We start from the raw sequence: 107,551 nt of genomic DNA, 5'->3' as shown, positions 1-107,551 counted from the left end.
GCTGGCGGGGCCGGGGCGGTCCCGGACCCGATGTGCCACAGAAGGAGCGCCCCTTGCCCGGTCCGTCCCCCGATGCCCCGCTCCACGCCCGTCCCACGCTCGAAGCGGTGGCGGCCCGGGCCGGAGTCTCGCGGGCGACGGCCTCGCGGGTGGTGAACGGCGGCGCGGGTGTCCGGCAGCCGCTCGTGGACCAGGTGCGCAAGGCGGTCGAGGAGTTGGGGTACGTCCCGAACCACGCGGCGCGCACCCTGGTGACCCGGCGCAACGGGGCCGTCGCCGTGATCATCGACGAGCCCGAGGTGCGGATCTTCTCCGACCCGTTCTTCTCCCAGCACATCCGGGGCATCAGCCGCGAACTGAACGTGCACGACGCCCAGTTGGTGCTGCTTCTGGTGGAGGGCCGGGGCGACTTCGAGCGGGTCAGCCGCTATCTGGGCGGCGGCCATGTCGACGGGGTGCTGGCCTTCTCGCTGCACACCGACGACGAACTCCCGGCCGCCATACGGCGTTTCCGCGTCCCCGCGGTCTACGGCGGCAGGCCGGGGAGGCCGGGCGCGCCGACCGACGCGGTGCCCTTCGTGGACTGCGACAACCGGGGCGGCGCCCGGGAGGCCGTACGGCATCTGGCCGCGCTCGGCCGCCGGAACATCGCGCACATCGCGGGCCCGCGCGACCAGACCTCGGCGCTGGACCGGATCGACGGCTACGCGGACATCCTGCCGGACGCCGACCCGGCGCTGCTCGCGGACGGCGACTTCACGGTGGAGGGCGGCGCCCGGGCCATGGCCGGGCTGCTGGAGCGGCGGCCGGACCTGGACGCGGTGTTCGCGGCGAACGACCTGATGGCGTCGGGCGCGCTGCGGGTGCTGCGGGAGCGGGGGCGGCGGGTGCCGCAGGACGTGGCGCTGGTCGGCTTCGACGACATGGAGTCGGTCGCCGAGGCGACGGATCCGCCGCTGACGACGATACGGCAGGACGTGGTGGGCATGGGCCGGCTGATGGTCCGGCTGCTGATGGAGCGGCTGGAGAACGGGGACGCGGGACCGGAGTCGGTGATCACGCCGACGAGGCTGGTCCGCCGCGCCTCGGCCTAGCCCGCCCGCGCGTCAGGGCGGGGCGGGGCTGCTCCCCGATGCCGGCGCGGCGGAGGGAGTGGTGCTCCCGTCGGTGGTGTTGACGGCGTCAGTGAAACAAGTCAATAGTATTTGTAACTTTGACTCTCCGGAACAGACGTGCCGTCACTTCGCTCCGGAACGGGCGCGCCGAAGCCGGGACCCGGACAGGAGGGCGCACCATGGGCCGGTACAGCCGCCTGCGTGAGATCCGCCGGATGGATCCGGCGCGGGACTACGCCGAGATCCTTCGTCTGATCTCCCAGTACGAGTTCCCGTGGGACTACCGGCAGGGCGTGAGCGTGGCGTTCCTGCGTGATTACGGTGTCCCCCGGATCTCCGTCCTCCTCGACCGCACCCAGGAGTTCGAGCGCAACGGGCAGAAGCGGTACGACGACACGGTGCTGATCGGGTACGAGATGGCCGTCGAGGGCTTCGACTCGGAGCGGGGGCGGGCGGCGGCCCGGCATCTGAACCGCATCCACGGCAAGTACCGCATCGAGAACGACGACTTCCGGTATGTCCTGGCGACGACGGTCGTGGGACCGAAGCGCTGGATCGACCGGTACGGCTGGCGCCCGCTCTGCGCGCAGGAGGTGCGGGCGCTGGCGGAGGCGGCGCGCAGGACCGGGGAGATGATGGGCATCGAGGACGTGCCCGGCACCTACGAGGAGTTCGAGCGGCTGCTCGACACGTACGAGGAGCGGATGTTCGCGTACGACCCGGCGAACCGGCGGGTCGCCAGTGCCACGTTCCGGGTGATGGCGAGCTGGTATCCGCGCCCGCTGCGGCCCTTCGTCGCCCGGTTCGCGCTGGCGCTGCTCGATGAGCCGCTGCTGAGGGCGCTGGGCTTCCGGCCGCAGCCCCGGTGGGTGCGGACCTCGGCGTCGGCGGCGTTGCGGCTGCGGGCGCGGTGCGTACGCGGGATGCCCGCCAGACCGCGCCGCTTCCCGTCGCGGCCGCAGCCGCGTTCGTACCCCTTCGGCTGGCGGCTGGACGACCTCGGGCCGCACTGGGCGCGCAGCCGGCCGCTGGAACCGCTGCCGGACGAGGCCGCCGTCCGGCCGGGGCCCGAGGGCGGCTGAGGCGCCGGGTCAGGCGGCGAGCAGGGGGACCAGGCAGCGGCGGGCGAAGTCGCGGACCTGGGTGTCGTCGTCCAGCTCGAAGCAGCTGACCGGGTTGAGGAGGAAGGAGACGGTGATCCGCACCATGAGCTCGGCGACGGGGGTCGGGTCGCTCTCCGGTCCGCCCTCCAGCCGCCGGACCTCGCGCAGCCGGCCCGCCAGATAGCCACGGATCGCGAGGAAGGCGGGGCCGCTGCCCACGGTCAGGAAGGGCAGCATGGTCTCCGGCTCCAGGCGCAGCAGCCCGCCGATGAGCGGGTGTTCGCGGATGTGCCGCAGCACCGCGACGAAGCCCTCGACCAGCCGGTCCTCGGGGGTGGGCAGCGCGGCGACGGCGTCGTCCACCTCCTCGACGAACCTGCGGTACTCGCGCAGCAGGCACGCGGACACCAGGCTGTCCTTGTTGCCGATCCTCCGGTACACGGTCACCCGTGACACCCCGGCGCGCCTGGCCACGTCGTCCACGGTGGAGCGGCGCAGCCCGAAGGTCATGAACTGCTCGCGCGCGGCATCGAGGATCTGCTCCCCCAGCGCGTCGGCGGGTGCGCCCGCCCCCGCCTCTTCCCTGCCGCGTACCGCCATGAGCCCTCCCCGGTCCGCCCGCACACGCCGGAACAGAGTGACACGTTCCGTACCGCCGTACCAGCGCGGCGAGGCGCCCGCCGACGTGCGGCGGGCGCCTCTTCGGTGCGGGGGCGACTAGTCGCAGGTTCCGGCGAACGAGCCGCGGGTGACCACGTCGGTGGACGCGGCGCTGGTGTCCAGCCAGGCGATGCGCTGTCCCGTGCCGAGGGACGGGGCCAGCTGGGCGCCGGAGGAGCAGGAGACCCGGCGGAAGTTGTTCGACCCGGCGAGCAGGTCGGCGGTGGTGGAGACGTGGACCTTGCCCGGACCGGTCCAGGAGCCGAGGGCGCCCCACAGGTCGTAGGTCGAGTAGGCGAAGTAGTCGTCGTTGACCGAGAACTGGGCCATGGCGGTGCTCTGCGGGTAGGCCGGCTTCACCGCGGCCGACAGGTCGTCGAGCGGCGCGGAGCGGAAGGTGGTGCTCGGGATCAGGAAGCCGCCCGTCTCCCGCCAGAAGACCCGGTCGGACGTGAACTGGATGTCCGAGACGTAGTTGAACAGCCAGCCGGGAATCCGCAGGTTCTGCGTGGTGCCGGTGGCGGCGTCGTACAGGTACAGGGTGTCGCCGTCGCCGCCCGCCCAGGCGACGTGGCCGTTCTTCATGGCGAGCCGGGCGGCCCGCGTGCCGGACTCCGGGGTCAGGTTGCGGGTGCCGCCGTCGGCCGTCCGCAGCATGACGTCCTGCTCGCCGTCGGCGGTGGTGCTGATGTAGGCGAGTGCGCCTCGGTCGGTCACCGGCTCGGTCTCGTCCGCGTCCTTGCGGTCGACGAGCTTCTTGATCGCGCCCTGCCCCTTGGCGCCGGTGCGGTAGATCCCGACGCCGTCCGCCGTGATCCGGGTGAAGACGATGCGGTCGTCGTCCAGGGACGGGTCCAGCAGATAGGCGTCCTTCTCGGCCAGCTCGTGGCGGGGCTGCTTGCCGAAGCGGCCCACGGTGATGCCGAACGCGGCGCCGCCCTGGTCCCAGGCGACGGCGTCACCGTGGCTGATGGCGTAGACGTCGCCGTTGATCTGGGCGGCCTGCTCGTCCACGCCGCTGTACACCTCGTACGCGGGCAGGACGTTCGCCCCGATGGTCGTCCCGTCGTGCGTGCCGCCCTTGTGCTCCCAGTCCTTCTCTATGCCGTGGGCGTCGAAGGCGTCGGCGATGACGGCGAGTTCGTGCTCGGAGGCGTTCAGGGACGTGGCGGCCAGGATGACCGCGTTGCGCATGTCGGTGAAGCCGGACAGCGGGGTGAGGTAGTTCTGCGCGGACCGGTAGACGATCCGGTCGGCGAGGCCGGGGGCGAGGTTCTTGCGCATGTCCCACAGCGCGCCGCCGACGATGGTGGAGTTGTAGTGCACCCCGCCGTTGTCGATGTCGAGCGGGATGGGCTGGTAGTCCTTCTGCGCGTCCCGTCCGTCGTTCAGGTCGCGCAGGGCGCATTCCTCCAGCGGCTTGGTCCCGTTGCACAGGTACTCGCCTATGAGACCGGACGTCGGGTCGCTCATGGCGGTGCCCTTGTCGGCGGTCTCCATGGCGTTGCCGAAGTAGTCGGATATCGCCTCGTTGAGCGCGCCGGACTGGTTGAGGTAGACGAGGCCCGCGGAGTGCTCGGTGACGCCGTGCGTCATCTCGTGGCCGACGACGTCCAGGCCGACGGAGAGGGGCACGCCGTCCATGTGGCCGTAGACCATCTTGGAGCCGTCCCAGAAGGCGTTGGCGTAGTCGCTGCCGTTGGCGGCGACGTTGACGACGGAGGTGATCGTTCCGCCCTTGCCGTCCACGCCGTCCCGGCCGATCCGGTCCTTGTAGTACTCGTAGACCTTCACGGCGTTGAGGTGGGCGTCCACCGCGCCGGACGTGGTGTTCGCGCCGTCGAAGCGGGTGGTCCCGGAGGTGGCGAGCGGGATGTCGTCGGTGACCGGGCCGCCCGCGACGAGGGTGTACTGCTTGCGCTGGGCGTCGTACGTCCGGATCTGGCCGCCGGTGCTCGGATACATGGCGCGCGTGGAGTCGACCAGCGTGTAGGAGCCGTTCGCCTCCTTGTTGATGTCGAGCGGCGCCTCGGTGCCGTCCACGCGGACGCCGGTGCCGCGCGCGGGGGCCGCGTCGGCCGCGTCGATGTTGTTGTACGAGAGCGCGATGCCGCCCACCCGTGCGTCGACGAACACCTCCTGCCGTACGGGGGTGCCGTTGTCCTGGCCGCCGGTGACGGTGAAGTGCCAGGTCAGGCGGCCGCCGTGGGCGTCGGGCAGTACGGTCAGGCCGTGGGCCGCGGTCTTGGCGCCGCGTACGCGGGACAGTTGCCCGTCCAGGCTGAACATGCGCTTCCTGGCGGTCGCTTCGCTCACCACGGCGGTGGTCGGGACCGTGAGGTCCGTGTAGAGGGTGCCGGTCGCGGAGGTGATCCGCTGGCCTCCGTCGGCCGCCTGCGTCTGCACCGCGTACTCGGCGCCGAAGACCGGCACGCCCTCGTGCTTCTGCTGGAAGCGCACGGAGGACTGCTTGCCGTCCTTGGTGGTCCTGACCGTACGCAGATCGGACACGGGCACCTTGTACGTGTCCTCGTGGGCCTTCAGATGGGCCCGGGCGGCCTCGGCCGGGGTGCCTTCCCTGGGTGCCTCGTCCAGGCCCCGGGTCATCGCGGGCGCGACGCCCACCGGGTCCGTCCGCGGTGCCGCGGCGGCGTCGTCCGCCCAGGCCGGCGCGGCCATCAGCGCCGCGCCGGTGGCGGTGGCGACCACCCCGGCCGCCAGCATCCGCAACGCGCTCGTTCGTCTCACTGGACCTCCCCATCGCACACCTGCGTCCGAACCGCGGGGGCGGCCCGGACGTTGACGTGCTGATCGTTCGTCATGGGACGCTGCGTGAACAGGGGATGACCCTGGCGCGAAGGCGCCGTGGCACATTTGCGCCTCAGGAATGCGCCTGCGCGGCCGGGTTGTCCGATGGCTCGGGCAGCCAGCCGGCCCGGGCGGCGTGCCAGCCGAGCTGGAAGCGCGTGGCCGCTCCGACCTCGTCCATCAGTGTGTGCAGCCGGCGTTGCACGGTCCGGTGGCCCATCCCGAGCTGGCGGGCGATGGCGGCGTCGGTGAGACCGACGTGGAGCAGGGCCAGGATCTGCCGGTCGACCGCAGCGAGCGGGGACTCCGCGTCCGGGCCGGCCCCCGGCGCGAGGAGGAGCCGCCCCTTCTCGAAGTGGGTCTCGAAGAGCGAGATCAGCGCGGTCAGCAGACCGGTCCGGTGGACGACGAGCGCCACCGGGTCGCTCTCCCGGTCCGGGTCGAGGGGCAGCAGGGCGACGCTGCGGTCGACGATGACGAGTTTGGTCGGCAGCCGGTCCGTGACGGAGATCTGCTGCCCCTGGGCGAGACACGCGTCCATCAGGGCCACGGTCGCCGGATGTTCGAGCCACGCGCGCTCCACGACACTGCGCACGGTCACGCCCCGGCGCATCATCTCCGCGTCCGCCTCTTCGTGGTTGTCCTCGAAGCTGAGCAGGGCGGGCATGTGCCTGGCGGGCACGAACGTGCAGACCTCGCTCCGGGCCTGACGCTGCAGGGTCACCAGGCGCCGCCGCACGGCCGTCGGCCCGGACAGCACCTCCACCGGGGCGCCGGCACCGTACATCTGGGCCGACCGGTGTCGTTCGGAGAGGTCTCCGACCAGCGACTCGACCCGGTGCAGCGCGGAACGGCGGGACTCCAGCAGCGGCCCGAGTGCGAGTACCGGCGGAGCGGCGCGGTAGCGGACGGGCCCGTCCGCATCGGGGCGGTCCGCGCCGGCGAGCCCGCGCTCGACGAGGGAGGCGAGGGCCTGCTCCACGGCGAGGCCGTCCAAGTGCTGGGAAAGGATCTCCGCTTCGCTCTCGGGCCGGTCGACGAGCAGGCGGTAGACCGCGTCCTCCTCCGGGCCCAGGCCGAGCAGCGTCAGCAGGGCCGACTCCGCGGGCTCGCCCGGCTGCCCATCGGCGCGCCGGCCGCTCGTCCCGCTCCCCGTTCCGGCATCCGTCACTGGACCTCCCCTGACCACCGCCCGGCCGACGGCGGTCAGGCTATCCGGCGCTCAGTCGAAGTCGTACACGGTCACGGACAGGCCGCGGGCCGACAGCCGGCTTTCGATCAGCGGCTCGATCCGGGTCCACGTGCCGCCCGCGAGGCCGCAGCCGATCCGGGGCATGTGCAGCGAGGCGCCCAGCTCCAGGGCGCGGTCGGCCACGGCGGCCAGGCCCGTGTCGATGGCCTCGTAGCGGACCGGCGCGCCCTTGCTCCCCCGGCGCATCCCGCGCTGCCCCACCAGGTTCGCCACCCAGGTGAAGGGAGAGACCTGGACGAACTGCACCGCGCCGAGGCCGAAGTCGTTCCCCGCGCGCTCGCGGTGCCAGCTGCGGTACGCGGCCTCCGGTTCGGGCCAGCGTCGCGAGAGGGCGAGGACGAAGCCCTTGCCCCAGCCGCCGAGGTCGTTGCAGACGTGGACGATGATCTTGACGCCCTTGCCCTGCGGCGAGGTCGCGTCCCCTCGTACATACATGATCTCGGACATGCGTTCAGGCTAGGTGGCGGCACTGACAGTGGCCCGCCCGCACTTTCACATCGGTGGTGAGACAGCAATACTGTTGCACCGGGCACGCACCGGGCACCGGACACGAGGAGCGGACATGGCGACCGAGGCCGAGGAGCCGAAACTCACCGTCGACGAGCTGGCGGCTCGTGCCGGGGTGACCGTGCGGACGGTGCGGTTCTACAGCACCCGGGGGCTGCTGCCGCCCCCGGTGATCGGGCCGCGCCGGGTCGGGCGCTACGGGCACGACCACCTGTCGAGGCTGGCGCTCATCGAGGAGCTTCAGCACCAGGGCATGACGCTCGCCGCGATCGAACGGTACCTGGAGCAGCTGCCGCCCGACCTGAGCGCCCACGATCTGGCCATCCACCGGGCCCTCGTGGCCTCCTGGGCGCCGGACTCCCCGGAGGACGCCTCGCGGGCGGAGCTGGAGCGGCGGGCCGGGCGGGCGCTGAGCGGCCAGGACCTCGACCGGCTGGCCGCGCTGGGCGTGCTGGAGCGGTCCGCACCCGAGGACGGGGTGTTCCGGCTGGACCCGGGGCTGCTGCGGCTCGGCGTGGAACTGCTCGACGTGCCGATCGCGCACGAGACGATCCTGGCCGCCCGTACGGTCCTGCTGGAGCACACCCGGTCCGCCGCACAGGAGCTGACCCGGCTCTTCCGGGACGAGGTGTGGAATCCGTACCGGGAGCGGGAAGCGGACCCCGAGCACGTCAAGGCGATGAAGTCGCTGTCCGCGCACATGCAGCCGATGGTGCTGCAGGCCCTGGTGACCGCCTTCCAGCGGTCGCTGAAGGAGGAGCTGCGGGCCGCGTTCACCGCGGAGTGAACGCATCGGGTGCCGTACCGCCCGGGAACGGCGGTACGGCACCCGGCGCGTCGGGTCAGTCGTGGAAGGTCTCGCCCTTCTCCGCCTTCTCCACCAGCAGCGCGGGCGGCAGGAAGCGGTCCCCGTAGCGCTCGGCGAGTTCCCGGGCGCGGGCCACGAAGCCGGGCAGGCCGCCCTCGTAGCCGTTGATGTACTGGAGCACGCCGCCGGTCCACGGCGGGAAGCCGATGCCCATGATGGAGCCGATGTTGGCGTCGGCGACGGTGAGCAGGACGTTCTCCTCCAGGCAGCGGACGCTGTCCAGCGCCTCCGAGAAGAGCATCCGCTCCTGCATGTCGGTGAACGAGATCTCGGTGTCCGGCTTGGCGAAGTGCTCCCGCAGGCCGGGCCACAGGCGCGTGCGCCTGCCCGCCTCGTCGTACTCGTAGAAGCCGGCGCCGCCGCTGCGGCCGGGGCGGCCGAACTCGTCCACCATCCGGTCGATCACGGTGTCCGCCGGGTGTTCGGGCCAGGTGCCGCCCGCCTCCTCGACGGCCTTGCGGGTCTCGTTGCGGATCTTGCGCGGCAGGGTGAGCGTCAGCTCGTCCATGAGCGAGAGCACCTTGGCCGGGTACCCGGCCTGCGCGGCGGCCTGCTCGACGGAGGCGGGCTCGACGCCCTCGCCGACCATGGCGACGCCCTCGTTGATGAACTGGCCGATGACGCGCGAGGTGAAGAAGCCGCGCGAGTCGTTGACGACGATCGGGGTCTTCCTGATTTGGCGGACCAGGTCGAACGCGCGGGCCAGCGCCTCGTCACCTGTCTTCTCGCCCTTGATGATCTCCACCAGCGGCATCTTGTCGACCGGCGAGAAGAAGTGCAGCCCGATGAAGTCGACGGGGCGCGAGACGCCCTCGGCGAGCACGGTGATCGGCAGGGTGGAGGTGTTGGAGCAGAGCAGCGCGTCGGGCGCGATGACGTCCTGGATCTCCTGGAACACCTTGTGCTTGAGGGCGGTGTCCTCGAAGACGGCCTCGATGACCGCGTCGCAGCCCGCGAGGTCCGCCACGTCGGCGGTCGGGGTGATGCGGGCCAGCAGCTCGTCGCGCTTGGCCTCGGTCGTGCGGCCCCGGGAGAGCGCCTTGTCGAGCAGCTTCTCGCTGTACGCCTTGCCCTTGGCGGCGGCCTCGGCGGAGACATCCTTGAGGACGACCTCGATCCCGGCCTTGGCGCAGGAGTACGCGATGCCCGCGCCCATCATGCCCGCGCCGAGGACCGCGACCTTGCGGACCTGGCGCTCCTCGACGTCCTTGGGGCGGCTCGCCCCGGAGTTGACGGCCTGGAGGTCGAAGAAGAACGCCTGGATCATGTTCTTGGAGACCTGGCCGGTGACCAGCTCGGTGAAGTACCGGGCCTCGATGGTCAGCGCCGTCTCGAAGTCGACCTGGGAGCCCTCGACGGCGGCGGCGAGGATGTTGCGCGGCGCGGGCATGGGGGCGCCCGCGATCTGCTTCTTCAGGTTCGACGGGAAGGCGGGCAGGTTCGCGGCGAACTTCGGGTGCGACGGGGTGCCGCCGGGGATCTTGTAGCCCTTGACGTCCCAGGGCTGCTGGGACTCCGGGTGGGCGTCGATGAACGCGCGCGCCTTCTCCAGCATCTCCTCGGGCGTGGCGGCGACCTCGTGGACGAGGCCGTTCTCCTGGGCGCGGCGGGGGGTGTACTGGGTGCCCTGGAGGAGGACCTTGAGCAGGGCGTCCGCGATGCCCATGAGGCGTACGGTGCGGGTGACGCCGCCGCCCGCGGGGAGCAGCCCGAGGGTGACCTCGGGGAGGCCGATGCGGGAGCCGGGCGCGTCGAGGGCGATGCGGTGGTGGGAGGCGAGCGCGATCTCGTAACCGCCGCCGAGGGCGGCGCCGTTGATGGCGGCGACGACCGGCTTGCCGAGGGTCTCGATGCGGCGCAGCGAGTTCTTGATGGCGGTGCCGGTGTCGAACGCGAGCTGTGCGCTCGAAGGACCGATCCTGATCATTTCCTTGAGGTCGCCACCGGCGAAGAAGGTCTTCTTGGCGGAGGTGTAGATGATGCCCCGGATGGAGTCCTTCTCGGCCTCGGCGCGGTCCGCGACGGCCGCGATGGAGTCCTTGAACGCCTGGTTCATCGTGTTGGCGGACTGGTTGGGATCGTCCAGTACGAGGGTGACGACGCCGGTCTCGTCCTGTTCCCAGCGGATGGTCGTGCTCTCGGTCATGGGTTTGTCTTCTCCGTAGGAAGGGGACGGTCAGAGACGCTCGATGACGGTGGCGATGCCCATGCCGCCGCCCACGCACAGGGTGGCGAGGCCGTAGCGCTGGTCCCGGCGCTCCAGTTCGTCGATGAGGGTGCCGAGGATCATGGCGCCGGTGGCGCCCAGTGGGTGGCCGAGCGCGATGGCGCCGCCGTTGACGTTGACCTTGTCGAGGGAGACGCCCATGTCCCGGACGAAGCGCAGGACGACCCCGGCGAAGGCTTCGTTGATCTCGATGAGGTCGATGTCCTCGATGGTCAGCCCGGCCTTGGCGAGCGCCTTGCGGCTGGCGGGGGCGGGGCCGGTGAGCATGATGGTCGGCTCGGAGCCCGAGACGGCGGCGGAGACGATGCGGGCGCGCGGGGTCAGGCCGTAGCGCTCGCCGGTCTCCTTGTTGCCGATGGCGACGAGGGAGGCGCCGTCCACGATGCCGGAGGAGTTGCCCGCGTGGTGGACGTGGTCGATCTTCTCCACCCAGTGGTACTTCTGGAGGGCCACCGCGTCGAAGCCGCCCATCTCCCCGATCGTCGCGAAGGACGGCTTGAGCGCGGCGAGCGAGTCGGCGGTGGTGCCGGGGCGCATGTGCTCGTCGTGGTCGAGGACCACGAGGCCGTTGCGGTCCTTGACGGGGACGACGGACCGGGCGAAGCGGTTGTCCTTCCACGCCTCGGCGGCGCGCTCCTGGGACAGCGCGGCGTACTCGTCCACATCGCGGCGGGAGAAGCCCTCGATGGTGGCGATGAGGTCGGCGCCGATGCCCTGCGGGGCGAAGCCGGTCTCGTAGTTGGTCATCGGGTCCATCGCCCAGGCGCCGCCGTCGGAGCCCATCGGCACCCGGGACATCGACTCGACGCCGCCCGCCAGGACCAGGTCCTCCCAGCCCGAACGCACCTTGGCAGCGGCCAGGTTGACGGCTTCGAGGCCCGAAGCGCAGAAGCGGTTCTCCTGGACGCCCGCGACGGTGTCGGGCAGGCCGGCCGCGATGGCGGCGATCCGGGCGATGTCGGAGCCCTGGTCACCGAGCGGGCTGACCACGCCGAGGACGATGTCGTCGATGGCGGCCGGGTCCAGGCCGGGGAAGCGGTCGCGGATCTCGTGGATCAGGCCGACGACGAGGTCGATCGGCTTGGTGCCGTGCAGGGCGCCGTTGGCCTTGCCCCGGCCGCGCGGGGTGCGGATCGCGTCGTAGACGAATGCTTCGGTACTCAAGACAGCTGCCTTTCGAGGGTGGTGGCGCGAGCGTGGTTCGGGAGCCGGAGTCAGGCGAGCAGCGAGCGGCCGATGATCTCCTTCATGATCTCGGTCGTGCCGCCGTAGATGGTCTGGATGCGGCCGTCGGTGAACGCCCGGGCCACCGGGTACTCCGCCATGTAGCCGTATCCGCCGTGCAGTTGGAGGCAGCGGTCGGCGACGCGCTTCTGCAGTTCGGTCGCCCACCATTTCGCCATCGAGGCGTGCACGGCGTCGAGGGTGCCGTCGGAGTGGTCCACGATGCAGCGGTCGAGGAAGGCCCGGGTGACGGCGCACTCGGTGGCCATCTCCGCGATCTCGAAGCGGATGTGCTGGAGCTTGGCGAGCGGCCGGCCGAACGCCTCGCGCTCCTTGACGTACGCGGTGGTGATCTCCAGGAGGTGTTCGGCAGCCGCGATCCCGGCGACGGCTATGCCCATGCGTTCCTGGGCCAGGTTGGTCATCAGGTGGATGAAGGCGCCGTCGCGCTCGCCGAGCAGGTTCTCCTTGGGGACACGCACGTCGTTGAAGAACAGTTCGGCCGTGTCCTGCGACTTCTGGCCGATCTTGTCGAGGTTGCGGCCCCGCTCGAAGCCCTCCGCGCCGCGCTCGACCACGATGAGCGAGAGGCCCTTGGCGCCGCCCTCCGGGGTGGTCTTCGCGACGACGACCACCAGGTCGGCCAGGATGCCGTTGGAGATGAAGGTCTTGGAGCCGTTGAGCAGCCAGTGGTCGCCCTTGTCCTCGGCGGTGGTGCGGATGCCCTGGAGGTCGGAACCGGCGCCGGGTTCGGTCATGGCGATGGCGGTGATGGTCTCGCCGCTGCAGAAGCCGGGCAGCCAGCGCCGCTTCTGCTCCTCGGTGGCGAGGCCGGTGAGGTACGGGCCGACGATGTCGTTGTGCAGCCCGAGCGCGATCCCGGGGGTGCCGGCCCGGGTGAACTCCTCGGCCAGGACCGCGCTGTAGCGGAAGTCGGGGTTGCCGCCGCCTCCGTACTCCTCGGGCACCGCGAGGCCGAGGAGGCCCTGCCGTCCGGCGGCGCGCCACGCCTCGCGCGAGACGATGCCGTCCTTCTCCCACTGCTCGTAGTGCGGAAGGACCTCCTTGGCGAGGAAGGTGCGCACGGTCTCGCGGAACGCGTCGTGCTCTTCGGTGAAGATCTGCCGCTGCATCAGGGGGTGGTGTCCTTCCGGGTGGTCCGCAGGCCGGGCACGTCCCAGTCGGCGGCGACGGCATCGGTGTCCGCGCCCGGCAGGACGGGCCCGGTGCGCACGGAGGTGGGCGTGGCCGAGAAGCGGGGCGCGGGTGCGGGCTGGGTGAGTCCGCCGCGCTCCACGAAGGTGGCGCGGGCGGCGAGGTGCGGGTGGTGCGGGGCCTCGCGGAGCGAGAGGACCGGGGCCACACAGGCGTCCGACCCGTCGAAGACCTCGGTCCACTCGGCGCGGGTGCGGGTGCGGAACCGGTCCGCGACGGCGGCCCGGAGCTCGTCCCAGCGGGCCAGGTCGTTGCGGTCCGGGGCGGTCTCCGCGATGCCGAGGAGCGTGACGAACTCGTCGTAGAAACGCTGCTCCAGCGGGCCCACCGCCATGTACTGCCCGTCGGCGGTCTCGTACGAGCCATAGAACGGGCAGCCGCCGTCCAGCAGGTTGGCACCGCGCCGGTCCTGCCAGCCGCCGGCCGCGAGCATGCCGTGGATCATCGTGGCGAGGTGGGCGGCGCCGTCCACGATGGCCGCGTCGACCACCTGCCCGCTGCCACCGGGCGTCCGGGCGTGCTGGAGGGCGGCGAGGATGCCGACGACGAGGTAGAGCGAGCCGCCCGCGTAGTCGCCGACCAGGTTGGCGGGGACGGTGGGCGGCTCGTCCGGTCGGCCGATCATGGAGAGGGTGCCGGTGAGCGCGATGTAGGCGATGTCGTGCCCGGCGCGCTCGGCGAGCGGTCCGTCCTGGCCCCAGCCGGTCATCCGCCCGTAGACCAGTCGCGGGTTCCGGGCCAGGCAGGCGTCGGGGCCCACGCCGAGGCGTTCGGCGACGCCCGGCCGGTAGCCCTCGATCAGGACGTCGGCGCGGGCGGCCAGGTCCAGGACGGTGGCCGGACCGTCCGGAGCCTTGAGGTCGACCAGCACGGAGCGCTTGTTGCGATTGGTGAGGTCGCGGGCCGGATCGATGCCGAGTCCGGCGCCGCCGGGGCGGTCGACGCGCACCACGTCGGCGCCCAGATCGGCCAGGAGCATCGCGGCGAAGGGGCCGGGCCCGATGCCCGCGAGCTCCACCACCCGAAGCCCGTCGAGGGGACCGCGCGGGCCGCGCGGGCCGTTACCTGTACTCGCCATCGAGCCCCCAGCGGTATGACACAACTGATGTAACACCGATGATGCTAGGAATGCGCCGCGCTCCGCACAACCCCCTGGGCCGAGCAAGCGCTTAGTTCTTCTCGCGGATACTCATGGATACTCCCCCATGACCCCCTCCCGCCCGCAGACCGCCACGACGGCCGCGCTACCCTCTGCTCGCTCCGTCCGGCGCCGTCCTCCGTGGAGGCTTTCGTGAACAGGCAGAACGGGCCCGCACGCCCCTATGACGTAGTCCTTTTCGGCGCCACCGGCTTCGTGGGCGCGCTCACCGCCGAGTATCTGGCCCGGCATGCCCCCGATGGCTTCCGCTGGGCCCTGGCCGGCCGCGACCGCGCCAAGCTGGAGAGGCTGCGCGCACGGCTGGCCGCCCTCGATCCGCGCTGCGCGGACCTGCCCCTGCTGGAGGCGGACGCGGCCGACGCCGGTTCGCTCCGCGCGCTGGCCGAGTCCGCGCACGTGGTGGCCACGACCGTCGGCCCCTACGTCTGGTACGGCGAACCGCTGGTCGCCGCCTGCGCGGAGGCGGGGACGGACTACGCGGACCTGACGGGCGAGCCGGAGTTCGTGGACCGGATGTACGTGGAGCACGACGCCCGGGCCCGGGAGACCGGCGCCCGCATCGTGCACGCCTGCGGCTTCGACTCCGTGCCGCACGACCTCGGCGCCTATTTCACGGTCCGGCAGCTGCCGGAGGACGTGCCGCTGCGCATCGACGGCTTCGTCCGCAGCAACGCCGTCTTCTCCGGCGGCACGTTCGCCTCGGCGCTCACCGCGATGGGCCGGGGCGCGCAGACGGCGCGCGCCGCGAAGCAGCGCCGGCTGTACGAACCCCGGCCGGCCGGCCGCCGCGTCCACGCCCCGCTCGGCCACCCCCGCTTCAGCCCGGAGACGGGCACCTGGGCGCTTCCGCTGCCCACGCTCGACGCGCGGATCATCGCCCGCTCGGCGAAGGCGCTGCCGCGCTACGGCCCCGACTTCCGCTACCGCCACTACGCCTCGGTCAAGCGTCTTCCCGTGGCCCTCGGTGGCACCGCCGCGCTCGGCGTACTGCTCGGCGCCGCGCAGGTGCCGGCCGCGCGGCAGTGGCTGATGGGCCGTTACGAGCCCGGCTCGGGCCCGGACGCGGAGCGCAGGCGGCGCAGCTGGTTCACCGTGCGGTTCGTCGGCGAGGGCGGCGGGTGTTCACGGAGGTGTCGGGCGGCGATCCGGGGTACGACGAGACGGCGAAGATGCTCGCGGAGTCCGCGCTGTGCCTGGCGCTGGACGAGCTGCCGGCCACCTCGGGCCAGGTCACGACGGCCGCCGCGATGGGCGACGCGCTGCTGGACCGGCTGGTGGCGGCCGGTCTGAGGTTCCGGGTGGCGGCGGTGCGCTGAGCCGCCCGGCCCGCCTCAGGCGGTGGCTTCCCGCAGGGCCCTGCGGCACAGGGCGTCCGCCCTGCGGGTGGTCTCCGGCTGCCGGAAGTCCCGGGCGAGCGCGAGGGTGTGCGCGACGGCGTTGTCCAGACTGGTGCGGTGCCCGACCGAGACGTAGACCGGCTTGGTGCCGGCCCGGGTGCGCAGGGCCCGGCCGACCTCCTCCGCCCCGTCCAGCAGCGGCGACTGGTCCCCGCGCGCCGGGCCCGGCTGCTCGTAGGTGAAGGTGAACGGATTCTTCGCGACGCCGATGACCGGGAGCCCCGTGAGGACGCCGAGGTGGCTGGCGAGGCCGAAGCGGCGGGGGTGGGCCCTGCCGTACCCGTCGCAGACGACGAGACCGGGGTCGGCGGCCAGATTCTCCAGAGCGGCCAGGACCGTCGGGATCTCGCGGAAGGCCAGCAGCCCCGGGACGTACGGGAAGCTGACCCGGCCGACGGCGGTGGCCTCCTCCACCACCTCCAGCGTCGCGGCGTCGAGCACGACGGCCGCCGCCGCCACGATGTCGCGCTCGTCGTCGTAGGCGACGTCGACCCCGGTGACCCGGCCGGTCCCCGGCGGCGGACCCGGCTCGTCGAGGATCACGCGGCCGCGCAGGGCGTCCTGGAGGGCACGGGCCTCGGCCACGTCGGAGGGCATGTGCAGCGGTGTCATGGTGCGTCCACCCTAGGCGGTGCCCCCAACACCCCCGCCGGTAGCCTGAGATCATGTTCGTACTTGAGCTGTCCTACACCGCCCCGATGGACCGCGTCGACGCGGCGCTGAACGCGCACGTGGCCTGGCTCGACCAGCAGTACGCGGCCGGGGTGTTCATCGCCTCCGGGCGCAAGAACCCGCGGGACGGCGGGGTGATCCTCGCGGTCGGGGACGACCGGGCGGAGATCGAACGGCTGGCGGCGACCGACCCGTTCGTGGTCGAGGGCGTCTGCGCGTACCGGATCACCGAGTTCATCGCCACCAAGACCTCGGACGCGCTCGCCCCGTACCGCCAGCGGCTCTGACGGGTGCTCCGCCCGTTACGGGGCAGGTGAACGGGCAGCGGTGTGCGGTGATGCAGCTCACGCCGTCTCCTGGTGCACGGATCGGCGGCTTCCGTCGTCTCTACGGGTGCCGGGAACCGTTCGTCCGGTCGCGAGAGGGAGCAGGTTCGTGTCCACGGTCATCGAACAGTCCGTACAGGCCCGCATGGTGGCGTCCGCGCCGCAGATGGAGACGCTGCCCGCCGTCCTGAGCTACGACCGGGCGGACCCCTTCGCCGTGCGCATGGCGTTCCCGGCGCCGGCGACGCTGGAAGGGACCGAAGTGTCCTGGCAGTTCTCCCGGGAACTGCTCGCCGCCGGGATGGAGGTGCCGTCCGGACTCGGGGACGTACGGATCAGGCCGTTCGGCTACGACCGTACGGTGCTGGAGTTCCACGCCGCCGAGGGCATCGCGATGGTGCATGTGCGCACCGCGGAGCTGCGGCGGTTCCTGCGGCGGGCCGAGGAGCTGGTGCCCTGCGGCCACGAGCAGCGCTTCCTGGACCTGGACCGGAATCTGACCGAGCTGTTCGGTCCCCGCTGAGTCCGTTCCCGGGCGGCCGTTAATTCGATTGCTCCCGCCGCCCGCCCCGCGTACCGTTTGCGGTGTCCTTGTCGTCGCCGATTGGAGCAGGCCGTTGAAGGTCTGAGGTCCCGAGACACCGTGTCGCGTGCCATGACCGGCTTCTGCCGTGTCCGCGCGCCCGAGTGCGACCTCAGCTCTCCGAGCCGTCCTCCGCGACCAGGGCCTTCCCTCCGCATGACCGGGTTTTCCGCCGGAATGCGTCGAATGCCAGTGGCCGGTGTCTCACCCCCGTTGCCCTGTCCTTCCTCGCAACCGGGAGATTCCTCATGTCTACCCCCACCGCCCACATCACCTGTTCCGCCCTCTCCCTGATCTGGCCCGACGGCGGCCGGGCCCTGGACGGCCTCCAGCTCTCCGTGGGCCCCGGCCGCACGGGGCTCATCGGCCTCAACGGGGCCGGCAAATCGACCCTGCTCCGGCTGCTCGCCGGGGAACTCGAACCCACCGGCGGCCGGATCAGCGTCTCCGGCGAAGTGGGCTACCTGCCGCAGAACCTGGTCCTGGACACGGAGTTGCGCGTCGACGCGGCGCTCGGGATCGACACCGTCCGCCGGGCGCTGCACGCCATCGAGGCCGGTGACGTCGGCGAGGAGCACTTCGCCGCCGTCGGGGACGACTGGGACGTCGAGGAGCGCGCCCGCGCCACCCTCGACGGGCTGGGCCTCGGCCACATCGGGCTCGACCGCACGATCGGCGAGATGTCGGGCGGCGAGTGCGTGCTGCTGCGGCTGGCCGCGCTGCTGCTGGCCCGGCCCGATGTGCTGCTGCTCGACGAGCCGACCAACAACCTGGACCTGCACGCCAGACAGCGGCTGTACGCGGCGGTCGACGCCTGGCAGGGAGTGCTCGTCGTCGTCAGCCACGACCGGGAACTCCTGGAGCGGGTCGACCAGATCGCCGACCTGCGGGACTCCACCGTCACCTGGTACGGCGGCAACCTCTCCGCGTACGAGGAGGCGCTGGCCGTCGAGCAGGAGGCGGCCGAGCGCATGGTGCGCGTCGCCGAGGCCGACATGAAGCGGCAGAAGCGCGAACTGGCCGAGGCCCAGGTGAAACTGGCCCGGCGCAAGCGGTACGGACAGAAGATGTACGAGCAGAAGCGCGAGCCCAAGATCGTCATGGGGGCGCGCAGACGGTCCGCCCAGGAGTCCGCGGGCAAGCACCGGATCTTGCACGCGGAGCGGCTGGCCGAGGCGAAGGAGCGCCTGGACGACGCCGTCGAGCTGGTCCGCGACGACGACGAGATCCGGGTCGAGCTGCCGCACACCCGGGTCCACCCGGGCCGGGGCGTGCTGGTCCTGCGCGATCTGGAACTCGCGTACGGGGCACGGGTCCGGGGCCAGTACGAGGTGCGCGGTCCGGAGCGCATCGCGCTGGTGGGGCGCAACGGGGCGGGCAAGACGACGCTGCTCCGTACGCTCGCCGGCGAGCTGGCACCGGTGTCCGGGGAGGCGGTGACCGAGGTCCCGCTGCGCTTCCTGCCCCAGCGGCTCGACGTGCTGGACGACGGGCTGAGCGTGGTGGAGAACGTGGCGCGGTTCGCCCCGGACGCCACCAACAACCACATCAGGGCGAGGCTCGCGCACTTCCTCTTCCGGGGTGCGCGGGCGGACCGGGCGGCGGGGACGCTGTCGGGCGGGGAGCGGTTCCGGGCGGCGCTGGCCGCGCTGCTGCTGGCCGAGCCGGCGCCCCAGCTGCTGATGCTGGACGAGCCGACGAACAACCTCGACCTGGCGAGCGTACGACGGCTGACCGAGGCGCTGGAGGCGTACGAGGGGGCGCTCGTCGTGGCCAGCCACGACGTGCCGTTCCTGGAATCGCTGGGGATCACCCGCTGGCTGCTGCTCGACGGCGAGCTGCGGGACACCACGGCCGAGGAGGTGCGCGCCGGGCTGTGACACCGGGGGGAAGGGGGTGTGCGCCGGGCCGGCGCACACCCCCTTCCGGTTTTCGTCACGCGGAGTGAGCGGCGCTCGCCCGTTCGGGCTTGGCCAGAGCCTTACCGCCGCTTTAACCTACGGTCTCGTAACCTACGAAGCCGTAGGTAAATCTCCCGTCCCCAGGAGCCCCCGTGACCCTTACTTCTCCCCACCTCGGCAGTTCACAGGCGTGGACCGATGCCCACCTCCTGTTCGCACTGGAAGAGGTGGTCGAGAAGGAACTCAACCGGCACCTCAAGGTCGCCAAGGACTGGATGCCGCACGAGTACGTCCCCTTCTCGGACGGGCGCAACTTCCCCGGCGTCTTCGAGGACGGCGAGGCGTGGCGGTCCGACCAGTCCAAGGTCACGGACATCGGCAGGATCGCGCTCGTGGTCAACCTCCTCACCGAGGACAACCTCCCCAGCTACCACCACGAGATCGCCACGCTCTTCGGCCGCGACGGCGCCTGGGGCACCTGGGTGCACCGCTGGACGGCCGAGGAGGGCCGGCACGGCATCGTGATGCGGGACTACCTGCTCACCTCGCGCGCCGTCGACCCGGACAAGCTGGAGCAGTTCCGGATGGCACACATGGCGGAGGGCTTCGAGTCCGACAACCGGCACTCGATGCTGCACTCCGTGGCCTACGTGGCCTTCCAGGAGCTGGCGACCCGCGTCTCGCACCGCAACACCGGACACCAGTCGGGCGACCCGGTCTGCGACCGGATGCTGGCGCGCATCGCGACCGACGAGAACCTGCACATGGTCTTCTACCGCAACCTGCTGGGCGCGGCGTTCGAGCTGGCCCCCGACCTGACGATGCAGTCCGTGCGCGACGTGGTCGTCAACTTCCGGATGCCCGGCCACGGCATGCCCGGCTTCGAGCGGGCCGCCGCGCAGATGGCGATCGGCGGGATCTACAACATGCGCATCCACCACGACGACGTCATCCAGCCGGTGCTGCGTTACCTGAAGGTCCTCGACATCGACGGCCTGGGCCCGGACGGCCTGAAGGCGCAGGAGGAGCTGGGCCTGTACATGCGCGGCCTGGACACCGAGGCCGCGAAGTTCGACGAGAAGCTGGCGGCCCGCAGGGCCCGGATGGCCGCCCGCGCGTAGGGCGCGGCCGACACCCCCAGCCGGCCGCGCCGAGGTGGCGCTCCGGGAGACCGCTCACTCCCGGACCGTCACCTCCGCGTACGCCGCGTCGCGCACCTCCGCCTCCGGGTGGCGGCGCAGCAGCCGCAGCTGGGTCCGCCACGGACCGGTCCACCCCGTGTGCCGCCCGCCGACCGCGACCAGCCGCACCGCCAGCAGGCCGTGCGCGAGGCCGCCGTCCTCGGCGAGGCGCCCCGCCACCGCGAGCAGCGTCGCCGCCCCGTCCTCGCCCTGCGGGTCGCCGTGGTGCGTGACGTACAGGCGGGCGATGCGGGCGGCGAGCACGGGCCGGCCGGTGACCAGCAGGGCGATGCGGTCCAGCGCGGCGTGCAGCGCGTCCGCCCCGCTCTCCGGGTCCACCGCGCCGGCCAGCAGCTCAGCGGCCTGCGGTACGTAGTCGCGGTGGCGGGTGAGCCGGTCGCCGGCGGCGGCGAGGACGGAGCGCAGGGTCGCGTCGGGGCGCGCCCCTGCCGCGGAGGCGAGGCGGTTCACCAGGTGCACGGCCCGTTGCCGTTCGGGCCGGTCGCGGTCGCTCCCCGCGTCGTCCATGGCCACGGAGTCCGTGAGCGTGCCCAGCGCGCCCATCAGCGCCTGCGCGGCCTCCCCGGAGGCGGCGGGCGCGGCACCGGCCAGCGCGTCGGCGGCCGAGCGCCAGGAGCGGCGGCGAGCCAGGTCCGTCGCGGCGGCGGCCAGCACCTCGCAGATGCCCGGCTCCCACGGTATCCAGCGGGCCACCACGGCGTGGGCGGCGGCCGCGAGTTCCTCGTCGTCCGTGCCGCACACCTCGCGCACCAGGCGCGCGTAGCCGGTGCGGTGCGCGCCGGGCAGGTCCATGGGCCGCACGCGCAGGACGGCGGTGCGCAGCACGACGGGCCCGGCGGCGGCGTCCGCGAGCAGCCGCCACATCCGCGCGTCGCCGAGCAGGGCGATCGCCCCGGCCACGCAGGCGGCCCGGACGTCCGGGTGCTGGCCAGGGGCCTCGTAGCCCTCGGCGACCAGTTCGGCGGCGGTGTCCCGGGGCAGCCGGGCCACGGCGAGCCGGACGGCCTCCTTGCGGCTGGTGACCTTGCCGGTGCCCGGGGCCAGGTGGGCGCGGAGCATGGGGGCGAGGACGGAGGGGCGGACGTCCCGGGAGGCCCGGCCGGCCGCGAAGACGGCGACCCGGGCGCGGTCGGTCCCGGTGTGGGCGAGCAGCGTGGGCAGCACCTCGGGGGCGCGGTCGGTGTGGCCGAGCGCGGTGAGCGCTGCCTCGGCGAGCACGACGTCGTCGGAGCCGGTCCACTCCCCCAGGGACTCGGCGCCGGTCCCGGGGATGCGGGCCAGGGCGGCGACGGCACGCGCCCGCCCGTGCAGGGGCAGCTTCCCGTCGCGCGCCGCGTGGCGCAGGGCGCGTTCGGCGGCGCGGTGCTGGCGGGGCACCCAGCGGCGGACCTCGGGCCCGGGGTGGACGGTCCAGGAGCGGCCGGGGGTCAGGAAGCGGCCGTGCGGCGGCGGTGTCGCGAGGTACGGGTCGAGGAGGTCGGTCCGGGTGCGGGTGAGGACCGCCAGCACTTCGGGCAGGGTGCCCGCCGAGGGGTCGAGCGCGAGGAGCCGTTCGACGCGCTCGCCCCGGTCCGCGTCCGGTTCCAGCCACAGCCGGACGGCAGTCCGCGCGGTGGTGACCGAGCCGAAGCGGATCGCCTGCCACAGCAGGTCCTGGAGCTCGGGCAGGCCGGCGGCGCGTCGGCCCAGCGCCCGGACGAGCGCGAACGCGAGCCCGTAGTCGCTCTTCTCCGCGCCCGCCTCCAGCCAGGGCCGCAGGGCCTCGAACACCTGGTGCTCCTGGCCCCTGCGCAGGCTGCGGTCGAGCCGTCCGAGGTCGGCACCGCCGGTGTTGCCGGAGATCCGGACCAGGGTGCGCAGCGACCAGCTGACCAGTGCGCGACGGCCGGTGACGGCGTGTTCGCGCAGCAGCCGCACGGCGAGGGTGCTCAGGGCGCGCCGGGTGGCGTAGGAGGAGTCCCGGGCCTCGACGGCGTCGGCCGCGATCCGGTCCAGGGCCGGTTCCATGGCCTCGGTGAACAGTGCGGCGGGGACGTCCTCCAGGGCGCGGAGGGCGGCCGAGCGCACGGGGTCCTGCTCGTTGCGGAGCCTCGCCATGTCGTCCAGGAGTACGGCGACCGGTCCGGGTGCGCCGGTGCGCCCGGCGTTGCGGACGAGCAGCGGCCAGACGAGGGCCCGGTCCTCGGCGGCCGGTCTGCGGGTGGCGGCGAGCAGCCCGTCCCACACCTCGGCGGCCGGGAGGTAGGACTGGGCGAGGAGCACGGTGTGCCAGTCCTCGCCGCGTTCGGCGGCCCGGTCCGCCATGCGCCGGGCCTCCTCGGCGACGCCGCTGCGGGGCAGTGCGTCGAGGAGGGCCGCGTCGACGGCGGGGCCGCCCGGGCCGCGCCCGGCGGTGACCGAGGCGTGCAGGGCGGTGCGCCGGCCGGGCGGGAGGGCGGTGAGGAGCCGGGCCAGACCGGCGGAGTCCTGGGCCGTGGCCCGGCCCAGCTCCACCACGAGCCCTTCGGGCGCGGTGCGGGCGAGGCGGAGAAGGGCGCCGTCGGGCACCCTGCGCGCACCGTGCTCCAGCATCGGCCGGGTCTCCGGGCGCAACAGCAGCCGGGCGGTCCGGGCCGGGTCGGCGGCGGCGAGGGCGCCGAGGCGGCGGGCGAGCGGCCAGGGCAGGGTCGCGGGGCCGAAGCGGTCGAGCAGGTCGAGGACGCGGGCGGGCCGGGCGGCGACGGCGGCGGCGATCCCGGGGGCGTAACGCTGCCACCACTCCGGGCGCTGCGGCTCGGGCAGTTCGGCGAGCTGACGTTCGACGGCGTCCATGAGAGGGCCGGGGTGGCGGCGCCCCAGAGCGCTCCAGCCGCGTACGGCGTACAGCAGCTCGGGCAGCAGCCGGGCCACGGTGCCGGCGGGGCAGCCGGGCAGCAGCACGGCCGCCTCGGCGTCGCCCCAGTCGGCGCGCACCTGGTCGAGGAGCCGGACGGCGAGGTCGGTGCGCCGGTCGTGGACGACCGCCCGCAGCAAGCGGCGGCGCGCGGTGCGGGGCAGGTCGTCCAGGGACCGTTCGTACGCCTCGTCGGGGACTCCGAGGCTCCGGGCGACCCGCAGGGCGTGGCCCTGCACGAAGGGGTCCGGGTCGGCGAGGTGCGCGGCGATCCACTCCGCGTCGCCGCCGACGGCCGCCGCGACGACGGCGAGGCCCCGCTCGTACGGACCGCCCCCGTCCAGCTCGTCAAGGACGCGACGCAAGTCCCCCGAAGCGGACAGAAGGCGTGCCCGGGCCGCGAGTTCGCGCATGCGCCGGGGGTACGGAAGCAGGTCGAGGGCCTTCAGCAGGGCGTCGGTCATGGGGGCGATTCTGCCGTGCGGGGGTGTGCCGCGCGGGGGCGGGCGGGGACCGTACGCTGTGCCGGTGAAACCTGTGACCCGCTTCGTTCTCATCGGTGCGCCGCTGGCGATAGCCGTGGCCCTCGTCCTCAACCCCGGCGGCGACGACGCGGGGCTGCCCACGGACTCCCCCAAGGCCGCCGAGGCGTCGGCCACCGGGCCGGTGAACCCGGACCCGTTCGCGGCGGCGGACGACGAGGAGCGCGCGGAGATGGACGAGCGGGTCGGCCGGGCCCCGGCCGGGCTCGCCACGCCGGAGATGCGCGAGATCGCGTGGAAGCTGCTGGCCAGCGCGGAGGGCTCGACGCTGGACTGGCGCACCCAGTACGCGACGATCGAGGACAGCGGCGACGGCACCGGATACGCGGCCGGTCTGGTCGGCTTCTGCTCCGGTACGCACGACATGCTGGCGTTCGTCGAGGCGTTCACGAAGGACCACCCGGACAACCCGCTCGCCCCGTATCTCCCCGCACTGCGCAAGGTGGACGGGACCGGGTCGCACGAGGGGCTGGACCCGGGGTTCACGGGCGCGTGGCGGAAGGCGGCCGAGGACCCGGCGTTCCGCAAGGCGCAGGAGGAGGTCCGCGACAAGCAGTACTTCGAGCCGGCGGTGCGTCTGGCGAAGCTGGACGGCCTCGGCGCGCTGGGCCAGTTCATCTACTTCGACACCATGGTGCTCCAGGGCCCCGGGCACGAGGCGGACTCCTTCTACGGCATCCGGCAGGCGGCGCTGGCCGAGGCCGACACGGTCGCGGAGGGCGGTGACGAGTCGGCGTACCTGGACGCCTTCCTGGACACCGCCCGGGCCGTGATGAAGTCGAAGAAGAACCAGCAGCACGACACCTCGCGCATCGACACCGCGCAGCGCGTCTTCCTGGAGGACGGGAATTTCGGCCTGGAGCCGCCGCTGACCTGGAAGATGTACGGGGAGACGTTCCGCATCCCGTAGGGCTCCCGGCGTTTTCTAGCGTCGGGCGTCCTGCCTGATCAGTTCGGCGGCCTTCTCGGCGATGGCGACCGTGGGCGCGTGGGTGTGCCCCCGGGTGATGCGCGGCATGACGGAGGCGTCGACGACGCGCAGGCCGCGGACGCCGCGCACCCGGAGCCGGGGGTCGGTGACCGATCCGGGGTCCTCGCCCATCCGGCAGGTGCCGACGGGGTGGTAGAGGGTTTCCGCGCCGGTCCGGATCGCCTCGGCCAGGCGGTCGTCGTCCACCACCCCCGGGTAGTGGCCCATGGGCGTCGAGGTGTGCGCGGCGAGCGCCGTGTGGGCGAAGAGCCGTTCGGCGTGGCGGACGCCGTCCATCATGCGCCGCAGATCGGTGTCGGCCGCGAGGTAGCCCGGGTCGATGCGCAGGGCGGACCGGGGGTCCGGGTGGTCCGTGTCCAGGGTGATGCGGCCGGTGCTCTCGGGCTGGAGCAGGACCACGCCGATCGTGACGCCGTGTTCGGTGGGCGGGGTCAGTCCGTGGTCGATGAACGGGGCCGGGGCGAAGATCAGTTCCAGGTCCGGGGCGGCCGGTGCGGAGGCGCTGCGGACGAAGGCGACGGCCTCGGCCAGGTTGGAGCTGAGCGGTCCGCGCCCGGTGAGCAGGTAGCGCGCGATGTTCACCGGGGTGTCGGCGCCCGTCATCGTCACCGGGCGCGGGCAGCGCAGGGTGACCGCGAAGGACAGGTGGTCCTGGAGGTTGCGGCCGACGTCCGGTGACGCGGCGCGCACCTCGACGCCCGCGCGGCGCAGTTCGCCGGGGTCGCCGATGCCCGAGCGCAGCAGCAGGTGCGGGGAGCCGATCGCACCGGAGCTGAGGATCACCTCGCGGCGGACCGTGAGCGTGCCGGAGCTCTCGGTCTCCACCCCGGTGGCCCGGTCGCCGTCGAAGGCGAGGGCGCGGACGCGGGTGTGCGTGAGGACGTCCAGATTGGCGCGCCGGGCGGCCGGTCTGAGGTAGCCGTCGGCCGCGCTCCAGCGCCGCCCGCGCCGCTGGTTGAGGGGTGTGATCGCGACCCCGCTGTGGTCGGGCGCGTTCAGTTCGGGCAGGAACGTCAGGCCGTCGTCGCGGCAGGCGGTGACGAAGTCGGCGGTCAGCGGGGACGGGCTGCGGGGCGGCGCGATGTGCAGCGGGCCCTCGGTGCCGTACACCGTGGTGTCGCCGACCGGGCCGGACCAGCGCTCGGCGCGCCGGAAGCAGGGCGCGATCGCGTCGTGGCCCCAGTCCGGCCCGGCGGACGCCGCCCAGGCGTCGTAGTCGTCTCGGTGTCCGCGTACCCACATCATGGCGTTGATCGAGGAGGAGCCGCCCAGGGTGTGGCCGCGCGGCCAGAAGAGTTCGCGGCCACCGAGCGCCGGCTGCCGCACCGTGCTGAAGTCCCAGTCGAACGGGGTCTTGAACAACTGCGGGAAGGCGGCCGGGACGCGGATCTCCTGCTTGCGGTCGGGGCCGCCCGACTCGACCAGCGCGACCCGCACGGTGGGGTCCTCGGACAGCCGCGCGGCCAGCACGCAGCCGGCCGAACCCGCCCCGACGACGACGTAGTCGTACTCGCTCAACTCGGCTTCTCCTCCAGGTCGACGCGGGTTCCGCCGCGGTCACGGGGTCCGCGTACGGAAACGGTGGAGGCCGAAGTCTCGCACGTACAGGGCTGTTTCAGGCCCGCTCGCGGCCAACTCTGCGCAGCCGCTCCCGCTCCTTCTCGGACAGGCCGCCCCACACGCCGAAGCGTTCGTCGTTGTCGAGGGCGTACTCCAGGCACGCCTGCCGTCCCTCGCAGGCGTTGCAGAGCTGCTTGGCCTCACGGGTGGAGCTGCCGGGGGCCGGGAAGAAGAACTCGGGGCCCGCCTGGGCGCACAGTGCCGTCTCCTGCCAGGAGAAGGCGGGGTCGGTCGCGGTGTTGATCAGCATGACGGCCACCCTGCCCGGTCGCGATAAACGACTGATCAACGCCGCGTCAATGGGGCGTCCGCCCGGCCCTAGCCGTCGTGTCCGGGGACGGTGCCGTCCCGGTCGGCCACGAGGAGCATGCCGCCCATGCCCCGGTCGGCGTGGCTCTGCACGTGGCAGTGGTACATCCAGGCGCCCGCGCCCACGTGTTCGCCCGCGATCACCTGGAAGCCGAAGGAGTCCGCCGGTCCGACGATCTTCGTGTCGACCACCCGGCTCGGGTCGTCGGGGCCGGTGAGCATGCCCGTGCGGTTGTCCGCCCAGCGGTGACCGTGCATGTGGAACGTGTGGTAGAAGTCGCCGTGCGTGATCATGACGACTTCGAGCCGGTCCCCGAGCGTGGTCGTGAAGTCCGGGCTCTTCCCGGCCGGGGTGTTGTTGATCGACATGCCGTTGAAGACGATCGTGATGGTCTTGTCCGGCAGGATGTCGCCCCGGCGCCGGACGACCAGCGGCCCGTAGAGACCGTCGCGGATGCCGCCGGTGCCGTGGTCGGAGCCCACGGCGTGGTCGTGGTAGTGCCAGTAGCCCGCGCTGCCGGGCTGCCAGGTGCCGTCGCGGCGCGGGCCGGGGGTGTGAGTGCGCCAGGTGTACGTGCGGGTGGCGCCGGGTTCGACGGTGCTGTGATTCATCCGGGTGCCGTCGCTGGCGATGTCGTAGTCGACGCCGTGCGCGTGCAGTCCGGCCGGCACGTCCAGGGTGTTGACGAACTCGATGTGCAGGGTGTCGCCCTCGTTGAGCTCGATGAGCGGGCCGGGCACGGTGGCCTTGCCCTTTGCGAGCCCGTAGCCCGTCCGGCCGTCCGGCAGCTTCTCCACGTACATGCGGATGTGCCGGACGACTCCCCCGGCGGGCGCCCGCCGGACCGGGTGGGGCAGGGCGGCGGCGGTGGCCGGGAGGGACAGGGACGCCACCCCCGCCGCCGCCACGGCCCCGCCGCCCATCAGCATCCGTCGGCTGATACTTCTGCGGTCCATGTCGAACTCCCCACTGCTGACGGGTGCTGCCGAGGATGTGGCGACGGGCCGTGACGAACCCGGGAAAATCGCTTACCCACAGTAAGGACAAAGTCCGCCCCAGGGCCGCCAAGGCCGGTGGGCGAGTCGCGAAATACGTCCGTCGGATCAGGTGACCGTCGCCGCGTGCTGCGGCATGTGCTCGCGGCCGCCGGGGTGCCGGTGGCGCCACACCCAGAAGACCGTGCACGAGACCAGCGCCCAGGCCGCGAGGACCAGGTACGGGAAGACGCGCTGGTGGCCCTGGTAGTAGACGGCGGTGTGCTGGGCGTTGACGGAGGCGCCCGGGGGCAGCCAGCGTCCGATGTGGCCGAGGAGCGAGGGCAGCAGCGGCCAGGAGACGGCCCCGCCGGACGAGGGGTTGCCCAGGAGCACCATGACCCCCCAGGTCGGCAGCATCGCCCACCGCCCGATCAGGGTGTTGAACATGGTGAAGACCATGCCCGAGGTGAACATCGTGAAGGCGAGGATCAGCCAGGACTCGACGAACGGCAGGTCGACCGCCCCCAGCAGCCAGTCGACGACGGCGGCAATGGCGAAGGCGCCGAGCAGCGAGTAGAGGATCGTGAAGCCGATCCGTTCGGCCGGGATCAGAGCGCGGGCGTGCACGCTGAGCTGGATGGCGCCCACGAAGCCGACGATGACGGCGGCGAGCGAGATGTAGAAGAGCGCGAGCCCGCGCGGGTCGCCCTTCTGGAGGGGTTTGACGTCCTGAACGGCGACCGGGATGTCCAGCGCGTCGCCCACCTTCACGGCGGACTCGGCGAGCAGCTGGGCGACGGCCGCCCCGGAGGCCGCGGCCACGTCCAGCGACACGCCCCGCGCGCCGGACCGGACGATGGCGAAGACCCGCTGCTCCTCCAGGGCCTCGCGCGCGGCGGCCGCGGTCGGGTAGACGTGGATGACCAGGGAGGCGTCGAGGGCCTTGTCCATCGCGGCGACGAACTCCCGGCCGCGCGTGGTGTCCGGCTCGCTGACCACGGCGGTGGGGACGCTGTGCGGGGTCGGGTTGGCCATGGCGTACGTGTAGGAGCCGGCGAAGAGCCCGGCGGCGGCGGAGAGGATGAACAGCAGGACGATGGCCGGGAAGTACGGGGACTCCTTGAAGCCCTGCCACTTCTGGCTCCGGGTCAGCGGCCGCCCGTGCGCCCCGTGCTCGGGCTCGCTCACGCCTCGTCGTCCTTGTCGTGGCGGGCGCGGCTGGGCTGCACGCGCTTGGGCTCGCCGGGCATCTTCGGGTACTCGGGCGGGTAGGGCAGGTCGCCGGGGCCGCCGTCGCTCGCGTGGCGGTCGGCGAGTTCGAGCAGCGAGTCCAGGCGGAACGCCTCCTGGTCCATGTCGGCGTGCACGTCGCCGTGTTCCGCGTACCGCACGGGCATGGTGCGCAGGTCGAAGTCGCGCGGCTCGGCGTCGTCCAGCTCCTCCCAGCGCAGCGGGGCGGAGACCGGGGCGTGCGGGAAGGGCCGTACGGAGTAGGCGGAGGCGATGGTGCGGTCGCGGGCGGTCTGGTTGTAGTCGACGAAGATCCGCTCGCCGCGCTCCTCCTTCCACCAGGCGGTGGTGACCCGGTCCGGCATCCGGCTCTCCAGCTCCCGCCCGACCGCGATGGCCGCGCGCCGCACCTCGGTGAACGTCCAGCGCGCCTCGATGGGCACGAAGACGTGGATGCCGCGCCCGCCGGACGTCTTGGGCCAGCCGCGCAGCCCGTGCTCCTCCAGCACACCGCGCAGCTCCTTGGCGGCGCGGACCGCGTCCGCGTAGTCGGTGCCGGGCTGCGGGTCCAGGTCGATGCGGAGTTCGTCGGGGTGGTCGGTGTCCCCGCCGCGGACGGGCCAGGGGTGGAAGGTGAGGGTGCCGAGGTTGGCGGCCCAGAGGACGGCGGCCACCTCGGTGGGGCACATCTCGCGGGCGGACCGCCCGCTGGGGAAGGCGATCGTGGAGGTGGGGATCCACTCGGGGAGGTTCTTGGGGGCGCGCTTCTGGTAGAAGAACTCGCCCTCGACGCCGTCCACGAACCGCTGGAGGGTGGTGGGCCGGTTGCGCAGGGCGCGCAGGATGCCGGGGCCGACGGCGAGGAAGTACTCGGCGACGTCCCTCTTCGTGTAGCCCTTCACCGGGAAGTAGACCTTGTCCGGATTGGACAGCCGGACCGCCCGCCCGGCCGCGTCCAGCTCCACCGCTGTGCCCGCTGCTGCCATGTCGGCCACCGTAGGCCGGGCACACATATGCCGCACATCGGGAGACTCCGGTCGCCGTACGGGTCACAATCGGGCCATGGACCTGCCGGTGATGCCGCCCCTGAAGCCGATGCTCGCCAAGTCCGTGAAGCGGATTCCGCCGGGGATGCAGTACGAGGCGAAGTGGGACGGCTTCCGGGCGATCGTGCACCGGGACGGTGACGAGGTGGTGATCGGCAGCCGGACGGGCAAGCCGCTCACCCGGTACTTCCCCGAGCTGGTCGACGCCGTGCGGGACAATCTGCCGGAGCGGTGCGTGGTGGACGGCGAGATCGTCGTCGCTCACGACGGCCGCCTCGACTTCGACCGGCTCAGCGAGCGCATCCACCCCGCCGAGTCCCGGGTGCGGCTGCTGGCCGGGCAGACCCCGGCCGCGCTGATCGCCTTCGACCTGCTGGCGCTGGGCGACGACTCGCTCCTGGACACCCCGCAGGCGGACCGGCGCACGGTCCTGGAGGCGGCGCTCGCCGGGGCGTCGGCCCCGGTGCATCTGGCCCCGTCCACGACCGACCCGGCGCGCGCCGAGGAGTGGTTCGAGCGGTACGAGGGCGCGGGCCTCGACGGCGTCGTCGCGAAGCCGCTCGACGCGCCGTACCGGCCGGACGTCCGGGCCATGTACAAGATCAAGCACGAACGCACCGCCGACTGCGTGGTGGCCGGATACCGCTTCCACAAGAGCGGCCCGGTCGTCGGCTCGCTGCTGCTCGGCCTGTACGACGACAGCGGCGCGCTCCAGCACGTCGGGGTGTGCGCCGCCTTCCCGATGAAGCGCCGCGCGGAGCTCGTCACCGAGCTGGAGCCGCTGCTGACCGGTGCCGACGACCACCCCTGGCGCGCCTGGGCCGAGGCCGAGGCGCACGCGGGTGCCCGGCTGCCCGGCGCCCCGAGCCGCTGGTCCGGCAAGAAGGACATGTCCTGGGTGCCGCTGCGGCCGGAGCGGGTCTGCGAGGTGGCGTACGACCACATGGAGGACGACCGCTTCCGGCACACCGCCCAGTGGCGCCGCTGGCGGCCCGACCGTACGCCGGACAGCTGCACGTACGCACAGTTGGAGGAGGTCGTCCGCTACGACCTCGCGGAGGTGCTGGCGGGCGGCGGCTGAGCCCTCCGGAGGACCCGGCCTAGTCGGCCGTGGGCGGCAGGGTCGGGGACGTGCAGGGTTCGCCGGCCTCCGTGGGGTCGGGCGAGGGCGAGGCGGTGGGCTCGGTGGTGTCGGTCGGGTCGGGCGCCGGGGTGGTCGTGCACCCCGGGTCGGGCTTCGTCGTGGTCGGGTCCGGGTCGGGCGTGGTGCTGGGGTCCGGGGTGGCGGAGCCGGGGTCCGTGGGGTCGGGCGAGGGGCCGGTGGTGTCCGTCGGGTCCGGGTGGGGCGTGGTGCTCGGGCCGGGGTCGTGGCTGCCGGGTGTGGTCGGGCGGGTGCTGGTGCCGGGCTGCGGGCCGACCTCGATGCCGCCGCCGTCCTCGGAACCGGAGCCGCCCACGGGGTGCTTGGGCTTGTTGGGGCTGCCGGCGCCGGGGCTCCTGGGGACGGTCCCCGTGCCGTCGGTGACCGCGTGGATGCCCTTGCGGTAGAACTCCAGCCAGGACAGCACCGTGCGCAGATAGGTCTCGGAGTGGTTGTAGCTGAGGATCGCCCGGTTCATGTCGGAGGGGATCGACAGATCGCGGGTCCCGGCGCACAGGTAGGCCCCGGCGGCGAGCGCCGCGTCGTACACGTTGTTCGGGTCGCGGCGCCCGTCTCCGTTGCCGTCGCGGCCCCAGTGCGCCCACGTCGAGGGGATGAACTGCATCGGGCCGACCGCCCGGTCGTACGTCGCGTCCCCGTCGTAGGCGCCCCCGTCGGTGTCCGCGATGTTGGCGAATCCGGCGCCGTTGAGAACCGGGCCGAGGATCGGCGACACGGTCGTGCCGTTCTTGTCGACCCGGCCGCCGGCCGCGTGCCCGGACTCGACCTTGCCGATCGCCGCCAGGAGCTGCCAGGGCAGCCGGCAGCCGGGGTCGCTGCGGCCCATCGTGGTCTCGGCCCTGCGGTAGGCGGCGAGCACGGTGGCGGGGATGCCGGCCTCGGCCCAGGACTGCTTGGCCGCGGGGCTCTGCTTCTCGCCCTTCCGGGGCGGCTTCGGGCTCTTCAGCGGCGGGAGTTCGGTGTGGTACGAGTCGTCGTTGGGGACTTCGGACCAGACGACGTCGTCCGTCTTCTGACGGGGCTTCGCGGTCTCCTCGTGCGCGGCGAGCTGGGGTGCCTGGGACGCCGTGAGCGCGGCCATCGCGGCGACGGCGGCCGCGGTGCCGCCGAGCCCTCGGCGCATGGTGCCGTTGAACCTCATGCGTGCTCTCCTTGGTGGGGTCGCCTGGGTCACCGGGTGAATGTGTCGATCGCGGAGATCCGCCAGCTGCCGCCCTTGCGGACCGCGTCCACGCTGAACATGGCGGCGGCGTAGGTGGTCTCCTCGGACTTGCCGGTACGGGTGTTGCGCTGGTCGGCGTAGATCAGCAGCCGGGCCCGGTCGCCGTCGAGCATCTCCACACCGCTGTCGGTGACGGTCGTGGTGAGGACCAGCTTCTGCTTCGGCGCCTGCTCCCGGACCTCGGCGAGCATGTCCGCGTGCTGCTGGACCGCCTTCCCGGTCAGATACTTCGTCACCGCCGTCTCGGCCTTGGTGGGTGAGGCGTAGTCGTACGAGAAGACCGCGCCGACGGCCTCGGTGATCTGGCCCTTCACCTCGCTGGTGCGGCTGATGTCGGTCAGCGCGGTGTTCTGCCGGCTGGGGTCGTCGCGCAGGCTCGCCGCCGAGGTGAATTCCCAGGCGGCGACCGCGCCGAGGACGAGGGTGAGGACGCAGAGGACGGCGGGCAGGCTGAGGCGCGGCCGACGCCGGGCGGTGGCCTTCTCCGCCTCGGGCCCGGCCTCCCCTTCGTCTTCTTCGCCTTCGCCTTCGCCTTCCGGAAGGGCCTCGTCCTGCGGGGCGTCGGACTTCTTCTCCAGGTCCGGGCCGCGGCCCGTACGGAGGCGGGGCGGGGCGGTCGTCGCGGCGCGTTCGGCGGCGGCGACGGTGGCCAGGCGGCGCTGACGGTTGACCAGGTGACGGGTGGTCGACATGTCCGGGTTCCTCTCGGTGCGGGGGCGGGGGTGTCAGCCGGCGGTGTTGCCGACGGGCGCCTGGCCGAGGGCGCTGAGCTTCCACCCGTCGGGGGTGCGGGTGAGCTGGCCGAGCATCCGGCTCTCCTTCACCGCGGGCTTGCCCTTCGGCGCGGTCACGGTCACCCGGAGCGCCACCATGACCCCGGCCTTCCCGGCCCGGTCGTCCAGCTCGGTGACCGCACCGGCCAGCACCTTCGCGGTGCTGACGGTCTTCGCCTGCTGGATCTGCTTCACGAAGCCGTCCCGCCCGTCGACCAGTTGCTGGTGCAGGTCCCCGGTGGTGGAGTCCTCCCAGCTGTCGAGCCCCTTCTCCAGCTGCGCGTGGTCGAGCGTGTTCATGTTCTGCACGGCCTGCTCCCCCGCCGCCAGCACCTCGTCGCGGGTCTGGGCGTACGCGGCCGAGCTGTCGTGCCCCGCCTGGTAGCGGGACACCCCGCCCCAGCCCGCGGCGCCGGCCGCGGCGACCGTCAGCACGATCGCCGCCGCCACCAGCGGATTTCTCGTCATCGCTACCCGTGCCATCGCTGCCTCTCCCTGCCGGCGGTCCCGCCGTGCTGTGCTGTCCGTGCTCGGTGGTGCGGTGGTGCGGTGGTGCCTTTCGCGGGCTACCGGGAGGTGATCTCCACGATCGTCCAGTGCCCTTCGCGCAGTTGGGCCGTGACGGACAGCTGCGCGGCCGCCCTGCTCGCCGCCTTGCCCTTGCGCTCGTAGACCTGGTCGAGGAAGACGAGCAGGTGCGCGCTGTCGGGCGTGAGCCGGGTCACCCCGGCGCGCACGACATGGGTGGTGAGCGTGAGCTTCTGGTCGGCCGACTGCTTCTCGACCTGCCCGAACAGCGCCGCGTACTGCTGGAGCGCCTTGCCCGCGAGCAGCTTCTGCGCGGACGCCTTGGTGGCGGCGGTGCCGTCGGGGCTGTACGAGAAGACCTTGCCGAGCGCGTTGGTGACCTCGCCGGCCACCTGGGCGGTCGCCGCGCTGTCGGTCAGCGCCCGGTTGGACGTGGCGGGCGTGTCCCGCAGCTGCCGCCCCGCCACGTACATCACGGCCCCGGCGGCGAGCAGGGCGACGACGAGGACTCCGGCGAGGACGCGCGGCCACCGGCGGGCCGGGTGGGTGCCGGTCGCGTCGGTGTCCTCGGGCGGCTCGACGGCTGCCTCCGGCTTCTCCTCGACGTCCGTGGTCATGCGCCGCTCCCTATGCCGAGCGCCGTGAGCGCCTTGATCTTCCAGCCGTCCGCGGTCCGGGCGAGCGTGGCCTCGAACCGTTTCCGCTCGGTGCCGGCCTTGCCGGTGCGCGGGGTGACCTCGACGTCGACGGTCGCGATCATCAGCGCGGTGCCGGTCCGCCGGTCCAGCTCGGTGAGCGCGGCGTCGGTGACCTTGCCGCGCGCGGTGGCACCGGCCGCCTTGAGGTCGGCGGCGTCCTTCTTCCGGGTCCGCTTCAGCTGGTCGTACAACGGGCCCGTGGCGGACTCCAGCCACCCGGCCAGGCCCGCGTCCACGCTCGTCGCGTCCTTGCCGTCCAGGGTGTTGAGCCGGGCCAGCGCCTGCCGGCCGTCCGCGAGGGCGGCGTCCCGGCTCTTGGCGTAGGCCAGGTCGTCGTCGCCGCGCGCCTGGGCGTAGGACCAGCCGCCCAGGGCGCAGACGAGGGCCGCGATCAGCAGGACGGCCCAGCCGCCGAGGCTTCGCGTACGGGGGTTCACTCGCCGCCCTCCTGTCCCAGGCCGAGCAGCCCGGCCATGCCGCGGGCCTCCGGTGACGCGTCGGCGACGGCTCCGAGCACTCCGGGCAGCCGGTCCTCCTTGGTGTCCCCGAGGAGGAGCGCGCCGGCCTTCGCCGGTTCGGGGAGCGGGCCGCCCGTCGGGGCGTTGGCGCTGCCCCGGACGTCGATGCCGGTGCCGGGCGAGGCGGCGCAGCGGGCCTTGGTGTTGAGGGCGGGGGCGGGTGAGAGGTCGAGACCGTTGCGGTAGGTCGTGCCCTCGTAGCCGGCGGTGCAGGGCAGCGGTTCGAAGAAGGTGATCGACATGCCGAACCGGGCGCCGTCCTCGTCCACCGCGCTGGCCCCGGCCGCCGCGACGGCGGGGAGCTTCACGAGCAGTTCCTCCAGGCCGCGCTGGCGGGTGACGGCGACGTCGGAGGTGGTGAGGAGGTTGGCGACGACGACCCCGAAGCTGGGTTCGACGTCCCGGAGCAGTCCGCTGATCTGGTTCGTCGCGTCGGGGGCGGCGGCGATCAGCTTGCGCAGGTCGGTGTCGGACCCCTTCAGCTGGGCGGCCAGTTCCTTCGCGCCGGAGGCGAACCCCTTGAGCGCTTCGCCCTGTTCGACCTGGGTGCGCAGGACGGTCCTGCCGTCCTCCATCAGCCGGGTGTTGACGGGCAGCGCGTCGTCGGCGGCGTCCACGAACTCGCTGCCGGTGTCGAGGAGGACCTGGAGGTCGTCGCCGCGCCCGCTGAACGCGGTGCCGAACTCGTCCACGACGGTGCGCAGGGACTCCAGGTCGACCGAGGAGGTGAGGTCGTTGACGCTGGTGAGCACGTCGGTCACGGGCGCCGGGACGGTGGTCTCGGCCTGGTCGATGACCGAGCCGTTCGCCAGGTAGGGGCCCTCGGTGCGGGTCGGCCGCAGGTCGACGTACTGCTCGCCGACGGCGGAGAGGTTGGCCACGACCGCCTTGAGGTCGTCGGGGATGCGGGGTGCGGACTTGTTGATCCGCAGCTCGGCCTCGACGCCGTCGTCGGTGAGTTCGATGGGTCCGACGCGGCCGACCGAGACCCCCCGGTAGGTGACGTTGGAATGTGTGAAGAGGCCGCCGGTGCGCGGGAGTTGCATTTTGACGGTGTAGTAGTCGCGCATGCCGACGTAATGGCCGAGGTCGGCGTAGCGCACCCCGAGGTAGCCGAGCACCAGCACGGAGATGATGAGGAAGGCGATGTTCTTGAGCCGGATGGCGAGGGTGATCATCGGTCGCTCCCCTTCGGGTCCGTGGGCCGGCTCGTCGTCGGCGCCGAGGTGGCGGGGAGGGGCAGCGGCAGTCCGGCGCCGGCGACCGCCCCGGCCTGGGGGGTCGGGGTCTCCGGGTCCGGGTTGTAGGCGGGGATGATCTGGGTGCCGGGTTCGGCGGTCAGGTCCAGGTACACGTTGAGGTAGTCGCCCTTCACGCCGCGCAGCACCTCGTCCGTGAACGGGTAGGTGAGCAGCACCTGGAGGGAGTCGGGGAGGTCGTTGCCGGAGTCGGCCAGGGCCCGCAGGGTGGGGGCGAGTGCCTTGAGGTCGGCGATGGTGTCCGCCTTGCTCCGGTTGATGGTGGTGACGGCGACGCCGGACAGGGTGTCCAGGGAGCGCAGCATCGTCATGAGGGAGCCACGCTGCTTCTCCAGGACCTTCATGCCGGGGCTGAGCTTGGTGAGGACGGTGCCGACCTGCTGTTTGCGGCCGGCGAGCGTGCTGGAGAGCCGGTTGACTCCGTCGAGCGCCGCGGTGATGTCGCCGCGGTGTTCGTCCAGGTTGGTGACGAGCTTGTCGACCCGGCGGAGCATGGACTTGACCTGGGGCTCCCGTCCGCTCAGGGCCTTGTTGAGTTCGGTGGTGATGGTCTTGAGCTGCTGGACGCCGCCGCCGTTGAGGAGCATGGACAGGGCGCCGAAGACCTCTTCGACCTCGGGGTTGCGATTGGTACGGCTGAGCGGGATGCGGTCGCCGTCGGCGAGGGTGCCCTGTTCCTTGCCCTTGGCGGGCGGCCGGAGCTGGACGTACTTCTCGCCGAGCAGGCTGGACTGCTCCAGATGGGCGTAGGCGTTGGCGGGCAGGTCGATCTTCCCGTTCACCTTCATGGTGACCCGGGCCTGCCAGCCGTCGGGCGCCAGCGAGATCTTGGTGACCCGGCCGACCGCGACGTCGTTGACCTTGACCGAGGACTGCGGGGAGAGGCTGAGCACGTCCCCGAAGTCCGCGGTGATCTCGTAGGGGTGGTCGCCGAGGTCGGCGCCGCCGGGCAGCGGCAGGTCCTCGATGCCGGAGAAGTGCGGGGCTCCGCATCCGGTGACGAAGAGGGTGCAGCACAGGCCGAGCGCGACGAGTGCCGGTCCGCCCGTGGTGCCGAGGGCCGCGGGTCTGCGCGGTCGCCGGTTCATCGGTTGGCCCCCTTCGTGTCCTTGGCGTCCTTGGCGTCCTTCGGGGTGCCGTAGACCGTGCCCACGGCCGGGAGCGGCAGCGTGGGAAGCGCCCGTTGCCGTGCTGCGTCCACCGGGGAGAGTCCCTGGAGGGCGAGGCTCGATTCGAGGAGCGGGCCGCCCATGCTGAGTTCGTTGAGGTTGGTCCGGCCGTTGAGCGTGCGGTGCTCGGGGTCGTACGCGTTGAGCACGTTGCCCGCGGAGAGCGGCAGGACGTCCATCGACTCGGCCAGCGAGGCGCGTTGGTCGACGAGGGCCTGGGTGATCGGCACGAGGGCGTCCACGTTCTTCTTGAGCTCGCCCCGGTTGTCCTTGATGAAGGTCTTCACCTGGCCGAGCGCGGTGCCGAGTTCCTTGAGGGCGGCGCCGAGGTTCTTCTTGTCGTCGGCGAGGAAGCCGGTGACGGAGTTCAGCTGCTCCTCGGCGGCGCGGACGTTGCCGTCGTTGTCCTTCAGCATGGTGGTGAAGGTCTGGAGGTAGGACAGCGTGTCGAAGAGGTTGCCGCTCGACTTGTCCAGGGTCTTGGTGGCCTTGCCGAACTGCTCGATGGAGTCGCCGATGTCCTTGCCGTTGCCCTTGAGGTTCTTGGCGCCGGTGTCCAGGAGCCCGGCGAAGGCCCCTTCGGCGTTGGCCCCGTCGGGGCCGAGCGCGGTGGAGAGTTCGGTGATGGACGCGTAGAGCTGGTCGACCTCCACCGGGACGGCGTTGTTGGCGGCGGGCAGCTGGGCGCCGTCCTCCATGGCCGCTCCCCCGGTGTAGGCGGGTGCGAGCTGGACGTACCGGTCGGCGACCAGGCTGGGGGCGACGACGACGGCGTGCGCGTCCTTGGGGACCTGGATGCCCTTGTCGATGTGCAGGACGACCTTGACGTCCTTGCCGCGCGGTTCGACGGATTCGACGCGGCCGACGCGAACGCCGAGTATGCGCAGGTCGGACCCGGCGTAGACGCCGGTGACCTGGTCGAAGTAGGCGGTGACGGTGGTGCCGCCCTGCTCCTCCAGGGCCGAGACCCCGGAGGTGGCGGCGACGGCCACGACGACGAGGCCGGCACCGATGCCGATGACGCGGGTGAGTCTCATCTCAGTGCCCGCCTTCCTGCTTCGGAGGCATGCAGCCGGTCGCCGGGGGTGTGTTCGCGGGCAGGTAGTTCTTCGGGACGACACCGCAGACGTAGTTGTCGAACCAGCGCCCGTTGCCGAGGGTGTTGCCGACGAGCCGGTTGTAGGAGCCGGCGAGCGCGAGCACCTGGTCGAGGCTCTTGCGGTTCTTCTTGAGCACCGCGGTGACCCGGCCGAGCGCCTTGAGGGTGGGCTTCAGCTGCTTGTTGTTGTCGGAGACGAGGCCGGTGAGCTGGGTACCCAGGTCGCGGGTGCCGGTGAGCAGCAGGTGGATGGAGTCGCGGCGGGCCTGGATCTCGCCGAGGAGCAGGTTGCCGTCGTCCAGGAGGGTTTCGAAGCCGCTCTTCTTGTTGGCGAGGGTCTTGGTGAGCCGCTTGCTGCCCTTGAGCAGGGTGGCCAGCTGGGCGTCGCGTTCGGAGACGGTCTTCGACAGCGCGGAGAGCCCCTGGGCGGCGCTCTTCACGTCGGGCGGGGAGTCCTTGAAGGTGGCGGAGATCGTCTCGAAGCTCTTGGCGAGCTGTTCGGTGTCGATCTCCCCGATGGTCTCGCCCAGTCCGTTGAACGCCTGCGTGACGTCGTACGGGGAGGTGGTGCGGGAGGCCGTGATGCGCTCGTCCGGGTCCTGCGGGGCGTCGCCGAGCGGGTCGACGGCGAGGTACTTCTCGCCGAGGAGCGTCTTGATGGCGATGCCGACGGTGCTGGCGTTGCCGATCCAGGCGTCCTTGACCTTGAAGGTGACCTTCACCTTGGCGCCGTCCAGGGAGACCCCGGTGACCTTGCCGACCTTGACGCCGGCGATGCGGACCTCGTCGCCCTCGCCGAGTCCGGCGGACTCGGTGAAGTCGGCGCTGTAGGTGGTGCCGCCGCCGATGAAGGGGAGCGAGTCGGCCCGGTAGGCGCCGAATCCGATGAGGGCGAGCAGGAGCAGGCCCACGATGCCGACGGCGACGGGGTTGCGGTGGCGTATCGGCTTGATCATGACAGGCACCTCGGCTGGGTGATCTCGATGCCGGTCGGCGGGGTGCTGCCGTCGCTCGTCGTGACGCCGCTGACCCTGGCCTCGCAGAGGTAGAGGTTGAGCCAGGAGCCGTACGAGGTGAGGCGGCTGATGGCCTCCATCTTGGCCGGGGTCTTCTGGAGGAAGTTCTCGATCTTCGGGGTGTTGTCGGCCAGGTTCCCGGAGAGCCGGCCGAGCTGCTTGATGTCGTCCTTGAGGGGTTTGCGGCCGTCCTCGAAGAGGTCCGCGGTGACCGTGGTGAGCGCGCCCATCGCGGTGACGGCCTGCCCGAGGGGCTTGCGGTCGCCCGCGAAGCCGGTGACGAGGGCCTGGAGCGTGTCGACCAGGTCGTTGAAGCCGTCCTCCCGGTCGTTGACGGTCTTCAGGACCGAGTTGAGGTTCTTGATCACCTCGCCGATCACCTTGTCCTTGGCGGCGACCGTGCCGGTCAGCGAGCCGACGTGCTGGAGGATGGAGTCGACCGTGCCGCCCTCGCCCTGGAGCACCTGGACGATGGAGCCGGCCAGCTCGTTGACGTCGGGCGGCGAGAGCCCTTCGAAGAGCGGCTGGAAGCCGTTGAAGAGCTGGGTGAGGTCGAGCGCCGGGGTGGTGCGCGACAGCGGGATGGTGGCGCCCGGGGCGAAGCTCTCGCCGACGGGGCCCGCGCCCTGGTCCAGGTCGATGTAGCGCTGGCCGACCATGTTGAGGTATTTGATCGACGCGGTCACGGAGGCCGGGAGCCGCTTGCTCTTGCGGACGCTGAAGGAGACCTCGGCGACCCGGCGGTCCGCGACCCTGACGGACTCGACCTGGCCGACCTTGACCCCGGCGACGCGGACGCTGTCGCCGACGATGAGGCCGGTGGCGTCGGTGAACCGGGCCTTGTACGAACGGGTCTCGCCCACACCGGTGTTGGCGATGGACAGGGCCAGTACCGTGGTGGCCAGGCTCGTCACCACGATGAACACGATCGATTTCGCGAGCGGTCCCGCGATGGAACGGCGCTTCACTTGAGCTTCACCTCCACACCGCGGAAGGCCGGGCCGATGAGCACGCTGCTCCACTCGGGCAGGGCCTGCGGCCGGACTTTCAGGGAGGGAGCGACCAGCTCGTTGACGAGCCGGCTCTCCTGCGGCGAGTTGGGCATGCCGAGCGACGGGTCGGCCGCGGGTACCTCGACCGGCGTGGCCGGGTCCGGGTCCGTCCGCGCGGTGTCGGCGGCGGTCCTGGCGTCGGCGGTCGGCACGGTCTGCCCGACGTACGGGATGGAGTAGCAGTGCGGTCCGCCGGTCGCGTTGTAGACCGGGGTGTCCTTGCCCGCGACGTACTTCCCCTTGGACGGAACGGTCTTGAGGGTCACGTGCAGTCCGGGCTCGTCGGTGCCCTTGCCGAGCGCCTTGTCCATGGCCGGGATGAAGTTGGCCACGGTGCGCAGGGTGCAGGGGAACTCCGAGGAGTACTTCGCCAGGGTCTCCAGGGTGGGCCTGCCGCTGGCGGCGAGCCGGATGAGGTTGTCCTTGTTCCGCTGGAGGAAGGCGGTGACGTCGCGGGCGGAGGCGGTGGTGGAGCCGTACACGTTCGCGAGGTTCGCCTGCTGTTCGGCGAGGGTGCCGCTGGTGGTGGTGAAGTCGGTGAGGGCGTCCAGGATCTCGGGGGCGGAGTCCGCGTAGAGGCGGCTCACCTTGACGAGCTCCTTGATGTCCTCGTTGAGCGTGGGGAGCTGGGGGTTGAACTTCTTGAGGTGGGCGTCCAGCTTCACGAGGGTGTCGCCCAGCTTCTCGCCCCGGCCCTCCAGTGCGGTGGAGACCGCGTTGAGGGTGGCGGACAGCTTCTCCGGCTTCACGGCGGTGAGCAGCGGGAGGACGTTGTCGAGGACCTCTTCCAGCTCGATGGCGTTGCTGGACCGGTCCTGCGGGATGACGTCGCCCGCGCCGAGGGTCTCCGCGGAGGGCACGGGGGGCGGTACGAGGGCGACGAACCGTTCCCCGAAGAGGGTGGTGGGCAGCATCTGGGCGGTGACGTCGGCCGGGATGCGGTCCAGCTTGTCCGGCTTGATCGCGAGGGTGAGCCGGGCTCCGTCGCCGTCGGCCGCGATGTTCCGGACCTGGCCGACGACGACGCCGCGCAGCTTCACGTCGGCGTTCTCGTGCATCTCGTTGCCGACGCTCGACGTGCGCACGGTGACGGTCGCGTCGTGCGTGAAGTCCTTCTCGTACACCGAGACCGAGACCCAGATGAGGACGGCGGGCACGAGGAAGAGGGCGACTCCGGCGGTTCTGCGGGTGGTGGTGCGGATGGCGCGTGAGGACATCAGCCGGCCACCTTCACCGTCGTCGTGGCGCCCCAGATGGCGAGCGAGAGGAAGAAGTCGGTGATGCTGATCAGCACGATCGCGTTCCGCACGGAGCGGCCGACGGCCACACCGACCCCGGCGGGGCCGCCGGTGGCGTGGAAGCCGTAGTAGCAGTGGGCGAGGATCACCATCACGCTGAAGATCAGCACCTTGAGCACCGACAGGAGCACGTCCGCCGGGGACAGGAAGAGATTGAAGTAGTGGTCGTAGGTGCCCGCGGACTGTCCGTTGAACAGGACGGTGACGTAGCGGGACGCGACGTACGAGGAGAGCAGCCCGATCGCGTACAGCGGGATGATCGCGACGACCCCGGCGATGATGCGCGTGGTGACGAGGTAGGGCATCGAGCGCACGCCCATCGATTCGAGGCCGTCGACCTCCTCGTTGATGCGCATGGCGCCGAGCTGCGCGGTGAATCCGGCGCCGACGGTCGCGGAGAGGGCGAGTCCGGCGACGAGCGGGGCGATCTCGCGGGTGTTGAAGTACGCGGAGATGAAGCCGGTGAAGGCGGCGGTGCCGATCTGGTTGAGGGCCGCGTAGCCCTGGAGTCCGACGACCGTGCCGGTGGCCAGGGTCATCGCGATCATGACGCCGATGGTGCCGCCGACGACCCCCAGGCCGCCGCTGCCGAAGGCCACCTCGGCCAGGAGGCGCTGGACCTCCTTGAGGTAGCGGCGCAGGGTGCGGGGGATCCAGATCAGTGCCCGCACGTAGAAGGTGAGCTGGTCACCGGATCTGTCGAGCCAGCCGAGCATTGACATGGGTCAGCTCCCCTTCGCGGGGACGATCTGCAGGTAGATCGCCGTGAGGACCATGTTCACGAAGAACAGCAGCATGAAGGTGATGACGACGGACTGGTTGACCGCGTCGCCCACCCCCTTCGGGCCGCCACGCGGGTTGAGGCCGCGGTAGGCGGCGACGATGCCGGCGATGAAGCCGAAGATCAGCGCCTTGACCTCGCTGACGTAGAGGTCGGGCAGCTGGGCGAGGGCCGAGAAGCTGGAGAGGTACGCGCCCGGGGTGCCGTGCTGCAGGATCACGTTGAAGAAGTAGCCGCCGAGGGTGCCGACGACGGAGACCAGGCCGTTGAGCAGGACGGCGACGAGCATGGTGGCGAGCACGCGCGGGACGACGAGGCGCTGCACGGGCGAGACGCCCATGACCTCCATGGCGTCCAGCTCCTCGCGGATCTTGCGGGAGCCGAGGTCGGCGCAGATCGCGGAGCCGGCGGCCCCGGAGACCAGCAGGGCCACGATGATCGGGCTGGCCTGCTGGATGACGGCGAGGACGCTGGCGCCGCCGGTGAAGGACTGGGCGCCGAGCTGCTGGGTGAGCGAGCCGACCTGGAGGGCGATGACCGCGCCGAACGGAATGGAGACGAGGGCGGCGGGCAGGATGGTCACACTGGCGACGAACCAGAACTGCTCGATGAACTCCCGCACTTGGAAGGGCCGTCGGAAGGTCTCCCGGGTCACGGTCCCGGCGAGCGCGAACAGCCGCCCGGTCTCGCGCAGCGGCGCGGCGAGCTTGCTGGGGCGCGGGGCCTCGGGCGCCTGAGCGGGCTCCGGGGCTCGGTCCACCGGCTCCGGTTCGCCGGGGGGCCGTACGGGCAGGGGGGCGGTCACAGGCGTCCACCGCCCACGGCCGGGCTGTAGCTGTTGAGGATCGCGGTACGGGCGGCCTCCGGCAGCTCGCCGAGCATCGACATGACGCGTTCCCGGCGGCGCAGGGCGCCCTGGCGCACCGGCAGGCCGGGCGAGGGCTCCAGCTGGGGGACGACGGTGCGCGGGGCGTTGGCCGAGCTGATGCCCTGGCTGTAGCCGTGTCGCTCCTCGGCGGCGAGGGTGGCGGCGTCCTTCTCCTCGGACATGCCGATCGGCCCCTCGCAGCGGCCGGCGAGGAACTGGTTGACGACGGGCAGATCACTGGTGAGCAGCACCTCGCGGGGCCCGAAGGTGACGAGGTTGCGGCAGAACAGCATCCCCATGTTGTCCGGCACGGTGGAGGCGATGTCGAGGTTGTGGGTGACGATGAGCATCGTCGCGTCGATCTGCGCGTTGAGGTCGACGAGGAGCTGGGAGATGTACGCGGTGCGGACCGGGTCGAGGCCGGAGTCCGGTTCGTCGCAGAGGATGATCTGCGGGTCGAGGACGAGGGCCCGGGCGAGGCCGGCGCGCTTGCGCATACCGCCGGATATCTCACCGGGCAGCTTGTTCTCGGCGCCCAGGAGGCCCACGACGTCGATCCGCTCCATGACGATGCGGTGGATCTCGGATTCCTTCTTGCGGGTGTGCTCCCGGAGCGGGAACGCGATGTTGTCGAAAAGCGACATGGACCCGAAAAGGGCGCCGTCCTGGAACATGAGACCGAAGAGCTTGCGGGTCTCCATGATGTCCCGCTCGGAGCCGTTCACCATGTCGACGCCGTTGACGAGAACACGCCCGCGTTCAGGTTTGAGGAGGCCGATGATGGATTTGAGGAACACCGTCTTTCCCGTCCCGGACGGGCCGAGCATGACACTGACCTCGCCTGCGGGAAGCGTGAGCGACACATCCTGCCAGATGTTCTGCTTGCCGAAAGACTTGGTGAGCCCTTCGACCACTACTTCGATTCCCATCCCACCTCCTGCATGCGCTCACGAAGTGACAGAAGTGCGCCGAGGGGCGCACGTTAAGTTCACCGGCACCGCCAGGACAAGCCCTTGAACAGCCCATTCGCAAAGATCCGGTCCGTTTGTCATCGGGTGACAAATTCCGGTTCCGATCTTGTGAAGTACTGCGCACTGCCGTCCGTCGGTGCAGGCCGGAACCCCGCGGCCCAGAGGGTCGGACATGCGTCCGGGCCCTCTGCCGACGGGTGAGCAATCTCCGGACGCGCCGGAGGAGTTACTGACGGAGGCGACGCTACGGGTGGGTAACCTGGGCCGCAATACCAGGTCATCAAGTTTTCGCGCGAGAGCGCGAAGGGGGTGATTCTTTCTCATCGACTGAGCAGAACGGCCGGAAAAACTGTCTCCGGGTGACAAGTTCCGGGGCCGGCCCGCAGGGCTCGTGCGCCGCGCAGCGCATCGAGAAGTGCTCGGGACCGGCTCGAATACACAAGTGGCAGGCGAGATTCCGCATATCTGACCGGCCGGAGTCACCGCAGGGCCCGCGAAGGTCTGCGCAGGAAGTGACAAGAAGGCCGGATCTCGTACTCATCACTGACGGAGATATGCACCCCGTCCGTAGATTCTCATACGACGGCATTGTGTACCGGTGTTTCCCGCCAGTAACCTCACGGCTCGGTGAATGGGATTTCGTACCGGCTCCGTCCGACGCCGTCCCGGCACCCGCATTCCGCATTCCGTGCTCAATTCGCTGCGCACATCGGAAACAAGGGGAAGACATGAGAACCTCGAACCGGGTACGTGTGGGGCTGCTGGCCTCCTTCACCGCGCTCGCCGCCGTCGCGTCGATGGGCACGGCCACGGCCGCCACCACGACGCTGAACGGAAGCTGGGCGCCCTTCAGCCGCTGCCCGGTCGACGACCCGGCGATGCTGGCGGCCGACGGGGCGACGGACACCGCGATCTGTGTGTCGTCCCACTCGGCGAGCGGCTCCATCAAGCTCGGCAACACCGAGGTGCCGGTGGGCGCGAGCGACCTCCAGGTCGGCGTGGTCAACCACCCGGGCGGCACGTCCACTGTGGTCTCCCCGGCGGGCGGCGCGCTCATCGCCGACTCCGCGAAGGTGCCGGGCGGCCTGCTCGGCCTCATGTGCCCGAATGACGTGCCCGTCATCACCGGCATCTGCAACACGCTCACCGACGTCAACCTGAACCGGGTGACGGCGACCATCGAGTCGGTCAACACCCCGACCGGCTTCCAGCTCGTGGCGGGCACGACGACCGGCAAGCCGATCCTCACGCTCCCGGTGCGCATCCACCTGGAGAACCCGCTCCTCGGCGACAAGTGCTACATCGGCTCCTCCTCCGACCCGATCCTGCTCAAGCCGCAGAACGCGACCCAGCCGGCCATCTCCAGCGAGAAGTTCGCCGGCGACGGCACTCCGGACACGGCCGGCCAGATGAACCGGCTCAACCTGCTCGGTGCCACCCAGACCGACACCACGTACGCGGTGCCCGGCACCAACGGCTGCGGTCTGCTCGGCGCGCTGAACTGGGCCGTCAATCTGAAGACGGGCCTGCCGTCGGCCTCCGGCAACAACAACGTCACGCTCGACGACGCGCAGACGTACGTGGCGACGATGAACAGGCCGCGCGACCAGGCGCCCAACGCGGGCAAGCTGCTGGCGCAGTACTGGCACTCGGCCGTGCGGTAGCCGCTCCCGCGCCGTGAAGCCCTGAAGGGGCCGCCTCGTGGAGGCGGCCCCTTCAGTGTGCCGGGTGGATTACGTGGCGGGCTTCGTTCCGGGTAGCTCCGCCGGAGGGGGTGGGCAGTACGAGCGAGTGGGGTTGGTCGGAATGCAGGTCGAAGCCTGATTCATGAAAACCCGGTTTCCTGGCCCGGAGAGGGATGCGGTGAAGAGCGGGTTCAGGTCCTCGCCGCCCGTGCCGCAGCCGGTGAAGGGCGGGATGTCGACCTCACCTTCCAGAAGGCCCCCGATGGCCACGTTCTTGTACGAATCGCCCCCGTCCAGCACCACCTTGAACGGCGTCGCCGTCCTGCAGTTGTTTCCCACATCCAGCGGGGTGCCGTTGACCTTCACGTCATGGAGGCGCAGAGACTGCCGGAAGTAGACCCTGGAGAAATCGACTTTCCCCGTGCCCGGATTGATGCTGCCTATGGAGATGGTCATAGGTCCGTTCTCAAAAGTCACCTTTGCCGTCACCGGCTGGAACCCGAAGGTGAGGAAGGTGGACTCGGCATCCGGGAGCTTCAGGTTTGCGAGCGAGTCGATTCGGGTGTACAGACCACCCGCCTCACTCGCCTTTCGGTTTGCTATGCGCTTCGACGACATGACGCTGATGAGCGCCGGGGCATCGAGGTCATTGATGATCATGGCCCCGTTCAACTTCTGCACGTTGGCCAGGCCCACCGCGTTGGCACACATGAAGACGCCGGGTAGTTCCGTAACCTTGACGGGCGCGCCCGGCGGCGGTTGTGGTGCTTCGCTCGCGTCCACGTCCCCCGTCGGCGGTTCGACGGGGCAGAAGTCGGGATCCTCCTCGTCGGCGGCCGCGGGTTCCACCGTGATGCCCTTGTCCCTCGCTCCGGCTCCACCGCCTGCCGGGACGGCCGGCGTCTCCGGGGAGCCGGACGGCTCACTACCGCCGGCAGCGGTCACGTGCGTGGTCGCGACATGTCCGTTCTCCCCCTCCTTCAGCCGGCACGTCACCGTGGCCAGAGCCGGTGCGCTCTCCTCGGGCGCCGCCGTGGCGGAGCGCAGCTCAACCGTGAACTCCCCCACCGAGAAGTCGACATCGCCCGCGGACCCGAACGTCACGTAGGGGACCTCACCGGTGTGGACGAGCGTCACATCGCCGTCGGCCGGCAGGGACGTGCTCGGCGCGTTGAGCTCCCAGGAAGCCACGGCGGACTCGCCGTTCTGGTCGACCTTCACCTTGAGCGCGGCCCGGCTCACGACCGCCTCGGCGCCCTGCGGCAAGAGCCCAGCGAGATCGGCGCGCGAGAGCGTGAGGGCGAACGAGACGGGCCCCGGCTGTACGGGCCGGTCAACCTCACCCGTGTCCGGGACATCCACCGACAGGGCCACGGTGGCCGCCACGGCCGCCGCATCACTGTCCTCGGTTCCGCAGGCTGCGGCCAGGCTGACGGGCCCCGGGCTCTCGTCGGCCGCCGACCCTCCTCCGGACAACAGCCCGGCGAGCAGGGCCAGTCCGGCGACGGAGGCGACCTTCACGGAGCGCCCCGCGCGGGCCGCGGGTATCTGGGTGTGCATATCGGGGGTGTCCTCCACGGGGTGCGAGCGGCGGTTCGTACCGGGTTGCGCCTAGCCGGTCACGTGGTATCTGGCGCTGTAGTGGACCACCTCCTACTCGTTGACGAGCCCGAGGCAGGCGGCCTTGGACATGATCAGGTCTCCGTCGAAGTCGAGCTCGCCGGTGGTGTTGTCGAAGAGCCCGGTAAAGGAGCCCTCGAGGTTCGGGTTCGAGGGGATCGGGCCACTGGCCCAGACCTGCCACGGGATACCGGCGATCGGCCGGGGAGACAGCGCCGCCGAGGGCCGCGACAAGGGCGGTCGCGATGACACACGAGGTTTCACGACATCACATCCTCACAGTCGGGACGCCATACGCACGACGCCCCCAACGAGAAGGCCGGGCCGGCCGCGGAGAGGCTCCGCGGCCGGCCCGATCCTGTGTGCTCCATCAGCCTTACGGCGTGGTGATCACCGGCGACGTGCCGGTCGAGGTGATCTTGACGTGGTACGAGGCGTTGAAGGCCGCCACATCGTCGTCGTTGATCAGGCCGAGGCAGTCGGCGTTGGAGGCCTTCAGACCATTGCCGGTGCCATCGATGACCAGGTCGCCGGTGCTGTTGTCGTAGTACCCCTTCACCGTGCCGGTGAAGTCGGCGGAACAGCCGAAGCCCTCGATGTGGGCGGCGATGCCGGTGACGGTGCCGTCGACCCGGTTGGCGTTCGAGGAGTTCACCCCGGTGACGTTGATCGTCCACGGCGACACGGTCATCGAGACGTCGAAGCCGAGCCCGCCGACACTGCAGTCGGTGAAGGTGATGTCGTCGATGGTCGCGATGTTCGTACCGTCCGCGCTGGTCGCGTGGACGGTTCCGTCGGTCACATCGGAGGAGGCACACTCCAGGCTGGCCGCCGGAACGTCCAGCGTCGGGCTGACCGCGTGGGCGGTGTACGGGCCGCTGGGCGAGGCCGACCACGAGGACGTGGTGCCGGCGGAGGCGGTGGTGACCGCCATCCCGAGGGCGGCGGCACCGGCGGTGACGATGATTGCGGCTCTACGTGCAAGGGTGTTCACGGAATCCGGTTCCCTTCGAGGGTGTGTGACCGACCCCGGGGGGCCACTTCCGGCCGGGTAAGCGGCGCTCCCGGGGCGGGGGGTCACGAGACAGGAATGTGGCAGTCCGACCTGACGGGCTGCTCGACCTCTTGCGTTCGGCGATGACGCTACGGGCGGGTAATGTCGCTCCGCAACACACCGGAACAAAGAATCTCCACAATCATCGTTCCCTCTCAGAAATTGCTTGCGCAGCGAGTACGGCCTGCTGATTTTTTATCGAGAAGTGAGTGGTTCCGCCGGGGCGGACGCCCCCGCCCCTGCTCACCCGATGAGGGAACGGCCCCCACCGCCTCCCAACGCCCCACGTCACAGCCCTGCCGTGGACCCTGCCCCACCACCGCCGCCCGGCGCGCCCGGCGCATCACCGCGCTCTTGACTTCCCCCCGCCGACGCAGTGGAATTCACCGCGAATAGCGAGCGGGGCATTGCCCGGGGGGCCGGAAGTACGCGTCGGAGCCACCGCCGCATTACCGGAATCCGGTCCCCCGCATCAGTACCGCACGAGTGATCCGCGAGCCGGACTCTAGCGCGGCGGCCGATCGGACAGGTGGCCGAAACCAGCCGATACGTGCCCCCTACATTTCGTCTTGTCCTGCCTGTGTTCAGGGCCACACGCGTGGACTATCTTCGGCAACCGACGTTGGTACGCACCTGAGGACGGTTGGGAGCGCTCTCCCGTCCGTCACCCCCCATCGGGCGCCGAAGAGCAAGAAGGGGTCAAGGTATGCCGGGAGTTGCGCAACCCTCGGAGCTGGGCGAGCCGCTGGGACCGCTGCCGCAGGAGTTCGCCACGATCGTGCGGCCCGAACTGCCCAGCCTCATCAAGGAGATCGGCCTTGAGGTCACCCGCGCCTATCCCGAGTACGCGCGCCTCCTCGACGGCCCGTACGGCCAGGGCATCCGGGTCGGCGTGGAGCAGAGCATCTCCGTGTTCGTGGACCAGGTCGCCGAACCGGCCGCCCCCTCCGCCCTGCGCGACGAGATGTGCCGCAGGTTCGGCCGGTTCGAGGCGTACGAGGGGCGCAGCCTGGACCAGTTGCAGGGGGCGTACCGGCTGGGCGCCCGCGTCGCGCTGCGCCGGGCGAAGAAGATCGGCAGGCGCTACAACCTCTCCCCCACCATGATGCTGACGTTCGCGGACGCGCTGTTCAGTTACGTGGACGAGCTGGAGGCCCTGTCGCGCGAGGGGTACTTGGAGGTGAGGTCCGCCTCCGACGACCACACGGACACCCTGCGGCGCAGGCTGCTCCATCTGATCCTCGCCGGGCGGCCGGTGCCGCGGGTGGCCATCGCCGAGCTGTGCGAGCAGACCGGCTGGACACTCCCGGACGAGGTGACGCTCGTCGCCGTGCGACCGTCCCCCGATCTGGACCGGCTGGCGATCGACCGCGACGTACTCGTCGACTTCACCGACCCGCAGCCGCACTTACTGATTCCGGGCCCCTTCGACGACATGCGAAGACGCATGCTGGAACACGCGCTGCCGGGCGTCCGGGCCGCCATCGGCCTGACCGTCCCCTCGTCGCTGGCCTCGGACTCGATCCGCTGGGCCCGGCGGGTACTGGAACTCGTGGACGCGGGCGTCATCGACGACGCGCCGGCCATCCTCTGCGACGACCACCTCATCACCCTGTGGCTGCTCTCCGACCCGGTCCTCCTCGACCAGCTCGCGCGCCGTGAACTCGCCCCGATGGCCAACATCAGCGCCAACCGGCGCGAACGGCTCATCGAAACCCTCAGGATCTGGCTCGACACCCGGGGCACGGCGGCCCAGATGGGCGAGCTGCTCGACGTACACCCCCAGACCGTCCGCTACCGGATGCGCAATCTGGAATCGATCTTCGGCGATCAACTGGTCGATCCGGAGGCGCGGTTCTCGACGGAGACCGTGCTCCGCGCCATGCAGCTGCGCGCCCGCAGCAACGACACACCCATCTGAACAGCGCGCGACGCACCTTCGGCCCGACGAGCACTTCACGCGACGTCAACCTACTTGCAGGTAAGGGGAAATAGCCGGTCATTCCCAAACGGTTGCCACACGGAGACGTACTCAACGAGAAACCAGGAACTGCGTCTCGTTATATGGAGTGGAGTCGGCCCGCCCACCCGGCGGTCCGACGCCCGACCTCCTGGCCACCATCGAGAGGGAACCCCCCATGACCGCCTCGCACCTCCTCGTCCCCGTCCCGATCCCGGACCGCATCGCCGCGCTCATCGGCGCCTGCACCCCCGCGCACATCCTCCGGGCGGAGTTCGACGCCGACTGCGCCGCGCGCGAGGTCCGCAGGTTCCGCGGCCCCCGGCTGGGCATCGAGGACCAGGCCGACCGCGAGCAGGCCCTGTCGGAACTGGCCCGCGCCAACAAGGTGCTCGCCGCCCATCACCCCCGGCTGGTGGTGCGCCCCGGTTCCGCCTGGTGACCGCGCGGAGCGACCCGCGCCACACCTTGCGAAGAGACCGCCGCACCCTTACCTTACTCAAAAGTAAGTTTACTCCAGAGTAAGGAACTGGCGTGGCCGACAACAGCAGCGGCAAGGTCACCGACGAACTGGCAGCCCTCGACTTCGCGGCCGTCTCCCCCCAGGAGTTCGCGCGGATCGTGAAGGGGCTGTCCGCCGGACAGCTCGCCGAGATCATGCACGGGGAGCTGCGCGCCCGGGTGCTCGGCGAGGTCTTCGGCCGGATGAAGCAGCAGTTCCGCCCGGAGGCGGCCGGGTCGCTCAAGGCGCTGATCCGCTGGAAGATCACCGGTGACCCGGAGGTGGTCTACGAGACCTCGATCGCGGACGGCACCTGCACCGTCAGCGAGGGCCGCTCGGAGGCGGAGCCGCGTACGACGCTGGTCATGGCGGACGCGGAGTTCCTGAAGCTGGTCTCCGGCAACGGCAACCCCATCACCATGTTCATGATGCGGAAGCTGAAGGTGGCCGGTGACGTCGGCCTGGCCTCGGGCCTCACGCGCTACTTCGACATCCCGAAGGCGTGAGCCGATGAGCTACTTCTCCCTCGCGCTCACCGAGGAGCAGCAGGACCTGCGGAACTGGGTGCACGGCTTCGCCGCCCAGGTGGTACGCCCGGCTGCGGCCGAGTGGGACGCCCGCGAGGAGACGCCCTGGCCGGTCATCCAGGAGGCCGCGCGGATCGGCCTCTACGGGTTCGAGTCGCTGGCCGACATGTACGGCGACCCGTCGGGGCTCTCCCTCCAGATAGCCAACGAGGAGTTGTTCTGGGGCGACGCGGGCATCGGCATGGCCCTGTTCGGGACCTCGCTCGCCGTCGCCGGGATCTTCGCCTCCGGCACCCCGGACCAGCTCGCCGAGTGGGTCCCCCAGTGCTTCGGCGACGAGGACGACCCGAAGGTCGCTGCGTTCTGCGTGTCCGAACCGCAGGCCGGCTCCGACGTCTCCGCGATGACCACGAAGGCCCGGTACGACGAGGCCAAGGACGAGTGGGTGATCTCCGGCCAGAAGGCGTGGATCACCAACGGGGGCATCGCCGAGGTCCACGTCGTCGTCGCCTCGGTGGACCCGGCGCTCGGCGCGCGCGGACAGGCCGCGTTCATCGTGCCGCCCGGCACCGAGGGCCTGGCGGCGAGCCGCACCATCAAGAAGCTGGGGCTGCGCGCCTCGCACACGGCGGACGTCTTCCTGGACGACGTACGCGTGCCGGGGCACTGCCTCCTCGGCGGCAAGGAGAAGCTGGACGCCCGCCTCGCCCGCGCCCGCGAGGGCTCCACCGCCAAGGGCCAGGCCGCGATGGCCACCTTCGAGGTCAGCCGCCCCACGGTCGGCGCCCAGGCGCTGGGCATCGCGCGCGCCGCGTACGAATACGCGCTGGAGTACGCGGGCGACCGCGAGGCGTTCGGGCGGCCGATCATCGAGAACCAGTCGATCGCGTTCGCCCTGGCCGACCTCCGTACCGAGATCGAGGCCGTACGGCTGCTGATCTGGCAGGCCGCGTGGATGGCCCGCAACGACCGCACCTTCGACGCCGGACAGGGCTCCATGTCCAAGCTCCGCGCGGGCGAACTCGCGGTGGCCGCCACGGAGAAGGCCGTCCAGATCCTGGGCGGCGCCGGATACAGCCGGGAGCACCCGGTGGAGCGGATGTACCGCGACGCCAAGATCTACACGATCTTCGAGGGGACCAGCGAGATCCAGCGCCTGGTCATCGCACGGGCGATCTCGGGGCGCCACATCCGCTGAACGCGGGGGCGGCGGGCGGGCGCGGAACCGGGCCCGCGAGGATGGGCGGGTCCGCACCGCCGCCGCACCCCGGGGAAACACCATGCCCGCCGTCCCGCGCCCGTCCGTCCTCTTCGTCACCGACCTCGCCTACGAGGCGCGCGGCCGGCGCTACTGCGACGAGGACATCGGGCTGACGGCGCGGCTGCGCGAGAGCTTCGACCTCGCGCTCTGCCACCCCCGCGACGCCGCCGCCCTGCTCGACCGCTTCGACGCCGTCGTCGTGCGCAACAGCGGCCCGGTCCTGCACTACCAGGAGGCGTACGACGCGTTCCGGGCCCGGGCCTCGGAGCTGGGCACCCGGGTCTACAACCCGCTGACCGGGCGCGGTGACATGGCGGGCAAGCAGTACCTCGTGGACCTGAGCCGGGCCGGATACCCGGTCATACCCACCGTGGACCGGGCGGCGGACCTCGGGCTGCTGCCGGACGCCGGGGGCTATGTCGTCAAGCCGAAGCTGGGCGCGGACTCGGTGGGCCTGCGCTTCGTGACGACGCCGGAACTGGGACCGGGCACCGACGGCACCCTGCTCGTCCAGCCCCGGATCGACTTCCGCTACGAGGTGTCCTTCTATTACGTCGACCACGACTTCCAGTACGCGCTGCACGCCCCGGACCCGGAGCGGCGGTGGGTCCTCGAACCGTACGAGCCGAGCGCGGCGGACCTGGCGTTCGCCCGGTCCTTCGTGGAGTGGAACACGCTGGACCACGGCATCCAGCGGGTGGACGCCTGCCGGACGGCGGACGGCGGTCTGCTCCTGGTGGAACTGGAAGACCTCAACCCGTATCTCTCGCTGGACCGGGTAGCCGCCCCCGTACGGGAGGCTTTCGCCACCCGTATGACGGCGTCGCTGCGGGACCTGCTGGCCTGACACGTCCGGGCGTTCCCCGCATGCGGGTGACACGAGGCGATGTGAGGGTGCAAAGGTGACCACTGCCAGCGAGACCGCCCCCGCCGCGCAGAGTGCCGCCGCGCCGCCCGTGCTCGATCCGCGCCGCCGCAACATCGTCTTCGCCACGATCGTGCTGGGCATCCTGCTGGCGGCGCTGGACCAGACGATCGTGGGCACCGCGCTGCCGACGATCGTCTCGGACCTCGGGGGCGCCGCGCACATGTCGTGGGTGGTCACCGCCTATCTCCTCGCGGAGACCGTGGCGACGGTGCTGGTCGGCAAGTTCGGCGACCTGTTCGGGCGGAAGATCGTCTTCCAGCTTTCCGCCGTCATCTTCATCACCGGCTCGTTCCTCTGCGGGCTGGCGACGAACATGACGCTGCTGATCGTGTGGCGCGGACTCCAGGGCATCGGCGCCGGCGGTCTGATGGTCACCTCGATGGCGCTCATCGCCGACGTCATCCCGCTGCGCGACCGGGGCAAGTACCAGGGTGCGATCGGTGCCGTCTTCGGTGTGTCCACGGTGATCGGACCGCTGCTCGGCGGGCTGTTCACCGACCACCTCACCTGGCGCTGGGCGTTCTACGTCAATGTGCCGATCGCGATCGTGGTGGTCATCGCGGCGGCTCGGACGATCCCGTCCGTGAAGGCGGCCGGGCGGCCGGTGATCGACTACCTGGGCATCGCGATGGTCACGGTCGGGGCGAGCGCCCTGATCCTGGCCACCAGCTGGGGCGGCAACGAATACGCCTGGGGCTCCGGTGTCATCATCGGCCTGTTCGTCCTCGGGATCGTGGCGCTCGCGCTGTTCTGCCTGGTCGAGTTCCGGGCGAAGGAGCCGATGCTGCCGATGCGGCTCTTCGGCAACCCGGTCTTCACGGTCTGCTCGATCCTCAGCTTCATCGTCGGGTTCGCCATGCTCGGCGCGATGATCTTCCTGCCCACGTACCTCCAGTACGTGGACGGCGACTCGGCGACCCTGTCGGGCGTGCGGACGCTGCCGATGGTCGTGGGGCTGCTCGCCGCGTCCATCTTCAGCGGCAACGTGGTCAGCAAGACCGGCCGCTACCGCATCTTCCCGATCATCGGCTCGCTCGTCATGGCGGTGGGCCTGTTCCTGCTCTCCCGGATGGGCCCGGACAGCGGCGTCTGGCTGGAGTCGCTGTACATGCTGGTGCTCGGCATCGGCATCGGGCTCTCCATGCAGGTCCTGACGATCGCCGTGCAGAACACCGTGGACTACGCGGACCTGGGCACGGCGACCTCGGGCGTCACCTTCTTCCGTACGCTCGGCAGCTCCTTCGGCACCGCCGTCTTCGGCACGATCTACGCGAACGCCCTCGGCCCGCACCTCAGGGACGGGATCACCGAGGCCGCCCGGGCGGGCGGCGACCCCGCCGTGCTGGCGAAGGCGTCGCAGAGCCCGGAGGGGCTGCACGCGCTGCCCGCCGCCCAGTCGGAGCCGCTGGCCCAGGCATACGCGGACACCCTGCACACGGTGTTCCTGTGGACGGTGCCGGTGGCACTGCTCGGCTTCGTCGTCGCGCTGTTCCTCAAGCAGGTGAAGCTGCGCGACACGGTACGGGCGGGCTCGACGGACATGGGTGAGGGCTTCGCCTCGCCGAACACCCAGGACTCGGCGCAGCTGCTGGAGTTCTCGGTGGCCAAGGTGCTGCGGCGGGTGGACCCGGAGACGGCACGGCGCATCGTCGTGGAGTCGGACACCCGGCTCGACATGGCGGGCGCCTGGGCGGTGATGCAGGTCGAGCTGTTCACCCGGATGGTCGGCCACGCGGGGCTCCGGCTGATCGCGTCCCGGCACCGGATTCCGCCGGAGGTCCTGGTGCCGGTCTTCGACCGCATGATCGAGGAGGGCTTCCTCACCGGGGACGGCCATCTGTTCCAGCACACCGCGGCCGGCAGCCGCGAGGCCCGGACCATCAACGACGCCTGGGCGCGCTGGCTCAACGAGCAGCTGGGCGAGGACGGCGAGCGCCCGGACGACGCCCGGCTGCGCGCCGCGGTCGACGTGATCGCGAAGCGGCTGCTGGCGGAGGACCTGACGCAGGAGCTGGCGCCTGTCGCCCCGGCGGGCGCGCCGGTCTGAGGCCCCCGCTCTCAGTCCGCGAAGACGGCGGTCTCGTACACCCAGGCGCCCTCGTGCCGTACGAAGCGGCTCTTCTCGTGGAGGGAGCCCTGCTGCCCGCCCGCCGTGTAGTGGGCGCGGAAGGTGACGGTGCCGGTGGTGTGGAAGGCGCTGCCCTCCGTGGTCTCCAGGACCTCCAGGCCCTGCCAGCGCTGCCCGGGGTCGAGGTCGAGGACGTCGGGCCGGTGGTCCGGGTGCCAGGTGCGCAGCAGATACCCGGCGTCCCGGACGACGAAGGCGGCGTACCGCGACCGCATCAGCGCCTCGCAGGTGGCCGCCGGGGCCCCCGCGTGCAGCCGGCCGCAGCACTCGGCGTAGGCCGCGGGCAGCCCGCAGGGGCACGGCGAAGCCGCGCTGATCTCCGGGAGAGGGGCGGTGCGGGGGCTCGCGGCGGACGGGCGCCGGGAGCGGGAGGTGCGTCGGGACATGGGTCCATTGTGACGTGCGCCGATGCGCGGGCCCGACGTGAGGGGCGGCTCAGGTCAGCAGGAAGTCGGCCTGGCCGGCCTTGGCGCCCTGGATGAACGCGGCGATCTCGTGGTGGGTGTAGATGAGGGCCGGACCGTCGGGGTCCGCGGACTGGCGCATGGCGATTCTCCCGTCGGCCAGTTTCATGGCCTCGACGCAGTTGCCGCCGTTGCCACCGCTCCAGGGCTTGTACCAGCCTTCGGAGCCGAGGTCAGCGGCGGGCATGCCGTTGTATATGGGTGTCATCACAGCTCCTTGCGGAAGTCCCGGAGGAGTTCCTTCGTGCGTTGTGCAGTCGCGGCCTGGGCCGCCATGCGGTCCATGACCTCGAGGTAGGAGGCCACCTCCGGTCGCGCGTCGAAGTAGACGGCCCCGGTCAGATATTCGCTGTAGACCATGTCGGGTAGTTCGGGGACGGCGAACCGGAAGAGCACGAACGGCCCGTACGTCCCCGGGTGGTGACCGGTGGAGAACTCTGCGATCTGCAGGGTCACGTTCGGCATCGCCGTCGCTTCCAGGAGCTTGTCCACCTGGGCGCGCATGATCCCGAGGCTGCCCACCGGACGGCGCAGAACGGTTTCGTCCATCACCACCCACAGGCGCGGGGCGTCCGGCCGGGTCAGCAGGGACTGCCGCTCCATCCGCAGCGCCACATGGCGCTCGATGTCCTCCGGCCGGGTCTGGCCGACGGCTCCGGTGCGCATCACCGTCCGCGCGTAGTCCTCGGTCTGGAGCAGTCCGGGGACGAAGTGCGGCTCGTACATGCGCAGGAGGCTGGCGGCCCCCTCCAGGCTGACGTACATGCTGAACCAGTCCGGCAGCACGTCGTGAAACCGCTGCCACCAGCCCGGCCTGTTGGCCTCCTCCGCGAGCTCGACGAACGCGTCGTTCTCCGCGTCGGAGATCCCGTACGCCTTCAGCAGCGCCTGGACGTAGGGGATCTTGAGCGCGACCTCGGCCGTCTCCATCCTGCGGACCGTCGCCGCCGTCACACGCAGCACCTTGGCGGCCTGGTCCCGGCTCAGACCGGCACGCTCCCGCAGCTCCTGCAGACGCTTGCCGAGAACGACCTGGCCCACGGTCGGGGCGGACCGCGGTTCGCTCACTTCAGACCTCCCCATGCGCTGTATGTGGGTGCAGTGTGCCATGCGCCCGCTGCCAAGGACACAGCCACTCTGGAATTTTCAGAGTGCCCCTTGCCAAGTGTTCGCGACAGGTGGAGAGTTGGGGGGCGAAACCAGTTGACCTGTCGCGCCCTCGGCCTTTTCGAAGATCGCGAAGCGTGACACAGCCCCCACTGTGAGGATTCGGTCGTGGCACCTGGCAGTGCGCTCATCCCCCGGCTCGCGGAGACCGGCCCGGGGACCGAAGCGCTCCGGTACTGCTTCGCGCTGCCCGCGCGTCCCGAATCGGTCGCCATCGCCCGGCGCCTGACGAAGGCCCGGCTCGGCGAGTGGCGCGCCGGCGGCGACACCCTCGACGCCGCGGTCCTGATCGTGTCCGAACTGGTCACCAACGCGGTGGTGCACACCGGCAGCGCGCGGGTCCTGTGCGAACTGCGGTGCCTCGGCGGGCGGCTGCGCGTCTCCGTCCAGGACCAGGGGCACCAGCCGGACGGACCTCGTATCGGCAGAGGCGCGGACGACGAGCACGGACGCGGCCTGCTGCTCGTCGACTCGCTGGCCCGCTCCTGGGGTTCGCGCGACGCCGGGGACGGCTCGGGCCGCATCGTCTGGGCAGAACTGCCGCACGGCTCGGAGCACTCATGCTGAAGAACGCCATGAACCACTTCCTCGGACACCGCCGCAGCCGCGAGCCCGCCGGCTCCCCCGGCTCCACCGGCCGGGTGCAGTTGCCGCTGCCCACGTCCCTCTCGGCGAGCCTCGGCTACGACGCGGTCGGGGTGCCCGCGCGCCACGGCTTCCGTCTGATGTCCCATCTGCCGCGTACCGGCTGCGTCTTCGCGGACGGCGAGCGCTGGTGGTGGATCGTGCCGGCCGGCTCCGACCTCGACCTGGACTGGCCCGAGCAGGTGGCCTACGCGCGCGGGGCGTGCGTGCCCGCGGTGCGCCCCCGGCTCATCCACCAGCCGGACAGCCGCACCCCCTACACCCCGCCGATCCCGCTGTTCCTGATGGTCTGCCAGGTGACGGGCGTGACGCCGTCGTGGACCCAGGCGTACGGGCCCCGGGCCGTCTCCGCCCCCTGATCCGGGCCGCGTCCCCGGCCTCCCCCGCCCCGGTCACCCTGCGTTGTCAGTGGTCGGTTCTACTGTGGAACCACTGATCGAAACCCGTGGAATACGGGTCAACGGGTGTGAAGGGGGCGGTCCGGTGCGTGCTGTGGAGCCTTTCGAGGGCGGTGCGTCGCAGATCGGGGAGGCGTGGAAGGAGGAGGACACGTTCGTCTTCCCGGAGGGCTGGCGGCGCCTGGTCCATCCCCGGCGCGGGGGCATCGCGCGGACTCCGGCCCGGGCGGACGGAAAGCTGATCGACGCGGTCGCGGAGCGGACGGCCGAGGAACACGCCTGGATCCAGGAGTATCTGGACGCGCCGCGCAGCGACGCCGCTCTGGTCGCCGAGGCACGCCGGCATCTGGGCGGGGACCCCTCACCCGTCGGGGCGGCGGCGGTCGCGCTGATGGTGGGGTTGTACGCCCCCTCCGGCAAACGCGTGGGCGGACAGCTGGGTGCGGCTCCACGGACTGCCGTTCGCGGCCCGCGCGGCGGTGGAGCTGTTCATGATCCGGCCGCACTACATGCAGCGCGGAACGCACCGCTACGACGCCTGGCTGGGGGCGGGATTCGCGGCGGACGAGACCATGTCCGGGCACTACGGCCGGATCGCCGCCGACCGGGTGCGTGCCCTGCTCGCCGCCGCGGACGACGCGACGTACCGGGCCACCGTCGACGCGCTCTCCGCGTGCCGCACCGACCCGCACCGGGAGATCGTCACCGCCTACCTGGCACCGAGCGAGTCCGGCTGGGTCGCGGAGCTCTGCGCCGGCCCCGAGACGACCGGGAAGCTCGACTCCGGACTCCTCTCCCTGATCTTCTGCACGCTCGACGCACCGGAGCAGGCCGCGCTCTACCCGCACACCGTCGGCTTCGACCGGTCCCCCGCCGTCATCGCCACGGCCGCCGAGGGCATCGGCACGGCGATCGTGCCCCTGCTCGCCAAGGAGCTGGAGCGGGGACACTTCTACGCGGACGGGATGAAGAAGCTGGCCGCGGCACTCGTCGAGTTTCCCACCGACGACGCCTTCGCCGCCCTGCTCGCCCACGCGGACGACAAGCAGGTCCGCCCGGCCCTGCTGGACGCGATGGACCGCTTCCCGGCACGTGCGCTGCGGCTGCTAGCCGCGGACGCCCGCGACCGCGCGGAGCTTCCGGCGGCCTCGGCCTCCGGCCTGCTCCGCGCGCACATCGCCCGGCACCGCCCCCTCGTGGAGCGGCTGCTGCCGACGCTGGACGATGAGCTCGCCGCTGTCGTGGATCCGCTGCTGAACCCGGCGGGCCGCCTCGCGGACGCGCCCGCCGACGCCCTTCCGGCCGTGCTCACCGCACCGCCGTGGACCCGCGAGCGGACCACGGCGCGCCCCCTCACCGTCACCGGACTGACGCCGGACGAGGGGAAGGCCGTGCTGTGGGCGACCGGTGAGCGGGAGGAGTGGGCGGCCACCACCAGCTGGTACACCCGGCGCGAGGCGGTGGACGACTGGGACCGGACGCTCGACTCGCTGCGCTACGGGCTCGACGCCTCGGACCTGCGCCCCGCCTGGGTCTATGTGCACGGCCCCATGGAGCGCGTCGCGCCCCTGCTCGCATCCTGGGACCCGACCGAGGTGTGGGAGGCCGCCGACACGCTGAAGCCGGTGGCCGCCCGCTTCGGGCTCGGCGCCCTGCCCCTGCTGCTGCGCGTCGTGCCCCGTCGCCCCAGCTCGCTCGCCCCGCTGCTGTTGCCCTACGTCGACGCGCGGGTGGCCCGGCACATGGCCGACTGGGCGGTGCGCCTCAAGTCCACGGCCGCCGTAGCCCGTTCGTGGTTCGAGCGGCACGGCGTCCGGGCGGCGCCGCTGCTCGTGCCGGACGCGGTCGGCAGGGCCGGGGCCGCGCGGCGCGCCGCCGAACAGGCGCTGCTGCTGATCGCCGGGCTGCACGGCGACGCGGTGGTGAGCGAAGCCGCCGAGGGGTACGGCGGGAAGGCGGCGGCCGCGGTGGCCCGGCTGCTGGCCGCGGACCCGCTGGAGCGGGCGCTGCCCACCACCATGCCGGAGCTCCCGCAGTGGGCGGGCCCGGCGCTGCTGCCCCAGCTCGCGGTGGCGTCGGGCGGGGCGCTGCCGGCGGAGTCCGTCCGCCATCTGCTGACCATGCTCGCCGTGTCCGCGCCCGGCGAGCCGTATCCGGGGCTCGCCGAAGCGGTCCGGGCGGTGGACGCGGCCTCGGCGGCCGAGTTCGCGTGGGCGCTCTTCGAGCAGTGGCGCGCCGCGCTCATGCCCGCCAAGGAGAACTGGGCCCTGCATGCCCTGGGGCTGCTGGGCGACGACGGCACGGTGCACCGGCTGGCCCCGGTCATCCGCGCCTGGCCCGGCGAGAACGCCCACCACCGGGCGGTCGAGGGGCTCGACGTCCTCGCGGCGATCGGCAGCGACGCGGCGCTGCTCCAGCTGCACACCATCGCGCAGCGCGTGCGGTTCAAGGCCCTGAAGGCGCGGGCCACGGAGAAGATCGCCGAGGTGGCGGCGGGCCTCGGCCTGACGGGCGAACAGCTCTCGGACCGGCTCGTCCCCGACCTAGGTCTCGACGCGGACGGCTCCACCGTCGTGGACTACGGCAGCCGCACGTTCACCGTGGGCTTCGACGCGCAGTTGCGGCCCTACGTCCGGGACGGTGACGGCAAGCTCCGCAAGGACCTGCCGAAGCCGGGCGTGCGGGACGACGCGGAGCTGGCCCCGGCCGAGCGCAAGCGGTTCTCGGCCCTGAAGAAGGAGGTGCGGGCGATCGCCTCCGACCAGGTGCACCGGCTGGAGACCGCCATGCTGACGGACCGCTCCTGGACGGCACGGGAGTTCACCGAGCTGTTCGTCGGCCACCCGCTGGTGGGACACCTGGCGCGCCGGCTGGTGTGGCTGAGCGAGGCGGACGGGGCGACCACGGCGTTCCGGGTGACGGAGGGCGGCGGCTTCGCCGATGTCGCGGACGAGGCGTTCGTCCTGTCCGAGTGGGCGACCGTGCGGCTGCCGCACCCGTTGCGGCTGGGCGAGGCGGTGGCCCGCTGGTCGGAGGTGTTCGCCACGTACGCGATCGTGCAGCCGTTCCCCCAGCTCGGGCGCCCGGTGTACGCCCTGACCGAGGCGGAGGCCGCCGGCCACCGCCTCAGCCGCTTCGAGGGGTTCAAGGTGCCCACGGGCAAGGTCCTCGGTCTGGAGCGGCACGGCTGGCAGCGCGGCAATCCCGAGGACAACGGGGTGGAGCGCTGGATCTCCAAGCGGCTGGGCGACGGCTGCCACCTGGTGATCGCCCTCGGCGGGGGCATCGCGGTCGGCGCCGTCGACATCTATCCGGAGCAGACCCTGGAGACCGTGTGGCTGGACGTCGAACCGGACGACTACTGGCACAGCCGCCGGCACGACCTGCGGTTCGACGCCCTGGACGCGGTGACCGCGTCCGAGCTGCTGGCCGACCTGACCGCGCTCACCGAGGACGCCGCGTCATGACCCCGCGGCCCCCAGGTACGCCAGCCCCGGGTGCGCCTTCACATAGCCGTCCACCAGGCGGTGGGCGACGGAGACCGAGTCGACCAGGGGGTGCAGGGCGAAGGCCCGGACCGCGTCCGCGCGCGATCCGCTCGTCGCCGCTTCCAGCACCGCGCGCTCGACGGCCTTCACCGAGGTGACCAGGCCCACCGCGTGGTACGGCAGGGGGTCGACGGAGACGGGGAGGGCGCCGTTGGCGTCGACCAGGCAGGGCACCTCGATCACGGCGTCCGCGTCCAGCACCGAAAGGGTGGTCCGGTTGCGGACGTTGAGGATCAGGGTGGTCCGCTCGTCCCGGGCGATGGCCCGCATGAGGGCGAGGGCGACCTGTTCGTAGCCGCCGGATTCGAGGTCGCTCTCCTCGCGCTCGCCCGCCCCGGCGACGTCCCGGTTCTCCGACATGTAGGTCGCCTCGCGCTCCGCGCGGGTGCGGTCCCAGGTCGCCAGGGCCGGGGTCGCCGGGTCCTTCATCCGGCCGTAGAAGCCCTCCTGCTGCTCGCGGAGGAAGGCGCCCCGGGTCCGCTCGGCCTCCTGGTAGGCGCGGACGGCCTCGCGGTTGAAGTAGTAGTAGTGCAGGTATTCGTTGGGGATCGCCCCCAGCGAGCGCAGCCAGTCGGCGCCGAACAGCCGCCCCTCCTCGAAGGAGCCCAGCAGCCCGGGGTCGGCCAGCAGTCGCGGGAGTTCGTCGCGTCCGTCGACGTACAGCCCGCGCACCCAGCCGAGGTGGTTGAGCCCGACGTAGTCGACGCGGGCCAGGTCCGGATCGGCGCCGAGGACCCGGGCGATCCGGCGGCCCAGGCCGACGGGCGAGTCGCAGATGCCGATGACGCGGTCGCCGAGGTGCCGGGACATCGCCTCGGTGACGAGCCCGGCCGGGTTGGTGAAGTTGATGACCCAGGCGTCCGGGGCCAGCCGCGCGATGCGCCGGGCGAGGTCGACGGCGACCGGCACGGTGCGCAGCCCGTACGCGATGCCGCCGGCGCCGACCGTCTCCTGGCCGAGGACGCCCTCGTCCAGCGCGACGCGTTCGTCGGCGGCCCGGCCCGCGAGGCCGCCGACGCGGATCGCCGAGAAGACGAAGTCGGCGCCGCGCAGGGCCTCGTCCAGGTCGGTCGTGGCGCGGACGGCGGGCGCGTCCGGGACGGACCCGGCCTGCTCGGCGAGGACCCGGGCCACGGCGGTGAGCCGGTCGGTGTCCGTGTCGTAGAGGGTGACGGCCGTGACCCGGCCCTCGGCGTGGTCGGCGAGCAGCGCCCCGTACACCAGTGGAACCCGGAATCCGCCGCCGCCCAGAATTGTCAGCTTCACGCTTCCGCATGGTACGTGTCGCCCCGGGGGCGTCCGGCGGATCTTCGCCGGTCCGCGGGGCCCTGGCGCGGGGCCGCCCGGTGGACGGGGCGCCGTGTCCGCCGCCGCCCACCGGTTGGCCGCCCTGGCCGGAGCGGGGCCTCAGCCGCCGTTCCACCAGCGGGTCACGACGCGCCAGAGGCGGGCGGGGCCGCCGGGCTTGCGCTGACGCGGGACCCGGCCGGAGAGCGTGTCCGCCGATCCGTCGACCGTCGCGGTCGCCCCGGCCGGGGCGGCGGACGACGGAGCGTGGTTCCCGTCCAGGGGCGCGCGGACCGGCGTCGGGGCGGTGTGGCGTACGGCGGACTGGACCTCCCAGTCCTGGCGGGCGGCATTGGGGCGTCCCATGGAGGGCGGCTCACGGTCGTCCTGCGGGGAGCGGGGGGCGAATTCGGCGGGGAGCTCGACCAGATGGCGGCTCATGAAGTTGCCGACCCACTGCAACTCCTTCTCGTCCACCGCGAGTTCGAGGTCGGGCAGCCGCATCAGAAGGGCGTCCACACCGACGTCCGCGATGGCGCGGCCGATGTCCTGTCCGGGGCACTCGTGGGGGCCGCCGCTGAACGCCAGGTGCGAGCGGTTGCCCTCCATGTTGGCGGTCAGGTCGGGGCGGACCACGGGGTCGGTGTTGGCCGGTGCGATGCCGACGATCAGGGCGTCGCCCGCCTTGATGTGCTTCCCGCCCAGCTCGGTGTCGCCGACGGCCCAGCGGCCGAAGACGGCGGTGAACGGGGGCTCGTCCCACAGGGTCTGCTCGACCGCCTCGGGGACGGTCATGTGGCCGCCGCTGAGCCGGGCCCGGAAGCGGGGGTCGGTGAGGACCATGCGCAGCACGTTGGCGATCAGGTTGGCGGTGGCCTCGTAGGACGCGATCAGGATGAGCCGCAGGTGCTCGGCGACCTCCTGGTCGTTCATGTTCGCGGGGTGCTCGACCAGCCAGGTCGCGAAGTCGTCGGCCGGTTCGCGGCGGCGCCGCTCGACGAGGCGGGTGAGCGCTCCCACCACGTAGGCGTTGCTCTGGACGGCGGTGGCGGTGCCCTTGATCATGTCGCGGGCCGCCTCGACCATCCGGTCGTTGTACTCCTCCGGCATGCCGAGGATGGCGCACATGACCATCATGGGCAGCCGCTCGGCGAACTCGGCGACCAGGTCGGTGCGGCCCGCCCGGCAGAAGCCGTTGACGAGCCGGTTGCTGTACCGGTTGACGTGGCGCCGCACGCCGCGCGTGTCGATGCGGGCCATGGAGTCGGTGACGGCGCCGCGCTGGCGTTCGTGGGTGGCGCCGTCGGCGAAGACGCAGATCGGCTGCCAGGTGAAGATCGGCGCCAGCGGGTGGTCGGGGGCGACGCTGCCGTCCTGGAGGGCCCGCCAGCGGCGCGAGTCGCGGGAGAACTGCGACGGCGTACGGGTCATGTGCAGGTTCTCGCTGTGGCCGAGGACCAGCCAGGCGGGCACGTCGCCGTGCAGCAGCACGGGGGCCACCGTGCCGTGTTCGGCGCGCAGCTTCTCGTACAGGCCGTGCGGGTCCTGCTCGGCCTCGGGGCCGTAGAGCCGGCGCAGGCCGCCGGGCCCGACGCCCAGGCCGTGGGCCGGGCACTCGGGGGGCGGGACCTGGCCGTGCTCGTAGGGGAAGGGGGTTGTCACGTTCGCTCCAGGGGTCGGGCGGGGGCCTGACGGTCGGGGGCGCGGTGGGGCGCGCGGAACGGGTTCGGAAAGGGTGCGCGGGAGGGGTCAGCCGATCGGGCGGGCGATGCCGTGCAGATAGCGCATCAGGGTCATCAGCACATCGCGGCTGGAGCCGCGGAGCCGGGCGTCGCAGTCGATTATCGGGACCTCCTCCGGGAGGTCCAGGGCTCCGCGCAGCACCTCCACGGGGTACTTCGGGGCCTCCGGGAAGGTGTTGATGGCGACGACGAACGGCACCCCGCGCTCCTCCAGGCGCCCGATGACGTCGAAGCTGGTCTCGAGCCGGCGGGTGTCGACGAGCACGACGGCGCCGAGCGCGCCCTCGAACAGGCCGTTCCAGAGGAACCAGAAGCGTTCCTGGCCGGGGGTGCCGAAGAGGTAGAGGATCAGCTCCTCGCTGATGCTGATCCGACCGAAGTCCATGGCGACGGTGGTGGCGGTCTTGCTCTCCACGCCGAAGTTGTCGTCCACGCCGACGCCGGCCTGCGTCATCGTCTCCTCGGTGGTCAGCGGCCGGATCTCGCTGACCGAGCCGACCATGGTCGTCTTGCCGACCCCGAACCCCCCGACGATCACGACCTTCACCGCGGCGGTGGCCGTGGTGGGCAGGACGTCCTCGCTGCGGGGGCCCGTGATCGTGTCAGAGTTTCTGAAGTCCATGCATCACCGCTTCGAGGAGGGACCGGTCCGGGAGGGTCGCGCGGACGATCGGCGCGCGCGATTCGATCAGACCGGTGGCGAGGAGTTCGGTGAGGAGCGAGGTCACCACGCTGAACGGCAGGCTGAGGTAGGCGGAGAGTTCGGCGACTGATAACGGCGCCTGGCAGAGCCGCAGGATCACGGCCTGCTCGGGCTGGACCGTCGGTGACGGCTCCGACTTCGAGACAATCATCGTGACCAGGTCGAGCGCTGCCCGCTCGCTGCCGTCGGGATCGCCGGTGATGACGTAGAGCCTCTCCGGGTCGCTCAGCGCCGGGTCGGCCTTGCGGCGTTCTCGTCGGGGAGAGTTCATCCGGCCTGCCCGTCGTGGCGGGGCGGGCTCGTGAGGTGTCCGCCGATGCGTACGACCATGTCGCGCATCCGGGCCCCGACGTGCCCGGCGTCCACCGTCTCGCCGGCGAGCACCGCGAGGTAGGCGCCGGCGCCGGCGGCCATCAGATAGAAGAAGCCGCCGGTGACCTCGATGACGACGAGCCTCATCCGGCCGTCGCTGTACGGGATCTCGGAGGCGACGGCCGCCGCCAGGCTCTGCAGACCGGCGCAGGCCGCCGCGAGCCGGTCGGCGACGTCGGGGTCGCCGCCGTGCTGGGCGATGCGCAGTCCGTCGGCGGAGAGCACGACGATCTGGTGGATGTCCGGGACGTCGTCGGCGAGTTCCTTGAGCATCCAGTCCATGTTGCCCCGCTGCTGGATCACCGCTGATCTCCCTTGTCCCACGCGTCGTCAGAGTCTTCGTCCGCCCTGGGCTCCTGGGGCACGCCGTTGGCGGCCTTGGTGAACGCCTCCAGCCAGATGCCGGGGGGCGGTTCCGTGCTGTTGCCCTGGCCGGGGCCGTAGCTCTGGCCGTGGCCGTTGGTGCGGCCGACGGTGGGGTCGGCGGCCTGTGCGGGGAGGTTGTGCGAGCCGAGCGGGGCGCGGCCGCGGCTGCGGCGCTGCGGGAGTCCGCCCGCGGTCCACTCGGTCACGACGGGCACGTCGTCCTGCATGGCGACGGCCGGGGTGGGCGCGGCGGCCGGGCGGGGCTCGGAGACCACCGGGCCGGTCGCGGGGCGGGCGGCCACCGGGCTGGGCTTGCGGCGCTTGCCGCGGGGCGGCACGACGTGCTTCATGTCGGCGAGGTCGATGTCGCTGGTGGGCCTTGAGGTGGCGCCGATGCCGTGGGCGATGCCGGGGGCCGGGCCGGTGGTGATCATGGCGCGGGGCACGATGAGCACGGCGCGCACGCCGCCGTACGCGGACTGCCGCAGCGAGACCTGGAGGTCGTACATCCGGGCGAGCCGGCCGACGACGGCCATGCCGAGGCGCGGGGACTCGCCGAGGTCGTTCATGCTGGACCCGGCCTGGGCCCTGGCGAGCATGTTCTCGGCGCGGGCGCGGGCCTCCTCGCTGAGGCTGACGCCGCCGTCCTCGATCTCGATGGCGATGCCGGTCTGCACCTCGACCGCGGTGACGTGCACCCGGGTCTGCGGGGGCGAGTAGCGGGTGGCGTTGTCGAGGAGTTCGGCGCAGGCGTGGATGAGCGGTTCGACCGCGGTGCCGATGATGGCGACCTTGGCGATCGAGTGCAGATCGACGCGCGGGTACTCCAGGATGCGCGACATGGCACCGCGCAACACGCTGAACAGCGGTACGGGCTTGGGCCACTGGCGGCTGGGGCGGGCACCGCCGAGGACCGCGATGGAGTCGGCGAGACGGCCGATCAGCGCGGTGCCGTGGTCGATGCGGAGCAGGTCGTCGAAGACGTCGGGGTTGCGCCCGTGGTGCTCCTCCATCTCCCGGAGCTCACTGGCCTGGCGGTGGACGATCGCCTGGACGCGGCGGGCGACGTTGACGAAGGCGCGCTGCGCGGAGTCCCTGGTCGCCTCCTCGTTGTCGATGATGTCGAGCACCGTGTAGACGAGGGAGCGCTGGGAGTCGGGCAGGTGGCGGTAGACCGGGTCGGAGTCCACCACGTCGCGCAGCACCTCGTCGGGCGAATTGCCCACGCGCAGGCGGTGGATGGCCGACGGCAGCAGCTCCTTGCCGATGCGCACGGTCTCTTCGTCGTGGTCGGCGATGCGCCGTTCCAGGACGGTGACGCGCTGTCGGTACTCGGCCTCCCGACGGCGGATCGTCCTGCCGCGCCGGGCGATCTCCACGGCGAGCGCGGCGACCACGACGGTGGCGACAGCTCCGCACCAGACGACTGGTATCCGCGCGGGCTCGGCAACCAGCGCCGCTGCGGCGGCGGTTGCTCCCGCCATCACGACGACGGGAAGCAACAGGGCGCGGGCGACGGGGGCTTCCCTGCCGGCCGGCGGTGATTCAACACGGGCCATCTGAACCTCTGGCGGTTGATTCGGTAGGTATTCCGGAGATTCGGCGCTTGTGTGCACACAGGGCACAAGCGCGCGAATTCACCTCAACTCGGCTTCACTGCGCGTGAGCTTAGTCAGATCGAATCAGCGCTTTCGCACATTCCTCCAACCCCCTGCGCGAGCGCTCCCGCAGGAGTACGCTCACGAGTTTTTGCACGCACCGCCTTCGGGCGTGTGCGGGGAGTGACGGGGCGGAGGAATAAGGAAGAATCGCCCCGCAGGGCGATGGATGGGCACATGTGAACGAAGCCGCCCGTACGAGTGGTGCGGGGGAAGCCTTCCGGGGGACCCCTCAGCGGCGGGCGCCGCCGATGCGCCCCTCCAGTTGCACCAGGAGTTCGCTGAGCTGTTCGCTGAGCCGGTCGCGGGACTCGGCGTCGAGGCCGGAGAGCACCGCCCGTTCGTACGCCAGCTGCCGGGGCAGCAGTCCGTCGACCAGGTCGCGGCCCTCGTCGGTGAGGCGGACGTAGGCGACCCTGCGGTCGCGCTCGTCGCCGCGCCGGGCGATCAGACCGCGCTCCTGGAGCACCCGCAGCCGCTTGGTGACGGCGGCGCCGGAGGAGAAGGTCTCGCGGGCCAGTTCACCGGGGGTCAGTTCGCGGTCGGTACGGCGTACGGCTCCGAGGAGGTCGAACTCCGCGCGGGTCAGCCCGGCCGCCCGCAGCGGGGCGTCCTCGGCCTGCTGGAGCAGCGCGGAGCAGCGGTTGATCCGGCCGATGAGCTCCATGGGCCCGGTGTCCAGTTCCGGGTTCACGGCCCGCCACTGCCGGACCACCGAGGCGACGATGTCGTCGGTCACACCGCTCCGTTCTCCTGGGCGGGGACCAGCAGCCCCTGCCGTTTCGCTGTCGCCGCGAGCGTACGGTGTCCGGCCTGCTCGGCGGCGAGCACCGCCTCCTGGGACAGCTCGGGCTGCCACCACTCGCCGGACGCGGCGTCGTCCGCCTCGCGCAGCTCGACCAGCGATCCGGTGAGCCGGCGGCGGGCGGCGTCCAGGGCGGCGGGCGCGGGCTCCGGCGCGGCGAGGGTCTGCACGGCGTGGGCGCGGGCGCGCTCGGCGTCGGCCAGCGCGCGTTCGACGCGGCCGGTGGCACGGCGGTTGGTGACCAGGACGGCGGCGAGGAAGCCGACGGCGGCGCCGATCACGGTGTCCAGGAGCCGGTCGCCGATCAGCTCACCGGCCGGGTGGCTGCCCGCGTACTCCAGGACGAGGAGCGCCATCGGGGTCACGGCGACGGAGCCGAGCCAGTAGTTGCGGGTGATCAGCGCCTCGGCCGAGAAGGCGAAGAGGAGGCAGAAGCCGATGAGGGCGAGCGGCGCGGTCCGGGCGACCGGGAGGACGGCGGCGAAGACCAGGACGCCGATGAGGTTGCCCAGGGTGCGCTGGAGGGTGCGGTTCCAGGAGAGCGTGACGTTGGCCTGGTAGAGCGAGGCCGCGGTGACGATCGCCCAGTACGGGCGGCCGACGCCCAGGGCCGAGCAGGCGTACCCGGCCAGGGCGCAGCCGACGAGCGTGCGCGCGGCGACCGGGAGCAGCGGGGACCCGGGGGCGAGGCCGCGCAGCAGCGCACGGAGGGAACCGCGGCGGGCGGTGCGCTCGGCGTCGAGGCCGAAGAGTTCGGCGCCGGTGCCCGGGGCGGGCGGCGGGGTGGGCACGGGGCCCCGGGCGCGGGTGAGCCCGGCCCAGTCACGGAGCCGGCCGGCTTCCGCAAGGCCCTGGGTGCCGTCGAGGACCGAGGACTCGGCGTGGACGACGAGGCGTTCGAGGGCGCGGCGGGCCGGGGTGGGGCGGCCCGCGGCGAGGAGGGTCTGCCAGGCGGCGTGCACGGCGGCGACGGCGGCGCGCCGGGTGGCGTGGCCGGGGGCGGCGGCGTGGGCGGCGGCCTCGTCGAGGGCGCGGGCGGTGGCGCGGCGTTCGGGGCCGTCGCGGCGGACGAGCGCGGGGGCGACGACGGTGACGAGCCAGGCGATGGCGCCCGCGCCGAGGGTGAGGGCGAGGTGGCCGGGGACCTGGGCGAGCGTCTGGGGGGCGAAGAGGGCGGCGGAGGTCACGAAGGTGAAGATCACCGGTCCGGGCGGGCCGATCCGGGTCGCGTCGCAGAGCAGCTTCTGCCCGGCGGCCAGGAGGGCTCCGACGGCGATGAGCACGGCCGTGGACGTGGTGAGCGAGGCGACGACGAGGGCGGCGCCGAGACCGGCGGCCATGCCGAGGACGACTCCGGCGACGGTGCCGGCACGGCGGGCGTACGGGAGGTTGTGACCGTACAGCGCGCACAGCGAGCCGGCCATGGTGTACATCACCAGGTCGAGCCGGCCGAGGGCGAGCAGCACCAGGTTGGGTATCGCGGTGGCCACGACGACGCTGGTGGCGGGCTTGAACCACATGTCGGACGGCCGGTTCAGACGCAGGGGGCCGGTCAGCGGGAGCCGGCGGACGGCGGGCCTGGCGGACCTGATGGTTGTATCGCTCACTCATTCACTTTAACAGGTATTACACAAGTAAAACACCTGGATCGAGACCAGTCCCCGGACACGACGCCGCCCGCGCTCCTCGAACGAGGGGCGCGGGCGGTCGGGCGTGCGGCCGGGCTCAGCCGAGGCCGCGGGCGTCCTGCTTGAGGGCGGTGTCCACGGTCAAGGCCGTCGCCACCACCAGGCTCAGCAGCGGCTCGGGCAGCTGGTAGTGGATCTGGAGGACATAGTTGTCGGCCGTCGTGAACAGCGTCTTCGCGAGCCCTTCCCAGGTCTTCGTGATCCGGGCGACCTCCTGGTCGTTGTGGTCCACGATCGCGAAGTTCCAGGCGCGCCAGTTCTCGGCCTTGATCGCGCCGATCTGCTGCCCGTCGGCCATGATCGCGAAGTTGATCTTGCCGATGGCGTTCTGCTGGACGATCTCTCCGACCGGCCGGCCGTCGGGGCGCTCCACGACGACCCGCGACTTGATGAACTTCGCGGGCCGGGTCAGCAGCAGTTGGGGCTGGCCGTACGCATCACGGATTTCGAGGCGGTGCGTCAGGTACTGGTCGACGCTGGTCAGGAAGCGCAGCACCTTGCGCATGGCGCCCTGGCCGACCTGGACGACCGATCCGATGGTGTTGCCGTGCTGGTCGAAGACGCTGTACTCGTTCGTCAGCTCGATCAGCTTGGCCTTCTGGTTCACGACCAGGACCTGCTGATTGAAGAGCGAGCCGCCGCCCTGCGGGTGCTGCGGGGCGGCCTGCTGGGGGACGGCCGCGGGCTGCTGCGGCGCCTGCGCCTGCTGCTGCGCCTGCGCGGGGACCTGGGCCTGCCCGTCCGCGGGGTGGGTGTGCTCCGTCCACCGGGAACCGTCCCAGTAGCGCAGCAGCTGAGGGGCGCCGTGCGGATCGGGATACCAGCCCGCAGATACGTTCGAGTGCGTGGTCACCGGGGCACACTATCTCGCCATGGCTGAAATCGAACCCCTCGTCCGTGGATCCACAGGTTCACCGCCCCCACGCACTGCTTGAATCTTCAACGCACCGCGTACGATGTGCGGGATGAACAGGGTGAGCGAGGGGGCGGAGCGGCTGCGGGGCACCGGTGCGCCGGTCGTGCTCGCCTGGCTCTTCGTCCTGGTCGCGCTCGTCTCGTGCTGCGCACCCCAGTCCGGACGCCCCCACTCCTCCCCCGAATACGCCCCGGCATCGGCCCTCGCGACGCTGACCGACCTCACGGTGGTCCGGGTCGTGGTGGCGGACTCCCCCGGCGACCGGGGCGTGGGGGATTCCTGCCATGACGCCCCGGAGCACTCGGCGCCCGTCGTCCTGCCCGCCCAGCCGGGTCCGGCGGCGGTGCCCTCGGCGGCCGTGGCTCTGCTCCCGCACCGCCCCCTGACCGGCGGCGGGTCGATCCGGGGCCCCTCCAACGACGCGGTCGGCGAGGTCGACCCCCTGCGGCTTCAGGTTCAGCGGACCTAGGACGGCCGGAAGACGCCCCGTGCCCCTTCCCGGGTGCGGCGGCTCCCCCTGCCGTACGCACTCCGTCTCACGATCCGATGAACCGAAGGACCCGTCATGGCTTCCGCCAACAAGCAGAACACCGGCAAGCAGAACACCCCCGCCGCCGCCCGCCGCGCCAAGCTCGAGGAGGCCCGCCGTCAGGAGCGGGCCCGTGAGCGCCGCTCCCGCATCATCACGCTCTCCGTCGGCGTCCTGGTGGTCGCCGGCCTCGTCGTCGGGGGCGGTTATCTGATGAACGCGGCGGATGAGCAGGACAAGGCCGAGGCCCAGGCCAAGACCTCGCCCGTCACCGGTGAGAAGAGCTGGGACAAGCTCACGCAGAACCACGTGGAGAAGACGGTCGACTACCCGATGAACCCTCCGGTCGGCGGCGACCACAACCCGGTGTGGATGAACTGCGACGGTGACGTCTACACCGAGGCCATACCGAAGGAGAACGCCGTCCACTCCCTCGAGCACGGTGCGGTGTGGGTCACGTACACCGACGAGGCGAAGCCCGCCGACATCAAGAAGCTGAACGAACGGGTGTCCTCCACGCCGTACTCGCTGATGAGCCCGGTCGAGGACCAGGCGGCGCCGCTGATGCTCAGCGCCTGGGGGAAGCAGCTCACGGTGAAGAGCGCCACGGACGCCCGCGTCGCGCAGTTCTTCACGAAGTACGTGCAGGGCCCGCAGACCCCGGAGCCGGGCGCCGCCTGCACCGGCGGGATCGCCAAGTGACGGCCGCGCCGCGCACCTCGCGGCCCCTGGTGCTGGCCGGCGGCGCGGTGCTGCTGCTGGCTCTCGCGCTGATCGCGCTGACCTTCGTACGCCCGTCGACGTCGGCGCCGGCAGCGGCGGCGTCCGCGTCCGCGCCCGCCGAGTCCTCGGCCGACGTGGGGTTCGCGCGGGACATGGCGGTCCACCACCAGCAGGCGGTCGAGATGGCGTTCATCGTCCGGGACCGCACCTCGGACGAGGCGGTGCGGAGGCTGGCGTTCGACATCATCAACACCCAGGCCAACCAGCGTGGCATGCTGCTGGGCTGGCTGGAGATGTGGGGCCGGGCGAAGAGCTCCCCCGGACCGCCGATGGCGTGGATGGGGCACTCCTTCACCCCGCGCGGTGACGGCGCGCTGATGCCCGGCATGGCCACCGACGCCGAGCTGGACGAGCTGCGGGCGGCCAAGGGCAGGGACGCCGAGATCCTCTTCCTGAAGCTGATGACCGCGCACCACAAGTCGGGCGCCGAGATGGCACAGGCGGCGGCCTCGGCGGCGGGGACCGAGGAGATCCGGAACCTGGCGTCGGGCATGGCCCTGGCCCAGCAGTCGGAGATCGACCTCATGGCCGACATGCTCAAGGAGCGCGGGGCGTCCGCGTCCTGAAGCGGGCCGGGGCCCGGCGGCCCCGGCCCGACCGTACTGGCGTACGGAATCGCATAGGCTCGGGTCCGATATGAAGAGCAACCTCACACCGCTGGGGCCCAAGGCCGACAAGGACACCGTCCGGCGCAGCAATCTGAGCCTCGTGCTGCGGGCCGTCCGCGACGAGGGCGAGGGCGAGGCGACCCGGGCCGGAGTCGCCGCGCGCGTGGGGCTGACCCGGGCCGCCGTGTCCTCGCTGGTCGAGCAGCTGCTCGAAACCGGCTTCCTGACCGAGTCCGGCAAGACGTTCAGCGGGCAGGCCGGCCGCCCCGGGACCGCGCTCAAGACGGCGCGCACCGGGCCGGCCGGGCTCGGGGTCGAGGTCAACATCGACTACGTGTCGGTCTGCGTGGTCGACCTCGCCGGGACCGGCCGGGTCCGCCTCACCGAGCACCTGGACAACCGGGGCACCCCGCCCGCCGAGGTGCTGGCCCGGGCCGCCCGGATCGCCGCGCGCACCCTGGACTCGGCGCGGGAGCAGGAGCTCTACCCGGTGGGCGTGGCCCTGGCGCTGCCGGGCCTGGTCTCCGGCGGCGCGGTGCGCCAGGCGCCGAACCTGGGCTGGAACCAGGTCCCGGCCGAGCAGTTGTTCGCCGCCGCGCTGACCTCGGAGCATCCGGGCCACCAGGAGCTGCCGGTCCGCTCGGAGAACGAGGCGAATCTGGCGGCCCTGGCCGAGCTGTGGTTCGGCGGCCTGGACCGCATCCGCAGCTTCCTCTATCTCACCGGTGAGATCGGCGTGGGCGGTGCGCTGGTCATCGACGGCGAGCTGCTGCGCGGGGCGCACGGCTTCGCCGGGGAGATCGGCCACGTGGTGGTGGACCCGAGCGGTCCGCAGTGCCGGTGCGGCTCCCGCGGCTGCCTGGAGCAGTACGCGGGGCAGGCGGCGCTGCTGCGGGCCGCCGGGGTCGACGGGGGCGGCGGGCTCGGGGTCGCGGAGCTGGAGAAGCGGGTGCGGGCGGGCGACGAGCGGGCGGTCGGCGCGGTCGCGGAGGCCGGGCGGATGCTGGGGCGGGTGCTCTCGGGGGCCGTCAATCTGCTGGACCCGGACGCGGTGGTGCTCGGCGGGATCTACCGGAACCTGATGCCGTGGCTGGCCGGGCCGGCCGACGAGGAGCTGACGGGCCGGGTCGTGTCCGGGCTCTGGGCGCCCGGCGGGGGCCGGCTGCGCGCGTCGTCGGTCGCGGGGGACGCGGCGCGGGGCGCGGCGGCACTGGTGATGACGGACGTGCTGGCCGACCCGGTGGCGTACGCGCGTCCGGCGATGGCCTGAGGCGTACGCGGGAGAGGGGGCGGACGCACTGTGCGTCCGCCCCCTCTCCGTGTGCCCGTGGTGTCAGCGGACGCCGAGCAGGTGGTCCATCGCCAGCTGGTCCAGGGCCTCGAACGCCATGCCGCGCTCGGCCGCCGCGTCGACGTCGAACTCCTCGAACGCGGAGCGGTCGGCGAGCAGGCCGGCCACGCCGTCCTCGGCGGTGCGCTGGGCCAGCTCGTCCAGGCGGGAGGCGCGCAGGGCGTCCTGGACGGCCGGGTCGGCGCGGAAGGCGGCGGCGCGCTCCTTGAGGATGAGGTAGTTGCGCATGCAGCCGGCGGCGGAGGCCCAGACGCCGTCGTAGTCCTCGGTCCGCGGCGGCTTGAAGTCGAAGTGGCGCGGGCCGTCGTAGTCGGAGTTCTCCAGGAGGTCGACCAGCCAGAACGCCTGGCGCAGGTCGCCGGCGCCGAAGCGGAGGTCCTGGTCGTACTTGATGCCGGACTGGCCGTTGAGGTCGATGTGGAAGAGCTTGCCCGCCCACAGGGCCTGGGCGATGCCGTGCGGGAAGTTCAGCCCGGCCATCTGCTCGTGGCCGACCTCCGGGTTGACGCCGACCATCTCGGGACGCTCCAGGCGCTCGATGAAGGCGAGGGCGTGGCCGATGGTGGGGAGGAGGATGTCGCCGCGCGGCTCGTTCGGCTTGGGCTCGATGGCGAACTTCAGGTCGTAGCCCTGCTCGGTGACGTAGTCGCCCAGGAGGTCGAAGGCCTCCTTCATGCGGTCGAGCGCGACGCGGATGTCCTTGGCGGCGCCGGACTCGGAGCCCTCCCGGCCGCCCCAGGCGACGTAGGTGGTGGCGCCCAGCTCGACGGCCAGGTCGATGTTGCGCATGGTCTTGCGCAGCGCGTAGCGGCGGACGTCGCGGTCGTTGGCGGTGAAGGCGCCGTCCTTGAAGACGGGGTGCGTGAAGAGGTTCGTCGTGGCCATCGGGACGACGAGGCCGGCCGCGTCGAGCGCCTGGCGGAAGCGCTTGACGATGCCCTCGCGCTCGCCGTCCGAGGAGCCGAAGGGGATCAGGTCGTCGTCGTGGAAGGTCACGCCGTACGCGCCGAGCTCGGCGAGGCGCTGGACGGAGTCGACCGGGTCGATCGCGGCGCGCGTCGCGTCACCGAAGGGGTCGCGGCCCTGCCAGCCCACGGTCCACAGGCCGAAGGTGAACTTGTCCTCGGGGGTCGGTGCGAAGCGTTCCGTCATGGTGGTGCCGCCTTCGGGGCCGTGGGTCCGCAGCCGGTCGCGCGGCCGAACCTCAATTTGTTCACTGTCATGACTAATCATGCACGGGCAGCCCGGGGAACGTAAAGCCCCTGGAGCAGAGCGGTCCGCGCGGCGCTGCCGCGATCCATGAACGGGGCCTGTTCCGGACGGGTTCGATCACGTAATTTGTTTTGCGTACGATCAAATACATCAGCGAATGAGGTCAGCCATGCCGCCGCATACCGTCGTCATCGGTGTGGACAGCTCCACCCAGTCCACCAAGGCGGCGTTCACCGACACCGCCACCGGCCGCCTCCTCGCCGTCGGCCGCGCCCCGCACGTGGTCACCGGCGAGGGCGGTGCGCGCGAGAGCGACCCCGAGGTCTGGTGGCAGGCCCTGCGCGACGCGGTCGCCGCCGGGCTGAAGGAGTCCGGGATCACACCGGCGGACGTGGTGGGCATCGCGGTCGCCGGACAGCAGCACGGCCTCGTCGTCCTGGATGCCGAGGGCCGTCCGCTGCGCCCGGCCCTGCTCTGGAACGACACCCGGTCCGCCCCCCAGGCCGCCGCCCTCACCGCAGCGCTCGGCGGCCCGGAGGCCTGGACCGCGCGCACGGGTTCGGTCCCGGTGGCCGCGATGACCGCGTCGAAGTGGCAGTGGCTGCGGGAGAACGAGCCGGAGACCGCCGAGGCGGCCGCCGCCGTACGCCTCCCGCACGACTTCCTGACCGAGCGGCTGTCCGGGCGCGCCGTCACCGACCCGGGCGACGCCTCGGGCACCTGCTGGTACTCCACCGCGACCGGCGCCTACGACCCGGAGCTGCTGGAGCTCATCGGCCTGGACCCGGCGCTGCTCCCCGAGGTGGCGCCGAGCGGCGGGGCGCGGATCGGTTCGCTGACGGACGCGGCGGCCGGGGCGCTGGGCCTGCCCGCCGGGATCGCGGTCGCGGCGGGCACCGGCGACAACATGAGCGCCGCCGTCGGCCTCGGCCTGGGCGGCGGCGGGCTCCTCGACCACCCGGTGCTGAGCCTGGGCACCTCGGGCACGGTCTTCGCGGCGTCCCGGACCCGGCCGGCGTCGGCCGCGCTCTCCGGGTTCGCGGCGGCGGACGGCACGTATCTGCCCCTGGCCTGCACCCTCAACTGCACGCTCGCCGTGGACAAGGTGGCCGCCCTGCTGGGCCTGGACCGCAATGACGCCGCGCCCGGCGGAGAGGCGGTGCTGCTGCCCTATCTGGACGGCGAGCGCACCCCGGACCTGCCGACGGCGGCCGGTCTCCTCACCGGGCTGCGGCACGACACGACCCCGCAGCAACTGCTCGGCGCCGCCTACGAGGGCGCGGTGGTGACCGTGCTGCGGGCGCTCGACGAGCTGTCGCGGGCCTGCGGTCTGGACCCGGCGGACCCCGAGGTGACGAGCCGTCCGCTGCGGCTGATCGGCGGCGGGGCGCAGGGGCGCGTGTGGGTGGAGACCGTGCGACGGCTCTCCGGGCGGCCGGTGATCGTGCCGGGGGCCGGGGAGCTGGTGGCGCTCGGCGCCGCGGCGCTCGCCGCCGCGGCGGCCACGGGGGCGGACCCGGTGGCGGTCGCGGCGGGCTGGGACACCGGTGAGGACGTGCTCCTGGAGGCGGTGGAGCGGGATCTGACGGTGTGGGAGCGGGTGGGCTCCGTACTGGAACGGGCGGCCGGGCCGCTGCTCGGCGGGGACCGCAACGGCTGATCGGTCGTCAAGGGCCGCTGTGCGCGCGTACAGCGGCAACCCGCCGTTTTGGATAGCGAACTGATGTTCACTACTATCCGGCGATGATCATAAGAAGAAGGCTGACGGTCGGGGTGGGCATCCTGCTCGCCACCCTGACCGCCGGGCTCGGCTCGGCGCTGCCCGCATCGGCCGACGAAACCCCCACGAAGGCCTCCCCGAAGGTCGAGCTGGTCCTCGACGTCAGCGGTTCCATGCGGACCCGTGACATCGACGGCCAGTCCCGGATGAGCGCGGCGAAGCAGGCGTTCAACGAGGTGCTGGACGCGGTGCCGGAGCAGGTCCAGCTCGGCATCCGCACCCTCGGCGCCGACTATCCGGGCGACGACCGCAAGGTGGGCTGCAAGGACACCAAGCAGCTGTACCCGGTCGGCCCGCTGGACCGCACCGAGGCGAAGACCGCCGTGGCCACGCTCGCCCCCACCGGCTGGACCCCGATCGGCCCCGCGCTGCTGGGCGCCGCCGACGATCTGGAGGGCGGCGACTCCACCCGCCGGATCGTGCTGATCAGCGACGGCGAGGACACCTGCGGCCCGCTCGACCCGTGCGAGGTCGCCCGCGACATCGCGGCGCGCGGCATCCACCTGGTCATCGACACGCTGGGCCTGGTGCCCAACGCGAAGATCCGCCAGCAGCTGACCTGCATCGCCGAGGCCACCGGCGGCACGTACACCGCCGTCCAGCACACCGACGAACTGTCGGGTCGTGTCAAGCAGTTGGTGGACCGGGCGGCGGAGCCCGTGGTCACCCCGGTCGCCACGAAGGGCGCCGACAGCTGCACGGACGCGCCCGAGCTGAAGCCGGGCCTCTACACCGACCGCGAGAAGTTCGCCGAGCACCGCTGGTACAAGGTCGAACTGCTGCCGGGTCAGGAACTGCGCGCCTCGGTCAGCGTGTTCGCCGACCGCGCCGTCAACAACGACTACGGGATGCTGCTGCGCGCGGTGACCTCGCACGGCCGCGAGATCGTCCGGGGCTCCGAGTCCGGGACCGGGCGCACCGACGCCATCTCGTCCGGGCTGCGCTACCCGAAGCCCGAGCAGGACGACGACGAGCGGACCCCGGAGACCGTGTGCCTCCAGGTCAGCAACTCCTTCTCGGCCCCGGCTTCGGTGAAGACCACGCCCGGCATGCCGCTGGAACTGACCGTCGACGTGGTGGACGCACCCGACGAGGCGGCGGACGTCGCCGCGTTCGGTCTGGGCCACGGCTGGTGGCTGCTGGGCCTGCTCACCCTGACCGGCCTGATCGTGGGTCTGCTCTTCGGCTGGATCTCACGCTGGCGCATCGCTGTCTGGAGGACCCGCTGATGTCCCGTACGAGACGTGTGCTCGCGGGTGCGCTGCTGACCGGCCTGGCCGTGCTGACCGGGGCGGGCGCCGCCGCGGCCGACGACGCCTCGCCGAGCCCCAGCGCCTCCGGCGACGCTTCGGGCCCCACGGAGGCCGGCACCACCTTCCGTACCGCCACGGCCGTCCAGCAGGGCGAGACCGCGACCGCCGGGGCCTCGACCGGCGACTACCTGTACTGGGTCTTCCCGGCCGACGCCGGGCAGCGCGCCACGGTGACGGCGAAGGTCACCCTGCCCGAGAGCGCCACCCGGCACGGGGCGCAGACCTGGCAGGTCGACGTGTACGACGGGCTGCGCCGCCGCCAGGCGTGCATGTACGGCAAGCAGACCGGCACCGCCGCGGCCGACGCCGCCACGGTCGAGCTGACGTGTGTGCTGCGTACCGTCCGGGCCAATGCCGAGGCGTGGGCCAACGACCCGCTGCCGGGCAGCTACTACGTCCGCCTCACCGTCGTGGACCTGGCCCAGGCGGACCTCGGTCTGCCGGTGCGCACCGAGGTGGAGGTCGACTCGAAGGACCAGGGCGGCTCCGCCGACGTGGACGGCAGCCTGTCGAAGCCGCTGGTCCCGGGGGTCTCCTCGGCCGAGCAGGCTTCGGACGACGGCACGGACGCCTCGGCCGAACCGGTCGCGATGGCCGGTGAGCCGGAGGACGGCTGGTCCTCCGGCTGGTGGACCAGCCGCTGGCTGTGGACGGCCGGCGGCGGCGTGCTCGCCGCGCTGGCGGGCGTCTTCGGTTACTCGGTGACCCGGGGCCGGGGCCGCCCGTCCCACGTGCCGCCGGGCGCCTGACGGTGTGCCCGCCGCCGGACCGGTCCCTGCTCAGGGGCCGGTCCGGCGGCGTTACGGGGCACCCGGCCGGGCCTCACGAACGCCCGAACGCCCCTTCCGCCCCGAAGGCCAGGCGCGCGAAGCGGTCTCCCATGCGGAGGTGGGTGGCGGCGTCCGGGTGGAGGGCGTCGGGGAGGGGGAGCTCCTCCGTGTCCGCCTCGCCGTACAGTTCGCGGCCGTCCAGGTAGTGCAGGTGCGGGTCTTCCGCCGAGCGCTGCTCCACCAGGCGGGCCAGTTCGTCGCGGATGACGCGGAGCGTCAGCTTGCCGGTGGCGGGGCCCTCGGGATCGCCCATCGCCGCGAAGCGGACCTTGCCCTCGCCCAGGCGGCTGAAGTCGGGGACGCTGGGGCCCGGAGTGTCCTCGTGGATGGGGCACAGCACGGGTGAGACCACCAGGAGCGGGGCGTCCGGGTGGCCCTCGCGCAGGGTGTCGAGGAAGCCGTGCACCGCCGGGGCGAAGGCGCGCAGGCGCATCACGTCGGCGTTGACGAGGTTGATGCCGATCTTGACGCTGATCAGGTCCGCGGGGGTGTCGCGCATCGCACGGGCCGTGAACGGGTCGAGCAGGGCCCCGCCGCCGAGGCCGAGGTTGACCAGCTCGACGCCGCCGAGCAGCGCCGCACGCGCGGGCCAGGTGGCCGTGGGGCTCGCGGCGTCCGAGCCGTGACTGATCGAACTGCCGTGATGCAGCCACACCTTGCGGCCCGTGTCCGGGGCGGGGGTGACGGGCGCGTCGGTGTGCAGGGCGACGACCTCGGTCCGCTCGTTGTACGGCAGCCAGAGCTCGACGTCCTTCTCGCGGTCCGCGAGGCCGTCGAACCGGACGGACCCGACCGGCCCGGAGCGGAAGTCCGTCGATCCGGTGGACATGTCGACATTGAGGACGTTGCCCCCGCTCGCCGGGCCCTGACCGGCGAGGACGCCGTCGACCAGGAGGTCGTACAGGCCGTCGGGCCTCGGCGGGACGCCCTCGTAGGCGGTGCGGGTCCGCCGCGCCTCCAGCTCGACCACCGTCGCCCGGGTCCGGAAGACCAGCCGTACGCCGGAGGGCTGGGCCTCGGCCAGGGCGATCTGGCCGTCCGGCGCCTGGGCGCGGGCGGCGGCGGGCAGGCGGTGCGGGAGCAGCCCGGCGTCGGTGCGCTCCACGTCGAGCGCGCCGCGCAGGAGGGCGGGGGTGACGGGGGTGGTGAACGGGAGGGGTGCGGGCGGGTCGGTGCTCATGGCTCCACCTGGGGTCGCGGGGTTAGGGGTGAGGGGGCGCGGGCCAGTTGCGCAGGAGGGCGTCCAGCGCGTCCAGGGTGCGGGACCAGGACTCCTGCGAGTCCGGGGCGCTGTGGCTGAACCCGCCCTGCGCCTCCAGGCTGACGAACCCGTGGAACACGCTGCCCAGGAGCCGTACGGCGTGCGTCTCGTCCGGCTCGGTCAGGTCGTAGCCGCGCAGGATGGCGCGGGTCATCCGCGAGTGCCGCCTTCCCGCACTGGCGGTCGCCGCTTCGGGGTCCAGCCTCATCTGGGCCGCCGCGTAACGGCCGGGGTGCTCGCGGGCGTAGTCGCGGTACACGTCGCCGAAGGCGCTCAGCGCGTCCCTTCCGGCGCGTCCCGCGAGGGCGGCGGCGCCCCGGTCGGCCATCTCCTCAAGGGCGAGCAGGGCGATCCGGGTCTTCAGGTCGTGGGAGTTCTTGAGGTGCGAGTAGAGGCTCGCCACCTTGACGTCGAATCGCCGCGCCAGCGCCGAGACGGTCACCTGGTCGAAGCCGACCTCGTCGGCCAGCTCGGCGCCCGCCCTGGTCAGGCGTTCGGCGGTCAGACCCGCGCGCACCATGGTCGCCTCCTCGTCCGGGGACGGCCATCATGCGCCTGCCTAAGGGTTTTAGGCAAATCCTGAATATCTCAAGGCAGCCAGCGGCCGGCGACACGTTGCCGGATCGATATGTCTGATTTATCGCCATCCTTCCGGTGGGCGGTTCAGACTGTCGGAGACTGGTTCCCACCGGCCTCCAGGGGAGAAACACCATGCGTCTGTGCACCGTTCTCACCGCCGCCGTCAGCGTTGCCGCCGCCGTCAGCGTTGCCGCCGCCGCGGCCCTGACCGCCCCCGCCGCATCCGCGGCAACCGCAGCCCCCGCACCGGCCCGCGCGGCCACGCCCTGTCAGGAGCGTGACCTCCGGGTCTCCGCCGGCCCCGGGCCGGGGCAGAACACCGCCCGGATCTCCGTGGTCAACGAGGGCGGCCGGGCCTGCGCCGTGGACCGCGTCCCGACGGTGACGTTCCGGGGCCTGGACGGCTCCGCGCAGCCCGTGCCCCCCGCGACGAGCGGGCCGTACGTGCTGTCCCCGGGCGAGCACGGCTACGCGGCCGTGCGCACGGCCGCCCCGGGAACGGCCGAGGGCCATGTGGTGCCCAGCCTCTCGGTGGCGGCCGACCCCGCGCACTACGGGGTGACGTTCGGGGCGACCGCCCTGGGCGTGCCCGACGGCATCCGGGTGTGGGAGCCGGTGACGACGCTCTGGCACACCTCGCGGGGTGCCGCCGACCGGGCGCTGGAGGCGGGCACGCACTGAGGCGGGGCGGGCGCGCCCCCTCGCGCCCGCCCCGCCTCGGCTCCGTCCGTCAGGCGCCCCGCACCGTCACCGTGCCCGCGCCCTCCCCCGCCGCCCCCGTCGCCTCGTCCACCACGCGGTAGGGACGGTCGATGCGCTCGGAGGTGACCGTGAGGGTGTCGCCCTCGCGCACCACCCGGAAGGTGGCGGCGGTGGCACCCGCGTGGTCCGGCACGGTGACGGTCGTACCGTCCCCCTCCGCGCCGCCGCCGAACACCCGCAGCGTGAGCCCGTCCAGCCAGTCCGCGTCCGGGCGCTGGTCGTCGCCGCCCCAGGGCAGGACCGCGCCGGGGCGGACGAGGACCGGAAGGCTTTCGAAGCCGTGGGTCTCGTGGCGCCAGCCGGGGCCGGTGACCGTCTCGCCGGTGAGCAGGTGGGTCCAGGTGCCCTCGGGGACGTAGTACTCGACCTGCCCGTCCTCGGTGAAGACCGGGGCGACCAGCAGGTCGGGGCCGAGCATGTACTGCCGGTCCAGGGTGCGGGTCGTGGGGTCGTCCGGGAATTCGAGGAGCATGGGCCGCATCACCGGGATGCCGGTGCGGTGGGCGGTGGCGGCGGCACCGTAGAGGTACGGCATGAGCCGGTGCTTGAGGAGGGTGAACTTCCGGGTGACGTCCACCGCTTCCTCGCCGAACTCCCACGGCACCCGGTAGGAGACGTTGCCGTGCAGCCGGCTGTGCGAGGAGAGCAGGCCGAAGGCGAGCCAGCGTTTGAAGACCGCCGGGTCCGGGGTGCCCTCGAAGCCGCCGATGTCATGGCTCCAGAAGCCGAACCCGGAGAGCGACAGGGACAGTCCGCCGCGCAGGGACTCAGCCATCGCCGTGAACGAGGCGAAGCAGTCGCCGCCCCAGTGGACGGGGAACTGCTGGCCGCCGGCCGTCGCCGAGCGGGCGAAGAGGACCGCCTCGCCGTGACCGCGCTCCTTCTCCAGGAGTTCGAAGACCGTCCTGTTGTAGATCTGCGCGTAGTAGTTGTGCATCCGCTCGGGGTCGGAGCCGTCGTGCCAGACGACATCGGTGGGCACGCGCTCGCCGAAGTCCGTCTTGAAGCAGTCGACGCCCTGGTCGAGCAGCAGCCGCAGCTTGCCGGTGTACCACTCGCGCGCGGCGGGGCTGGTGAAGTCGACCAGGGCCATGCCGGGCTGCCACAGGTCCCACTGCCAGACGTCACCATTGGGGCGGCGGACCAGATGGCCGAGTTCGGCGCCCTCCGCGAACAGCGCCGACTTCTGGGCGATGTACGGGTTGATCCACATGCTGATCCGCAGCCCGCGGTCCTTGAGCCGGGCGAGCATGCCCTCCGGGTCGGGGAAGACGTCCGGGTCCCAGAGGAAGTCCGACCACTGGTACTCGCGCATCCAGAAGCAGTCGAAGTGGAAGACGGAGAGCGGTATGTCGCGCTCCGCCATGCCCTCGACGAACGAGGTGACGGTCTCCTCGTCGTACGCGGTGCAGAAGGACGTCGTCAGCCAGAGGCCGAAGGACCAGGCCGGGGGCAGCGCCGGGCGGCCGGTCAGCGCGGTGTAGCGGGCCAGCACCTCCTTGGGCGTCGGACCGGCGACGATGTAGTACTCCAGCGACTGGTCCTCGACGCTGAACTGCACCTGCCCCACCGACTCCGAGCCGACCTCGAAGGAGACCTTGCCGGGGTGGTTGACGAAGACGCCGTAGCCGCGCGAGGAAAGGTAGAACGGGATGTTCTTGTAGGCCAGTTCGCTGCTGGTGCCGCCGTCCGCCTGCCAGATGTCGACGCTCTGGCCGTTCTTCACGTACGGGGTGAACCGCTCGCCGAGTCCGTAGACGTTCTCGCCGACGTCCAGGGCGAGCTGGGCGACCATGTGGTGGGCGCCGTCGGGGGTGGTGGCGAAGGCGGTCCCCTTGGTGTCGGCGCCGGTCAGGCGGCGGCCGTCCGCGTCGAGAAAGGTCAGACCGTACGGTCCTTCGCGGTCCAGTCTCAGGGTCAGCGGACCGCTGGTGAGTTCGGTGACCCCGCCGTCCCGCCGGGTGCGGGCGCCGGAGCCGGCCGGGTCGAGCCCGGGGAAGGCGAAGTCCGGGCCGCGGCGGGCCTTTCCGGCGTGGTGCGTGGTGCGGACGCCGATGATCCCCTCGGCCGGGGAGAAGCAGTCGACGGTGATGAGCGGGGTGTTGAGGGTGTCGCCGCGCGCGGCCACCTGCTTCACCGCGGCGTACGCGGTGAACCGGTCGTCGCTGACGCGCAGATCGCGGATCTCGGTCGCGTAGGAGGCGCGTACGCCCTCACGCATGAGCCAGAAGCCGTCGGTGAACTTCATGCGGACTCCTTGCCGGAGGCATCGGGGGGAACGGGGAGGCTGCGGGGCATCACGCGCCCGCCCCGGTGAAGTCGAGCCGGGCCAGCCGGACCGTGCCGCGCAGGGCGACGCGCAGGTCGCCGACGCCGGAGACCGTCAGACCGGCGTGGTGGCTGCGGTGGTCGTACGGTCCGTCCGTGGCGGGCACCGGGACCGTGACCGTGGAGCCGTCGACGGTGATCAGCACGTCACCCTCGCCGGCGGCAAGGACCTCGACGCCGCGCGTACCGTCGCCGAAGTCGCAGCGCCGGAAGAGGAGTTCGCCCTCCGCGGCGGTCGCGGTGACCGCGTCGCCGTCCGTCTTCGCCCGGTCCACGATCGCGGTGCCCAGCTGCTCGTCGTAGTCGGCCGCCTCCAGACCCCGGACCAGCACCGGGCGCGGCCCGGCCGGTTCGCCGTCGACGGTGACGAGCGCGACGCCCCGGATGTCCGTGCTGGAGGCGCCCGCCTGGATCTCGTACGCGCCGGGCTCGACGGTCCAGCGGCCGTGCGCCACGTCCCAGTGCCCCAGCTCCTCGACCGGCACGGTGAACGCGAGCCGCTCGGCGGCCCCGGGTGCCAGGTGCAGCCTGCGGTGCCCGACGAGCTGGCGCAGCGGCCGGGGTACGGACGGGGCCACGGCCCGTGCGTACAGCTGGGCGACCTCGTCGGAGGCGACGGCGCCGGTGTTGGTGACGTTCAGCGAGACGCGCAGCAGGTCGCCCTCCAGTACGGCGGTCAGGTCGCTGTACGTGAAGTCGCTGTAGGTGAGCCCGTGGCCGAACGGATAGAGCGGGGTGCCCTGGTAGTAGAGGTAGGTCTGCCGCGAGCCGATGATGTCGTAGTCCAGCAGGTCCGGCAGCTCCGCGTCGGAGGCGTACCAGGTCTGCGGGAGCCGCCCGGCCGGGGAGACGTCGCCGGCGAGGACGCGGGCGAGCGCGGTGCCCGCCGCCTGGCCGCCGTGCGCGGTCCACAGCAGCGCGGGCAGCGTGGCCGCCGCGTCGGCCAGGGCGTACGGGTAGGCGGAGGTGACCGCCAGGACCGTGCGCGGGTTGGCGGCGTGGGCGGCGCGCCAGAGGCGTTCCTGCTGGGCGGGCAGGTCGAGGGTGGCGCGGTCCTCCGTCTCGCGGCCGTTGATGTGCGGGTCGTTGCCGACGACCACGACCACGGCGTCGGCGGCAGCGGCGGTGCGGGCGACGGCGTCCTCGCCGCGCTCGGTCACCTCGGTCTCGAAGACGGTGCCGGGGGCGGCGGGATTTTCCTCGTCCGGTGCGGCAACCTTTACGCCGTCGGCGGCGACTGAGACATACCCACCCGTTCCGATGTGCAGAAGGCGGTGACCGCCGGCATGACCTTCCACCGCCTCCCACCGGAAGGTCTCCTGGACGACCCAGCCGCCCGGCTCGTCCGCGGAGGCGCGGACATAGCCGTCCTCGGCGACCGAGAGGTAGCGGCCGTCCGGCTCCCGCAGGGTGATCACGCCGCCGCCCCAGTCCACGAGCGCCAGCTCGGACGGGGTGTCGGAGCAGGTCAGCGGCGGCAGGTCGGTGCGGCCCGCGAGCAGCGCCGGATCGAGGGCGCCTTCCGCGCCGCGCGCCGCGTCAGCGGCCGGGTCCGCCTCGGGGATGTGCAGCCAGCCGTCCGCGCACTTGATGCGGACCAGGTCGGCGCCCTCGGTGTGGACCACGTGGTCGGCGCCGAAGCGCTCGCGGAGTCCGTCGAGCGGCGTGGAGCGGTGGATCAGGGTGCCGCTGTACCAGTCGAGCTTGCAGGCGTCCGCGAGGAGTCCGACGACGGCGACGGTCCGGCCGGCGTCCGGGTCGAGCGGCAGCAGCCCGTCGTTCTTCAGGAGCACGACGGCCTGTTCGGCGGCCTCCCGGGCGAGCGCCCGGTGCTCCTCGGTGTCGAGGGCGTCGGTGTCCGCGTACGGGTCGAGGCCGGGGTCGAACTCGCCGAGTGCGAAGCGCATGTGAAGCAGGCGGCGGACGGCGGTGTCGATGTCGTGCTCGTCCAGGAGGCCGAGTTTCAGGGCGCCCCGGATGCGGCCGGTCATGACGGAGGAGTCCTGGCCGTGATCGGTGAAGCTGTCGACCCCGGCGCGCAGGGCGGCGGCGGTCGCCTCCTCGTGGGTGTCGAAGTAGTGCTCGGAGTCGACCAGGTTGCTCGGTGCTCCGGCGTCGGAGCAGACGGCCAGGGGCTGTTCGGTCCAGCTCCGCAGGTGCTTCGAGAGCAGCGGCGACACGTGGTTGGGGCGCCCGTTGACCAGGTTGTACGCGGGCATCACCCCGGCCACCGCGCCCGCGCGGACGGCGTCGCGGAAGGCCCTGAGGTCGTATTCGTGCAGCACCCTCGGGCGGACCGAGGAGGACGAGGTGTCGCGGTCGGTCTCGTTGTTGTGGGCGAGCCAGTGCTTGAGGACGGGGGCGGTGCGCCAGTAGTGCGGGTGGTCGCCGCGCAGTCCCCGGGTGTACGCGACGGCGATGGCGGAGGTCAGCCCGGCATCCTCGCTGTACCCCTCCTCGCCGCGCCCCCACAGCGGGTGGCGCAGCAGATTGACGGTGGGGGCCCAGACGTTGAGGCCGACCCGGTCGTCGTGGGCACGCTTGGCGCGGACCTCGTCGCCGACGGCCTCGCCGATGCGGCGGACCAGGTCGTCGTTCCAGGTGGCGCCCAGCCCGACGGCCTGCGGGAAGACCGTGGCCTCCCCCATCCAGGCGACGCCGTGCAGGGCCTCCTGGCCGGTGCGGAAGGCGGCGAGCCCGAGCCGTTCGACCGCCGGGGCGAACTGGTGCAGCATCGCGACGCGCTCGTCAGGGGTGAGCCGCCGGAGCAGGTCGTCTACGCGCTCCGCGAAGGGCAGTCGCGGGTCGCGGAAGGGCTGCGGTTGTTCCGTCACGTGCGGATCCTTCATCAAAGGTGGGAGGTATGGCGGGGCCGGCGCGTCGGGCGGGCCACGGTGCAGCCTCGGACGATCTTTCGAAGCGCTTCGATGCTCGACGGCCGACCCCGCACGTGTCAAGGGCCCGTCCTCGACCTCGTCCGCACGTGCGCTCGGGTCACGCCAAGGGCCGCTGGAAAACAGGTCGGAGGAATCTGTAAACGGACTCTTGTGCGGCCGAGACCCTTCACTTAACCTCGCTGCAACATCGAAGCGCTTCGACAGAGCTTCGACAGGCTTGCGACGGGGTGTTCTCTCGCCCCTGATTCCCCGGGACGGCGACACCGTAGGGCGCCTCCCTGTTTGAACCGCCGCACCTGGTGCGCCTCGAAGGGTTGACGCAATGACGCCGAATTCCTCCCCCTCCGCCTCGTCCCCGAGCCGGAGAAGCTTCCTCGCCACGGGCGCGGTGGCGGCCGTCGCCGTGGCCGGCGGGGTGCCGCTGCTCGCCGCGTGCGGCGGTTCCGGCTCCGGCGCCGGGAGCAAGGAGGGCACGACCACGGGCAAGGCCCTGAAGAAGGTCGTGCCGAGCTATGTGCCGCTGAACCTGGTCCAGCCCGACGTCCCCGGCGTGAACGGTTCGAGCCCGGGCTTCACCAAGCTCCCCAACCCGCTGGTGGTCTCGGTCAAGTCGGTGCCGGGCAAGGGCTCGGAGTTCCGGGTGATGACCCCGCTGTGGGGCACGGTCCCGAAGAAGAACAACCCGTACTACACGGCGGTGAACAAGGCGGTCGGGGCGACGCTGAACTTCGACCCGCAGGACGGCAACACGTACCAGGACAAGATCGGCGCGGTCCTGGCCGGCTCGGACATCCCCGATGTCATGACGATCCCCGGCTGGAACATGCAGGGGCAGATCCGCAACGCCATCACCGCGAAGTTCGCCGACCTCTCCCCGTACCTCGCGGGTGACGCCGTCAAGAAGTACCCGAACCTGGCCAACATCCCCACCGGTGCCTGGCAGTACTCGGTCTTCGGCGGCAAGCTGCGCGGCCTGCCCATGCCGACGCCGGTCATCGGGAACGCGATCTTCTACCGCAAGGACCTGACCGGCTCCGGCGCCCTCCCGGCGAGCGCCGACGACCTGCTGGCCTTCGGCAAGGAGTACACGGCCCCCAAGAAGAAGGTGTGGGCCTTCGACGACCTGTGGACGTGCATCCAGAAGATCTACGGGCTGCTCCCGGACGCGCCGCACTACTGGCAGCTGGAAAACGGCAAGCTGGTCCACAAGATCGAGACGCAGGCGTACCGGGAGGCGCTCGCCTTCGCCCGCAAGCTCCACGACGGCGGATACGTCCACCCGGACGCCGAGGCCAACAAGGACGCCGATGCCAAGATCCGCTTCACCAGCGGACACGTCGTCATGTACAACGACGGCACCGGCGGCTGGAAGGGCATGGTCACCGAACAGTCCACCGCCAACCCGAAGTTCGAGATGCAGGCGCTGGACTTCTTCCACCACGACGGCGGAAAGCCGGTGCTGTGGCAGGACGACCCGGCGGGCATCTTCACCTTCCTCAGCAAGAAGCTGTCCAAGGAGAAGATCGAGGAGTTCCTCGCGATCGCCGACTACGCGGCCGCGCCGTTCGGCACCGAGGAGTTCATGCTCACCAACTACGGCGTGAAGGGCACGCACTACACGATCAAGGACGGCAGCCCGACGTACACCCCGCAGGGCGTCGAGGAGGCGCAGCCCTCCACGTTCCTGTTCGTGGCCTCGCCGCCCACCTCCATCGCCTACCCGGACCAGCCGCAGCTGGCCAAGGACTACGCCGGCTGGATGGCGCGCCAGGCGCCGCACATCAAGAAGCCCCTGTTCTTCGGCATGCAGGTGGTCGAGCCGCAGCGCTACGCCTCCCTCTACACCCCCTTCGACGACCTCCAGAAGGACATCCGCCGAGGGCGCAAGAAGGTCAGCGACGTCGAGGACGCGGTGAACACCTGGAAGAAGAGCGGCGGCGACAAGCTGCGCGACTGGTACCAGGACATCCTCGACAAGAACGGCTCCGGCAACTGACGCGTACGTACGGGACATGAGGGGGCCGCCGGGCACGCACAGCCCGGCGGCCGGGGTCAGGAGCACGACATGGGGAGCACAGGGTGAAGGCACGGGCCACGGTCGCGGCCGACCCGGGCCGCACCGCCGGCGGGGCGAGCGTCCCGGCCGACGGGAGCGGCGCCGGGGACGGCGACGGCGGGGAGACGAGGAAGGCGGGCAGGGCGCGGGCCGGGGGCGCTCCCGGGCCCCGCAGGGAACAGGGCGGGATCACCTGGCGGCACCGGCTGCGGCGCGACCGCACGCTGATCCTGATGACGATGCCGGCCATCGCGCTGCTGCTGATCTTCAACTACGTCCCGCTGCTCGGGAACATCGTGGCCTTCCAGGACTACGACGTGTACGACCTGGGCATCACGGGCAGCCCGTTCGTCGGGTTCGACAACTTCACCCGGATCTTCGAGGACTACCGCTTCTGGGAAGTCCTCGTGAACACGCTGGTCATCTTCGTGACCCAGCTGGTGCTGTTCTTCCCGATCCCGATCGCCATCGCGCTCCTGCTCAACACGATCATGAGCACCCGGGTGCGTGCCTGGGTGCAGGCGGTCGTCTATCTGCCGCACTTCTTCTCCTGGGTGCTGGTCGTCACCGTGTTCCAGCAGATGTTCGGCGGCGCCGGACTGGTCGCCCAGTGGCTGCGCGAGCACGGCCACGAGGGCTTCGACCTGATGACCAATCCGGGCTTCTTCAAGTTCCTGGTCAGCGCGCAGGCCGTGTGGAAGGACGCGGGCTGGGGCGTCATCGTCTTCCTGGCCGCGCTCGCCGCCGTCAACACCGATCTGTACGAGGCCGCGGCCGTCGACGGGGCAGGCCGCTGGCGCCGGATGTGGCACGTCACGCTGCCCGCGCTGCGTCCGGTGATCGCACTGCTGCTCGTGCTGCGGGTGGGCAGCGCGCTCAACCTCGACTTCGAGCAGATCCTGCTCCAGCGCGACCAGGTCGGCGCGGGGGCCTCGGAAATCCTGGACACCTACATCTGGTGGACGGGCATCAAGACCGGCGACTTCGGCTACGCCGCCGCCGCCGGCATCTTCAAGGGGCTGTTCAGCGTCGCCATGGTGCTGGGTGCCAACAAGGTCGCCCACATGCTGGGCGAGCAGGGGGTGTACTCCAAGAAATGACAACTCTCCTGGACCAGCGGGCGGAACCGGCGCCCCGCACCGAGACACGCCTCCAGCGCGCCCTGCGCATCGAACCGCGCCCCGTGTGGGAGGAGGAGCCCACGAAGGCCGGGCTCGCCTTCAAGGGCTTCGGGCTCGTGGCGATCTGCGCGGTCATCATCGTGCCCATCTGGGTGGTCCTGGTGACCAGCCTCTCCGACACCAGGACCATCAACGACGCGGGCGGCCTGGTCGTCTGGCCGAAGCACATCACGTTCGTCGCGTACAAGGAGCTGCTGAGCGGGGGCGCGGTGACCCGGGCGGCCGCCGTCAGCGTCGGTCTCACCGTCGTGGGCACGGCCGTCAGCATGGTCGTCTCCATCCTCTGCGCGTACGGGCTCAGCCGCCGCGACTCGTACGCGCACCGCCCGCTGCTGATGACGCTGATGGCGACCATGTTCTTCGGCGCCGGGCTCATCCCGACGTATCTGCTGGTCACCGGGATCGGGCTGAGCGACAGCTACTGGTCGATGATCCTGCCGAGCGCGATCAGCGTGTTCAACGTGCTGGTGCTGCGCGGGTTCTTCATGGACACGGCGCCCGAACTCATCGACGCGGCCCGCATCGACGGGGCCGGCGAGTGGCGCATCCTGCTCCAGATCATCATGCCGCTGTCGCGCGCGGTGATCGCCGTGATCTCGCTGTTCTACGCGGTCGGCTACTGGAGCCAGTGGTTCAACGCGATGCTCTACATCCAGGACAGCGACAAGTATCCGCTGCAGATGATCCTGCGTCAGCTGGTCCTCCAGCACCAGGTGCCGCCGGGCGCCATGGGCGCGGCTGTGAGCAGCGGCCAGATCAACAGCCTCGCCGTGCAGATGGCGGTGATGATCCTCGCGCTGATCCCGGTCGCGGTGCTGTCGCCGTTCGTCCAGAAGCACTTCCAAAAGGGCATGCTCACCGGCGCCGTGAAGGGCTGACCCCGCCACTCCTTCCCCGCAGACCCCCACCCCAGGAGAACCGGAGACGCCATGCCGTCCCTGCGCGACGCGGCCCGTGGCCGCATCCTCTTCGGAGGCGACTACAACCCCGAGCAGTGGCCCGAGGAGGTGTGGGAGGACGACGTCCGGCTGATGAAGGAGGCCGGGGTCAACTCCGTCACCCTCGGCGTCTTCTCCTGGGCGAAGATCGAACCCCGGCCCGGCGCCCGGGAGTTCGAGTGGCTGGACCGGCTGATGAACCTGATGCACAGCCACGGCATCGGGGTCGTCCTCGCCACCCCGACCGCCTCCCCGCCGCCCTGGATGGGGGCGCGACACCCTGAGACGCTGCCGCGCGCGGAGGACGGCTCCATCGTCTGGTACGGCTCGCGCCAGCAGTTCTGCCCCAGCTCGCCGGTCTACCGCCGTTACGCGGCCGCGCTCACCGAGGACCTGGCCGCGCGGTACGCGGGGCACCCGGCGCTGACCGTGTGGCACATCAACAACGAGTACTGCACGCACTGCTGGTGCGACGAGACGGCGGGCCACTTCCGCCGCTGGCTGCGCGGCCGTTACGGGACGCTCGACGCCCTCAACGAGGCGTGGGGCACGGCCTTCTGGAGCCAGCGCTACGACGCGTGGACGGAGATCCTGCCGCCGCGGAAGGCGCAGTACATGAGGAACCCCACCCAGGTCCTGGACTTCAAACGCTTCACGTCCGACGCGCTCATGGAGTGCTTCACGGCCGAGCGGGACATCGTCGCCCGGTACACCCCGCACATCCCGGTGACGACGAACTTCATGCCGCTGTGGTCGGGGCAGGACGCCTGGGCGTGGTCGGCCGAGGAGGACGTCGTCTCGGTCGACGTCTATCCGGACCCGCGCGACCCGTGGGGCGGTCAGTACAACGCGATGCTCGCCGACATGACGCGCTCGCAGGCGGCCGGTCCGTGGATGCTGATGGAGCAGGCGGCGGGCGCGGTGAACTGGCGGGGCGTCAACCACCCGAAGCCGGAAGGGCTCAACCGGCTCTGGTCGCTCCAGTCGGTGGCGCGCGGCGCCGACGCGATCTGCTACTTCCAGTGGCGGCAGTCCCGCCAGGGCTCGGAGAAGTTCCACTCGGGGATGCTCGGCCACGCGGGCGCGCAGGGCCGCGCCTTCCGCGAGACCCGGCAGCTGGGCGGTGAGCTGGCCGCGATCGGCTCCGCCGTGTCCGGTACGGGCGTGGCCGCCGAGGTCGCGGTCCTGCACGACTGGGACGCCTGGTGGGCGGGTGCGCAGGAGGGCGCCCCGTCCGCGCTGCTCGACTACGCGGAGGTGATCCGGCGCTGGCACCGGGCGCTGTGGGAGAACGGCACGCCCACGGACTTCGCCCGCCCCGACGCCGACCTGAGCCGCTTCAGGGCGGTCGTCGTCCCGCACCTCTACCTCCTCGACGACGCGGCGGTCGACAACCTCGTGGCGTACGTACGGGGCGGCGGGCGCCTGGTCTGCGGCTTCTTCAGCGGCATCGCGGACGCGGACGACCGCGTCCGGCCCGGGGGGATGGACGCCCGGCTGCGCGAGCTGTTCGGGATCGCGACGGTGCACGAGTGGTGGCCGCTGGACGCGGACGAGACCGTGGAGTGCGACGGATTCCGGGGCAGCCTCTGGTCCGAGGAGCTGGAGGCGGCCGAGGGCACCGAGGTGCTGGCCGCCTACCGCGAGGGCGAGCTCGCCGGGCTGCCCGCCGTGCTGCGCAGGGGCCGCGCGGTGTACGTCTCGACGCTCCCCGAGCCCTCGGCACTGCGGGCCCTCCTGGCCGACGTGGTCCGGGAGGCCGGCGTCGGACCGGTCCTCGCCGGGCTGCCCGAGGGGGTGGAGGCGGTGCGCCGGGGCGAGCTGCTGTTCCTGCTGCACCACCGCCGCGAGATGGTCACGGTCGCCGTCCCCGGCGTGTACGAGGACCTGCTCACCGGGCGCGCGGTCACGGACCGGATCGCACTCGGCCGCTACGGCGTCGCGGTGCTCCGGAGATCCGCGCCGTGACCGGGCGTACGGACATCGACTCCACCTGGGAGCCGCGCCCCGCAGCCCGCTGGGAGGACGCGTTCCTCGGCGGCAACGGCCGGCACGGGGCCATGGTGTACGGCGATCCGGCCGACGACCGCGTGATCGTCAACCACCACTCCCTGGTCCGGCCGAACGGCAGTCAGCACGTCCGGCCGCCCGAGCTGGCGGACCGGCTGGGGCGGGTCCAGAGCGCGCTGCTCGCCGGGGACACCCGGGCCGCCGAGCGCTTCGGCGCGGGCCGTCCGCTGGTGTGGGTGCAGCCCTTCCACCCGGCCTTCCGGACCCGCGTCCGGCCGCTGCCCGGGAACGCCGCCGACCCGGCCACGGACTACCGCCGGACGGTCGACTTCACCACCGGTGAGATCACCGCCGCCTGCGAGTCGTGGCGCAGCCGGGTCCTCGTCTCGCGCGCCGACGACGTGGTCGTCCAGTACGTCACCGGACCGGGGCTCGCCGTGGACGTGACGCTCGACCACGCCCTGCCGGGTGCCCCGCCGCGCCTGGCCGTCGGCCGGAGCACCGTGCTCACCCCGGACGGTGCCCGGCTGACGCTCCGCGCGGGCTACCCGGACAGCGAACTCGCGTACACCGGCGCGACGGTGCTCCGCACCGAGGGCGGGCGGGTCTCGGTGTCGGGCGAGGGCGTGCGCGTCGAGGGCGCGAGGAGCCTGTTGCTGCTGACCCGGGTGCGCCGCCACACCGGGCACCTCGACCTGGCGGCGGAGTGTGCCGCACTTCCGGGCGACAGCTATGCCGCGCTGCTGGCCCGGCATGTGGCGCTGCACCGGCCCGCGTTCGAGCGGGCGGCGCTCACCCTGGACGCCGACCCGGCGGAACGGGCCCTTCCCGGCTCGGAGTTGGTCCGCCGGCCGGACAGCCCGGCGCTGCTGGAGCGGCTGTGCGCGGCGGGCCGCTACCACCTGCTGTCCGCGTCCGGGGTACTGCCGCCCCGGCTGACCGGGCTCTGGACGGGCGACTGGGACACCGCCTGGTCGGGGGCCTTCACGACGAACGCCAACCTGAACCTCCAGATCGCCTCGGCCGCGGCGGCGGCGCTGCCGGAAGTGTCCGAGGCCCACGCGGGGCTGGTGTACGGGCAGCTCGCGGACTGGCGGGACAACGCGCGGGCGGTCTTCGGGGCGCGCGGCATCGTGGCCCCGTCGCACACGGACGGCGAGTCCGGGCACACCCGGCACTTCCAGCGCGCCTACCCGCTGCACCTGTGGACGGCCGGCGCGGACTGGCTCCTGGAGCCGCTGATCGAGCACGCGGAGACGACGGGGGACGAGGACCCGCGGCTGACCGCCGCCCTGCACGAAACGGCCCTGTTCTACGAGGACTTCCTCACCCGGACCGGCCCGGACGGGCGGGTGGCCGTCGTGCCCTCGTACTCGCCGGAGAACCGTCCGGCCAACGCGAGCTGGGGCACCGTCGACGCGACGATGGACCTGGCGGCGGCCCGCCACGCGCTCACCGCCTCGGCCGACCGCTCCCCCGACGGTGCGACCGCCCAGCGCCGCCGTGCGCTGGCGGACCGGCTCGCCGACTACCGGGTCAACGAGGACGGCGCGCTCGCCGAGTGGGCGTGGCCGGGCCTGGCGGAGACGTACGACCACCGCCACCTCAGCCACCTGTACCCGGTGTGGCCGCTGGACGCGATCAATCCGTACGACACGCCCGGCCTGGCCGCCGCCGCGCACCGGGCGCTGGAACTGCGGGGCGCTGAGAACGACTCGGCCCACGGTCATCTGCACCACGCGCTGATCGCGGCCCGGCTGCGCGACGGGGCCCGGGCCTCGGCGGCGGTCCGCGCGGTGCTGGCGGGCGACTTCTTCCACGACTCGCTGATGAGCGCCCACTACCCGGGCCGGAACGTCTACAACGCGGACGCGGCGCACGCGCTGCCCGCGGCCGTGATCGAGTCGCTGATCCAGTCGACCCCGCGCCGGCTGGTCCTGCTGCCCGCACCGCTCGCGGCCTGCCCGGGCGGTGAACTGCGCGGTGTGCGTACGCGGTTCGGGGCGACGGTGGACCTGCGCTGGTCTGCGGACGGCACCGCGACGGCGGTACTGCGCCCGGAGCGGGACGCCCGCGTCGATGTCCGCACGGGCGACGGCCACGCCCTCACCGAAGCCTCCGCCGGCTCCCCCTCGGCTCCCCTGGAGCTGACGGCCGGCGTGGACCGCGTCCTGGAACTCCGGCCGCGGTAGCGCCTCCCCCCACCCACCATGGAAGGACGACCATGGCACCACGCACCTTCAACAGGCTGGCCCTGACCCCGGTGGTGAGCCTCGCGGCTCTCGTCGGCTTCGCCGCCGCCCCCGCCCAGGCGGCCGTCTGGTCCTCGTCGGACCAGTGGGGCACGTACACCACGTCCGACAACTACACCCTCTACAACAACATCTGGGGCTCCGGCGCGGGCGCCCAGTCCATCTGGGCCAACTCCTCCTCCGACTGGGGCGTCTGGGCGGACCACCCGAACACCGGCGGCATCAAGTCGTACCCGAACGCCAAGAAGGTGGTGAACAAGCCGATCGGCTCGCTGTCGTCGCTCACCAGCTCGTACAACGTCACCGTTCCGTCGTCCGGCGCGTACAACACCTCGTACGACATCTGGGACAGCGACTACGACTATGAGGTCATGCTCTGGGTCAACTACAACGGCGCCGTGGGCCCGTTGGGCACCTCGCAGGGCAATGTGACGCTGGGCGGACACACCTGGACCGTCTACAAGGGCGACAACGGCGCCAACCAGGTGTTCTCGTTCCTGCGGACCTCGGACTCCACCTCGGGGACGGTCGACATCCTGCCGATCCTGAAGTGGATCAAGGACACCAAGGGCTGGTGGGGCAACGAGACCATCGGTGACGTGCAGTTCGGCTACGAGATCACCTCGTCGGCCGGCGGGCTCGACTTCCGTACGAACGGATTCGGCGTCTCCGCGAGCTGAGCCGCGCACCTGAGGGGGCCGGTCCCCGCGCGGGGACCGGCCCCCGTGTCACATCGGGGCCGGTCCCGTGCTCTCACGTACCGTCAGTTCCGGTGCCAGCAGCTCGACTTCGTCGGTGCCGCGGCCGGACAGCTTGGCGACGACGTGCTCGACGGAGCGGCGGCCCATCTCCTGTGCCGGTATGGCGACGGAGGTCAGCCGCACCGATGCCTGGGTGGCCACCTGCTCGGGGCAGATCGCCACCACCGACACGTCCTCGGGCACGGCCCTGCCCTGCTGACGCAGCAGGTTGAGCAGCGGCTCGACGGCCGCCTCGTTCTGCACGATGAAGCCCGTGGTGCCGGGGCGCTCGTCGAATATCCGGGACAGGGTCTGGGCCATCGCCGCGTATCCGCCCTCGCAGGGGCGGTGCAGGACGCGCACACCGGTCTCCTGCGCCTTGGCGCGTACGCCGTCGACGGTCCGCTCGGCGAAGCCGGTGTGCCGCTCGTAGACCGCCGCGGCCTCGCCGATGACGGCGATCTCGCGGTGGCCGAGACCGGCCAGGTGCTCCACGCAGAGCGCGCCGGTCGCCTCGAAGTCGAGGTCCACGCACGTCAGTCCGGCGGTGTCGGCGGGCAGGCCGATGAGGACGGCGGCCCGGTCGGTGTCGCGCAGCAGCGGAAGGCGTTCGTCGTGCAGTTCGACGTCCATGAGGATCATCGCGTCCGCCAGCGAGCTGCCCGCGATCCGCCGCACCGCCGCGGGCCCCTCCTCACCGGTGAGGAGGAGGACGTCATAGCCGTGGGTGCGGGCGGTGGTGGCGACCGCGATGGCGATCTCCATCATCACGGGCACGTACATGTCGGTGCGCAGCGGCACCATCAGCGCGATGATGTTCGACCGGCTGCTGGCGAGCGCCCTGGCCCCGGCGTTGGGGTGGTAGCCGAGCTGCTGGATGCTCTGCTCGACGCGCTCGCGGGTGGCGACGGAGATGGAGCGCTTCCCGCTGAGGACGTAGCTCACCGTGCTCGCGGAGACTCCGGCGTGCTGCGCGACCTCGGCCAGGGTGACCATGCGCTCTCCCTCACGGTCCGATGTGGCGAAGCGCTTCGACTCCGCTCTCTCCACCCGTGACGTGGAGAGACAGCTCGAGCCTAGCCCTGCCGTGACAGCATGTCCAGACCACTGTCGAAGCGCTTCGACACAGTTGAGGGCTTCCGGCCACCGCAACGATATGCCCACCGCCCGTCTCCCGGTCGCACCGGCTCAGCGGCCGAGCAGCACCGGGAAGGACTCCATGTCGTTCTGGGTCATGACCGGGAGGTTGCGCAGCTCGGCGTCGGGGATCGCGAGGCGCAGGTCCGGGAAGCGCGTGAAGAGCGCCGGGAGGGCGATGCCCGCCTCGACCCGGGAGAGCGCGGCGCCGGGGCAGATGTGCGGCCCGTGCCCGAAGGTCATGTGCCGGATCGGGGTGGGTCGCGTGATGTCGAAGGCGTCGGCGTCCGGGCCGTGCTGCTCGGGGTCGCGGCCGATCACACGGTACGAGATCACCACGCCCTCGCCCTTGGCGATGACGGCGTCGCCGACCTGGATGTCCTCGGTGGCGAACCGCATGAGCAGATGCGTGGTCGGGGTGTCCCACCGCAGGGTCTCCTCGATCACGGTGTCCCAGGAGACCTGGCCGTCGAGGACCAGCCGGAGCTGGTCGGGGTGGGCGAGCAGGGCGCGTACGGCGTTGAGGATGAGCCCGATCGTGGTCTCGTGCCCGGCGGCGACCATGGCCTTGAGGTTGCCGATGACTTCCTCCTCGGTCAGCGGCTCGCCGCCCTCCTCGGCCAGGATCAGCGCGGAGGTCAGGTCGTCGGTGGGGTGCGCGGTCTTCTCGCGTACGAGTCCGGCGTAGAAGACGTCCAGGTCGGCGAGGAGCGCGAGCCGCTCGTCCTGCGGGGTGAGCATGGAGAAGAACTTCTTGTACTGACGGGTCAGCATGGCGTTCTCGGCCGGGTCCACGCCCATCAGCATGCCGACGACCCGCATGGGGAGCGGCTGGGCGAACACCGACTTGAGGTCCACGACGGCCCCGTCCCGGCCGCCCTCCTCCAGCGCGTCCAGCAGTTCGGCGGTGAACTTCTCGATGTCGGGGCGTATCGCCTCCAGGCGGCGGGGCGTGAGTGCCTGGGAGGTCTTCGTGCGCAGCCTGCGGTGCTCCGCGCCGTCCACGGTGAACATGGACCGTCCTGCGTCGATCATGCCGATGAGCGGCCAGGCGTGCGTCACCTCGCCGCTCTGCCAGAGCCCCCAGGCGTCGATGTCCTTGACCAGGCGCGGGTCGACCAGGAGCCGCCGGGCGTCCGCGTGCCGGGTGAGGGTCCACGCGGGCACGCCGAGGAGTTCGATCCGGGCCAGCGGACCGGCCTCGCGCAGCCGCTGGGTCTCACCGTCGAGATCCTGGACCATGGGATCGATGACGACGGTGGCACCCTGGTGGGCCGCTGCCTGGGCGGCATGGGGGCAGGTCACGAGAGTTCTCCTGTCATGCGTACGGGGGTGAACCGGACGGGGAGCGTGGTGTTGCCGCGCAGGAAGGGGGACGGCCGCCGCACCAGGTCCTCGACGGCGACGTCGAGCCGGAGGTCGGGCAGCCGGTCGAGCAGTACCTCGATGCCGGTCCTGGCGATGATCTCGGCGATCTCCTGGGCCGGGAACGGGCACCGGTACTCGCCGTGGCTGAAGGCGAGGTGCGCACCGTTGCCGCCCTGCGCGGGCCCCGTGCCACCGGAGACGCCCTGGCGGATCAGCGGATCGGTGTTGGCGGCGCCGAGCCCGAGGAGCAGCATGTCCCCGGCACGGATGCGCTGCCCGCCCAGCTGGGTGTCGCGGGCGGCCCAACGGCCGGCCAGGATCTGGGTGGGGGTGTCCTCCCACAGCACCTCGTTCATGGCCTCACCGATGCTGCGCCGGCCGCCCGCCATGGAGTCGGCGAACTCGTCCTCGGTGAGCATCAGCCGGACCGAGTTGCTGATCCAGTCGGCGGTCGGGAGGTGCCCGGCGGCCGTGATGGCCATCAAGTCGAGGGTGTATTCCTCGTCGGTGAACGACTCGGGGTGGTCGAGCATCCGCGAGGTCACGTCGTCCCCCGGTTCGGCGCGCTTCGCGGCGAGCAGCCGTGCCATGTGCTCGCCGAACCGTTGGTGGGCGCTCTGCGCGTCGGGGCCGCCGTCCGCGAGGTCCTTCAGCACGCGCGCGATGGCGGCGCCCTCCTCGTCGGGGAATCCGACGAGCCGGGCGAGGACGAGCACGGGCAGCGGTTCGCAGAACTCGGCGACGAGGTCGGCGGTTCCCTGGGCGCACACCGCGTCGATCAGCCGGTCGGCCAGCTGCTCGCAGTGCTGCCGGATGCGGAAGGGGTCGGCGCCTTCGAGGGCGGGGGTGACCATGCGGGCGTGCCGCAGGTGCTCCTTGCCCGCGCTGAAGTAGATGGACGGCAGGGGCCGCCCGACCATCGGCAGCAGGGGCCAGTCGTCGGGCACGTTGGGCCACTGGTTCCACAGGCCGACGTCGCGCGGGAACAGCTCGCCGTCGCTGGTGACCCGGTGGAGCTCCCGGTAGCCGATGACCAGCCAGGCCGGAAGGCCGCCGAGCAGCTCGACGGGGACGACCGGCCCGTGCTCGCGGCGCATCGCGCGGTAGACGCTCTGGGGCTCGGCCTGGAAGCCGGGGCCCCAGAGCGGCACGGCGCCTGCATGGGCGGGGCAACCGGAAGGGGCGTCCGGGGACGCCGGCGCGGACTCGGCCGGGGAAGGGCGCGTCATGAATCCTGACTCCTGTGGCGAACGACTGCACGCGTCAAGATCACGCGGTCAACTCTCGTTCACTATAAGGATTTTATGTGCCCCCGGACGGTCATTCGCGATCAATCCCCAACCCTGGACGGTCACCGCGGCCGGACAGCACGGGGTCTCACCCGGTCCGCAGCCCCGGATCGCTCACCCCGGGCGCCCCCGTCTCGACGTGCCCGGCGAAGCGACGGAGGAAGGTGTCGTCCGCGTCGCCGGTGACGCTGACGGTGACGTCGTACCAGCGCTTGCTGCGGCGCAGGTCGAGCGTCTGCCGGACGGTCTCCCCCGGACGTACGGTGACCGTCCGCACCTCTCCCCCGTAGGCGGCGGCGCTGCGCAGGGTCAGCCGGACGGAGCCGGTGCCGGCGTGGGTGAGCGTGAGGTCGAGGTTCCCGGTCGCGCTGTCGTGACGTGCCGTCACCTCCGGCCCCGCGGCCTTGCCGGGGTTGCGGAACGAGCGCAGGAAGCCGTTGGGGCCGTGGACGGTGAGGTCGGTGACGCCCTGGGAGTACGCGGTGTTCCAGGTGTCCCCGACCGAGGCACCCGCGTGCGTGGTGTAGGTCCAGGGCCCGTCGGTGCGGTTGCCGGACGTCACGAGGAACTGCGCGCCGGCCGCGGGTCCCGCGCCGAAGGTGAGCCGGAAGGTGCCCGCGGCCGGGTCGGCGGCGCCGTCCACCAGAGGCGCGTAGGGCAGCGGACGGGTGGGGCGCGAGCCGCGCTCCTGCTTCGGGACCGCTCCGGTCGCGGGCGGGACGGGGACGTAGTCGGGGTGCCGGTCGCCGTCCGGGGGCTCGTAGGCGGCGGTGGACGGCAGTTCGGGCGCGGCGGGGTCGGTGCGTCCGAAGTCGAAGGCGGAGGTGAGGTCGCCGCAGACGGCCCGCCGCCAGGGCGAGATGTTCGGCTCGTGCACCCCGAAGCGCCGCTCCATGAACCGGATGACGGAGGTGTGGTCGAAGACCTCCGAGCAGGCGTAGCCGCCGGTGCTCCACGGCGACACCACGGTCATCGGCACCCGCTGGCCGAGCCCGTAGGGACCTGCCGCGTACCGCAGGTCGCCCAGGAAGTAGTCGGCGGCGGTGTCCACGGTGGACAGCCCCTGCGCGGGCCCGGAAGGGACATAGGGCGGCACGACGTGGTCGAAGAACCCGTCGTTCTCGTCATACGTGATGAACAGGGCCGTTCGCCCCCAGACCTCCGGGTCCGCGGTGAGCGCGTCCAGCACCTGCGCGATGTACCAGGCCCCGTAGTTCGCGGGCCAGTTGGGGTGCTCGCTGTACGCCTCGGGCGCCACGATCCAGGACACCGAGGGCAGCGTCCCGGCCGCGATGTCGGCCTTGAGGTCGTCCAGCAGACCGCCCCCGCTCTTCAGGTCGCTGCCGGTGCGGGCCTTGTCGTAGAGGGCGTCGCCGGGCTCGGCGTCGCGGTAACTGTTGAAGTACAGGAGCGAGTTGTCACCGTAGGTGCCCCGGTAGGCGTCACCGATCCAGCCCCAGGACCCGGCGGCGTCGAGCCCGTCGCCGATGTCCTGGTACACCTTCCACGACACCCCGGCCTCCTCCAGCCGCTCCGGGTAGGTCGTCCAGCCGTATCCCCGCTCGTCGTTGCCCAGCTCGGGCCCGCCGCCCGCGCCGTCGTTGCCGGTGTAACCGCTCCACAGGTAGTAGCGGTTGGGGTCGGTCGAGCCGATGAACGAGCAGTGGTACGCGTCGCACACGGTGAACGCGTCGGCGAGCGCGTAGTGGAAGGGAATGTCGTCCCGGGTGAGATGGGCCATCGTGGTCGCCGTCTTGGCGGGCACCCACTGGTCGTAGGCGCCCTTGTTGAACGCCCGGTGACCGCCCGCCCAGTCGTGGTTCAGGTCCTGGAGGAACTGCAGCCCGAGGGCGTCGGCGGGCGGCCGGAACGGCAGCACCTCCCGGCCCGCCGCGTCCGCCTGGTGCCACACCGGCTTACCGCTGGGCAGTGTGACGGGGCGCGGGTCGCCGTAGCCCCGTACGCCCTTCATCGTCCCGAAGTAGTGGTCGAAGGAACGGTTCTCCTGCATCAGGACGACGATGTGCTCGACGTCCTCGATGGTGCCCGTGCGCCCCCGGGCGGGAAGGGACGCGGCGCGGGCGATGCTGCCCGACAGGGCGGTGAGGGCGACGGAGCCCCCGGCGAGCTTCAGGAGCCGGCGGCGGTCGAGTTCTGCCATGGGTGGAAGCCTTCGCGGTGGGGGGATGTGGGGTGGAAAGCGACTGGAGTGTTCCAGACCCGGCGGCCTCCGCGTAAGGCCCTTGCAGTGTGCACGGAGTGACGCCGGGCGGAACAGTCGGCGAACCTACCCACCGGGGCGGTGTCCATTCCCCGGACCACCCGGCAGACTGCCCGGACCGGGCAGGAACGCGTCCGCGGCTTTGCCGACTCCACGCCTGGCGGGCCCGGACCGGCTTCCCGGAAGCTGTGGTCGCTCAGCAGGCACCGCCGACAGGACGCGAGGGACGCCAGGTGGGACACAGACCCTTCTTCCGCTGGATCCTGGCCCTCGGCCTCCTGCTCGTCACCGGCTCGGCACTCGCGTACGCGGCCGCGCCGGGGATGCCGGAACTCCGTCAGCTCGACCTGACCGTGCTGAGCGAGAAGCGGGACGGAACGTGCACGGTGCGGTGGACGGACCCCTACGAGCACCGCGCGCGTGAGGGTGCGTACCAGTGCGACCCCGACCGTGATCCGATGCTGAAGGCTCCCTCGTACGACCCGGAGACCGGGCACGGCTGGACCTCCGGCTTCGTGGTCGCGGAAGGCCCGGACAAGGGGGAGCTGTACGCGCTGGGCCAGGACGACGAGGTCTACGACGCACGCATCGCGCTCTCGGACAGACTGATCGCGTTCGGGCTGCCCCTGCTGACGGTGGGCCTCGTCGGCGGGAACGTCCGCGCGGCGGCCCGCCTGGGCGGGGTCCGACCGGGCCTGGTGGACCGCGCCTGGCAGTTGGCCGGAGCAGCGGCCGCGGTGGAGGAGGACCGCACGCGGGCCGTCGAGGCGGTGCGCGAGGCATGGGCGCCGCTGCGGGAGGAGCAGGTGCGCGAGGAGCTGGGCCGGGTCCCCGTGACCCGGCTGCGGGACGGCGAGCGGCGTCGGTTCCGGACGAAGGAGTGGGAGAAGGCGGGCGTGCGCACCGTGCGCGATGTGCTCGACGCCGGTGTGTGGGAGCTGGGCGGACTGCCCGGCGTGGGACGGCTTACGGCGGAGCAGGCGGTCGCCGCGGCCACGCGGACCGCCGACACGGTCGGCGCGGACATCGTGGTTCGCCTCTCCGCCGACCGGCCCGACCCCCGGACGACCGCTCTGGTCACCGCGCTGCACGTACTGGTGGCGGCCGGGCCCGAGGGGCGGGCCGCGGCGGAGGCGGCCGAGGCGCTGGCCGCCCGCCTCGAACCACTGCTGGCGGACGCCGGCCCCGCGTCCGGCCGCACGACCATGCTGCGGGCGGCCCCCGGGGAACGCCGCCGGGCCCGGTCCGCCGTGGCCGGGCTCCGGCACGAGCTGGCGGCGGCGGAGCGCGACGGCCTGACCGCCCGCTTCGGGCAGACCTCAGTGGACCTGCTGCGGGCGCCGGGCGGGGAGCTGGACGCGCTGTCCGCCTGGACGGACTTCGAACGGCGGCCCCGGGTCTACTACGACGTGCCCGCGGAGGTCACGCGCGGCACCGGTGCCGTGGACCGTCACCCGGGGGTGGGCTGAGCGGCGAGGTGTACGTGCCGCCCGCAGTGATCCCGGAGGCCGCCATGTGGTCGTACGCGGTCAGGACGAGGTCCTTGGTGCGGTAATCGCCGTACCGGGCCTCGTCCCTGCGCCGGACGATGGGGAAGGTGTCCAGGATGTACGCGGTGTCGGCGCGACCGACCCCGTACAGGTGGAAGAAGAACGCGTCGAGCTCCGCCCTGATCTGGTGGCGGCGTGCCTCGTCCCAGCGGAACGGACCTCCGGCGTCGCCCAGGTCGGCGGCGAAGGGGGTCATGTCGTGTGCGGTGCAGGTGAGTTCGAGGACGCGCGGGGTCAGGAAGTCCGTGTGGCGGTGGACGGTCTCCGGGGGCAGGACGGGGAGTTGGCGGACGTAGAAGAAGCTGAGGTTGAGCCCCGCCGCCTTCTGGCGGGTGACGTAGTCGTAGACGAAGGAGTTGAAGTGGGCCACCAGGGCCGCGCTGTCGTGTGCGTTCCTGGTGTGCAGCAGGAAGACGGAGTCGCCGATCGCCGCCGGGGGCAGGATCGCGGAGATCATGGTGCGCTGGTTGGTCGGGCTGCTGACGCGGAGGAAGGCGAGGCAGCCGGGCGGGGTGCCGGGCGGGGTGTCGGCGCGGTCCACCCAGCTGCCGGGGACGACCAGGCGGGACGCGGAGGCCCAGGCTTCGGCCGTCAGATAGGCGGGCTGGTTCTGGCGCTTGACGGCGGTGGCGCTCTTGACCACGTCGGCCGCCCGGTGGTTGTAGGCGTCGACCATCTTGGCCTCGTACAGCGGGAGCATGACGCGGTCGCCGTTGACGAAGTGGTTTCCGGCCGCCTGCCAGCCGGTGGCCGTCAGCTCCTCGCGGGTGCGGAAGCGGTGCGAGTCGTTGGCCATGTGGAACATCGTGCCGAAGGTGACGCCCCACGGGTTGCCGTCCGGGTCGCCCTCCCGGATCAGGACGGGGAGCCGTGCGTAGATGCCGAGGGTGATCTCGGCGTCGCGGCGGGTCCGGAAGACCGGGCAGGTGCCCGTGTTGGGATTGAGGAGCATGATCTCCTCCGGGGTGAGCGCGTACACCCGGCCCTCGTCGTGGAGTTCGGCCGGGTCCCGGAGGAAGAAGGCGAACCGCGCGGCGGGTTCGCGCAGGGCGCTGCCGGTGAGGGCCAGGATGCTGAACTTGAACGAGCGGTGGACGTCGGGGAAGACGGGCGCGGCGTTCTCGAAGTCGTACAGAGCGGCGAGCGCGCCCCCGTCGACCAGGTCCTTGAAGTAGAAGCGCGTCGTCGCGTCCGTGGCGATGCCCGTCGGCACGATCATGCCCATCCGGCCGCGCGGGCCGGTCAGCGCACGGCCCGTCTCTGCGAACACGGCGTACGTGTTGATGTCGCCGCGCCCGGTGAGCGGATACCGTCCGCCGTCGCGCAGGAAGTGGCTCGTCCCCTCCGCCGTGCGCTTGGCCGCCTCGAACGCGGTGTGCAGGGCGGCCCGCTCCGGGTCCTCCTTCAGCGCGGCGATCAGGCGTTTGCGGGCGGCGGCCGTCCGGGCGGCGGCGATCTCCGCGTCGTGCTGGGCGAAGAACTCCTGCTCCTGGAGTTTGATGCGCTCCCAGGGCGGGTTGCCGAGGACGCAGTCGAAGCCGCCGGTGCCGTCCGGGCCGAAGACCCCGGGGAACTCCAGGTGCCAGTGGAAGAAACGGTACTGGTCCCGCAGCCGCGCGATCTCCTCGTGGGTGGACCGGGGCGCGCCCGGCAGGTCGCGGAGGACCGCGTCGGTCACCGCGGGCGGGGCGTCCGCCGCCCTGCGCCACAGGAACGCGGCGCACCAGGCGTCCGCGGCCGCCCGCCCGGGTGCGACGTCCTGGCCGCGGGAGGCCTCTCGCTCGGCGCGGTTCCGCTTCCTCAGGGCCCTGGCCCGCGCGCGGTCGTCGCCCGTCGTCGGGATGAACGCCGCGTCCGGCACACCGTGCCTCAGCAGCTCCGGCGTCGCGCCGATCAGGGCGTTGCCGTGCTTGACCCGGGCGTCGAGGAAGGTCAGCGGCCGCCCGGGCTCCGGGGCCTCCAGCCACAGTGCCATCCGGGCGAGTTCGACGGCCATCGGGTCGAGGTCCACACCGTGCACGCAGCGGGCGACGACCTCGCGGAGGGCGTCGCCGTACGACCACGCCCCGGGCCCGCCCACGTCCGCGAGGCGCCGGGCGATGCGGCGGGCCGCCGCGACCAGGAAGTGGCCGGAGCCGCAGGCCGGGTCGCAGACGGTGAGGGCGAGCAGTTCCCGGGCGGCGGCCTCGCCCCGGTCTGCGGCGCCCGACGCCCCGGCGCGTGCGACGGCGGCGTCGAGGACCGGGTCCAGCGCGGCGTCGAGCAGGCACTCCACGAGGGCGGCCGGGGTGTAGTAGGAGCCCGACGTCTTACGGGCGTTGCCGGGGAGCCCGACCAGCATGAAGGCGCGGTCCGCCGGGTCGATCCGGGGGACGAGCTGGAGCAGCGATTCGTGGACCGAGCCCAGTTCCTCCGCTTCGAGGCGCCCGAAGTCGACCGGGCGGACCCGCCGGGTGACCGGGTCGGGGGCCTCGGACAGCCGCCGCACCGCGCTCAGCAGGTCCTCGTCGGACAGGGCGAGCCCGTGCAGCGGGGCATCGGCGTCCGTGGCGGCGAAGATGCCGCCGAGGCCGGGCAGGCCGAGCCCGGGGTCCCCGGCGGGATCGCCGAGGGCGTCGAGTACGGCGCGCAGCGCCGCGTACAGCTCGTCGCGCTCCCCGGAGCCGCGCGCGTCGGCGCGGAGACGGGCCGTCGAGAAGTGCTCCGCGTACCGGGCCCTGGCGGGGGCGGTCGCGTCCGGGGACAGGAGGGCGTCGCGGTCCTCGGTGACGAAGAGGAAGAGGAGCCGGAAGACGAGGCGCAGCAGGGCGTGGTGCAGGGCGGCGGCGTCCGCGTTCGCACGCAGGGCGGTGTTGGCGGGGTGGCGCAGGAAGCCGGTGCCGAGGGTGGTGAGCGCGGCGCGTACTCCCTTGCGGAGCCGGTCCGGGTTCC

General features: G+C 72.0%; 88 protein-coding genes and 1 pseudogene (1 of these 89 running past the window's edge). 35 read left to right on the top strand and 54 right to left on the bottom strand.

The window, feature by feature from the left end; all coding sequences use genetic code 11:
* Positions 1-53 precede the first annotated feature (53 nt).
* Together AB0L33_RS22120 and AB0L33_RS22115 are read left to right on the top strand one after the other, a co-directional pair.
* Complete coding sequence (locus AB0L33_RS22120; RefSeq protein ID WP_365683952.1) at positions 54-1,094, top strand: LacI family DNA-binding transcriptional regulator; 1,041 nt, start codon at positions 54-56, stop codon at positions 1,092-1,094.
* A gap of 200 nt (positions 1,095-1,294) precedes the next feature.
* Positions 1,295-2,197 (top strand): oxygenase MpaB family protein, encoded by a 903-nt coding sequence (locus tag AB0L33_RS22115; protein ID WP_365683950.1) that lies wholly within the window; start codon positions 1,295-1,297, stop codon positions 2,195-2,197.
* 9 nt (positions 2,198-2,206) lie between these two features.
* Here the strand turns inward: AB0L33_RS22115 and AB0L33_RS22110 are convergent, their stop codons facing one another.
* From AB0L33_RS22110 to AB0L33_RS22095, 4 genes are all read right to left on the bottom strand, one after another.
* Complete coding sequence (locus AB0L33_RS22110; RefSeq protein WP_365683948.1) at positions 2,207-2,818, bottom strand: TetR/AcrR family transcriptional regulator; 612 nt, start codon at positions 2,816-2,818, stop codon at positions 2,207-2,209.
* 117 nt (positions 2,819-2,935) lie between these two features.
* A complete protein-coding gene (locus AB0L33_RS22105) occupies positions 2,936-5,626 on the bottom strand; it encodes a M4 family metallopeptidase (RefSeq protein WP_365683946.1) in 2,691 nt (896 codons plus the stop codon).
* Between the two features lie 133 nt (positions 5,627-5,759).
* On the bottom strand, positions 5,760-6,857 hold the full coding sequence (locus AB0L33_RS22100) for a hypothetical protein (RefSeq protein ID WP_365683944.1): 1,098 nt from the start codon (positions 6,855-6,857) through the stop codon (positions 5,760-5,762).
* A 51-nt stretch (positions 6,858-6,908) separates the two neighbouring features.
* Positions 6,909-7,385, bottom strand: a complete 477-nt coding sequence (locus AB0L33_RS22095; RefSeq protein WP_365683942.1) for a macro domain-containing protein — start codon at positions 7,383-7,385, stop codon at positions 6,909-6,911.
* A 115-nt stretch (positions 7,386-7,500) separates the two neighbouring features.
* On the opposite strand from AB0L33_RS22095, the gene AB0L33_RS22090 reads away from it, so the two are divergent.
* Positions 7,501-8,232 carry a MerR family transcriptional regulator gene (locus AB0L33_RS22090; RefSeq protein WP_365683940.1) on the top strand — a complete coding sequence of 244 codons (732 nt, stop codon included), beginning with the start codon at positions 7,501-7,503 and terminating at the stop codon, positions 8,230-8,232.
* Positions 8,233-8,287: 55 nt separating this feature from the next.
* On the opposite strand, the gene AB0L33_RS22085 is transcribed toward AB0L33_RS22090, so the two are convergent.
* From AB0L33_RS22085 to AB0L33_RS22070, 4 genes are read right to left on the bottom strand one after another with little or no spacing between them, the layout of a single operon-like run.
* On the bottom strand, positions 8,288-10,459 hold the full coding sequence (locus tag AB0L33_RS22085) for a 3-hydroxyacyl-CoA dehydrogenase NAD-binding domain-containing protein (RefSeq protein WP_365683938.1): 2,172 nt from the start codon (positions 10,457-10,459) through the stop codon (positions 8,288-8,290).
* A gap of 30 nt (positions 10,460-10,489) precedes the next feature.
* Positions 10,490-11,704 carry an acetyl-CoA C-acetyltransferase gene (locus AB0L33_RS22080; RefSeq protein ID WP_365683936.1) on the bottom strand — a complete coding sequence of 405 codons (1,215 nt, stop codon included), beginning with the start codon at positions 11,702-11,704 and terminating at the stop codon, positions 10,490-10,492.
* Positions 11,705-11,754: 50 nt separating this feature from the next.
* Positions 11,755-12,897 (bottom strand): acyl-CoA dehydrogenase family protein, encoded by a 1,143-nt coding sequence (locus AB0L33_RS22075; RefSeq protein ID WP_365683934.1) that lies wholly within the window; start codon positions 12,895-12,897, stop codon positions 11,755-11,757.
* Positions 12,897-14,057 (bottom strand): CaiB/BaiF CoA-transferase family protein, encoded by a 1,161-nt coding sequence (locus AB0L33_RS22070; RefSeq protein WP_365683932.1) that lies wholly within the window; start codon positions 14,055-14,057, stop codon positions 12,897-12,899. Before AB0L33_RS22070 ends, AB0L33_RS22075 begins: the two co-directional genes overlap by 1 nt.
* Before the next feature lie 213 nt (positions 14,058-14,270).
* Here AB0L33_RS22070 and AB0L33_RS22065 point away from each other — a divergent pair.
* Positions 14,271-15,454: pseudogene (locus AB0L33_RS22065) on the top strand (saccharopine dehydrogenase NADP-binding domain-containing protein).
* A 15-nt stretch (positions 15,455-15,469) separates the two neighbouring features.
* Here AB0L33_RS22065 and AB0L33_RS22060 read toward each other — a convergent pair.
* The gene (locus AB0L33_RS22060) at positions 15,470-16,132 is read right to left on the bottom strand and encodes an endonuclease V (protein ID WP_365683973.1); all 663 of its coding nucleotides are present in this window, start codon (positions 16,130-16,132) and stop codon (positions 15,470-15,472) included.
* A gap of 68 nt (positions 16,133-16,200) precedes the next feature.
* Between AB0L33_RS22060 and AB0L33_RS22055 the strand changes: the two genes are divergently transcribed.
* The 4 genes from AB0L33_RS22055 (at position 16,201) to AB0L33_RS22040 (ending at position 20,138) form a co-directional block, all read left to right on the top strand.
* Positions 16,201-16,494 (top strand): YciI family protein, encoded by a 294-nt coding sequence (locus AB0L33_RS22055; protein ID WP_365683930.1) that lies wholly within the window; start codon positions 16,201-16,203, stop codon positions 16,492-16,494.
* A 148-nt stretch (positions 16,495-16,642) separates the two neighbouring features.
* Complete coding sequence (locus AB0L33_RS22050; protein WP_365683928.1) at positions 16,643-17,056, top strand: SsgA family sporulation/cell division regulator; 414 nt, start codon at positions 16,643-16,645, stop codon at positions 17,054-17,056.
* Positions 17,057-17,364: 308 nt separating this feature from the next.
* A complete protein-coding gene (locus AB0L33_RS22045; protein ID WP_365683926.1) occupies positions 17,365-18,996 on the top strand; it encodes an ABC-F family ATP-binding cassette domain-containing protein in 1,632 nt (543 codons plus the stop codon).
* Between the two features lie 173 nt (positions 18,997-19,169).
* The gene (locus AB0L33_RS22040; RefSeq protein ID WP_365683924.1) at positions 19,170-20,138 is read left to right on the top strand and encodes an acyl-ACP desaturase; all 969 of its coding nucleotides are present in this window, start codon (positions 19,170-19,172) and stop codon (positions 20,136-20,138) included.
* Positions 20,139-20,192: 54 nt separating this feature from the next.
* On the opposite strand, the gene AB0L33_RS22035 is transcribed toward AB0L33_RS22040, so the two are convergent.
* Positions 20,193-23,555: a hypothetical protein gene (locus AB0L33_RS22035; protein ID WP_365683922.1), complete on the bottom strand. Its 3,363-nt coding sequence runs from the start codon at positions 23,553-23,555 to the stop codon at positions 20,193-20,195.
* 73 nt (positions 23,556-23,628) lie between these two features.
* Here AB0L33_RS22035 and AB0L33_RS22030 point away from each other — a divergent pair, with 73 nt between their 5' ends.
* On the top strand, positions 23,629-24,543 hold the full coding sequence (locus AB0L33_RS22030; protein WP_365683971.1) for a chitosanase: 915 nt from the start codon (positions 23,629-23,631) through the stop codon (positions 24,541-24,543).
* A gap of 15 nt (positions 24,544-24,558) precedes the next feature.
* On the opposite strand, the gene AB0L33_RS22025 is transcribed toward AB0L33_RS22030, so the two are convergent.
* The 5 genes from AB0L33_RS22025 to ligD form a co-directional block, all read right to left on the bottom strand.
* The gene (locus tag AB0L33_RS22025) at positions 24,559-26,142 is read right to left on the bottom strand and encodes a GMC family oxidoreductase N-terminal domain-containing protein (RefSeq protein WP_365683920.1); all 1,584 of its coding nucleotides are present in this window, start codon (positions 26,140-26,142) and stop codon (positions 24,559-24,561) included.
* A 97-nt stretch (positions 26,143-26,239) separates the two neighbouring features.
* Positions 26,240-26,494, bottom strand: a complete 255-nt coding sequence (locus tag AB0L33_RS22020; protein WP_018100193.1) for a WhiB family transcriptional regulator — start codon at positions 26,492-26,494, stop codon at positions 26,240-26,242.
* Positions 26,495-26,562: 68 nt separating this feature from the next.
* Complete coding sequence (locus AB0L33_RS22015) at positions 26,563-27,510, bottom strand: multicopper oxidase domain-containing protein (RefSeq protein WP_365683918.1); 948 nt, start codon at positions 27,508-27,510, stop codon at positions 26,563-26,565.
* 147 nt (positions 27,511-27,657) lie between these two features.
* Positions 27,658-28,719: an ABC transporter permease gene (locus AB0L33_RS22010; protein WP_365683916.1), complete on the bottom strand. Its 1,062-nt coding sequence runs from the start codon at positions 28,717-28,719 to the stop codon at positions 27,658-27,660.
* The gene (gene ligD / locus AB0L33_RS22005) at positions 28,716-29,726 is read right to left on the bottom strand and encodes a non-homologous end-joining DNA ligase (protein ID WP_365683969.1); all 1,011 of its coding nucleotides are present in this window, start codon (positions 29,724-29,726) and stop codon (positions 28,716-28,718) included. The genes AB0L33_RS22010 and ligD overlap by 4 nt, the downstream gene beginning before the upstream one ends.
* A gap of 97 nt (positions 29,727-29,823) precedes the next feature.
* Here ligD and AB0L33_RS22000 point away from each other — a divergent pair, with 97 nt between their 5' ends.
* Positions 29,824-30,888 (top strand): ATP-dependent DNA ligase, encoded by a 1,065-nt coding sequence (locus AB0L33_RS22000; protein ID WP_365683914.1) that lies wholly within the window; start codon positions 29,824-29,826, stop codon positions 30,886-30,888.
* A 19-nt stretch (positions 30,889-30,907) separates the two neighbouring features.
* On the opposite strand, the gene AB0L33_RS21995 is transcribed toward AB0L33_RS22000, so the two are convergent.
* The 14 genes from AB0L33_RS21995 to AB0L33_RS21930 all read right to left on the bottom strand — a co-directional run bounded on the left by AB0L33_RS21995 (position 30,908) and on the right by AB0L33_RS21930 (position 44,179).
* On the bottom strand, positions 30,908-32,110 hold the full coding sequence (locus AB0L33_RS21995) for a lytic murein transglycosylase (protein ID WP_365683912.1): 1,203 nt from the start codon (positions 32,108-32,110) through the stop codon (positions 30,908-30,910).
* Between the two features lie 29 nt (positions 32,111-32,139).
* On the bottom strand, positions 32,140-32,883 hold the full coding sequence (locus tag AB0L33_RS21990) for a hypothetical protein (protein WP_365683910.1): 744 nt from the start codon (positions 32,881-32,883) through the stop codon (positions 32,140-32,142).
* A gap of 33 nt (positions 32,884-32,916) precedes the next feature.
* Positions 32,917-33,414 carry a nuclear transport factor 2 family protein gene (locus AB0L33_RS21985; protein WP_365683967.1) on the bottom strand — a complete coding sequence of 166 codons (498 nt, stop codon included), beginning with the start codon at positions 33,412-33,414 and terminating at the stop codon, positions 32,917-32,919.
* Positions 33,415-33,530: 116 nt separating this feature from the next.
* Complete coding sequence (locus tag AB0L33_RS21980) at positions 33,531-34,109, bottom strand: hypothetical protein (protein ID WP_365683908.1); 579 nt, start codon at positions 34,107-34,109, stop codon at positions 33,531-33,533.
* Positions 34,106-34,627: a hypothetical protein gene (locus AB0L33_RS21975; RefSeq protein ID WP_365683906.1), complete on the bottom strand. Its 522-nt coding sequence runs from the start codon at positions 34,625-34,627 to the stop codon at positions 34,106-34,108. The genes AB0L33_RS21980 and AB0L33_RS21975 overlap by 4 nt, the downstream gene beginning before the upstream one ends.
* On the bottom strand, positions 34,624-35,886 hold the full coding sequence (locus AB0L33_RS21970) for an MlaD family protein (RefSeq protein WP_365683904.1): 1,263 nt from the start codon (positions 35,884-35,886) through the stop codon (positions 34,624-34,626). Before AB0L33_RS21970 ends, AB0L33_RS21975 begins: the two co-directional genes overlap by 4 nt.
* Positions 35,883-37,055 (bottom strand): MCE family protein, encoded by a 1,173-nt coding sequence (locus AB0L33_RS21965; RefSeq protein WP_365683902.1) that lies wholly within the window; start codon positions 37,053-37,055, stop codon positions 35,883-35,885. The genes AB0L33_RS21970 and AB0L33_RS21965 overlap by 4 nt, the downstream gene beginning before the upstream one ends.
* Positions 37,052-38,173 (bottom strand): MCE family protein, encoded by a 1,122-nt coding sequence (locus tag AB0L33_RS21960; protein WP_365683900.1) that lies wholly within the window; start codon positions 38,171-38,173, stop codon positions 37,052-37,054. The genes AB0L33_RS21965 and AB0L33_RS21960 overlap by 4 nt, the downstream gene beginning before the upstream one ends.
* 1 nt (position 38,174) lies before the next feature.
* A complete protein-coding gene (locus tag AB0L33_RS21955; protein ID WP_365683898.1) occupies positions 38,175-39,191 on the bottom strand; it encodes an MCE family protein in 1,017 nt (338 codons plus the stop codon).
* Positions 39,188-40,219 carry an MCE family protein gene (locus AB0L33_RS21950; protein WP_365683896.1) on the bottom strand — a complete coding sequence of 344 codons (1,032 nt, stop codon included), beginning with the start codon at positions 40,217-40,219 and terminating at the stop codon, positions 39,188-39,190. Before AB0L33_RS21950 ends, AB0L33_RS21955 begins: the two co-directional genes overlap by 4 nt.
* Positions 40,216-41,520 (bottom strand): MCE family protein, encoded by a 1,305-nt coding sequence (locus AB0L33_RS21945; protein ID WP_365683894.1) that lies wholly within the window; start codon positions 41,518-41,520, stop codon positions 40,216-40,218. The genes AB0L33_RS21950 and AB0L33_RS21945 overlap by 4 nt, the downstream gene beginning before the upstream one ends.
* Positions 41,520-42,323: an ABC transporter permease gene (locus AB0L33_RS21940; protein ID WP_365683892.1), complete on the bottom strand. Its 804-nt coding sequence runs from the start codon at positions 42,321-42,323 to the stop codon at positions 41,520-41,522. Before AB0L33_RS21940 ends, AB0L33_RS21945 begins: the two co-directional genes overlap by 1 nt.
* Before the next feature lie 3 nt (positions 42,324-42,326).
* Positions 42,327-43,187 (bottom strand): ABC transporter permease, encoded by an 861-nt coding sequence (locus AB0L33_RS21935; protein WP_365683890.1) that lies wholly within the window; start codon positions 43,185-43,187, stop codon positions 42,327-42,329.
* A complete protein-coding gene (locus tag AB0L33_RS21930) occupies positions 43,184-44,179 on the bottom strand; it encodes an ATP-binding cassette domain-containing protein (RefSeq protein ID WP_365683888.1) in 996 nt (331 codons plus the stop codon). The genes AB0L33_RS21935 and AB0L33_RS21930 overlap by 4 nt, the downstream gene beginning before the upstream one ends.
* Positions 44,180-44,949: 770 nt before the next feature.
* Between AB0L33_RS21930 and AB0L33_RS21925 the strand changes: the two genes are divergently transcribed.
* On the top strand, positions 44,950-45,885 hold the full coding sequence (locus AB0L33_RS21925; protein WP_365683886.1) for a hypothetical protein: 936 nt from the start codon (positions 44,950-44,952) through the stop codon (positions 45,883-45,885).
* Between the two features lie 69 nt (positions 45,886-45,954).
* Here AB0L33_RS21925 and AB0L33_RS21920 read toward each other — a convergent pair whose 3' ends face one another.
* From AB0L33_RS21920 to AB0L33_RS21910, 3 genes are all read right to left on the bottom strand, one after another.
* Positions 45,955-47,466 carry a DUF6801 domain-containing protein gene (locus AB0L33_RS21920; protein ID WP_365683884.1) on the bottom strand — a complete coding sequence of 504 codons (1,512 nt, stop codon included), beginning with the start codon at positions 47,464-47,466 and terminating at the stop codon, positions 45,955-45,957.
* Positions 47,467-47,559: 93 nt separating this feature from the next.
* The gene (locus AB0L33_RS21915; RefSeq protein ID WP_365683882.1) at positions 47,560-47,790 is read right to left on the bottom strand and encodes a hypothetical protein; all 231 of its coding nucleotides are present in this window, start codon (positions 47,788-47,790) and stop codon (positions 47,560-47,562) included.
* Positions 47,791-47,902: 112 nt separating this feature from the next.
* A complete protein-coding gene (locus AB0L33_RS21910; RefSeq protein WP_365683880.1) occupies positions 47,903-48,520 on the bottom strand; it encodes a hypothetical protein in 618 nt (205 codons plus the stop codon).
* A gap of 766 nt (positions 48,521-49,286) precedes the next feature.
* Here AB0L33_RS21910 and AB0L33_RS21905 point away from each other — a divergent pair.
* From AB0L33_RS21905 to AB0L33_RS21880, 6 genes are all read left to right on the top strand, one after another.
* On the top strand, positions 49,287-50,501 hold the full coding sequence (locus AB0L33_RS21905) for a helix-turn-helix domain-containing protein (RefSeq protein WP_073965746.1): 1,215 nt from the start codon (positions 49,287-49,289) through the stop codon (positions 50,499-50,501).
* A 217-nt stretch (positions 50,502-50,718) separates the two neighbouring features.
* Positions 50,719-50,982, top strand: a complete 264-nt coding sequence (locus tag AB0L33_RS21900; RefSeq protein WP_365683878.1) for a hypothetical protein — start codon at positions 50,719-50,721, stop codon at positions 50,980-50,982.
* Positions 50,983-51,074: 92 nt separating this feature from the next.
* Entirely contained in the window at positions 51,075-51,548 is a 474-nt protein-coding gene (locus AB0L33_RS21895; protein ID WP_365683876.1) for an SCP2 sterol-binding domain-containing protein, read from the top strand.
* A 4-nt stretch (positions 51,549-51,552) separates the two neighbouring features.
* Positions 51,553-52,767: an acyl-CoA dehydrogenase family protein gene (locus AB0L33_RS21890; RefSeq protein ID WP_365683874.1), complete on the top strand. Its 1,215-nt coding sequence runs from the start codon at positions 51,553-51,555 to the stop codon at positions 52,765-52,767.
* Between the two features lie 82 nt (positions 52,768-52,849).
* Positions 52,850-53,677 carry a hypothetical protein gene (locus tag AB0L33_RS21885; protein WP_365683872.1) on the top strand — a complete coding sequence of 276 codons (828 nt, stop codon included), beginning with the start codon at positions 52,850-52,852 and terminating at the stop codon, positions 53,675-53,677.
* A 55-nt stretch (positions 53,678-53,732) separates the two neighbouring features.
* Positions 53,733-55,805 carry an MDR family MFS transporter gene (locus tag AB0L33_RS21880; protein ID WP_365683870.1) on the top strand — a complete coding sequence of 691 codons (2,073 nt, stop codon included), beginning with the start codon at positions 53,733-53,735 and terminating at the stop codon, positions 55,803-55,805.
* A gap of 11 nt (positions 55,806-55,816) precedes the next feature.
* On the opposite strand, the gene AB0L33_RS21875 is transcribed toward AB0L33_RS21880, so the two are convergent.
* The 3 genes from AB0L33_RS21875 to AB0L33_RS21865 are packed head-to-tail and all read right to left on the bottom strand — an operon-like array spanning position 55,817 to position 57,418.
* Positions 55,817-56,272 carry a YchJ family metal-binding protein gene (locus tag AB0L33_RS21875; RefSeq protein ID WP_365683868.1) on the bottom strand — a complete coding sequence of 152 codons (456 nt, stop codon included), beginning with the start codon at positions 56,270-56,272 and terminating at the stop codon, positions 55,817-55,819.
* Positions 56,273-56,321: 49 nt separating this feature from the next.
* Positions 56,322-56,558, bottom strand: a complete 237-nt coding sequence (locus AB0L33_RS21870; protein WP_073965751.1) for a DUF397 domain-containing protein — start codon at positions 56,556-56,558, stop codon at positions 56,322-56,324.
* A complete protein-coding gene (locus AB0L33_RS21865; protein ID WP_365683866.1) occupies positions 56,558-57,418 on the bottom strand; it encodes a helix-turn-helix transcriptional regulator in 861 nt (286 codons plus the stop codon). Before AB0L33_RS21865 ends, AB0L33_RS21870 begins: the two co-directional genes overlap by 1 nt.
* A gap of 207 nt (positions 57,419-57,625) precedes the next feature.
* On the opposite strand from AB0L33_RS21865, the gene AB0L33_RS21860 reads away from it, so the two are divergent.
* The 3 genes from AB0L33_RS21860 (at position 57,626) to AB0L33_RS21850 (ending at position 62,027) form a co-directional block, all read left to right on the top strand.
* Complete coding sequence (locus AB0L33_RS21860) at positions 57,626-58,084, top strand: ATP-binding protein (RefSeq protein ID WP_365683864.1); 459 nt, start codon at positions 57,626-57,628, stop codon at positions 58,082-58,084.
* Positions 58,078-58,521 carry a hypothetical protein gene (locus AB0L33_RS21855; protein ID WP_365683862.1) on the top strand — a complete coding sequence of 148 codons (444 nt, stop codon included), beginning with the start codon at positions 58,078-58,080 and terminating at the stop codon, positions 58,519-58,521. The genes AB0L33_RS21860 and AB0L33_RS21855 overlap by 7 nt, the downstream gene beginning before the upstream one ends.
* A gap of 479 nt (positions 58,522-59,000) precedes the next feature.
* Complete coding sequence (locus AB0L33_RS21850) at positions 59,001-62,027, top strand: DUF4132 domain-containing protein (RefSeq protein WP_365683860.1); 3,027 nt, start codon at positions 59,001-59,003, stop codon at positions 62,025-62,027.
* On the opposite strand, the gene AB0L33_RS21845 is transcribed toward AB0L33_RS21850, so the two are convergent.
* From AB0L33_RS21845 to AB0L33_RS21805, 9 genes are all read right to left on the bottom strand, one after another.
* On the bottom strand, positions 62,022-63,374 hold the full coding sequence (locus tag AB0L33_RS21845; RefSeq protein WP_365683858.1) for a 6-phospho-beta-glucosidase: 1,353 nt from the start codon (positions 63,372-63,374) through the stop codon (positions 62,022-62,024). The two genes, AB0L33_RS21850 and AB0L33_RS21845, sit on opposite strands and share 6 nt — an antisense overlap.
* 141 nt (positions 63,375-63,515) lie before the next feature.
* Positions 63,516-65,057 (bottom strand): cytochrome P450, encoded by a 1,542-nt coding sequence (locus tag AB0L33_RS21840; protein ID WP_365683856.1) that lies wholly within the window; start codon positions 65,055-65,057, stop codon positions 63,516-63,518.
* Positions 65,058-65,144: 87 nt separating this feature from the next.
* Positions 65,145-65,759 (bottom strand): ATP/GTP-binding protein, encoded by a 615-nt coding sequence (locus tag AB0L33_RS21835; protein ID WP_365683854.1) that lies wholly within the window; start codon positions 65,757-65,759, stop codon positions 65,145-65,147.
* Positions 65,740-66,111: a DUF742 domain-containing protein gene (locus tag AB0L33_RS21830; protein ID WP_018100233.1), complete on the bottom strand. Its 372-nt coding sequence runs from the start codon at positions 66,109-66,111 to the stop codon at positions 65,740-65,742. Before AB0L33_RS21830 ends, AB0L33_RS21835 begins: the two co-directional genes overlap by 20 nt.
* A complete protein-coding gene (locus tag AB0L33_RS21825) occupies positions 66,108-66,515 on the bottom strand; it encodes a roadblock/LC7 domain-containing protein (RefSeq protein WP_018100234.1) in 408 nt (135 codons plus the stop codon). Before AB0L33_RS21825 ends, AB0L33_RS21830 begins: the two co-directional genes overlap by 4 nt.
* Positions 66,512-68,137: an ATP-binding protein gene (locus AB0L33_RS21820; RefSeq protein WP_365683852.1), complete on the bottom strand. Its 1,626-nt coding sequence runs from the start codon at positions 68,135-68,137 to the stop codon at positions 66,512-66,514. The genes AB0L33_RS21825 and AB0L33_RS21820 overlap by 4 nt, the downstream gene beginning before the upstream one ends.
* 331 nt (positions 68,138-68,468) lie before the next feature.
* Positions 68,469-68,975 (bottom strand): MarR family transcriptional regulator, encoded by a 507-nt coding sequence (locus tag AB0L33_RS21815; protein WP_365683850.1) that lies wholly within the window; start codon positions 68,973-68,975, stop codon positions 68,469-68,471.
* Positions 68,972-70,648: an FUSC family protein gene (locus AB0L33_RS21810; RefSeq protein WP_365683848.1), complete on the bottom strand. Its 1,677-nt coding sequence runs from the start codon at positions 70,646-70,648 to the stop codon at positions 68,972-68,974. The genes AB0L33_RS21815 and AB0L33_RS21810 overlap by 4 nt, the downstream gene beginning before the upstream one ends.
* Before the next feature lie 118 nt (positions 70,649-70,766).
* Positions 70,767-71,582 (bottom strand): phospholipid scramblase-related protein, encoded by an 816-nt coding sequence (locus AB0L33_RS21805; RefSeq protein WP_365683846.1) that lies wholly within the window; start codon positions 71,580-71,582, stop codon positions 70,767-70,769.
* Positions 71,583-71,694: 112 nt separating this feature from the next.
* Here AB0L33_RS21805 and AB0L33_RS21800 point away from each other — a divergent pair, with 112 nt between their 5' ends.
* The 4 genes from AB0L33_RS21800 to AB0L33_RS21785 all read left to right on the top strand — a co-directional run bounded on the left by AB0L33_RS21800 (position 71,695) and on the right by AB0L33_RS21785 (position 74,835).
* Positions 71,695-72,114, top strand: coding sequence for a hypothetical protein (locus tag AB0L33_RS21800; protein ID WP_365683844.1), 420 nt, complete (start codon positions 71,695-71,697; stop codon positions 72,112-72,114).
* A 96-nt stretch (positions 72,115-72,210) separates the two neighbouring features.
* Positions 72,211-72,876, top strand: coding sequence for a DUF3105 domain-containing protein (locus tag AB0L33_RS21795; protein WP_365683842.1), 666 nt, complete (start codon positions 72,211-72,213; stop codon positions 72,874-72,876).
* Positions 72,873-73,523 (top strand): DUF305 domain-containing protein, encoded by a 651-nt coding sequence (locus AB0L33_RS21790; protein WP_365683840.1) that lies wholly within the window; start codon positions 72,873-72,875, stop codon positions 73,521-73,523. Before AB0L33_RS21795 ends, AB0L33_RS21790 begins: the two co-directional genes overlap by 4 nt.
* Before the next feature lie 70 nt (positions 73,524-73,593).
* Positions 73,594-74,835 (top strand): ROK family protein, encoded by a 1,242-nt coding sequence (locus AB0L33_RS21785; RefSeq protein ID WP_365683838.1) that lies wholly within the window; start codon positions 73,594-73,596, stop codon positions 74,833-74,835.
* Between the two features lie 63 nt (positions 74,836-74,898).
* Here AB0L33_RS21785 and xylA read toward each other — a convergent pair whose 3' ends face one another.
* Complete coding sequence (gene xylA, locus AB0L33_RS21780) at positions 74,899-76,068, bottom strand: xylose isomerase (protein ID WP_365683836.1); 1,170 nt, start codon at positions 76,066-76,068, stop codon at positions 74,899-74,901.
* A gap of 229 nt (positions 76,069-76,297) precedes the next feature.
* Between xylA and xylB the strand changes: the two genes are divergently transcribed.
* The 3 genes from xylB (at position 76,298) to AB0L33_RS21765 (ending at position 79,970) form a co-directional block, all read left to right on the top strand.
* A complete protein-coding gene (xylB, locus tag AB0L33_RS21775) occupies positions 76,298-77,788 on the top strand; it encodes a xylulokinase (protein ID WP_365683834.1) in 1,491 nt (496 codons plus the stop codon).
* Positions 77,789-77,871: 83 nt separating this feature from the next.
* A complete protein-coding gene (locus AB0L33_RS21770) occupies positions 77,872-79,137 on the top strand; it encodes a VWA domain-containing protein (RefSeq protein ID WP_365683832.1) in 1,266 nt (421 codons plus the stop codon).
* Complete coding sequence (locus AB0L33_RS21765) at positions 79,137-79,970, top strand: hypothetical protein (protein ID WP_365683830.1); 834 nt, start codon at positions 79,137-79,139, stop codon at positions 79,968-79,970. Before AB0L33_RS21770 ends, AB0L33_RS21765 begins: the two co-directional genes overlap by 1 nt.
* A 73-nt stretch (positions 79,971-80,043) precedes the next feature.
* Here AB0L33_RS21765 and AB0L33_RS21760 read toward each other — a convergent pair whose 3' ends face one another.
* Together AB0L33_RS21760 and AB0L33_RS21755 are read right to left on the bottom strand one after the other, a co-directional pair.
* Positions 80,044-81,231: a GDSL-type esterase/lipase family protein gene (locus AB0L33_RS21760; RefSeq protein WP_365683828.1), complete on the bottom strand. Its 1,188-nt coding sequence runs from the start codon at positions 81,229-81,231 to the stop codon at positions 80,044-80,046.
* 22 nt (positions 81,232-81,253) lie between these two features.
* On the bottom strand, positions 81,254-81,832 hold the full coding sequence (locus AB0L33_RS21755) for a WHG domain-containing protein (RefSeq protein ID WP_365683826.1): 579 nt from the start codon (positions 81,830-81,832) through the stop codon (positions 81,254-81,256).
* 191 nt (positions 81,833-82,023) lie between these two features.
* On the opposite strand from AB0L33_RS21755, the gene AB0L33_RS21750 reads away from it, so the two are divergent.
* On the top strand, positions 82,024-82,572 hold the full coding sequence (locus AB0L33_RS21750; RefSeq protein WP_365683824.1) for a DUF4232 domain-containing protein: 549 nt from the start codon (positions 82,024-82,026) through the stop codon (positions 82,570-82,572).
* 49 nt (positions 82,573-82,621) lie between these two features.
* Here the strand turns inward: AB0L33_RS21750 and yicI are convergent, their stop codons facing one another.
* A complete protein-coding gene (yicI, locus tag AB0L33_RS21745; RefSeq protein ID WP_365683822.1) occupies positions 82,622-84,901 on the bottom strand; it encodes an alpha-xylosidase in 2,280 nt (759 codons plus the stop codon).
* 49 nt (positions 84,902-84,950) lie between these two features.
* Positions 84,951-87,815 (bottom strand): glycoside hydrolase family 3 C-terminal domain-containing protein, encoded by a 2,865-nt coding sequence (locus AB0L33_RS21740; protein ID WP_365683820.1) that lies wholly within the window; start codon positions 87,813-87,815, stop codon positions 84,951-84,953.
* Between the two features lie 451 nt (positions 87,816-88,266).
* On the opposite strand from AB0L33_RS21740, the gene AB0L33_RS21735 reads away from it, so the two are divergent.
* The 6 genes from AB0L33_RS21735 to AB0L33_RS21710 all read left to right on the top strand — a co-directional run bounded on the left by AB0L33_RS21735 (position 88,267) and on the right by AB0L33_RS21710 (position 96,995).
* Positions 88,267-89,874 carry an extracellular solute-binding protein gene (locus AB0L33_RS21735; RefSeq protein ID WP_365683965.1) on the top strand — a complete coding sequence of 536 codons (1,608 nt, stop codon included), beginning with the start codon at positions 88,267-88,269 and terminating at the stop codon, positions 89,872-89,874.
* Positions 89,875-89,957: 83 nt separating this feature from the next.
* Positions 89,958-91,034, top strand: coding sequence for an ABC transporter permease subunit (locus AB0L33_RS21730; protein ID WP_365683818.1), 1,077 nt, complete (start codon positions 89,958-89,960; stop codon positions 91,032-91,034).
* A complete protein-coding gene (locus tag AB0L33_RS21725; protein ID WP_365683816.1) occupies positions 91,031-91,993 on the top strand; it encodes a carbohydrate ABC transporter permease in 963 nt (320 codons plus the stop codon). The genes AB0L33_RS21730 and AB0L33_RS21725 overlap by 4 nt, the downstream gene beginning before the upstream one ends.
* Positions 91,994-92,044: 51 nt before the next feature.
* Complete coding sequence (locus tag AB0L33_RS21720) at positions 92,045-94,021, top strand: beta-galactosidase (protein WP_365683814.1); 1,977 nt, start codon at positions 92,045-92,047, stop codon at positions 94,019-94,021.
* Complete coding sequence (locus AB0L33_RS21715; protein ID WP_365683812.1) at positions 94,018-96,255, top strand: glycoside hydrolase N-terminal domain-containing protein; 2,238 nt, start codon at positions 94,018-94,020, stop codon at positions 96,253-96,255. Before AB0L33_RS21720 ends, AB0L33_RS21715 begins: the two co-directional genes overlap by 4 nt.
* Positions 96,256-96,287: 32 nt before the next feature.
* Positions 96,288-96,995, top strand: coding sequence for a hypothetical protein (locus AB0L33_RS21710; RefSeq protein ID WP_365683810.1), 708 nt, complete (start codon positions 96,288-96,290; stop codon positions 96,993-96,995).
* A 48-nt stretch (positions 96,996-97,043) separates the two neighbouring features.
* Here the strand turns inward: AB0L33_RS21710 and AB0L33_RS21705 are convergent, their stop codons facing one another.
* The 4 genes from AB0L33_RS21705 to AB0L33_RS21690 all read right to left on the bottom strand — a co-directional run bounded on the left by AB0L33_RS21705 (position 97,044) and on the right by AB0L33_RS21690 (position 103,010).
* Positions 97,044-98,051: a LacI family DNA-binding transcriptional regulator gene (locus AB0L33_RS21705; RefSeq protein ID WP_365683808.1), complete on the bottom strand. Its 1,008-nt coding sequence runs from the start codon at positions 98,049-98,051 to the stop codon at positions 97,044-97,046.
* Positions 98,052-98,243: 192 nt separating this feature from the next.
* Positions 98,244-99,497 (bottom strand): cytochrome P450, encoded by a 1,254-nt coding sequence (locus AB0L33_RS21700; protein WP_365683806.1) that lies wholly within the window; start codon positions 99,495-99,497, stop codon positions 98,244-98,246.
* Positions 99,494-100,789, bottom strand: a complete 1,296-nt coding sequence (locus AB0L33_RS21695; RefSeq protein WP_365683804.1) for a cytochrome P450 — start codon at positions 100,787-100,789, stop codon at positions 99,494-99,496. Before AB0L33_RS21695 ends, AB0L33_RS21700 begins: the two co-directional genes overlap by 4 nt.
* A 148-nt stretch (positions 100,790-100,937) precedes the next feature.
* Positions 100,938-103,010, bottom strand: a complete 2,073-nt coding sequence (locus AB0L33_RS21690) for a phosphocholine-specific phospholipase C (protein WP_365683802.1) — start codon at positions 103,008-103,010, stop codon at positions 100,938-100,940.
* A gap of 293 nt (positions 103,011-103,303) precedes the next feature.
* Between AB0L33_RS21690 and AB0L33_RS21685 the strand changes: the two genes are divergently transcribed.
* Positions 103,304-104,539: a hypothetical protein gene (locus AB0L33_RS21685; protein ID WP_365683800.1), complete on the top strand. Its 1,236-nt coding sequence runs from the start codon at positions 103,304-103,306 to the stop codon at positions 104,537-104,539.
* Here the strand turns inward: AB0L33_RS21685 and AB0L33_RS21680 are convergent.
* A protein-coding gene (locus AB0L33_RS21680; RefSeq protein WP_365683798.1) for a DNA methyltransferase crosses the window boundary here: on the bottom strand, positions 104,493-107,551 show its 3' portion. It continues 19 nt past the right edge of the window; only the last 3,059 of its 3,078 coding nucleotides appear in the window; the start codon falls outside the window, past its right edge; its stop codon occupies positions 104,493-104,495. The two genes, AB0L33_RS21685 and AB0L33_RS21680, sit on opposite strands and share 47 nt — an antisense overlap.

The sequence above is a fragment of the Streptomyces sp. NPDC052299 genome (assembly GCF_040679335.1).
GTDB lineage: Bacteria > Actinomycetota > Actinomycetes > Streptomycetales > Streptomycetaceae > Streptomyces.
Note: the sequence above shows the minus strand (reverse complement) of the source record. Positions and strands in the feature narration are given on the sequence as shown.

What these genes read in the sequence shown, in the direction of transcription:
- AB0L33_RS22115 (WP_365683950.1), top strand. Translation starts at nt 1,295, where the DNA reads ATGGGCCGGTACAGCCGCCTGCGTGAGATCCGCCGGATGGATCCGGCG.
- AB0L33_RS22110 (WP_365683948.1), bottom strand. Translation starts at nt 2,818, where the DNA reads ATGGCGGTACGCGGCAGGGAAGAGGCGGGGGCGGGCGCACCCGCCGAC.
- AB0L33_RS22095 (WP_365683942.1), bottom strand. Translation starts at nt 7,385, where the DNA reads ATGTCCGAGATCATGTATGTACGAGGGGACGCGACCTCGCCGCAGGGC.
- AB0L33_RS22090 (WP_365683940.1), top strand. Translation starts at nt 7,501, where the DNA reads ATGGCGACCGAGGCCGAGGAGCCGAAACTCACCGTCGACGAGCTGGCG.
- AB0L33_RS22085 (WP_365683938.1), bottom strand. Translation starts at nt 10,459, where the DNA reads ATGACCGAGAGCACGACCATCCGCTGGGAACAGGACGAGACCGGCGTC.
- AB0L33_RS22075 (WP_365683934.1), bottom strand. Translation starts at nt 12,897, where the DNA reads ATGCAGCGGCAGATCTTCACCGAAGAGCACGACGCGTTCCGCGAGACC.
- AB0L33_RS22070 (WP_365683932.1), bottom strand. Translation starts at nt 14,057, where the DNA reads ATGGCGAGTACAGGTAACGGCCCGCGCGGCCCGCGCGGTCCCCTCGAC.
- AB0L33_RS22060 (WP_365683973.1), bottom strand. Translation starts at nt 16,132, where the DNA reads ATGCCCTCCGACGTGGCCGAGGCCCGTGCCCTCCAGGACGCCCTGCGC.
- AB0L33_RS22055 (WP_365683930.1), top strand. Translation starts at nt 16,201, where the DNA reads ATGTTCGTACTTGAGCTGTCCTACACCGCCCCGATGGACCGCGTCGAC.
- AB0L33_RS22045 (WP_365683926.1), top strand. Translation starts at nt 17,365, where the DNA reads ATGTCTACCCCCACCGCCCACATCACCTGTTCCGCCCTCTCCCTGATC.
- AB0L33_RS22035 (WP_365683922.1), bottom strand. Translation starts at nt 23,555, where the DNA reads ATGACCGACGCCCTGCTGAAGGCCCTCGACCTGCTTCCGTACCCCCGG.
- AB0L33_RS22020 (WP_018100193.1), bottom strand. Translation starts at nt 26,494, where the DNA reads ATGCTGATCAACACCGCGACCGACCCCGCCTTCTCCTGGCAGGAGACG.
- AB0L33_RS22015 (WP_365683918.1), bottom strand. Translation starts at nt 27,510, where the DNA reads ATGGACCGCAGAAGTATCAGCCGACGGATGCTGATGGGCGGCGGGGCC.
- AB0L33_RS22000 (WP_365683914.1), top strand. Translation starts at nt 29,824, where the DNA reads ATGGACCTGCCGGTGATGCCGCCCCTGAAGCCGATGCTCGCCAAGTCC.
- AB0L33_RS21995 (WP_365683912.1), bottom strand. Translation starts at nt 32,110, where the DNA reads ATGAGGTTCAACGGCACCATGCGCCGAGGGCTCGGCGGCACCGCGGCC.
- AB0L33_RS21990 (WP_365683910.1), bottom strand. Translation starts at nt 32,883, where the DNA reads ATGTCGACCACCCGTCACCTGGTCAACCGTCAGCGCCGCCTGGCCACC.
- AB0L33_RS21980 (WP_365683908.1), bottom strand. Translation starts at nt 34,109, where the DNA reads ATGACCACGGACGTCGAGGAGAAGCCGGAGGCAGCCGTCGAGCCGCCC.
- AB0L33_RS21970 (WP_365683904.1), bottom strand. Translation starts at nt 35,886, where the DNA reads ATGATCACCCTCGCCATCCGGCTCAAGAACATCGCCTTCCTCATCATC.
- AB0L33_RS21965 (WP_365683902.1), bottom strand. Translation starts at nt 37,055, where the DNA reads ATGAACCGGCGACCGCGCAGACCCGCGGCCCTCGGCACCACGGGCGGA.
- AB0L33_RS21960 (WP_365683900.1), bottom strand. Translation starts at nt 38,173, where the DNA reads ATGAGACTCACCCGCGTCATCGGCATCGGTGCCGGCCTCGTCGTCGTG.
- AB0L33_RS21955 (WP_365683898.1), bottom strand. Translation starts at nt 39,191, where the DNA reads ATGATCAAGCCGATACGCCACCGCAACCCCGTCGCCGTCGGCATCGTG.
- AB0L33_RS21945 (WP_365683894.1), bottom strand. Translation starts at nt 41,520, where the DNA reads ATGTCCTCACGCGCCATCCGCACCACCACCCGCAGAACCGCCGGAGTC.
- AB0L33_RS21940 (WP_365683892.1), bottom strand. Translation starts at nt 42,323, where the DNA reads ATGTCAATGCTCGGCTGGCTCGACAGATCCGGTGACCAGCTCACCTTC.
- AB0L33_RS21930 (WP_365683888.1), bottom strand. Translation starts at nt 44,179, where the DNA reads ATGGGAATCGAAGTAGTGGTCGAAGGGCTCACCAAGTCTTTCGGCAAG.
- AB0L33_RS21925 (WP_365683886.1), top strand. Translation starts at nt 44,950, where the DNA reads ATGAGAACCTCGAACCGGGTACGTGTGGGGCTGCTGGCCTCCTTCACC.
- AB0L33_RS21920 (WP_365683884.1), bottom strand. Translation starts at nt 47,466, where the DNA reads ATGCACACCCAGATACCCGCGGCCCGCGCGGGGCGCTCCGTGAAGGTC.
- AB0L33_RS21905 (WP_073965746.1), top strand. Translation starts at nt 49,287, where the DNA reads ATGCCGGGAGTTGCGCAACCCTCGGAGCTGGGCGAGCCGCTGGGACCG.
- AB0L33_RS21900 (WP_365683878.1), top strand. Translation starts at nt 50,719, where the DNA reads ATGACCGCCTCGCACCTCCTCGTCCCCGTCCCGATCCCGGACCGCATC.
- AB0L33_RS21890 (WP_365683874.1), top strand. Translation starts at nt 51,553, where the DNA reads ATGAGCTACTTCTCCCTCGCGCTCACCGAGGAGCAGCAGGACCTGCGG.
- AB0L33_RS21885 (WP_365683872.1), top strand. Translation starts at nt 52,850, where the DNA reads ATGCCCGCCGTCCCGCGCCCGTCCGTCCTCTTCGTCACCGACCTCGCC.
- AB0L33_RS21875 (WP_365683868.1), bottom strand. Translation starts at nt 56,272, where the DNA reads ATGTCCCGACGCACCTCCCGCTCCCGGCGCCCGTCCGCCGCGAGCCCC.
- AB0L33_RS21870 (WP_073965751.1), bottom strand. Translation starts at nt 56,558, where the DNA reads ATGACACCCATATACAACGGCATGCCCGCCGCTGACCTCGGCTCCGAA.
- AB0L33_RS21855 (WP_365683862.1), top strand. Translation starts at nt 58,078, where the DNA reads ATGCTGAAGAACGCCATGAACCACTTCCTCGGACACCGCCGCAGCCGC.
- AB0L33_RS21835 (WP_365683854.1), bottom strand. Translation starts at nt 65,759, where the DNA reads ATGGACTTCAGAAACTCTGACACGATCACGGGCCCCCGCAGCGAGGAC.
- AB0L33_RS21830 (WP_018100233.1), bottom strand. Translation starts at nt 66,111, where the DNA reads ATGAACTCTCCCCGACGAGAACGCCGCAAGGCCGACCCGGCGCTGAGC.
- AB0L33_RS21820 (WP_365683852.1), bottom strand. Translation starts at nt 68,137, where the DNA reads ATGGCCCGTGTTGAATCACCGCCGGCCGGCAGGGAAGCCCCCGTCGCC.
- AB0L33_RS21800 (WP_365683844.1), top strand. Translation starts at nt 71,695, where the DNA reads ATGAACAGGGTGAGCGAGGGGGCGGAGCGGCTGCGGGGCACCGGTGCG.
- AB0L33_RS21795 (WP_365683842.1), top strand. Translation starts at nt 72,211, where the DNA reads ATGGCTTCCGCCAACAAGCAGAACACCGGCAAGCAGAACACCCCCGCC.
- AB0L33_RS21785 (WP_365683838.1), top strand. Translation starts at nt 73,594, where the DNA reads ATGAAGAGCAACCTCACACCGCTGGGGCCCAAGGCCGACAAGGACACC.
- xylA (WP_365683836.1), bottom strand. Translation starts at nt 76,068, where the DNA reads ATGACGGAACGCTTCGCACCGACCCCCGAGGACAAGTTCACCTTCGGC.
- xylB (WP_365683834.1), top strand. Translation starts at nt 76,298, where the DNA reads ATGCCGCCGCATACCGTCGTCATCGGTGTGGACAGCTCCACCCAGTCC.
- AB0L33_RS21770 (WP_365683832.1), top strand. Translation starts at nt 77,872, where the DNA reads ATGATCATAAGAAGAAGGCTGACGGTCGGGGTGGGCATCCTGCTCGCC.
- AB0L33_RS21765 (WP_365683830.1), top strand. Translation starts at nt 79,137, where the DNA reads ATGTCCCGTACGAGACGTGTGCTCGCGGGTGCGCTGCTGACCGGCCTG.
- AB0L33_RS21760 (WP_365683828.1), bottom strand. Translation starts at nt 81,231, where the DNA reads ATGAGCACCGACCCGCCCGCACCCCTCCCGTTCACCACCCCCGTCACC.
- AB0L33_RS21755 (WP_365683826.1), bottom strand. Translation starts at nt 81,832, where the DNA reads ATGGTGCGCGCGGGTCTGACCGCCGAACGCCTGACCAGGGCGGGCGCC.
- AB0L33_RS21750 (WP_365683824.1), top strand. Translation starts at nt 82,024, where the DNA reads ATGCGTCTGTGCACCGTTCTCACCGCCGCCGTCAGCGTTGCCGCCGCC.
- yicI (WP_365683822.1), bottom strand. Translation starts at nt 84,901, where the DNA reads ATGAAGTTCACCGACGGCTTCTGGCTCATGCGTGAGGGCGTACGCGCC.
- AB0L33_RS21725 (WP_365683816.1), top strand. Translation starts at nt 91,031, where the DNA reads ATGACAACTCTCCTGGACCAGCGGGCGGAACCGGCGCCCCGCACCGAG.
- AB0L33_RS21720 (WP_365683814.1), top strand. Translation starts at nt 92,045, where the DNA reads ATGCCGTCCCTGCGCGACGCGGCCCGTGGCCGCATCCTCTTCGGAGGC.
- AB0L33_RS21710 (WP_365683810.1), top strand. Translation starts at nt 96,288, where the DNA reads ATGGCACCACGCACCTTCAACAGGCTGGCCCTGACCCCGGTGGTGAGC.
- AB0L33_RS21705 (WP_365683808.1), bottom strand. Translation starts at nt 98,051, where the DNA reads ATGGTCACCCTGGCCGAGGTCGCGCAGCACGCCGGAGTCTCCGCGAGC.
- AB0L33_RS21695 (WP_365683804.1), bottom strand. Translation starts at nt 100,789, where the DNA reads ATGACGCGCCCTTCCCCGGCCGAGTCCGCGCCGGCGTCCCCGGACGCC.
- AB0L33_RS21690 (WP_365683802.1), bottom strand. Translation starts at nt 103,010, where the DNA reads ATGGCAGAACTCGACCGCCGCCGGCTCCTGAAGCTCGCCGGGGGCTCC.